Consider the following 111,942-nt stretch of genomic DNA (forward strand, 5'->3'; position numbering starts at 1 on the left):
AATCGTCGACGGCATGGAAACGGAGATCATCGACCCGCCGGCGGTCGCACGGCGGATTCTGTCGACGTATCCCGATCACTGCTCGGAACCGCTCGAGCGAGCGAATTTTACGGTCCTGCTACACGACGAACTGCCGCCGTACGGCGTGGGGCTCTTCGACGATCGAATCGCTGTCAGCTGTTACGATCGGGCCACCGGGTCGGTCCGGGTGTTGATCGACACCGATGTCTCGGCGGCCTGGGAGTGGGCCGAGTCGGTGTACGCGGCCTACCGGGACGACGCACGTCCGCTTGCGGAGGAATCACTCCTCGAGTAACGAACGCCGTCACGCCGCCAGTCGGTACCGTCGGCAGGAACGCTGCTACACCACTGATCGGTTCCGAATCGACCGAGGCAAGAGACGTCACACCGGACCCGATCCGCTACAGTCACCGACTGCACGTCCGGCAGCCGCTGCCCGCCGTGCAGCAGATGCCTATCTAACCCTCGTCGTCGTAGCCCGTTCCGGGAGAGTTACCATGGTATCAACGCAAACCCAACAGGAGATCGAACAGACGCTCGGACAGGTGCCGAGCTGGATGAATCAGCTCGCGGAGCCGGCGAGCGACCACAGCTGGGGGATCTTTCGGGACCTCACGCTCGGAGAGAGCGAACTGACCCCGCGGGAGAAGGCCCTCGTCGGCGTCGGCGTCGCGGCGTCGATCGGCTGTCCCTACTGCTCGCACTTCCACCGGGAGGAGGCTCGTCTCGCGGAGGTCTCGGACGACGAACTCGAGGAGACGGTCACCATCGCGGGGACGACCCGGTACTTCTCGACGGTGCTCCACGGCAACGAGATCGACCTCGACGACTTCGTCGACGAGACGGACGAGATCGTCGACTACCTCAAAGAACAGGAGGCCGCGGCCGCCGGTGCCGACGACTGATCCGGCAGGACAAGCGCCGCTTCCTCGCCGTCGCACACGGGCCGGTCCCGCATCCGCGTTCGTCCGACTCCCTCGCGAAGGGCATCCGTTTCGTTCAGTACTCGAGTTTGACGTTGCCCGTTTCGCCCCACGCCTCGCGTCTCCCGTCGCTAACTCCGTAGTCGATGCTGTAGGGCGTCCGTTCGTCCCAGCCCTCCCCGCTTAGGTGGGCCGCAACCTTCTCGGCCGCCGCGTCGTAGCGATCGCCCCGGTGGAAGTGTTCGGAGGTGAGATCGACAACGTCCAGATGGGCGTGGATCGCGGCTCGGTCCTCGTCGACCGCCCAGGCGTGAACGTGGTTCCACCCGTCACCCAGTCGAGGTCGCCGAGCGGAGATCCGGCGGGACGAGCGCCTCCTCGTCGGCGTCCCACGCGTTGGCCGTCGCGTCGGGGAAGACGCGAGTCCAGTCGAGGTTCGAGAGCCCCGAAAAGCCGTCTTCGATCGTGTCGATCGCGGACGCGTCGCCCGTCGCCCGCGCGTTGACGTTGATCGGCATCACGGGGTTCCACTCGCCGTCGGCGTCCGGCTTGTAGAGACAACGAGGGTAGTCGGCGTCGTCGTTTCGGTCGACGTCGACGACCGCGTCTTCGGGCCGCTCGCTCGCGCCGGCGACGGTCGCGCTCCCGCCGACCGCCAGTGCGCTGCCGAGGCTCGCAATAATTCGTCGTCTGGTCGGGTCACAAGCCACGCGCGATCACCCGCGACTCGAGTCGGCGGTATCGTCATCGCCTATCACGTCGCCGGCCATCGATCTCGAGGTCATGACCTCGGCTTGGTCGACACTCGGTACAAGGGTTCGGCCTAAGTGCTCGTGGTCGCCTCGCCGCCGCGAACTCGAAAAGCGTACGACCGCTTCAGGGACCGATCCCTTCCACCGGAACCTCCGTCTCGCAGTTCGGACAGGCCGCGTGCTCCTTGGACCCCGTATAGGTCCACGTCTTCCCGCACTCGTGGCAGTCCAGTTCGACCGAATCGGGGGTTCCCGTTCCCGTTTCCGTGCTCTCGGAATCGTGACGCGCGCTTCGAAACCGCGAGACGACGGTCTCGAGGTCGTCAAGTTCCTTCTCGGGAAGCGGGAGACCGCCCTCGCGGCCCTCGACGACGAGTCGGTATTCGGCGTCCGCGTCGTCGTCTCCCGCGACGACCGCGTACCGCCCCTCGCTCACGATCGGTTCTCGCTCGGCGTGTTCGTCGGCCATGCGAGAGAGTACCGTGCCGAGTCGGTTCGTTCTTGTGCCGGCAACGGCCTCGTGTCGACGACGGTCCCACGGGCGACTGGACATCCCCCTCAGCGACTGGACGGCCCGCAGGACTGTCGCGCCGTCCGAGACATGGCAATCCTTTTCCGCGGCGGTACAGAATCCCGGGGTATGTCCGAGGAAAACGAAGCCGACAACGGTAGCGACGACGGCGAGGAGAAGTCCTTCCGCGAGCGGGTCGAAGAGATTCGCGAAAAGCGCGCCGAAGAGGGCGAAGGCGAGGGCGAGCCGCCGGAGAGTCCGTTCGGCGGCGGTGGCGGCCCCGGCGGCCCCGGCGGCATGGGCGGCGGCGGCAACCCGTTCGCACAGATGATGGGCGGGATGATGGGTGGCGGTGGCGGCCCCGGCGGCATGGGTGGCGGACCGGGCGGCCCCGGCGGCCGCGGCGAAGAGGTCGGCAACGAGGAACTCGTCCAGGAAGTCCGACAACTGCGCGACGAGATGCGCGACCAGACGCGCGCGCTCAAGCGGATTGCCGACGCGCTCGAGGACAACTAACGCCCGCTACTCCTGCGGTCTTCGCTTCGACGGGTCGAGAGCCGCGGCGCTCGCCCTGTCAGCCACGACTCACCGATCGCTCACCGACGCGTAGGCCTCACGAAGCCGGTCGACCGACCGTTCGAGACCGATCGATTCCCGACGGTCGAGACACTGCAACGCGAGTTCGGATCGCTCGGCTAGGGCTCGCTCGAGCGCACGCCGAAAGCCCGTCAGGTCACCGGCCCGGTAGTGATAACCGGTCGCTCCGGCCGTGACCGTCTCGGCGAGCGCACCCGCGTCGACGGCGACGACCGGCGTGCCGCAGGCGATCGACTCGAGGGCGACGATCCCCTGCGTCTCGACGGGGCTAGGGAAAGCGAAGACGTCGAGCATCGAGTAGAACGCCGGCAGCTCGCCCCGATCGAGAAACCCGAGGAATCGGATGTCGAGGTCGAGGGCGTCGGCCCGCCGCTCGAGCGACGGGCGTACGGGACCGTCGCCAGCCAGTACGAGGATGGCGGACTCGAGCGGGGTGCCGGTGTGATCGACTGCCTTGGCGACGGCTTCGAGCAGATCCTCGAGCCGTTTCTCGTGGCCGTGTCGACCCGTGTAGCCGATCAGGGGTGGGCCTCGCTCGAGCCCGTGACGCTCGCGAAACGCGGACGCGTCGACCGGACGGAACCGCTCGAGGTCGACGCCCATCGGGACGACTCGAACGGGCGTCGAGATGCCGACCGACTCGCGGACGCGGCGACGGGTCGTCTCCGACGGCGCGAGAACGAGATCGGCGCGGTCGTAGAACCGACGTTCGTACGCGTTCGCGACGCGTCGTGCGAGTCGATCGACTCCCCGGAAGCGATCCAACGCCGGAAGGTAGCGCGCGTATTCGGCCGTCGGCGTGTGATAGGAGGCGACGAGCGCTAGGTCGGCGCGGCGCGCGAGTCGGCGGGCCGCGAGTCCGAGACCGAAGGGGGTGTGGGCGTGGACGACGTCCGCCCGCGAGAGGTCGCGGCCGTCGGGAACTCGGGGCGAGCCGAGCCGATAGCCGTCGTACCACGGAAACGGGAGGCTCCGGACGGCGTGTTCTCCCGCCCGAGAATCGTAGCCGGCCGCGTTCGGGAAAACGACGGCCATCCGACCGCCGCGCTCGAGCCATCGGTCGCGCCAGTTGCGGACGGTGTAGGTGACGCCGTTAATCGTCGGCAGATAGGTATCCGTGAAGACGGCGATCCGCGGGTACATTACGACTCGCGGTTGCGGAGGCCGCGAATCGAGGAAACACGCCCGTCGGTCCAGTTCGAAAGCGACCAGCGGCCGACGAGGACGTGAGCGAGTTCAACGCTGACGTACGCGAGTACGATTCCGGCGGCGACGTCGATCGCCCAGTGGATGCCGAGGTACATCGTCGAAATCGCGACCGAGACCCCGATAAGGGCCGCGACGACGTTCCACTTCGGATAGACGTCGCGCGTGCGATAGGCCAGGAAGGCGACGGTCGCCGCGAGCGAGGTGTGCAGCGAGGGAAAGACGTTGGTGTTCCGGTTGACCTGACGCGTGAGGTGCTGGTACTGCGGGTACGTATCGTACAGCAGGGCCTCGACGAGTTCGGGCATCAAATTACGCGGCCCGTAGGCGATAACGAGCACGTACAGTATCAGGCCGCAGACGTAGTTCAGCGTGTAGGCCGTCAGCAGTTCTCGCATCGGGCGGGTGTTCGAGAGCGCGAAGTAGGCGACGACGGGGAAGACCAGCAGGAAGACGTAGCCGTAGATGTACATAAAAGAGAAGTACGCCGTCAGCCACGGCGACGCCAGGGACTGGAGCCAGACGATGAACTGGCCCTCGATGTCGTAGATCGTCCACGTGAGGTTCCAGGCGGTCCCGAGCCTCACTTCGCCGATCCACGAGAGATCCGGCACGATCTGTCTGGCGATGCTGTTGAACAGCAAGACGACGGCGAGCAGGATCGTAATCGGCGCGGCCGCTCGGATCCGCGACCGCCACTCCGTTCGCGTCTCGCGGAGTCGGTAGCGGCCGACGAAGAGCCCGATCGAGACGACCACCATGAGCGTCACGACCACGGCTAACTGCACCAGCACCTGTGCCAACATCAGTGTCTCACCCGGAGGTTGCCGTCCGAATCGTACCGGAATCCGGCGTCTTCGAACGCCGCCTGAGTCGCCTCGACGTCGAGGTCGCCGTCCGAGCCGAGAAACGGCATCTCGGGGTCCTCGTCGTCCCACTCGAGCCCGTCTGGAACCCACTCCTCGGCGACGGGCGTCGCGATCGGACTCGCGTAGCCGTCGAACACCTCCTCGACCAGCCACGCCTTGTCGAGCAGTCGGGCGACGACCTGGCGGAATCGCGGGTTGCTAAAGGGCGCCTTGCGCGCGTTGAACCCGAGGTGGTAGAACGTCCACGACGGCGACTCGACGAGTTCGACGTCTTCGTTTACGTCGATATCTTCGATGACGTAGGTCTCGAGGGCCGAACTCGTGACGTCGGCGGCGTCGTCCTCGAGCAGTTGAATCGCCGACGTGCTCCGCGGATCGATCTGGACGCGGAGTTCGTCGACGGTCGGCTCGGGGCGGTCGACGCCCTCGCGCAGCGAGAAGTGGTCGTCGAAGCGCTCGAACGTAACGTGTTCCCGTTCGGAGCGAGCGGCGTACTGAAACGGACCGCTACCGATCGGCGGGAAATTGTTCGTGACCACGGCCTCGGTCGTCCCCTGTGCGACGCGAACGCCGCGGACGGACGCTTCCGTTGCACGGTCGCGCCAAACGTGCTCGGGGAGGATCGGCACCGTCAAGGCCCGTTCACCGACCGCCTGGCCCGCGCCGACCGCGAACTCGAGGGTAGACTCGTCGGTCGCCTCGACCGCGTCGATCGCTGCAACGCGCCCCCGAAACCGCGGCGAGGGCGCAGGTGTGCCTTCGTCTCCGAGCGCGGTGTCCGCGAGGAAGCGATAACTGAACGCGACGTCGCTCGCGGTGAGCGACTCGCCGTCGTGGAACGTACAGTCGGGGTGGATGTCGACGACGAGCGTCGACTCGTCGACCCACTCCCAGTCGTCGGCGAGCCACGGCTCGAGCGAGTGGGCGCCATCGGCGGTGACGGTCTCGGTCGCGAGCGAGTCGTACAGCAGGTCGGTGATCGTTCCCCGGTCGCGGTACTCGACGGTCAGCGGATTGAGATTCTGTGATGGGCGGGCGTCCATGTGGACGGCCCGAAACTGCTCGGCGCTTTCGTCCGTCAGCGGCTCGAGGCCGAGATACCCCCCTCGCGTCGCGAGGTGGCCGTCCGCCCAGCCCTCGAACCGGTCGGCTCGAACGAGTCGGTGCTCGGTCGGCGTACAGACGGGGACGAACGGCTGTTCGACGGCGAGCGCCTCAAGCATCGTCCCGACGGCGTCGCGGCGTTCATCGCCGTCGGCCTCTCGCTGCGCCTCGAGCAGGTCGTCGACTAGCAGGTTGGTAAAGCCGAAGGGGTTCTGCCAGCCGGATTCGTCGGCGTACAGCGAGTGTAGCGACTCGTAGAGAAAGTCCGGATCAATGCCGCCGGGATGCTGGCCGACGTAGACGTCGAAGTCGTGGTTAATCAGGATCGCTCGCAGAAACTCCTCGTTCGAGCGCATCTCGATGGCCGTATCGATGCCGGCGGTCTCGAGCACGGCGGCGATCTCTCGAGCCAGCCGGATGCTCTCCCGGTCGCCGTCGGCGGGAAGCGTCGTGATGGTCAGCGAGAGCCGTTCGATATCGTCTCGGTTGACGATACTACGGAGCCGGCTGAGACAGCCGCTCGTCGACATCGTGAGACCGGCCGCTCCGGCCAGCGCGGCACGACGGCTAATGGCTGGCGACCGACCGCCACGGCGGCTCTCGCTGTCGGTATCGAACGACGCAGCTCCACGCTCACTCATTCGGATCGTTTGTCACAGTTCGCCGGTGGCAGTATAACAGTATTGTGTTGGCGTGCGGCGAGACGCGCCGCGAGCGAGTCTGGAGCTAGTCCGAGTCGGACCCGTCGGCCCCGTCGGAGCCGGTCAGCCGACCGATCGATGCCGACAGCGACCACCGGCCGACGATGGTGTTCGAGAGCCAGACACACAGCACCGCGAGCGTGAGTCCGGCAACGACGTCGATCGCCCAGTGAATCCCGAGGTACATCGTCGAGATGATGACGCTGATCGCGAGCACGACAGCGACGGGGAACCACTTCAGGTACTCGTCGCGGGAGAAATACGCGAAGATGCCGACCGTGGCCGAAAGCGAGGTGTGCAGCGACGGGAAGACGTTGGTGTTCCGGTTGACCTCTTGGGTGAGATGCTCGTACTGGTAATTGTAGTCGTACAGAATCGTATCCAGTTCCCCGGCGTAGATGTTTCGGGGTCCGTAGGCGATGACCAGAAGATACAGCAGCAGTCCGAGCCCGTAGTTGAGCGTGTAGGCCGTCAGCAATCGCCGAAACATGCGGGTGTCCGATAGTAGGAAGTACGCCACAGCCGGGAAGATCAGCAGATAGGCGTAGCCGTAGACGTAGATCCACGAGAAGTACGTCGTCAACTCCGGAGTGGCGACCTCCTGAAAGATCAGGATGAACTCCCCTTCGATATCGCGGATCGTCGAGGTCATGTGAAAGCCGACGTTCGGCTCGCTTCGTCGCATTATCCGGTTGATAAGCAACGCGACTCCCAGGACGACGAGTACCGGTCCGGAGATCCGCAGGCGAGAGCGCCACTCAGACAGCGTGATTTCGAGACGTTCGCGGCCGATAAATAGCGCGATTGAAACCGGGAGCAATATTCCCAGCACGACTGCCAATCGCGTCAATACCTCAGTCAGCATTAGTTTATCTTAGTCGGTCCTCTTCTTCGTGGTACTGGTACCCGATTTCCTCGAATATATTCCGTGCCTCGTTAACGTTCGGTTCCCCGTCACTTCCGACGAACGTGGTCTCAGGATCCGGTAACTCGAGGTTCTCTTCCCAGTCACTGGATACGGGAACCGCAAGCGGCTCCGCGTGACTCTCGTAGAAGACTTCGTCGACGATCCATTCTTTGTCGATCAACTGCGCGACCGCGTTTCGGAACCGAGGGCTGCTACACGGTCGGGATCGCGTATTGAATCCAACGTGGTAGAACGTCCACGATTCGTCCTCGTGTCGTTCGATCTCCTCGTTGTCTTCGGGAAACTCACCGAGCGAGGAGGCTTCGAGTACCGACTCCGTGACGTCAGCGCCGCCGCTCGCGACGCGTTGGATAGAGGAGACGCTTCCGGTATCGACGGTAAAGCGAATCTCTTCGGCGGTCGGCTCGGGAAGGTCGACGTCCTCACGTAACGTGAAGTGGTCGTCGAACCGCTCGAGGGTCAGGTGATCCCCGTTGGATCGACTTTCGAACTGGTAGGGACCGCTGCCGACCGGATCGATCGAACTGCTGGTGACGATTCCCCACTTCCCTTGTGCCGGCGAGAAATCGGTGCGGTCGTTGACGCGGTCGTTGAGTTCCTCTTCCAACCAGATGTGTCTCGGCAGGATCGGCGCCGTCAGTGCTCGTTCGGCGACCTCTCTCCCGGCGTCGAAGGTGATTTGGAACTCATAGTCATCACCGTGGTCGGGATCTACTTCCATCACCGCGCTTGCGTGACCGCGATACCGCGGTGCCGGTGACGGGTTATCCGCGAGCGTGTACGACGTATCGTTGAGGAATTCGTACGTGAACTGGACATCCTCCGGGGTGACTCGCACCGGATCATCCGCTTCCTCATCGTTTCGAGGGTGGAACGTACAGTCCTCTCGAAGCCTGACGGTGAGCGTCGTTTGCTCGTCGTCTTCGTCGTCTTCGTCGACCACCCATTCGTCAGCGAGCCACGGTTCGACCGATCCATCGTCGACGGTGCCAAGCGAATCGTAGAGCAGATCGATGACCGTATTTCGTTCGCGGTTCGTCGCCGAGAGGGGATTGACGTTTCGAGACAGTCCTGCATCAGTGACGAGCGCTTCCAATCGGTCGGCGTCCCCGACCTGTTCGAGACCGAGAAACCCGTATCGAGTTCCGAGGTGGTTCTCTCCCCAGCCACTAAATCGATCGTCTCTGGCAACGCGATACTCGTTCGCACGGCAGATGGTTTCGAACGGCTTTTCCGAAACGAGTGCCTCGAAGAGCGCTTCGATCTTCTCTTCTCGATCGTCGCCGTCGGCGTGTCGCTGCTCCTCGAGGAGCGGATCGAAAAAGGTCGGGTTGTCGTACCCGAAGGGGTTCTGCCAGCCGGATTCGTCGGCGTACGTGGAGTGGAGGGCCTCGTACAGAAAGTCCGGATCGAAATCAGCCGGGTGGTTACCGACGTACAGATCGAAATCGTGATCGAGCAATACCATCTCGAGAAAGTCGGACTGCGACCGCATCTCGATACCTGCGTCGATGCCGATCGCTTGGAGGTTCGACTCGAGGTGGCGGGCGATTCGCATTGTCTCTCTGCTATAGTCATCGGGGACCGTGACAATGGAGAGCGAGAGCGGGTCATCTTCGTTATCGGTGACGACGCTGCGGACGCTGTCGATACAGCCGCTCAGCGAGAGCGACAGCCCCGCTGCACCTGCAGCGAGGACGGAGCGTCGATCGACGCCGTCGGCCGGATCAGTTGTATTACAATTCATTCAGTCTATTACACCCATTTGCTGTTGATATATAACAATATTGCGCACTACGATCGACTACGGGGGACCGTCAAAAACTTTTTCACTCGTCGTTCTTTTCGAGCGGATTCGCGCCACCTATGTTGTTTGGTGGCACATAACTCGACAATAGGTCGGAATCAATTTTTCGCCGACACGCTCGAGTGCGTGCCTGCGAGCGGTCCGCCGGGCGTTCGCTCCGAGACGGTCCCGGAGGTCGGAATCGGCGGCGAGTCGCTCGAGCGCCTCGCGAAACTCTCCCTCGGTCCGGCACTTGAGACAGTCGACCCCGTGAGTGTAGCACTCCTCGAAGACCGGCAGATCCCGGAGGACGACGGGTTTCCCACAGGCCATCGCTTCGAGGACGGCGATTCCCTGATTTTCGGCGTGGGTCGGAAAGCAAAAGATATCGCCGGCGCCGAACGCGCCGCGTTTGTCCTCGATCCAGCCGGTAAACATGACGTTTTCCGGCGGGTTACTCGTCCAGTACTCGACCGCTCGACTCGCCAGGAGCCCCTCGTCGTAGGGACCGAACCAGACGAACTCGTAGGGAGTCTGCCGTGCCAGTCGGCAGAACGTCGACAGCCCCTTTCGCTCGAAGACGTTGCCGAGCGCGAAGACGACCGGTCCCTCGAGATCGTAGCGCTCGCGGAAGGGAGCACGAAACCGCTCGTGGCCCGCCAGCGAGTCGCGATCGACCCCGTTCGTGATCGACTCGATCGGCGCGTCGATGCGGGCGGCCTCGAGATGGCGTTTCGTCTGCTCGCTCGGACACAGCACGAGGTCGGCCTGCGAGTAGAACCACCGCAGATAGCGACCGAGCGGCTTCGAGAGCGCGTTCGACGCGCGGAAGCTCTCCCGGAAATCCTCGCGAGTGACGTGTGCGTGAAGAATCAGCGGTCGGCCGGTTCGCGTCGCGTGTCTGGCGACCGCGAGCGATCCCGGACCGATGGCGTGGCAGTGGGCGACGTCGTAGTCGACGATTGGTGACTCCCCGCGACAGAGCAGCGACGCCGCCGACCGACGCGATCCGTCCCACGGATCGGTCACCAGTTCGATCGTCGGTCTCGAGTCGGATTCGAAACGCGAATCGCCATCCTCGCGGCCGCCGTCGGGTTCGGGACCCTGATCGTCCCTATTGAGGCCGCTGTCGGATTCGGCGTCGGACCCGCCGGTGACCCGCTCGAGGGCCGTTCGCTGCTGTTCGGCGGCCGTACTGATCCCGCTGCGCTCGAGTAGCGAGGCACACTCGAGGTAGTGCAACACGCGCAGGCTCACGGGTCGGTACATTCACGGAGCCGACGAAAACCCTCCCGATTTCGGCCGTGACGGTCCCTCGACGCTCGTCGGCGACACCGACGCGAGGTGAGCGCTCGGACCGAAGAGCACAACACCGATATGTGAACCGGAGAAAGACGGGGTATGGACATCGCCGCCGAACGGATCGAGCGCCTCCACGAGTTGGCTCGAGCGGCGGCGACGAATCGGAACGACGACCGGGCACGCTACTACGTCCGACTCGCCCGGCGCGTCGCCGAACGGAACCGGCTGACGCTCCCCCGGGAGTTTCGGCGGTTCACCTGCGATCGCTGCGACGCGTACCTGCGGCCGGGGGCGAACGCCCGCGTTCGACTGCAAAACGGCCACGTCGTGATCACCTGTGACTGTGGGGCCCACGCTCGCTATCCGTACGAGGAGTGAGTGCGGACGAGAGCCGTCGAACGTCCGGAGCGATTCCTGCTCGAACGGTCGAACTGCGGTCCGATCAACCGGGGGAACCGGGTCGATCGACCGACGGAGACGGACCAACCGACCGACGCGATCGGATTGTTACGCGTCTTAGCGACGGTTGTTCTATGACCGTGTGTACACGGAACGTCGACATTCCGATTCGAGAAGATTCAAACGGCTCGGTTCGTTAGGCTATTCCATGGATAAACAGACGCTCAAGCAGGAAGCGCACGATGTCGACGTCACCGTCTGGGTCGGCAAGAGCGGCCTCGAGTCGGTCGTCGACGAACTCGACGATCAGCTCTCGAACGAGAACTTAGTCAAAATCAAATTCCTCCGTGCGGCCCGTGCTGGCAGTTCGACCGAGGAGAAAGCAGCGGACCTCGCCGACCGCGTCAACGCCGAGCTGATCGACACGCGCGGGCACACGGCGGTGGTCCATCGATGAGTCGCGGTGTAGGAACGTTTCCCCTCCAGGCCGACGGGCTGGGACCGATCGGTAACCTCCTCGACGACGCGGGGCTCACCGCTGCACAGGCTGCGAGCGCGGAAGGATTCATTCGGTTCGTCCTCGCGCTCGTCGTGGTCTGGCTCGTCGGCCGCCTCGTCGTCATCCCCCTCGTTAAGCGCGCTTTCGACAGACGAGAGTTGGACAAACACGCCCAGAATCCGCTGTTGATGTTGACGAAGTTCGGAATCCTCTTTTTCGCTGTCGCGATCGCCTTCGGCTTCGCCAACTACGGCAACTTCCTCGTCTCCATGGCCGGGATCGCCGCGGCCGGCGCGCTCGCAATCGGGCTCGCGATGCAGAACGTCATCGCGAACTTCGTCGCCGGCGTGTTCATCTACACCGACAAACCGTTCCGCATCGGCGACTGGATCGAGTGGGACGACGGCACCTACTCGGGCACCGTCGAGGACATCAGCCTGCGCGTGACGCGGGTTCGAACGTTCGACAACGAACTGCTGACGGTTCCGAACTCCAACCTCACCGACAGCGTGCTCAAAAACCCCGTCGACAGCGGGAAGCTCCGCCTGAAGTTCGTCTTCGGTATCGGCTACGACGACGACATCGAAGAGGCGACCGAGATCATCGTCGACGAGGCCGAGCGCCACCCAGATATCATGAACGACCCCGCACCCTCCGTCCGGCTGACCGAACTCGGCGACTCCGACGTCGGCCTCCAGTCGCGATTCTGGATCGAAGACCCCTCGCGGGCCGACTTCGTCCGCACCCGCGGCGAGTACGTCACGGCCGTCAAGGAGCGCTTCGACGAGGAAGGGATCGACATCCCCTACCCCGTCCGCACGCTCGAGGGCGGACTCCAACTCGAGGACAGGCAGTACGTCGGACAGACGGCCGAGTGACGCGCCAATCGTTCCGAAGCGATCACCCGCGTTCGACTACCGCGATTCGATCGTGGCGTTTTCCGGCGGCTCGAACTCGAACGTCTCGTCGTCGAGTCCGTCGTTGAACGAAACCGTCTCGAACTCCTCGGTCATCTCGTACCGTTCGCCGCCGATCTCGAAGACCATCCGCTCTTTGACCGGGTAGTCGTACTCGTCGTCGATCCAGACCGTCTGCTCGACGACGTTGAGTTCGTCGGGGGCCTCGACCGTCTCGAGCGCGTAGACGTACTCGGTGCTTCCGATGAGGACCGAAATGCCGTCCACGACCGCCTCCTCGTTCAGATCGACGTCGAGGACGTGCGTCTCGCGGTCGGCGACCTCCTCGGTACCCAGATACTCGAGGTCGTACCACTCGAGTTGCATCTCGGCCATCTCGGCGCGATCAGATCGAACGGCCTCGCTCTCGAACGGTTCGTCGGCTTCGTGGTGTTGTGCCAGCGACGACTCGGGATAGTACCACCACGCTCCCGACGCGTTCGAAGCGAAGATGGCTCCGTCCTGATCGGGTTCCGTCGTCTCGAGGGTCTCCTCGTAGTAATCGACGTACGGTCGCTCGTGGACGCGAACGGTCTCCGAAATCGTCTCGTCGCCGCCGGTGATCTCGATCGTCATCTCGCCGGAGACGTCCTCGAGGTCGTCGCCATAGACGAACGTGCTCTCGAATAGCGTCTCCGGATCGGGATCGTCCGGTTCGACCCCGTCCGATTCGGGCCCGTCGCTCGCGGGCGGGGAGAACGCGACGCAGCCCCCGAGGAGAACGAGAATCACGAGCGCTCCGAGAATACCGACGAATCGTCGAGACGCCATAGAACGGGTAATAAGAGGGGATCGTCCTAAGCTTTTCTATCTCTCGGACGAACGAAAAGCGACCGCGCCGTCGAATCGAACCGGGCGGGTCGACCAGGGGTCGACGACGACCGCTCGAGTGCGTGTCGGGTCGTCGCGGCCAACGCGTCGTGTCGACGGGTAGAGTCGGCGAAAGCGGCTCCGAGCGAATACGACGCGCATCGCTGCCGCTATCGGAACGAAAATCGGAATGAAGTATGAGTGTGGAAGCCGCGGTTGCCCGGCGTTCCGGCCGGGGGAATCTCGGTTGCCTTCTCCACCCCGCGACCCGTCGAGCGACAGGTGTCCGGCGGTCCACTGCTCGCTTCCGCGCCTGATGGGCTGTCGCCGGCTAACCACGATGGGGCGTCCCTGCGGACGGCCACCGTAGACCGCTGTCCCCGACGGACGAGGCTTCTCTGTTGGCTCCCGAGGCCCCGGCCGGTCTGACCGGACGCCTGCGGTCTTTGGTCCCCGCTGATGACCATAGCGCGGGTAGTGAGCAGGGCCAAACTGCCCGACCTATCCATCCCCTCCTAAGCGGGTGGAACTTAAGGACCTTTCGCCTCCCGAATCGCGGGCGGGCGCGGTGGTGTGTCCGATACGGAGCCCGAACGGGACAGTCGGCCGCCAGAATCGCGGCGTCGGAACACCCAACGTGCTTTGGCAACGGTTGAAAGACGGTAGCGAACGAACAACTATCGTGATCCAACCCGACGTGTCGAACGGCTCACGTCCGCTGCACTCGAGCACTCATGAGTAGTAATTGTCCGGAGTCAGATACGACCGATACCGGGGTACCGCCGAACGAACACTGGTCGAGCGTGTCGAAACACGTCGCCAACAGCTACGTCGAGGCCAACAACGCCCTCCTCGCCGCGATGGGCTTTTCGCCGTCGTCCGACGGGCCTACCGGGACGCTCACCGCACGGCAGCAACCCGAGACGGTCGACGCCCCGGTCACCGAAGTCGCCTTCGGCGACGAGTCCTGGCTGATGGAGCGCTCCACTGACGAGTACGAGGACCTCGCGGTCGGCGACTACGTCCGCTTTACGAAAGCGATCGAGGAGATCGACGTCTCCGCGTTCGCACAGGTCTCTGGCGACACCAACCGACTCCACCTCGCGGAGTCGTTCGCCAAGGAGACCCAGTTCGGCGGCCGCATCGCCCACGGCACGCTCGTCGCCGGGACGATCAGCGCCGCGCTCGCCCGGTTCCCCGGCCTGACGATCTATCTCTCCCAGGACCTCGAGTTCCACGCGCCCGTCGAAATCGGCGAGACCGTCACCGCCGACTGCGAGATCGTCGAGGTGCTCGGCGACACCCGCTACCGACTCCACACGACGGTCGAGACCGCGGACGAGGAGACGGTGATCGACGGCGAGGCGATCGTCGTCATCCAGGAGTCGCCCGACTCGTGATCGGGAGTCGCCCGTCTCGACGCCGGTTTCTTCGCTTTTCCGTCGATTCGATAGCTGCGGGTCGGGACGCACCGTGTCGGTCGTTTCGTCGTTTTCGAAGCTGGTAGCGGTGAAAACGTCCGTTTCGCCCTCGTGTCGTCTTCGCACAGCCAAAATACCTTGGAGCAATGGTGATACCCCTCCGCGTCCTTTTCACACGTAATGAGTAGGTCAGAATCGGTGTCGCGGATCGTCGCCGTGTGTCGCTCCTGTGAGTCGGTGTTCGTCTCCGAGCAGAAGCCGGACGGGACGATCAGGCCCATCGGCGTCTCCCAGGAGTGTACCTGTGGCGACGGTGATTTCGAGCGGATCACGCCGTCGGGTGGCAGCGAGCCGACGAACGACGGTGGCCCGGCGGTGCCACGACCGTCGGACTGAGGTCTCGAGCGAGTATCGGACGGAGAACGGCGGGGCGCTACTCGCGGGCACCCGCGCGTTTTCGCGCGAGCGCTCCGCGTCGATTTCCGGCACCCGACTTCTTTTGGAACGAATCGGTCTGCATAGCGTATGCCCACACCGACGGAACGGGTCCGCCGAGCCGAGCGCTCGAGCATCCGCGTCATGTTCGATCTCGCGGAGCACCACGACGGCGACCTCGTCCGACTCGAGGTCGGCGAACCCGACTTCGACACGCCCGAACACGTTATCGACGCAGCTGCGCGCGCCGCTCGAGCGGGGGAGACACACTACACGTCGAACGCGGGACTGCCGGCGTGTCGGCGGGCGATCGGTGACATGCTCGCCCACGATCACGGCGTCGAGCACGATTCCGACGAGATCGTCGTCACGGTCGGCGGGATGGAGGCGCTGCATCTGGCGATCATGGCGACGGTCGGTCCCGGCGAGGAACTCCTCGCTCCCGGACCGACGTGGCCGAACTACGAGATTCAGGCGCACCTCGCGGACGGTTCGTTTCGCGAGGTCCCGATGCCAGCCGAGTCGGGGTTCGATCTCGAGGCCGACCGCGTCGTCGAGGCGATGAGCGACGACACCGCCGCGGTCGTGCTCACGACGCCCTCGAATCCGACCGGGCGCGTCTACGATCCGGTCGAGTGTCGAGCGGTCGTCGAAGCGGCCGCCGACCACGACGCCTACGTCATCGCCGACGAGGTGTACCTCGGGCTGACCTACGACGGCGAACCGGAGGGGATCGCGGCCCACACCGGCCACCCAGACCACGTTATCACCATCGGCTCCTGCTCGAAGACGTACGCGATGACCGGCTGGCGGCTCGGCTGGCTCGCGGCCGACGACCACGTCGTCGATCGCATAGTTACGGTCCGCGAGGCGACGACCGCCTGCCCCTCGAGCGTCTCCCAGCACGCCGCGATCGCGGCCCTCACGGGTCCACAGGAACCGTTTCGAGCGATGTACCGAGCGTTCCGGGAGCGGCGTGATCTGGTCGTCGACCGTATCGCCGGAATCGAGGGTGCCTCCTGCCCCCGGCCGGAGGGGGCGTTCTACGCGTTTCTCGACCCGGGTATCGACGACGACAGTCTCTCGATCGCGAAACACTTGCTCGAGGAACACGGCGTCGTGTTGGCTCCCGGGGACGGGTTCGGCGAGTCGGAGCCAGGGCGACTGCGGCTCTCGTTCGCGAACTCGACGGAGCGGTTGAACGAGGGGTTCGATCGACTCGAGGCCGGATTGGACGCGTACTGAGCTGCGGTCTGGGACAAACAGTCGCTAGCGGTCGGACACGGACGGCTCGGGGGATTGCCGCCGTCACCGAGACGGTGGGAGCAACCGTCTCCGAGGCGATGCGTCAACGGCGTGTTATCGTCGCCGGTCCGCGATGAACTCGAGGTTATTTCATTTCGGCGTGTACTGTAGCCGCTCCCTCGACCCAGATCGAACAACTGGGCCGTACGGGCGAAAGAGGCGCGGACGGCCGTTTCGCCGCCGGCTCGGGGAACGCCCCGTCGAACGACGAGTCAGCGCTCGAGGCGGAAACGTTCGCGTACTGTGACGGCTTCGATCGAACGCGGCTCCGCGTTCGCTGACTACCATCTCTGCGCCACGAGTTATGACAACGCCATCGACGGTCGAATGAAGGCGCGGATTACAAAGCGGGTCGCAGCCGTTCCCGACACCGAGACTGTCACCCCGATGAGCGACGAACTACGCGTGCCCCAACCGACCGACGAATCGATCCGCTCGATGCTGGTAACGCTCGAGCGAGACGCCGATCTCACCCTCTCGCCGATCGAACGGCTGTTTCTCGCGACCGACGGGACCGTCACCCACATGCTCGAGGCGCTGACGAGGGGCGACGTCTCGGTGACCATCCTCGACCGTTCGGTGGCCGACAGCCGGCTGTTTCGAACGGTCGCGCTCGTACCGGACACCGAACAGAACCCGTTAGTCTGGGCTCGGTCGACCATTCGGCTCTCATCGCTTGCAGACTCCGTCGCCGACGAACTCGTCGACGGCGAGATCGGTATCGGAGACGTGCTTCGCGAGGAATGTACGGAGACGAGACGCGAAATCGTCGAGATGAACGTCCACTCGGCCGCCAATCGCTTCCCGTCGTTCGTCGAAAGCGACGCGGTGTGTCTCCTCGAGCGGACGTATCAGATCTACACCGCGGACACTCGTATCATGACCATTACCGAGTACTTCCCGAAGGATCGACTCAGCACGTATCGAACGCAGTAGCCTGTGGCCACGAGTTGGTCGCCGGAACGGGAACCGGCGCGTCGATCGTTCAAAACCGATCCATAACAAAGCCCGGCTAGTCGTTATCCTCGATCGAGACTATGGTCGATATGTGGAACCCGTTACTCGAGAGAATGCCGCGCGACCGACTCGAGCGCCGGCAGATCCGGAAGTTCAGGGAGCAAGCCGTCTACGTCTACGAAAACGTTCCCGTGTTTCGGCGAAAGCTCGATCAAGCCGGCATCGTTCCCGAGGAGATCGGCTCGTTCGAGGATGTCCGAGCCGTCCCGACGACGACGAAAGACGAACTGCGGCGAGCGCAGGAGACAAGCGAGGACGGCTCGAAAGGGCCGTCAGGAGAGACAAAAGCGGTGACGGAGACGAAATCGACGCCGTACGGGGAGCTTCTCGCCGTGGAACCGGAGGCAGTCCGCGAATATCACCAGACCTCCGGGACCACCGGCACGCCGCTCCGACAGGCGGACTCGGGCCGGGACTGGGAGTGGTGGAGCGACTGCTGGGCGACGGTGCTCTGGTCGCAGGGGATTCGACCGGACGACCGCGTCTTCTTCCCGTTCTCCTACAACGTCTTCGTCGCGTTCTGGGCCGCCCACTACGCCTGCGAGCGGATCGGCGCCGAGGTGATTCCCGGCGGGAACCTCTCGTCCGTCGAACGCGTCGAACTGATCGACGACCTCGAGGCGACGGTCTTCATGACCACGCCGACGTACGCGCTTCGACTCGGCGAGGTCGCCGAGCAGGAGGGGATCGATCCCGCGGCGACCAGCATCGAACGGATCGTCTGTGCCGGCGAACCCGGCGCGAGCGTGCCGGGGACGAAAGCGAAACTCGAGGAACGCTGGGGAGCGACGGTCCACGACCACGCCGGCGCGACCGAAACCGGCGCGTGGGGGTACAGCTGCGAGGGCGACTCGCTCGGCCTCCACTTCAACGAGGCGCAGTTCCTGATCGAGGTGGTCGACGACGACGGCGTCCCGGTCGAACCGGGCGAGACGGGAACGCTCATCGTCACGCCGCTCGACCGGCACGCACAGCCCTATCTCCGGTTCGAACAGCGCGATCGAGTGCGACTGGAGGAGCCAAGCGCCTGCGACTGCGGCCGGACGTTTCGCCTCGCCGACGGCGGCGTTCTCGGCAGAGACGACGACTTCACGACGGTCAACGGCGTGTTACTCTCGCCGACGGCGGTCGAAGACGTCGTCCGCCAGCATGACGGCGTCGCCGACGAGTACAAGATCGTCATCGACCACCACGACGAGAAGGAATCGGACGTCGTCACCCTGATCACCGAGGCGAAAACGCAGGACGTAGAGACGACCAGAACAGAGCTTCGCCACCGGCTCAAACAGGCCTGCGGGCTCTCGTTTCGAATCACGCTGCGCGAAGGGGGCGTGCTCGAGCGACCCGAACTCAAAGCCGATCGCGTCGTCGATCGACGGGTGAACCATGTCTGAGAACGACGGTGGGCAGCATGACGGCGACTCGCTGCAGCGCCGATCGCAGACGGTCGGCGACCGAGCCAACCGCGGCGCCGGCCGCGGCGACGAACGACCGGCTGCGGACCTCGACGAACTCGCTGCGCTCGTCGACGACCTCGAGGAGGCGTCGACGGCCCTGATCGAACGCGGGCAGGAACACGACGTTCCGGCGATCGAGCACAACGCCCAGCGGATCCGCGACGTCGTCCGCGTTCTCGAGCAACACGTCCCCGAGCAGGGTGACGACGACTGAGACGGTTTGCTGTACCGATGTATTGGTGGGGCCGCAGGACGGATCGCGGTCCCGCCGGAAATGACGTACAGCGGACAGTACGAAGCGGGAAGGCACCGAGTGGCAACCGATCGGACGATCAGATTGTGTTCGAAACTGACCCGAAACTCGCTCAGCCCGTATCGTACTCGCTAAATGTCGTCTGCCAGACCTCGGGATCCGTCACTCGTTTTCCGTCGACTACCCAGCGGTCGCCGTCCGCTTCGTCGTCCGTCAGCGCGTAGACGCCGTGGATCGTCGGCGTCGAGACCAGCGAGAGCGGCACGGTCTGATCGCTTCGAAAGCCGTAGGCGGAGAGTATCGACTCCGAAATCACGCCGGACGGCGCGACCACGAGTGCCGCCTCCTCGTTCGCCTCGAGAATCGCCTCGAGAACGGAGACCAGGACGGCCGTTCGGGGTCGACTCGAGACGAGCGGCACGATATCGGTAAGGTGCGTGATAGTCGTCCCATCGTCGACTTTCGTTCCGGTGGTGATCGCGGCGACGGGCGAACCGTCGTAGCGCCCGACGTACGTCGTGTACTCCCAGTGGGGGTTGCCGAACCGCCACTCGTAGAACGTCTCGTCGCGGACGAGGTGGAGTTTGTCCGGAACGTCGTGCCGGTAGAGCGCTGCGAGTGTCTGACTTGGAATCGTCGCACTCCGGTCGACGTCGATCTTCGGGTGGTCGGCGACCGACGGACGCTGCCGGGATTTCGCCGCGAGATAGCCTCGAGAGAGCACTCGAGCGCCGCCTCGAGCCAGCGCGGAGAGCGGACCGACTGACTCGCCGTCGACCATCGCGTCGGGCTGTTGGACTCGGAAGTACGTCTCCTGGCGCTCGACGAGCTGCCAGCCGTACTTCTCGAACGTCGCTTTGCTCAACTGATTCGGGAAATCGAACACGATTTCGAACCCGTCGTCAGCGGCGAACCGATCGAGCCCGATCCTGAACAGTTCGGTGAACAGGCCTTCCCGGCGGTGTTCGGGTCGAACCGCGCCGTCACAGGACTGCACGGCGGGAATCTGACGCGAGCCGGTGTGTAACTCGAGGACCCAAAAGCCGACGGCGCCGACGAGTTCGCCGTCGAACTCGGCGACGTAAACCGGGATCTCCTCGGTGTACGGGTTGGTTTCGTACTTCCACGCGAACCAGTCACTGGAGAGCGTCGGATCCAGCACCTCCTGATACACTGCGAGCAGGTCGTCGCGATCTCCCTCGCGGTACTGCCGGATAGTGTATTCGCGGTCGCCGCTGGCGTACTGTCGCTCCAACGAATCCACCCGATCCCGTCCGTACATACCTTGTCCAACGACCGATCGGCCATAGTAATAGATCCGATATTCCGGTTACTGAGCGTGCTAGTATCGGTCTGTCAGCGGTATCGACGGGTTAGTGGTCGCTGCTGTGATAGCTATGCGCCCGATCGAGTGCGGCGGTCTCGAGGGCGCGTCGCTCGTGTAAGTACGGTCGTACTACCGCGCTCCCGAACCGCCGTGGGACTGGCCGGGATGCGCTCGAGTCGGGTTACCGTTCGATTGCTGTCCGATCAGTGTTGGTGCTCGATGAAGGCCATGTGAGCCTCGTTTCGTCTCGAAGCGGTACGTTCCGTTCTCTAGAAAAGTCTATCCGATCGTACTAGTTGGATACTGTATGCCCTATTTGGAAATACGGAAACAGGTCTTCGAGTTGCTCGATGCCGATCAGGGAGGACGGCCGGGTCAGGCGATAGACCTCTTCATTATGGCCCTCATTCTCCTGTCCGTCGTCACGATCATCTTGGAGACCGTCGACCCGATAGCACAGCAGTACGGCGACCTCTTTCAGTACTTCGAGGTCGTCTCCGTCGCGATCTTCACCCTCGAGTACTCGCTTCGGATCTGGTCGATAACGACTCACGAGGGGTACAGCGCCATCAACGGTCGATTGAAGTACGCGACGAATCCGTACATGATTATCGACCTGCTCGCCATCCTTCCGTTCTTTTTAGGCGGGATCGTGGATCTCAGATTCCTCCGCGTTATCCGTCTGTTCAGGGTCTTTCGGGTGTTCAAACTGGCGCGGTACTCGACGTCGATCCAGACGATGGGGCACGTCCTGAAAACGAAGAAGCCGGACCTGGTGATCAGCGTCGTCGTCACTGCTATCCTTCTCGTTCTGGCCTCGAGTAGCATTTACTACGTCGAGCATCAGGCACAACCCGAGGAGTTCAGCAGCATTCCCGCTGCCTTCTGGTGGGCCGTCGTTACGATGACGACGGTCGGGTACGGGGACGTAACACCCGTCACCCAAACCGGCCAACTACTCGGCGGCGTCGTCGCCTTCTTGGGTATCGGTCTCTTCGCCCTTCCCGCGTCGATTCTGGCGAGCGGGTTCATCGAGGAAGCCACCACCGACGAAGCGAACGGTGAAACGGTACAGTACGACGAGAACGATATCACTCACTACAACCACTGCCCGCACTGTGGAGACGAACTCCCCCACGAGCAAGGCATCGTGCCAGAGTCCAGAGGGAGCGAACACACGGGCGAGTCGGAACGAGCAACTCTCGGACGAGAGTAATTGCGAGTTGGTCGAGGACTCGAGAGCGACTCGGTAATCCATGCGCGACTACCGGATAGTTGCTGTTCCATGGACAAACGGATCGACGAAGCAGAGTTGTTGGAAACGAGGCCGTGAGTAGGCGCTACAGGATTATGAATCACGCCGAGACGGTCGCTCACGTCGTTCGCGCTGCGTCTCGTCTAGTTCAAATCCTTCGCGGTTCCATTGCTGACGCTCACGAAGTAGTTCGCGTCAGCAAGTGGGCGCTACAGGATTTGAACCCGTGGCAACTTGGTCCGAAGCCAAGCACTCTGTCCAGACTGAGCTAAGCGCCCTCACTTCAGCATTTTCCGGCGACCCCGTATAAGTCGCTCGGTTTGGAGGCATTTCGACAGCCACCACCACGCACACTACCGGAACTTCTCAGCCGGTGAAAACTGTCGCCCAGGGTCTTTGTCTTGCACCCGGAACACCTAGCTACTCATGACGGTGAACGAGGCCCCAGTTCCCGACGACGGCCGGTCCAGCGACGCACCGCTCGAGTTACTCACCGACGACGAGGACGTCTGGACCGCCGTCCCTGCCGATGCGACGGGCGACGATCGAGTCTGCAAGTGGCTCTCGATCGACGCCGATGCGCTCTGCGATCTCGAGGAGTGGCGGTGACCGCCGCACTCGAGTGGAACCGATCTCCGACAGTCCCCGATCACGCTGTTCGCTCCGGCGCGCGCTCGAATCGAGTTCGGACCGTACCGTTTAACCACCAGCGCTGAGCACTCCCGGCAATGACAGCGGGGGAGACGATCCGCGGGGCGCTCGAATTGACGCGGCCGGTGAACGTGATCGCGGCGAGCGTGTTGCCGTTCATCGGCGCGTTCGTCGCCGGTGGCGTCGCCGACAATCCGCTCGCGGTGGCGGCTGCGGTCGCTGCAACCGGATTGGCGGTCGGGGCCGGAAACGCGATCAACGACTACTTCGACCGGGAGATCGACCGGATCAACCAGCCTGACAGGGCGATTCCCCGTGGGGCGGTGAGTCCGCGGGGGGCGCTCGCGTTCAGTCTCGTCCTCTTTGCGGGTGCAGTTGCGCTCGCGCTCACGCTCCCGACGGCAGCGCTCGCCATCGCGGGGATCAACCTCGTCGCGCTGGTAGCCTACACCGAACTCTTCAAGGGACTGCCGGGGCTCGGCAACGCGCTGGTGGCCTATCTGGTCGGGAGCACGTTCCTCTTCGGTGCCGCGGCGGTCGGCGATATGGGACCGGCCGTGGTGCTGTTCGTCCTCGCGGCGATCGCGACGTTGACTCGAGAGATCGTCAAGGACGTCGAGGACATCGACGGCGATCGCGAGGAGGGGTTGAACACGCTCCCGATCGCGGTCGGCGAAACGCGCGCGCTGCAGATCGCCGCCGTCCTGATCGTCGTCGGCGTCGTCGCGAGTCCGATACCCTACCTACTGGACTACTTCGGCGTCGCCTACCTGCTCGTGGTGCTCCCGGCGGATGCGATCATGTGCTATGCGGCCTCCGAGAGTTTCGAGGATCCCACGGCCGGACAATCACATCTCAAATACGGAATGTTTCTCGCCGCGCTGGCGTTCGTCGTCGGCCGAGCAGCGGTGGCGGTGCCGGCCGGGGTCTGAACGCGACGGCGAGACGGATCAGCGATGAACTCGGACACAGCCAATATAAATTAGCATTGGTTGTGCTCCTACAATCAAAAGTAATATAAGCTGGATCACGCATTCTCATAGCAACGCCGGAGTAGTCAGCGGAGCCAGCAATGGACGTCACTACGGCTGATGGATGTGTGTATCTGGTATGTATGACCTCGCCGATGTCATTCCGGACGCCGAAATCGATCCGGGGACGAACCTGCTCGTCGCGGGCCCGCCACTGACGGGAAAGCGACAGATCGCGTTCGATATCCTCGCGAGCGGTGCCGATCGAGGCGACGGATCGATCGTCGTCACGACCAAGGATAGCGCCGACAAAGTGCTCGAGACGTTCACCGACTCTACCACCAGTACCGACGCCGACATCGGTGTCGTCGACTGCGTCACGAAACAGCGCGGGATCGGCACGGTCGACGACGACCCGCGGATCAAGTACGCGTCCTCGCCCGTCGATATGACCGGCATCGGGATCAAGCTCTCCGAGTTCCTCCAGGAGTTCTACGAGAACCGCGGACTGAGCGAGAACCGCGTATTGCTCCATTCGGTCTCGACGCTGCTTATGTACTCGAATCTCCAGACGGTGTTTCGCTTCCTCCACGTCTTCACCGGTCGCATCCAGAGCGCCGACGCCATGGGCGTCTACGTCATCGACTCGACGGCCCACGACGACCAGACGATGAACACGCTCAAACAGCTGTTCGACGCCGTCATCGAACTCGAGGAGCCCGCCGACGGCGAGGAGCCCGAGATCCGGACGGCCGGCCTCTCGACCTGAGACAGCCACACCGTCGCGCCGAGACGTCCGTCGCTTCTTCCGTGACCCCGAAACGTTTCACTCGCGAGTCCCTACGCTCGCGTATGCCCGTCGACGCCATCGACGACCTCGCGGCCGTGTTCGAGTACGAGACCATCGCCGTCGTCGGCTGCTCGAGTACGCCCGGAAAGGCGGCCCACGACGTCCCGAACTACCTGCGCGAGCAGGGCTACGACGTGATCCCGGTCAACCCCTTCGCGGACGAGATTTTCAGCCGATCGGCGTACGACTCGCTCGCAGACGTCGAGGAAACGGTCGACGTCGTCTGCATCTTCCGCCCGAGCGAGGAAGTGAGCGGGATCGTCGACGCGGCGCTCGAGCGCGACGACGTCGAGGTCGTCTGGACGCAGCAGGGAATCCGCGACGACGAGGCGGCGGGTCGCGTCGAAGACGACGGGCGGGTGGCCGTCCAGAGTCGGTGCATGATGGTCGAACATCGACGGCTCGCGGCGTAACCACCGTTACGTCGTAACGAGGTGTAACGGTGTACTCACGCCGTCGTCGCCGCACGTCGCTCGAGCGTCGCGAGCGCCTCCTCGAGCGAGGTGCTCATGACGCCGTCGGCGACCGTCCCGACGTGGGTGAGCGCGACGAGCACGTCCGCGAGCGGATCGGCCGGAAGATCTGCGACGACGTCGGCCAGCGTCTCGGGGTCGATGGCAGTCACGGTCTCGGAATCGGCGACTGCACCGAACGGGAGGTCGGCGACGACCCTCTCGGCGACACGGCGCCTCATCCGCTCGTCACCGGCCACCTGCGTGCGGATTTCGCGTTGTCGGGTCGGCGGCACGGACTGGGCAACCGGAATCGAGCACGCCGACTCGCAGTACCACGTCAGCGCGCGCTGCACCGCGTCGAGAATCGCCGCGTTCGGTCGATCCGTGGTTTCCCCGAGGTCGTGAACGCCGGTCTCGAGGGCGGCCCGTCGATCGTCGAACAGCGCCTCGAGCCGTCGGGGCGCGTCGGATGCGAGAAACGAGTCGGCGATCGCAGCCGGCGAGTCGCACGTCGAAAGATCGCCGTCGTAGAGCGCAGTTGGGACGCTCGCTACGCCGTTGGCCACGTCTTCCGGAAGGTCTTCGACATCGTCGACGACTGTGAGAACGAACATGGCGTCTCTGGTGACCGTTCGAAGTCGCTCGAGTTGGTTGTCCGAGTAGCTGTCGACCGCGCCGATCAGCGAGACGGCGAGGTCGGCCCAGACGGAACCGCGCTCGTCGACACGAGCGATGGCGTCCTCAAGCGTCGCCGTGGACGGCTCGAGCGTCTCCTCCCCGAGTTGCCCCCGGCCGATCTGTCGGACCGTCTCTAGGATGGGCGACAGATCGATCTCGTGGGGGAGCGAGTTTGCGGCCTCGAGAACGCTCGTAAACGCGAGATCGCCGAGCGTGACGTGCTCGTTCATCCGTTGCTTTCGGTTCCCCGTCCAATCGTCGGACTCGTCGATCGCGTCGTCGTGGAGGCTGCTCGTGACGAAGAGCGCGGTGGGGATCGAAGCCAGCGTCGCCGCGAGGTCGTCGTCGTCAGTCTCGAGGACGACGGCGGCGTACGTGAACGCGCCGAGGAGCCCGCCCTGGGCGGCGTACGCCTCGTACTTCGTCCGCACGGTGGGGGAGAGCGCCCGTTCGGCGGGGAGGGAGAAAAGCGGCTGGTTCATACGCCCACCTGTCAACAGTGCGTAATCAATGTACTGGTCACCGAGCCGGTGGTGTTCGGTACGAAAAAACGGACGGCCGACGGCCGACTCGAGTCAGTCCTCCCACTCCTCGAACGAGCGGTAGATCCCCTTCGAGAGGTAGCGCTCGCTCGAGTCCGGGAACACCGTCACGACCGTCTCGTGTGGCGCGTCGATCGCTCCCTCCGAAATGCCGCGGGCGACCCGTTTCGTCGCGACGCTGGCGGCCCCGGCGCTCGAGGCGACGAGGTGGCCCTCCTCGCGAGCCAGCCGTGTGAGTTCCTCGTGAGCCTCGCGGTCGGGGACGGCGTGGACGGCGTCGACGAGATCCGGTTCGAACAGTTCGTTGGTCTCGGTGTTGTGCGTGCCGATCCCCTCGGTCTTGTACTCGCCCTCCTCGCGCTCTTCGTCGAGTAACTCGCCGTACAGCGAGCCCTCGGGTTCGACGGCCGCGACGTAGGTGGTCGGGTCCTGCTCACGTGCGTACCGCGCGATGCCCATGAGCGTTCCCGCGGTGCCACAGCCGGCGACGACGGCGCCGACCTCGCCGGAGAGCGCCTCGTAGATCTCGGGCCCGGTCGTCGCGTAGTGGGCCTCGGTGTTGAGCGGGTTCGAGAACTGCTGGGGGACGACGGCGTCGTCGAGTTCGGCCGCCAGTTCGTGGGCGCGCTCGATTGCGCCGTCCATCCCCGCGTCTGTCGGCGTGTTGATAACCTCGGCGCCCAGCGCGGCCATCAACTGCTGTTTCTCCAGACTAAAGCGTTCGGGGACGACGAAGATCGCCTCGAGTCCCAGCTGTTTGGCGGCGATCGCGAGCCCGATCCCGGTGTTCCCCGCGGTCGGCTCGACGATCGTTCCGCCCTCGCTCACGTCGCCGCGCTCGAGCATCTCTCGGAGCATGTAGCGGCCGATACGATCTTTCACGCTCGCTCCGGGGTTGAACGACTCGAGTTTCGCGTAACACTGGACGTCCTCGGGACCGTCCTGAAGGGCGACGAGCGGCGTCCGACCGATCGTCTCGAGGACCGAGTCCACCGGCTGCTCGTGGGTCGTCATCGTGCTGGCAAAAGTTGCCCCTGCTGTTAGGTTTTACTCATCGAACGGAACGCGTGACTCGGTACCAAACGACTTACTCGGCGGTGGCGTCGGCCGCTTCGGCGTCGCTGGCGTCGTCGTCACCGCCGGCCCCAGCGTCGGCGTTTTCGTCGTCACCGTCGCCCGCGGCTTCGGCCTCGTCGATGGCCGCCTCGGCGAGGATCTGTTCGCCGTCGATCCCTTGCTCTTCGGCCAGCGCGAGCAACAGCGCGCGTTGTTCGGTTAGCTGGTGGTCGATGCTCTTGACCGTGTCGTGGGTGTCGTCGACCTCCTCCTCGAGGCTAATGATCCGCTGCTGGAGCTCCTGTACCTGTCTGTACATCGCTTCGGCGCGGTCCGACAGACTCTGAATCTTCTTTGCGGTGCTGCCAAGTCCCATGCTCGAACGATGTGTCGGGTAACTAATGGGCCTTTTCCTCCGTCGCTCACGTTCGCTGCCGGTTACGCCGCGCTGCCGGTCTCGAGGAACGCCTCGCTCGCGGTGTTGAACGCGTCGGGCCGATCCTGATTGACGAGGTGGCCCGACTCCGAAAGCTCCAGGCGCTCGCCGGTCGCGACCTCCGAGACGAGGTTCGCGCCCTGCCGTTTGACCAGCGGGGCCTCCTGTTCGCCGTGGACGACGAGCGTCGGCGTCTCGACGTGCGAGAGGTTCGCGGGCTCGTACCGATAGAGCGCGCCGAACACCTTCCGGAACTCGTTGCGTGAGATGTCGTCAACGGCCTCCATCGCCGCCTCCCGAACCTCGGGGTTCACCGACAGCCAGCGTTCGCCGGTCGTCGCCTGAATGGAGTACAGCATCGACCGGAACGTCGTCTGCGGGCCGGTCATCGACAGCGACGTCGACAGCGCCGGCAGCGGCGACATGAGGGGCTTCATCATCGGCGGCAGATCCATCGGCGGCATCGACCGCACCGCGCCGCCGAGGATCGCGCCCGCGGCGCGGTCGGGGTGGCGGTCCATGAACTCCTGGACGACCATCGATCCCAGCGAGAGGCCACAGAGGATTGGATCCTCGAGATCGAGTTCCGAGAGAAGGGCCTCGAGGTCGTCGGTGAAGAGTTCGATCGAGTAGCTGCTCGGCTCGGTCGCGCCCGTCTGCCCGTGGCCGCGAACGTCCATCGTGATCGCCTGATAGTCGTCCGCGAAACGGTCGACCTGCGGGTTCCAGGCCTGCCCGTTCATCCAGCCGCCGTGGATGAAGACCAGCGGCTGGCCGTCGCCGCGCGTTTCGTACCAGAGCGTGCCGTCCTCGAGAGCGAGTTCTGCCATTGACAGCTAGTCGGCCGCCGCACGTATAGGTCGCGGGGTTGCAGATAATGCGAATTGAGAACGGATATCTTTCAGACAAACGTGTCGGCGCCCTTTCGGATAATTTCAGAAGAAAGCGAGTCTGCTGCTATCGATGGCGGCTGTGATTTCCACGTCCTCCCCAGCCGATTCACTCGTTCATTCCATTCACTCGCTCATCCCTCGCGCAATTTTGAACGGCGTCTCGCTCGGCTCGTCGCTCGCTTTCGTTCGCCGCCGTTCAGCGCGCGCCACCGCACGTGGATCAGCCGGTCTGAAGCAACGCATAGGACTGAAGCGAGCGATACTCGAGGAACGTCGGTCCTACCGATCGGAGCCGACCCAGCGGTCCCAGACGCTTTCGAAGTCGGATTCGTCTTCGGTGAGTCGATCCCACTCGGCGAGGCCGCGCTCCTCGCGGGTGCCCGGGATCGTGTTGTCGAGAACGAGCGCTGCGAGTCCGCCGACGGCCATCCCGGTCGATCCGATAATAAAGACGGTGTCGACGACGGCCTCCGCGGCGGTCTCGAGCGGGGACGGATAGCCCGCGAGTGCGGCCTCGAGGCCGACCGCGTCGCGGAACGCGAGCGTCGATTCGAAGTTGCCCATGTAGGCCGGCATCGCTAACCCGATAAAGAGGGCGAAGCCGACGACGAAGAGGTTTCTCGAGGAGTCGAGATCGACGTGTTTGAGGTTCCCGATACCGACGGCGACGATCTGGGCGAACATGGCGATGAACAGCCCGCCGACGATGGGGTCCGGAATCGTCGCGATGAGTTGGCCGAAGTAGCCGATGAAGCCGAAGAACAGCATGACGACGGCGCCGATCTGGACGACGTAGCGGGAGGCGACGCCGGTGAGTCCGATCGCACCGATGTTCTCGGAGTAGGAGGTCGAGCCGCCGGTGCCCATCACGCCGGAGAAGACGTTCATCAGCCCCTCCATCCCGATTCCGTGATTGATGCGCTTCTCGCTGGGTGCCGCGGAACCGGTGAGGTTCGCGACGGCGTAGTAGTCGCCGATGCTCTCGACGATCGAAGCGAGCACGCCCGCGAACATGCCGATAATAAAGGCGGTCGTAAACTCCGGAATCCCCCACTGGAACGGGTAGATCGGCAGGATGAACGTCGTGTCGGTGACCTCAGCGAGCGGGACGTATCCGGGGTGTTCAGCCCCGAGTATGGCGTCGAACGAGAGCGGACCGAGCGCCCAGTCTCGAGAGAGCCCTGCAGCGAGGAACCAGGCGATACCGATCGCCAGAATCACCGGATACAGCCGGAACGCCTTGTGCTTGATATCGAGATACTGCGAGAACAGCAGGATCAGTCCGAGCGTCAACCCGAGCAGCAGCCAGCTCTGATCGGTCGTCGTGATCTGGGGTGCGTCGAACAGCGCCAGTCCGATCAGCGCGATCGTCGGCGCGATGACGACGGGCGAGAGGAACCGGCGGAGTTTGCCGACCAACCCAAAGTATCCCATCACGACCTGCACCGTTGCGGCGACGATGATCGCACCCTGTAGCTGCAGGAGGGCAGCCTGCCAGTCGTCCCCGGTTCCGGCGCCACCTGCGGTGACGACGGCGACGATGGCGAGCGCGGGTGCGAGCATCGAGAACGGCGCACCCTGGACGATCGGGTACCGGTTCCCGAACGTCGTCTGGGCCAGCGTCGCGATTCCCGAGACGACGAAGAAGGTGCCGACGAACTGTGCCGTCACGTCACCGGGCATCCCCATTGCCTCGGCCAAAATCAGCGGCACCGCGATGTTCGCCCCGACCATCGTCAGGTAGTGCTGGATCCCCAGCACCGCCGATTCGCCGACTGGCGGCCGGTCGTCGATGCCGTACTCGATATCGTCGCTGACGTCGCGATCGTCCGAATTACCGTCGGCGTCAGCGCTTCCGCCTGCTGATTCGTCCCCCGCGTCAGTCATGTCTCGTCGGATAACGATCGACCGAGGTCAAATGGATGTTGATCCGTCGGGCGCGACGCACCCGACAAGCGTCGGACCAGTTCGGGGTCGCTCAGCGAACGAATCTCCAGACGTGTCCACAGTCCTCGCACTCGAGGCGCTGCTCAACCCGACCGTCGAGGACCCGTCGCTCGAGTTCGGTTCCGGTGTCGGATAGACACAACGGACAGTCGTGTCGCTCGCTGCCGTTCACGAAACGGGATTGCCGGGCCGAGACCCTGTACAATTTGCCTACCTAGTTTGGGAGTCGTCCGCCGCGGCCCGATCGGCCGCAGCGCGAACCGTCTCAGCGGACAGCGACGAGAGGTCGACCAGTTCGCCGTCGGCTTCGGCTGCGACCAGTTTCGAGAGCCCAGCGCGGGAGTCGTCGCCAGCATCGACAACGATCACGGTCGCGTCGTCGGCCGCAAGTCCGCGGGCGGCTCGCCGGGTCGCTTCGGTCGGACTCCCGTCGGCCACGTTCGCCCGGCCGTCCGTCACGCAGACGACGACCGAGGCGTCCGTCTCCGCACGATCGAGCACCCGTCTCGAGGTCTCGAGCCCCGCCGGGAGCGGCGTTCGATCACCCGAGGGAAGCTCCTTCAGGTGCCGTGCGGCCAACGAGACGCTGTCGGTCGGGGGGAGCAACACGTCCGCATCGTCGCCCGCGAAGGCGACGAAGGCGACCCGATCGCGGTGTTCGTAGCTGTCCCGCAGGAGTTCGAGGACGACCCCCTTCGCGGTGCGCATCGCGGGTCGCATCGAGGCGCTGGCGTCGACGGCGAAGACGATCGTCACCGACGTCTCGCCCGCGCGGACCGACCGGCGGAGGTCCCGTTTTTCGAACTTCGAATCCCCTCGAGCGGCGGCGGATCGAACCGACGCCGCCGCGTCGATCGGCCCGTCTCCCGACGCGGGTTCCGTTCGAACGCGCGCGCCGCGGTTGTCGACGCTGGGGGTGGTGCTCGCTCGAGCGCCACCGTTCCCCGTTGCCTGTCGGCTCTCGACGTCGGACGAGTCGAGGTCGGGCGCCTGTGCCTCGCCGACGCTGGCAACCTCGCCGCGTTGCTGGCCGGGGACGAGCGGCTGGGCTTGGTCGTCCTCGTCGTCACCGTTCTCGCCCCGATCGTCGTCGGACCCGGATTCGCTCGAATCGTCGCGCTCGCTGTCTGCGTCGGAGTTGGCTCGGGTAGGTTCGGGATTTCCGCCCGACGGCCCGTCGCCGTCGTCGGGTCGGCGTTCGGGTCGGGAATCGTCAGTTTCCGAATCTTCCTCGTCGTTCGATCCGTCGGCCCCATCGTCACCGTCTCGGGATTCGGAATCGCGGTCGTCGTCACTCTGGTCGCCGCTGGATTCGTTTCCCGACTCACCGTCGTCTTCGTCTCCACCCTCGCTCCCGTTCTCGTCTGTTTCGATCTCCTCGTCATCCCCTCCATCACCGCTGTCGTCCGGCTGCTCCTCCTCGAATCGGTCCTCGAGTATATCCTCCAGATCCGGTTCGTCCTCGAACGGCGTGCTCCGGAGTCGATGGGGCAGGGCGTAGCGCGCGGCCTCGTGGACGTCCGACTCGATGACCGTCGTCCGGCCCTCGAGCGCCGCGATGGTCATCGCGGTCCGGGCCGTCGCCACGTCGCCGCGGTGGCCGTCGACGCCGGCATCGAGACAGAGGGTGGCGATCTCTTCTTTGAAATTGGCGGGGAGGGCGACGCTCGGGAGTCGGTCGCGGGCCGATACGAGGTCCTCCCGCAAGGCTGCCGTCTCGTCGGCGTGCTCGGCCCACGGATTCGAGTCGTCGGTTCCGTTTTCGGTGTCTGAGCCGTCGGACTCGAGCGCCCGATCGATGATTTCGACCCGATCGTCGATCTCGCGACAGCCCTCGACGGTGGCCTGGAGGGCGAACCGATCCCGCAACTGGGGCCGGAGGTCGCCCTCTTCGGGGTTCATCGTCCCGATCAGGGTGAACTCTGCGGGGTGTGAGATGCTGATCCCATCGCGCTCGACGGTGTTGACGCCGCTGGCAGCCGAGTCGAGAATAACGTCGACGAGGTGGTCGTCGAGCAGGTTGACCTCGTCGATGTAGAGAATGCCCCGGTGGGCGCGAGCGAGCAGCCCGGGATCGAAGTCGGCCGCGCCGGCGAGGGCGTCCTCGACCGAGAGGGTGCCGACGACGCGGTCTCGAGTCGCCCCCAGCGGCAGCGTCACGAGGGGAACTGCCCGAGTTTGGATCGGTAACTCCTCGCCGTCGCGGTCGCGCTCGCGGCAGTCGGCACACTGGAGACTCGAGTCGTCGGGCGAACAGCCGTACGGGCAGTCGGCAACGGCTCGCTGGTCGGGGAGGAGGTCCACGAGTCCTCGAACGGCGGTCGACTTCGCGGTCCCCTTCTCGCCGACGACTAGGGCGCCGTCGAGTCCGTCGTTAACCGCGACGGCACACAGTACGCGCTTCAACTCGTCCTGTCCGACGATCGCCGGAAAGGGGAGTGACGACAGCTTTTTGCCCCCAGCGTCTGCAACCATAGTTGAGCTAATACAACAGAGGTTTAAAAACACGATGACACGGATCGGGATCTACACCGCGACGGAGAACGAACTCGGCTCGATCGGCCAGGCCGCCGAGCGCCTCGAGGGGATCGAGCTGGTCGTTCGCTCGGAGAGCGACCTCGAGGACGAGGCCGACATCGAGGAGTTCGTCGAGGAATTGACCGACGCCGCCGCGGCCATCTTCTGGCTGCACGGCGCCGAAGACAGCATGCCGGGCTACGACTACGCGACGGGCGCCCTAGAGGAGGCGGGCATCCCGCTGATCGTCAAAGCGACCGGCGACGCCTTCGCGTTCGAGGATACGACGGTCTCGGAGGGCCATCGCGACCTCGTCTACGACTATTTGGAGAAAGGCGGCACGATCAACGTCGAGAACTGCTGTCGGTTCCTCGTCGCCGAGTACGAGGGCCGGGACGTCGAGCACGAAGAGCCGACGACACTGCCGACGGAAGGCGTCTACCATCCCGACTATCCCGGCGTCGAGTACGAGGAACTGCTCGAGACTCACGACCCCGAGAAGCCGACGGTCGCGGTCTGGTTCTACGAGTCCCACTGGACCCACGAAAATACGCGATACGTGGATGCACAGGTTCGCGCGCTCGAGGAGCAGGGCGCAAATGCACTCCCCATATTCTGCAACCCGGCGACGGACACTGACGAGCAGGAAGACGCCGAGTGGGTCACGGACAACTGGCTTCTGGACGGTGCAGGTCGACCCGTCGTGGACGCCGTCCTCTCCTCGTTCATGTTCTCCCTCTCCATGGACGAACGCGGCCGCAGCGCCAGCGACGAGGGCTCGAGCGCCGAGGACGTCTTCCTCGACCGACTCGGGGTGCCCGTCCTCCAGACGGTCACCACGATGCGTTCCCGGTCGCGCTACGAATCCAGCGACACGGGTGTGATGGGCTTCGAACTCGCGCTCTCCGTCGCCCTCCCCGAGTTCGACGGTAACGTCATCACCCATCCGATCTCGGGGAAAGAACGCACCGACGACGAGGCCGGCATCGGCAGCGCGCCGAAACACCACTACCCGATCGAGGATCGCGTCGGTCACGCGACACGGCTCGCGGTCAACTGGGCCGAACTTCGACACACGCCGAACGAGGAGAAGCGGGTCGCCGTCGTCCTGCACAATTACCCGCCGAGCGACGACGGGATCGGGACCGCGTTCGGGCTCGATTCGCCGAAGTCGACCGTGAATCTGCTCGAGGAACTCGAGACTCGAGGCTACGATTTAGGCGGAGAAATGCCCGACAGCGGGCAGTCCCTCGTCGAGAAACTCACGTCGCAACTCACGCTCGAGGATCGCTGGGTCGCCCCGGAGGACGTCCGCGACCTCTCGGTCGACGTCGTCGCCGCTGACACCTACGCCGACTGGTTCGCCGACGCCGACGAGCGGTTTCAGGAGAATATCGTCGATGAGTGGGGCGAGATACCGGACCGCCCGTTCGCGATTCCAGGCGTCGAGTTCGGCAACGTCCTCGTCACGGTCCAGCCCCCGCGCGGGTTCGGCATGGACCCCTCGAAGGTCTACCACGATTCGGACCTCCAGCCGCCACACGACTACTACGCGTTCTACGGCTGGCTGCGCAACACGTTCGAGGTCGACGGTGTCGTCCACCTCGGGACTCACGGGAGCCTCGAGTGGCTCCCCGGAAAAACGGTCGGGCTGAACGGCGAGAGCGCGCCCGATCAGCTGATCGACGACATTCCGAACGTCTATCCCTACATCGTCAACAATCCTGGCGAGGGGACCCAGGCGAAGCGTCGATCCTACGCCGCCATCGTCGATTACTTGACGCCCGTGATGCGGAACGCAGGCACGTACGACGAGTTGTCCGAACTCGAGGAACTCGCGAACCAGTACCGCGAGGCGGGGATGGAGGACGCCCGCGCGGACGATGGTCAGCACCTCGAGGACCTCATGCGCGAGAAAGTCGAGGAACTGGACCTCGCGGTCGAACTCGGAATTTCGGGAACCATCGACGAGAAAGCCGACGTTCGCGGCCCCGACGAAGCGGGCTCGACGCTCGCGGAAGGTGATGTCGAGGGTGCGGACCTCGCAATCGACGACCTCGTCGAACGCATCCACGAGTACCTCACGGACGTCAAAACCACTCAGATTCGGCTGGGACTGCACACCATGTCCGAGCCGCCGGCCGACGAGCGCCTCGTTGAGTACCTCGTGGCTCTGACGCGACTCGAGAACCCCGGCGCGCCGAGCCTGCGCGAGAGCGTGGCCGGCGCGCTCGGCGTGGACTACGAGAAAATGCTGAACGCGCCCGGCGAGTACGACGAGGATCTGGGGATGACCTACGCCGAGGCCGCCGACGTGGTCTACGAGACCAGCGTCGACCTGATCGAGACGCTCGCCGAACACGAGTTCGACGTGCCCGTATCGGAACTCGAGGGCGGCCCCGACGACGAGGTCAACATGAACCTGCTCGTCGTCGACCTCGAGACGATCGGCGACGGTCGCGCGAAGTCACGCGCTCACGACAACCTGCGGAAGGCCCTCGCCTATATCTGCGAGGAGGCCCAGCCCCGCGTGCAGGGAGCCGAAGACGAGATTCCGCGCACTGCGGATGCACTCTCGGGCGAGTACGTGCCTCCCGGCGGATCGGGCGCACCGACCCGCGGCGGCGTCGACCTGCTCCCGACCGCGCGGAACTTCTACACGCTCGACCCGCGCAAGGTGCCCGCGAAGGCTGCCTGGCAGGTCGGAAGCGAGGTCGCGGAGGGCGTACTCGAGCGCCACCACGCCGAACACGACGAGTACCCCGAGGAGATCGGCGTCGTCGCGTGGGGGACGCCGACCGTCCGAACACGAGGGGAAACCATCGCTCAGGTGCTCGCCATGATGGGGGTCGAACCGCAGTGGACCGACGCCGGCCGAATCGACGACGTCGAACCGATTCCGCTCGAGGACCTCGACCGCCCTCGAGTCGACGTGACCACCCGCGTCTCCGGGCTGTTTCGGGACGCGTTCCCCGCTGCAGCGGGGGTCATCCACGACGCCGTGGACGCCGTGGTCGACCTCGACGAGCCTCACGAGATGAACTACGTCAAAAAGCACGTCGAGGAAGAAGCCGAAGAGTTGCAAGAAAAAGAGGGCCTCGACGAATCCGACGCTCGCAAGGCCACACTGCACCGCGTCTTCACCACCAAACCCGGCGGCTACGGCGCCGGGACGAACAAAGCGGTGGATGAAGGGAACTGGGACGATCGCTCCGACCTCGCGAACGTCTACGTCCAGTGGGGCGGCTACGCGATGGGGTCGCGCGGACGAGTGTCCGACGCCCACGACGCGTTCGAACGCCGGCTTTCCAGTGTGGACGCCACCGTCAAGATCGAGGACACGATGGAACAGGACGAGTTCGACTCCTCGGACTGGTACGCCTTCCACGGTGGCTTCATCTCCGCCGTCAGCGAGATTTCGGGCGAAGAGCCGGCCTCCTACGTCGGCGATTCCTCCGACCCCGACAATGTCGACGTCTACACGAACGAGGAGAAGGTCCGCAAGGCCATGCGCGCCCGGGTGCTGAACCCCGACTGGCTCGAGTCCATGGAGGACCACGGCTACAAGGGCGCCGGCGACCTCTCGACGACGGTCGACGTGACCCTCGGCTGGGACGCGACGACGGGCGTCATCTCGGACACGCTGTGGGCCGACGTCGCAGAGAAATTCGCCTTCGACGAGGACCGACAGGTGTGGATGCGTGACGTGAATCCGTGGGCCCTCGAGTCCATCACGGATACGCTGCTCGAGGCCATCGAGCGCGACCTCTGGGACGCCGACGACGAAACGGTCGACCGGCTTCGGGATCTGAATCTCGAGGTCGAGGGTGATCTCGAGGCGCGGACGACCAACGAGGCCGTCGGCGCGGGGGTGACCAACGATGACTGAAGGAGAGCAACAGTTCGACGAGGAGTACGCCGATCTGGGCGCGACGACGCAGAACGCGATGGACATCGCGGAGACGAGCATGGACATCGTCAGGCAGTTCGTGCCGGACGAGACGCTAGCCGACCGAATTCGGCAGAAGTCGGTCCACTCGATGGGTGACATCGAGTTCCAGCACCTGATCGAATTTTCGGGGAGCAACGACCTCGGCGACGACGAGGATGCCCCAGTTCGAGCCGGTGCGCGGGCCGTCCTCGAGGAATCGACCATCGTCACCGACATCACGATGTCCAAGGCCGGCATCACCGGCCGCGGCCACAACTGCGAGAAGCGCAAGGCGATCGGCAACGGGGCGGAACTGGCGAAGAAGACCGGGATGACCCGAACCGCCGCCTCCGTCCTCGAACTCGACAAGCAGGGCGTCTACGACGACGCGATCGCGACGATCGGGAACGCCCCCACCGCCGCGTTCGCGCTGGCGGACTGCATCGAGAACGGCACCAGACCCGCGGTCATCGTCGCGACTCCCGTCGGCTTCGTCAAGGCCGAAGAGAGCCGCCAGCGGATCCGCGAGGTCAGCGAAGCGTACGACGTACCGGCCATCACGAACGTCGGCCGCCGGGGCGGCAGCGGACTCGCCGCCGCGTTGACGAACGAACTGATCCACGTCGCGAAGGATGTTCGAACGGACGGGCTCGAGTTGGACCTCACCGCAGACGAGCGGGCCGCACAGGCTGCCAGCGGTTCCGAGGAGGACGAATGAGCGGCGACTACGACCTCGACGCCGGGCCGGATCCTGCGACGTTCGCCGCGGCAGCGGCGGAGCCGGATGTCGACGAGCAAGCGGAGGATCCGGTCTACGCCGTCGGCGTCGGCCCGGGCAATCAGGCGTATCTCACGCCCCGCGGCCGGCGGGCGATCGAGGAAGCGGACGTCGTCGTCGGCTTTACGACCGTGGTCGAGTTCGTCGAGGATCTAACCGACGCCGACCTGCAGACCTGCGGCTACAAGGACGAAGCCGAGGCGCTCGAGGAATTCGGCGAACGCGTCGCAGCCGGCGAGTCAGGCACTGCCGTCGCGATGGGCGACCCGAACCACTCGGGCTACCAGTTCGTCGGGAAGGTACAGGATACGATTCAGCGACAGGATTCCGAGAGACCCGTTCGCGTCGTTCCCGGCATTTCCTCGCTCCAGATGGCTGCGAGCCGCGCCCGGACGCCGATGGAGGACACCGAGTTCGTCACGTTGCACAAGAGCGGCGACCTCGCGGCCGACATGGAGCGTCTCGCCGCTGCCGCGACGGTGGACGAACGACACCTGCTCGTGTTGCCGCGTCCGTACGATCGGATGCCCGGCGACCTCGCCCAGTTCCTGCTCGAGGAGGGAGCCGAGCCCGATCTCGAGGCGCTGGTGCTCGAGAAGTTAACCCACGATGATGAGCAGATCCACCGCTTCACGCTGTCCGAGTTGGCCGAACACGCCGGCGGAAGCGGGAAAGAGGACACGCCGTTCTCCGATCTGGTCGTGCTCGCGGTCAGACAGCCCGTGCTGTAGACCATTCGGATCGCGTTCGGACTGCCGTCTCACCGACCCATCTCCGACCAGGTCGGCCTCGTTTGAGTACAGTAAACGACACCGAGCGGTTCGTCCCGTGGCTGTTCGAGGACGCGTACCGTGGACGCTCGAGAAAATCGCGACGACACGGAGTAGAACGAACTACTCGGGCACGTCGCCGACCATGATGTACTTCTCGTAATTCGGCTCCTGTCCCCAGAGCGCAGACTCCACCAGGGGGTCGTACTCGACGTTCTCGAGCCCCTGCTCTCTGAGGAACGCCGCTAGCTCTTCGGGCGGCCGACCGTCGTACAGCGGCAGGTCGTCGTGGATCTCTTCGTACCCCTCGAACGTCTCGTCGAAGTCCCAGTGCCCCTCGATCAGGACGAGACGACCGCCGGGATGGACGACGCGCTGCCACTCGTCGATTGCGTTCTCCGGGCTCGGAAGCGTCCAGATGAGGTGGCGTGCCGTCACCAGGTCGTACGCGTCGTCGGACTGCGCCAGGTTCTCCGCGTCTCCGCGCTGGAACTCGGCGGATAGTACCGACTGCTCGACCTTCGCTCGCGCTTGCTCGAGCATTTCCGGGGCGAAGTCGACGCCCGTGACGTCGTGGCCGAGCTCCGCCAGCAGCAGCGAGATCACGCCGGTGCCACAGCCGACGTCGAGGATCTGCTGTGGTGGATCATCCGTCCACGGACGCAGCACCGACAGCCATGCCTCGCGTTGCTCCTCGCTGTGAATACCGTGTTGGCTGTCGTCGTCGAACGAATCGGCGCGGCCGTCCCAGTACTGCTGGACGGTCGCCTTGACCTCCTCGTCGGACTGGGTCGGCGGCGTCATCGGTCTCCCCCGTTACTGCGATCGCTGCGCTGTGCCGGCAGACGGTGCTCGCACGGGTCGTGCGGGACAGTTCGGACACGCGTCTCCGTTCCGGAGACGCGTCGCCTCGAGTCGTGTGTTGATTGCATAGGTGTAGTCGGCTGGTCGTTCCCGTTCGCGGTGAGGTGATACCCAGTCGCGAAGCGGTAATATATCCGGCTATGAGATTATTACAAATAAATCTACCTCTAGGTATCTATGCCAAGTGGGATCGGTAGGTGGTAAGAGCGGATGAACGCTGCGACGGAACGTCGGCCGAAATCCGTCACTCGTCCTGCTCGTGTTCCCGCAGCACCGACGACAGAGTGTTCGAAACCTGCTCGAGCGCGACGGCGTTCGTCTTACGGAGGTCACCCTGCTGTGCTTCGCCGAGGTGACGCAGGGCTTCCCGGAGGTGATGCTCGGTCTCGTGTTGGGTTTCGTCGGTCATGGGAGGGAGACGGTCGTAACCGACTCGAGGGCTTAAGTTCGTCGGCGGACCTCCTCTCATACGGATCGCTGTAAGTCATTTCGGTGCAACCGCAGGATCGTTGCAGTTGCACCGATAAATCGTTACAGCAGACCGTATCACTCGAGGGCGTCCCGAACCGCCGCCCGACGTTCGGCGAACGTCGGATCGTCGAGTACCGGCGTCGTCGACTCGAGGTCGACCGCGACGTCATCTGCGAGGTCGATCCACGCGCGACAGCCGCGGTAGCTCCCCCGCTCGTCGATGATTCGGGGCGAGTCGAGTTCGCTCACTCGAAGCAACAGCACGCGCAGGTCGCCGTCCGGACCGTACTTATCGCGCAGTCCGTCAGGGGTGTAGACGTAGTGTCGGGCGAGGGACGCGAGGTCGTCGCTCGAGACGGTGTACTCCCCGCGGACGGCAGCAACAGCACGGATCGACACTCCCTCTTCCGGCTTGGCACTGGCCCGATAGTAGTAGTCCTCGTACCGGGGTTGATAGCGATCCGGCTCCTGATGGGTGTACGCGGGATAGAGCACGAACGGGCCGTCGATCGTGCCCGGATCGAGCGTGGGGTGTCGAACGAGGACCGTCTGAGTGCCCTCAAGTACGGCGTTGACCACGCCGGCGCGCTCTTTCAGTGCGGGAATCGCCGCCGTCTTGGCTTCGCTCATTGGTCTCGCTCGATCGAACGGAGACGAGTCCCAATTCGGTTTCGGTTACTCGAGTGACCCACTTGCACCGACGGATTCAAGTTCAGTTGTGCGAACGCAACCACAATGATGAACGGATTCGTCCTCGGCGGCGTCAGTTCCGGCGTCGGGAAGACGGTCGCGACGCTGTCGATTATTCAGGCGCTCGAGGACGCAGGCCACGAGGTCCAGCCAGCCAAAGCGGGGCCGGACTTCATCGATCCGAGCCACCACGAGGCGATCGCGGGCCGTCCCTCCCGCACGCTGGATCTGTGGCTCTGCGGCGAGGACGGCCTCAAGCGGAACTATCAGCGCGGCGACGGGGACATCTGCGTCGTCGAGGGCGTCATGGGCCTCTACGACGGCGACGGCTCGAGCACCGCGATGGTCGCGGAAGCGCTCGACGTGCCCGTCGTCCTCGTCGTCGACGCGAAGGCGGGCATGGAGAGCGTTGCGGCGACCGCGCTCGGATTCCAGCAGTACGCGGAAACGATCGGCCGCGACGTCGAAGTCGCCGGCATCGTTGCCCAGCGCGCCCACGGCGGTCGCCACGAGCAGGGCATCCGTGACGCCCTGCCCGACGACCTCGAGTTCTTCGGTCGAATCCCGCCGAATCCCGACCTCGAGATTCCGGATCGGCACCTCGGCCTCAAGCTGGGCGCGGAGGCTGCACTGCCGAGGGAGGCGCTCCGGGAGGCTGCGGAATCGCTCGAGGCCGAACGGCTGGCGGAGGTGGCGAGCGAACCGCCCGCGCCCGACGGGTCGAGTTCGTCCGACGAACCCGCTCAGTCCGGCGATTCGATCGACGCCACCGTCGCCGTTGCCGACGACGCGGCATTCTGTTTTCGGTATCCTGCAACCATCGAACGGTTTCGCGAGCGGGCCGAACTGGTCACGTTCTCGCCCGTCGCGGGCGATCCCGTGCCCGACTGCGACGGGATCTACCTGCCCGGTGGCTACCCCGAACTCCACGCCGCGGAACTCGAGTCGTCGGGTACCCTTTCGGAACTCGGCGAGTTGGCCAGCGACGGACTGCCGGTCCTCGGCGAGTGTGGCGGCCTGATGGCGATGAGCCGGTCGCTGACGACAGCGGATGGCGACCGACACGAGATGGCCGGCATCCTGCCGGCGGACGTCACGATGCACGACCGCTACCAGGCACTGGATCACGTCGAACTCGAGGCGAGCGAGGGAACGCTGACTGCCGACGCCGGCGAGACGATTCGGGGTCACGAGTTCCACTACTCGAGCGCCGACGTCGACGGCGACGCCCGCTTTGCCTTCGAGACGGTTCGCGGGGACGGCATCGACGGCGACCACGACGGCCTGACGGAGTACGAGTCGCTGGGGACGTACGTCCACGTCCACGCCGAAAGCGGGGCGTTCGATCGGTTCCTCGAGACGATTGCTGCGAATCGCTGACCGGACGCGCGGTCAGGGCTGCCAAAATACAATTCGATTGCGATCCGTAGACGTACCGAACGGACCCCAACGGTACGTGATTTCGAGTTCGACGGCTCTAGCGTCCCGATATTCGTTCGCGTTCCGCTAACCGGACCGTTTATGATAGACGTTTTACAACAGCTACCCGTGACCACGCTCAGAAACGCCCTCCGGGTGACGGGGTCGACCGACCGGCTCTTCGTCACCGCAACTGTCGTCGTGTTGCTCGAGACGGTGGTGCGATTTTTCCTCGCAATAACGGTGTCTCCAATCGCTGGCGTGCTCTGGCCGCCGGTCGTCGCCGTCGTTGGTCTCGCCTCGGTCGGACCCACAGTCCGAGATCGGCTGGGCGACAGTGCCGACGAAGCGACGACTGCAGGTAGAATCGTCGACAGCCGACTCCCGTCGCTCGTCGTCGTCGCCTTCGGGGGCCACGCACTCGCAGTCGCGGGCGGCGTCGCCCTCTTTTTGCTGGTCGACACGCCCGTTCGGTACGGACTCTACTGGCTCGGTCGAGGCGACCTGATCGATCCGTGGGTAATCCAACTCACACCGCTCGTCGGCGTCACGGTCGGGACGCTCCTCGCGTGGATCGTTCCGGCGATTGCAGTCGTTCGGGTCGTCGACGGAGCCACTGGAATTGGCGGGCTTCGGGAGGCGCTCGTCGAAACGGTGACACACCCTCGAATAGTCGGTGGTCTCGTCGTCGTCCAACTCGTCCTCGTCGTCTCGCTCGATGTGGCCCTCGCCTTCACAAGCCTGACCGCTGCCGGACTCTATTCAGGGGCACAACAGGGGTTCCTCGCTCATCTGTTGGTGCCACTTGCCCCCGTTTTCGGTGGCAGCGTCCCACCCGTTTTGATCGCGCTCGGTGGACTGGTCTGGATTCTGGGGGGTGCGATCTGGCTCGCACTCATGTTCACGCTGATTGTCGGCCGGTTCGCTCGGCCGCATACTCGTTCCCACGACCGTAAGTCACAGGGAGTAAAGCGGTCAGCAACGCAATTAGCGATTCTCGTACTGCTACTCACGGCACTCGTTGCAACGGCCGGCGCCGTTCGAATGGGTGAGGTTCGCCCGATGGACACGTCCCCGGATCCGTTACCCGACGATCCCGACGAACTGTACGCGACGGCCTTCGAGAACACCGAACGATCGAGTCACGAGTACCGATACTACGTGGACGACGACGGAGATGGCGACCCTGACGAACTCCTGCAAACGGTCCGGATCGACAGGGAGGACCGCCAACACGTTTCCGTTTACGAGAGACGGCAAGTGTATCGATCGACTGCAACCATCGAGATGGAAGGAACGTCGGGCTACCCACACGCTGAAAAACGGGGCTATAAAGCAGGCGAGCCCGCCTCAGCGATCACGAGCTGGACGATACGCGAGGAGCGCGACGACGAAATCGTCCTCGAGCTCACCAACCCTGACGACGTCTTCCTCGCGTTGACGGGGAACGAGTTGACTGATCGATTCGATGATCCCGAGGTGATGGAGTCGCATGGAGAGGTAACGGTTGATACGGACAGAGAAACGATCTCCGACGGGGAGTTTCGACTCAACGTAACGGACGGAGCGCCAGACTCAGAGCAACGGTACGACCCTCACGTTGCGTTCGAGTACGACGTCGACATCGACGTGGAGCGACCAGCCGAACTCGGTTCGCCGACTGTCAGTGAACGGCTCTGGAAGCTGTTTGCGTACTGATTACCACCGGTCAGCCCGTCGTCCCGTCGCGACGAATCGTTTCGACGTCAGTGTCGAATCTGCAGTCGAAACGCGACGCTGGCGTGGTCGGTACCGAGTTCCCGGTTCCTGCCGTCGTCGTAAGTAAGTCGTTCGATCAGTTCTCCGTGGAATCACACCGTCGATGTGCTAACAGAGAGTCATTCAACGATGTTGATAGACGGTCAAATAGTTAACACCAATGCCGATGTAGGCCCACTCGTATGTCCGAATCAGTCCAGCGACTCGAGCCGCTAGACCAGCGCCCACTGGCTGACAGAACCTGCCTCGTCACGGGATCCTCGCGCGGTATCGGCCGCGATATCGCGTTCGAACTCGCCCGCTGTGGGGCCGACGTGGCGGTGAACTATCGATCGGCGGAAGAGAAGGCCCGCGAAGTCACGGAGACCATCGAGGCCAACGAAGAGACGGCCGTTCCCGTACAGGCGGATATCTCCGAGCCGGCGGAGGTCGAAGCGATGGCCGAGACGGTCCGCGACGAACTTGGCGGGATCGACGTGCTCGTCAACAACGCCGGGATCACCATCGACCGAAAGTTCGAAGATATGACTCACGAGGATTGGCAGACAGTCATCGACGTCAACCTGAACGGGACGTTCAACTGCACCAAGGCCTTCTTCGACGACATCAAGGCCTCCGACAACGGCCGACTCATCAACATCTCGAGCGTCGTCGGCCAGCAGGGCAACTACGGGCAGGCCAACTACGCGACGTCGAAGGGTGGATTGTTCGCGTTCACCCGAACGTTAGCGCTGGAACTCGCCGCCCACGACTCCACGGCGAACTGCGTCGCACCCGGCTTCACGCAGACGGACATGCTCGAGAAGGTTCCCGAGCGAGTGCAGGAGAAGATCAAGGAAGATATCCCGTTGAACCGGTTCGCCCAGACCGAGGATATCGTCGGCATGATCCGGTTTCTCACCAGCGACTACGCGGAATACATGACGGGGCAGGTGATCGGCATCAACGGCGGGATGGAGTGGTAGCGACGGTAGAGCGGCCCTGTGATGTATCTGATTCGCGGTGAACTCGTTCTCGGGCCGGTCTCCGTAACTGAAGGTCAGAGTAAACGACACTGAATCGTGAAGCTGTTTCTTCCACGAACATTCATTTCGGGGGACGTGATCTAGCGACCGTATGCCAATTGAGTACAGTAACCGTGAGAAGTCGTACCAGCTGTATCGAAAGGGGAAGCGGGAAGGGACGTGGGACCCGGACGACCACGACTTCGCGGCCGATAAGGCCGACTGGGAACAGTTCTCCGAGGCAGAGCAACAGCGCTTCCTCGCGTCGTGTGCGGCCTTTTACGACGGCGAGGAGGACGTGACGCGGACGCTCGCACCGTACATGATGGCCCTCGACGCGCTCGAGAACGACGAGATGCCGTTCGACACCGTCCAGGAGGAGATCTATCTGGCCCAGCAGGTCTACGAGGAAGCGAAACACACCGATCTCTTCAGTCGGTACTTCGAGGAGGTGTTTGAGACCCAGGACACCGAACCGCACCGCGTCGGCGGCTACCAGGAGCAGGGGTACAGCACGGACGATCTGTACGATACCGCGGACGAGCTCCTGGCAGCAGTCAATAGTGGAGACCAGCGAGAACTCGTCTACGCGCTGGGCGAGGCGTACCTGAACTATATGGGGATCGTCGAGGCCCAACTCGCCCGCGGCGGCTATCTGAGCTTCGACCAGATGATCGAACTGAAAGCCGAGGCGATGGGGCGAGAGATCGTCCTCGAGTCGTTCCAGACGGCCATTGGGAAGGTCCGACAGGACGAAACCCGCCACATCGAGAACGGCCGCTGGGTCATGCAGAAGCTGGCCGAAGCCGAACCCGACATTGTACAGGACGTCTACGAACCCCGGATCGAGGAGTACGTCGAGAACCGCCTTCTCGGTGCACCGCCGGAGGAAATGCCGTTCGAGGGCTACGATCAGGGGAAGATCGGCAAGCAGACGACCCAGTACCTGCAGGACACCGTCGATTACATCGGCGCCGATCGGTTCGAGGAGTACGGCGACGTTCGTCGAGTCGTACAGGCTCGGCGCGCCGCGGACTGAGTCCTTCGTTGCTCCGTCTCCCTTCCGCTGAGCACCCACGCTGGACGATAATTCGACAGTCACCGGCTCGTGAACAACTCGAATTGTTCTACTCCAACCCCACCTGGGCAATCGTAGTTTCTCTACTCCAAACAAAATTGTTTTAGGTGCGGACTCTGTTCCCACAGGGTGATGCCACCCATCGCGCTGCCACACGACGCGAAGGCCGGACCAACGAAGCCAGAGGTCCGCGCCGTCGTCGGCTCGAAGCTCGCACTCGAGGACGACGATCACTTCGCGGAGGTCGGCTCCTGTACGGGGGCCGTCACGATCGAAGCCGCACAGCGAGCCGGGCGGGTGACCGCTCTCGAGCGGAAACCGGAGCGACTCGAGACGACCGAGAAGAACCTCGCAGCCAACGAGGCGTCGGTACAGGCCGACGTCGAACTGCGCAACGAGGAAGCGCCCGAGGGACTGCCCGACGACGCCGACGCGCTCTTTCTGGGCGGGAGCCGAAACTTCGAGGCCGTCCTCGACCGCGCCGTCGCAACCGAAATCGACCGGATCGTGATGAACGTCTCGCGACTCGAGGTCGCCGGCAAGGCGACCGAAGCCTTCCGGGAGCGGGATATCCTCGAGGAGGTCGTCCAGTTCCAGGTAAGCCACGGCTACGAACTCGCCGGGGCGACGAGTTTCAACTCGGACAACCCGGTCTACATGCTGGTCGGAAGCGCGACGCCGGAGTCGGATGAAGACGACGGTGGGAAGAAGATTGCTGCGGATGGACGCGGAGGGTCTCGATGACGCTCTTCGGCGTCGGACTCGGCCCCGGCGAGGCCGATCTCGTGACCGTTCGCGGCAAGCAGGTGCTCGAGAACGCGGACGTGGTCTACTCGCCGGGCCGATTATCGCGATCGGTCGCCCTCGAACACGTCGACGAGTCGAAGATCGGGGACCTCGATTTCCCGATGACGAAAGACGAGGAGAAGCTTCGGTCGGCGTGGAAGGACGCCGCGGCGGAGATCGCGCCGAACGCACGCGACGGCGACGTCGCCTTCGTCACGCTGGGCGATCCGAACGTCTACTCGACCTTCGGCCACCTGCGCCGGACGATCGACGCCTTCCATTCGGACGTGGAACTCGAGATCGTCCCCGGCGTGAGCGCCGTGACCGCGTTCGCGACCGCGATGGGCGTCGAGATCGAAGCCGGCGCGGGCCTCTCGCTTCGCGAGGCCGCAAACGGCCACAGCCCGACCGGCCCGGATCGGATGATCCTGTTCAAGGTCACCGACGCGCCGGCGACCCACGAGGGGCTCCTCGAGGCGGGCTACGACGTGACCTACGGCCGCCGGCTGTTCATGGAACAGGGCGAGACGCTGGTGACGGACGACCCCGCGGAAATCGACGAGCGCGACTACTACACGCTGGCGTACGCCGTCAAGGAGGACCTCGAGGTCGAGCAGGCGACGGCGGCGTTCCAGCAGGAGGCCGACGGAACTGAGGATGCTTCGAGCGACGACGAGGCGACGTCGAGCGGCGAGCCGGTCGCAGATGGTGGGGAGCAAGTTACTGAAGAGATGGCGGAGGGCTGTGCACACGGCGACTGTGGAGGCCACTGAACATGACGGAGACAACTACGAACGACGATCCTGATGCAAGCGGCGGCGATCCCCAGGAAGCGATCGACGCCCAGGGGGCACTTCGCCGCGAGGAACTGGACGACCGAATTTTCGACCACAACGCCGGCGACGAACAAGAGGGGATCCCCTTCGTCGGCGCCGGCCCCGGCAACCCGCGACTGCTGACGGTGGCTGGGAAGGAACTGCTCGAGGAAGCCGACGTCGTCGTCCACGCCGGGTCGCTGGTCAACAGCGAACTGTTGGACGAGTACTGCGCCCACGCCGAGTTGGTCAATTCGGTGGGCAAGGACCTCGAGGAACTCATCCCCCTGATGCGGGACGCCTACGAGGACGGCGACAACGTGGTTCGGCTCCACAGCGGCGATCCCGCGATTTACGGGGCCGCACTCGAGCAGATGGACGCCCTCGAACACGAGGGCGTTCCGACCTACTTCGTGCCGGGCGTCACTTCCGCGTTCGCCGCGAGCGCGACGCTGCGGACCCAATTGACGTTAAACGAGGTCTCGAATCACGTCGCGTTCACTCGGCCGCAGGGGAAGACCCTGACCGAGGCGGAGGATCACATCTCCGAGTTCGTTGGCATGGGCGACGTGACGAGCTGTATCTACCTCGGGACCCACGCAGTTCGAGATACGATGGATCGGCTGCTCGAGGACGGCCACGACCCCGAGACGCCGGTCGGCGTGATCTACCACGCCTCCTGGCCGGACGAGGACGTCATCATCGGAACGGTCGGAACCATCGCGGACAAGGTTGAGGAGGCCGGCTATCGGGCCTCGGCGATGGTCGTTATCGGCGACGCCGTGACGGGGGCCGGTTACGAACGGTCGTTCCTCTACGGTGACTGGGCGAATCGGGGCTCTTCTGGAAGTTCGGGAGAGACGGAGGCGAGCGATGACTGACCTGCAATGTACTGACCGCGAACACAGTGAAAGCCCCTGCCTCGCTCGGCGGCTGCGACTCGCTGCGCTCCTCGCTCCCGTCGGTCGCTGCGGTGCTTTCGTCGTCTCGCTCGCCGAGCGAGGCAGCCCCTTTCAGTCCCACCCGCGCGGTGGTCTGGACGGGTCGATAGCGCGTGGAATGGACGAGTTTGCGACGGTGGAGGTTTCACAATGAGTTCAGGAACGGAGACTGACGACACGGACGACTCGAGTACCGACTCCGGCGGCCACTGTTCGACGGCGGATTCGGACGGCGAAGTCGCCGAAGAGATCGCGATCATCTCCTTCGGGCGGAAGATGGACACCGCCGAGGAGATTAAGGACGAAATCGGCGACCGGTACGAGACGATCGACATCATCGAGTATCACGGCGATGTCTTCGAGGAGCACTGGGGCGAGTACGACTGCTTCATCGGCCTGATGGCAAGCGGCATCGCGATGCGGAAGACGGCCCACCTGTTAGACGACAAGTGGGACGACCCCGCAATCTGTGTCGTCGACGAGGAACTGACGTGGGCCATCCCGATCACGGGCGGCCACCACGGCGCGAACCAGGTCGCACAGGACCTGGCAACGATGGGCGCGATTCCGGCGATGACCACCGCGAGCGAGGCCGCCGGCAAGCAAGGCGTCGAGTCCCGCGCGAAGGCGATGGACACCCACGTCGTCAACGGCGATTCGACGGTGAAGACGAACCTCGCGGTGCTGGACGACAACCTCGGTCCAGTGGAACGACTCGAGGGCCCCAAGGCCGTCCTCGTCGGCGACGACGTGACGGTCCTGAAGCGCAACAAACGAGACGGGATCGTCATCGGCACCGGCAGCGTCTCCGGCGCGAGCAAAGAATCGTTCATCGCCGCGTGGGAGGAAGCGCTCGAGCAGACGGACTACGACTTCGCGGACGTCGAATTCGTCGGGACTGCAACCCGGAAGGAGGAGGAGGAAGGCTTACTCGAGGCAGCCCAGGAACTCGACCTCGGCGTGGTCGCCTTCGGCAAGGAGACGCTGCTCGAGCACGAGGGGCCGACGCCATCCAAATCGAAGGAACTGATCGGCTGGCCCGGCGTCTCGGAGGCGAGTGCGATTGCAGGCGGTGCCGAGCAGGAACTGGTCCTCGAGAAAACCGGCTACGAGAACGAGGTTACGGTGGCGATCGGTCGATGAGCGTCGACGAAGCGGCGAGCGACACCGGAAACGGAACCCCCGACGACCACGGCACCCTCTACGTCGTCGGCATCGGGCCCGGCTTGCCGGACCACATGACCGCGAAGGCCAAACGAGTCATTGAGTCCTCGGAGGTCGTCATCGCCTCGAGTCTCTACCAGGAGTTCCTGCGCGATGACGGCACGCTGCTGCCCGAAGACGAAACGGACGAGGACGGCATCGCGGTCCGTGACGACGGCTTCGAGCAGGAAATCGTCCGCTCGACGATGGGCCGCCAGATCGAACTCGCCCGCGCGGCGTTCGATTACGTCCGCGAGGGGAAAGACGTCGCTCACGTCTCGGGTGGCGATCCCTCGGTCTACGGCAAATCCGACCTCATCTTCAAGATGGCCGAAGAGGAGGACGCGACGGACGTGCCGATCGAAATCGTTCCCGGGATCACGGCGGCGCTGGGCGGCTCCGCCAACGTCGGCGCGCCGCTGTGCAACGACTTCTGTACGATCTCGCTGTCGGACAAGTGGCGCGGCTGGGACGAGATCGAGGAGAAACTGCGCGCGGCGGCCATCTCGGGCTTCGTGATCGTCCTCTACAACTGCTGGCGCAACTACGAACAGGCCGTTGAGATCGTCCGCGAGGAGCGGACCGACGACGCCCTCGTGGCTATCGTCAACGACGCCGGCCGGGAAGACGCCGGCCGGAACGGCGAGAGTGAGTTCGTCACGACCCTCGGCGAGGCCGCCGATCACGACGATAAGGTCTCCGGGATGGGCACCTCGCTGATCATCGGCAACCACGAGACCGAGACCTGGCGCAACGACGATCGAACGTACCTTGTCACCCCACGCGGCGGGCGTGACGTCGACGACTTCTGACGAATACACACCACATCCTACACCCATGAGCACGAACACCAACGCAGATGCCGACGACGAATCGACATCGAAGTGCGGTGCCTCGAGCACCACCGAAACGGAGACTGAGCCCTCGAGTGGGTCGAAATGCGGCGCATCGAGCGACACGAGTGACAACTCGGATTCGAAGTGCGGAGCGTCGAGTTCCAGTTCCTCGTCTTCGTCCAGTTCGAGTTGCGGCGCCTCGAGTTCGGATGACAGTGGATCGAACGAGCAGGAGGTCGGCGCGAAAGTCGACGATTTCGACGCCGACCCGGGCCGGCTAACCGCCGTCGGCCTCGGCCCCGGTCACGCAGAGGGGATGACCGAGCGCGCGAAGAACGCGCTGCTGGATGCCGACCATATCGTCGGCTACACGACGTACATCGAACTCATTCCGGACGAGATCACCGAGCAGGCCGACGACATCTACGACACGCCCATGTGCGGCGAGGTCTCCCGAACCGAGGAGTCGATCGATCGCACGCTCGCGGGCAACGACGTCGCCATCGTCGGCAGCGGCGACCCGAACGTCTACGCGTTGGCGGGGCTAGCACTCGAGATACTCGAGTCCAAGGGGGCGACGGCGACGATGGTCGACTTCGACGTGATTCCGGGCGTTCCGGCGGCCCAGTCCTGTGCGGCCCGTCTCGGGGCGCCGCTGGTGAACGACACCGTCTCGGTCTCGCTGTCGGACCACCTCGTTCCGATGCCGGAGATCGAGTCCCGCCTGCACTCCGTCGCCAGCGAGAACTTCACGATCACGATCTACAACCCGTGGAGCCGCAAACGCCGGGAGAACTTCCAGAAGTGCTGTGAGATCCTCCTCACGCATCGGGACCCCGACACGCCGGTCGGCATCGTCCACGGTGCGGGCCGCGAGGACGAGCAGGTGATGATCACCGAACTCGCCGAACTCGAGGATCTCGGCGAGAGCGAGATCATCGACATGACGACGACCATCGTCGTCGGCACCGAGGACACCTACGTCTGGGACGACCGGATGGTCACGCCGCGTGGCTACGAGACGAAGTACGACTACTGAGCGAGCGACCCGACCAGCGACTCCACCACCACAATGCCACGATACGAAGTTACCATCGAGAAAGACGCCTGTGACGGCATCTTCGCCTGTCTGACCCGCGACCCCCGATTCGTTGAGGGCGAGGACGGCCTCGCGACGATCGATCCGAGCGCGGATCCCGTCTACGACTGCGAGGGCGAGGTCACCGACACCGACGAGCGCGTCGTCGCGACGTTCGACGACGACCGCATCGACGAAGCCAAACAGGCCGCCGCGGCCTGTCCGACCGACGCGATCATCGTCGAGGAGGTGGCCGAATGAGCGAAACCGAACAGCAGATCGAAGTCCCGGCCGACCCGCTCGCGGGTCACCCCGCGACGGCGTATCTCTGGGGGCACGTCGCCGGCAGCGGCGACGTTTCAAATGATTCCATCGAGGTCGTCACCAACGACGAGGCGTCCGCACAGGTACTAGCTGCGATTGCAGGCGGCAACGTGGAACACGACACGACCAGCCGCGACTACGCGCACGATACCTCGATCACGCGGACGGAAGACGAGTATACGCTGTCGATCGGCGGCGGCGAGAATGGGGACAACTCGGGCCTCTTGGGCCGCAGCGGCGCGCTCGGTCTCCCCGTCGACGGCCGCGGAAACTACCGCTTCGGAGCGTTTGCGAACCACGACCGCGAACTCCTTCGGGGCCTCCTCGAGGGCTGTGGCACCATCTGCTTCAAGTCCTCAAGTGGCACCGTGGGCATCTCCTTCGTCCACGACGATCGGGACCTTCTCGAACTCACGCGGGAGCTGATCGCCGACTGCCCGGTAGACGCGCCGATGGGCGACCTCGGCGAGACCTCCTCCGGCGGCTACTGGTTCGGCGTCGACGACGACGCCGCGCCCGCCTTCGGCACGTGGCTCTATGAGAACTGCGAGGAGACAGGGCTGTTCGCACCGAGTCGCCGCCGCAAACTCGAGCGGAGCCTCAAGCAGGCCGACGCCTACGACGAGTAACCGACCGAGAACCCACAGACAACAGCGATCGAACCGGACACGATCCGATACCCCACAATGAGTACACCCGACAACGCCGACGAGATCACGTCCGCTCGCGCCACGGCCTTCGACGACGAAGCCATCCTGCTGATCGGCCACGGCTCCCGCCGGGAGAAATCCAACGAACAGGTTCGCGAACTGGCTGCCGCCCTCGAGTCGCGACTCGGCATCCCGGCCGACGCCGCGTTCCTCGAACTCGCTGAGCCGGCGATCGACGAGGCCATCGCGGAACTCGCGGCCCTCACCTCGCAGGTGACGGTCGTCCACTGCTCGCTGTTCGCGGCGAGCCACGTCAAGAACGACGTGCCGCTGGCGATCGAACAGGCTCGCGCGACGCAGGAGATCGAGATCAACAACGGCGCGCATCTGGGGATTCACCCCGCACTCTTAGACCTGCTGGACGACCGGGCCGCCGCGGTCGAGGCGGAACTCGGCGTCGACCGCACCGAAGACGACGTCGCGGTCGTCCTCTGCGGCCGAGGCTCGAGCGATCCGGACGCCAACGGCGACGTGCATAAGCTGGCCCGACTGCTGTACGAGGGCCGGGCGTTCGACCGTGTCGAGGCGTCGTTTATCGGCGTCACGGAGCCGACGCTTGAGGAGAGCCTCCACGGGCTCTCGAAACACCGGCCCGACGCGGTCGTCGTCCTTCCGTACATGCTCGGCGACGGCGTCCTCACCCAGCGCGTTCGGGACTGGACGGCGGAGTTCGACGACGAGTATCCGTACGTCGACGCGCTGGCGGGCGATCCGCTCGGCACGGACTCGAGACTGCTCGACGTCTTCGCCGACCGCTGGCAGGAGGCTCGGTCGGGAAGCGTGGAGATGTCCTGTGACACCTGCAAGTACAAGGTCGATCTCGAGGGGTACGAGGAGGACGTCGGCGGCGCACGAGCGATGCTGCGAGCGCTCGCCCACCAGCAATCCCACGCGGACCGCGAGGACGTCGACGAGGAACCGCACACCCACGACGCACCGGAAAAGCACGTCGCGGTCTGTACCAACCAAACCTGTGCGAAGATGGGGTCGCCAGCGGTCCTCGAGCGGCTTCGACAGGAAGCCCGCGACTCCGAACACTGCGACGCCCGCATTACGCGGTCGTCCTGTCTCGGGCGTTGCGGCGACGGACCGATGGTCGCCGTCTACCCGGACGGAATCTGGTACGGCGACGTCGCGAGCGAGGACGCCGAGCGGATCGTCGGCGATCACCTGGATCGCGATCGGATCGTCAGCGATCTGGTCGATCAGACGCTCTGAGAGAGGAATCGCAGCGAACCAACCGATCACGAATACCACACTGAAAACAGACATGAGCTGTCACGAAATCGAAGCGCTACGACTCGGACTGATGAACGTCCTCGGCGTCGGGGACCAGAGCACCCGCGACCACGCGGAAAAGGAACTCGAGGGCCACCTCGAGGGCCCCATCGAGGCCCTCGTCGAGGCCGAGAGCCTCACGGCGATCGAACGCCACCTCGACGCCGCCCTCGTCGACTTAGAGGAGGAGGTCGCCGGAATGGATACCGACGATCCCGAGTACGACTACACGCGAGGCCGGTTGCTCGAGGTCCGCAACGCCGAACGAACGATTCAGCGACTGACCACGCAGGGCGAGAGCATCGTCGACGGACTCGGTGAGTCCCACGACATGCTTCACGAGACCTTCCCGGTGGAGGACTGACCATGGCCGAGACCGCGGATGCCGAACACGACGACGAACGGACACAGTCGCTCGAGTTCCAGTCGATCCCGCTCGGTGAAATCGAAACGGCCCGAAGTCGCCACATGTGGACTCGCTCTGCGGTTCACGTCGCTTCGGGTGACGATCTCGTCGTCACGGGCGAGTGGGACGGAACCGTGACCGCTCGCGAGATCGGATCTGACTCGGAGTCACCCGAGGTCCGCTGGACCGTCGATCATCCGGACCACGCTGTTGGGATCAAAACGCTCGGCGAGACGACCAACGGCGACGGAACCGTCGTCGTTGTCGGTCGCGGCGAAACCGGGACCATCGCGGCCTACGACGCCGCGACGGGCGAGCAACAGTGGCGCTACGACACGGTCGACGACCTCGGCGAGGCCGTCAAGGACACCGTCTTCTACCTCCCGTACGTCGTGGCCTGCGAGACTGCTGCCGCCGGCGAGACGCTCTACGCCGCCGCGCGACGCTACGAGCGCGACGGCGAGACTCGACAGTGGCACAGCACCGTCTACGCGTTCGAGCCCGACGGATCGGTCCGCTGGACCTACGAAACCGACGCTTCGCCGATCACGATCGAACTGGACGACGCGGGCGAGCGTCTCGCGGTCGGGTACAATCGCTGCATGGGCGACCACGACACCGGACTCGTCGTCCTCGAGGCCGAGACGGGCGACCTCGAGTGGACCTGGGACCCCGGCACCGAAGGGGATCGACGCGTCGGCGACGTCTCCTTCGGCGGCGACTCGGTCGCGGTCTCGAGTCACGGCGACAAGCGCGGCTACCTGCTCGGTCCCGGCGGGGCCGAGCGGTGGCGCGTCGACCTGGCGGTCGAGACCGATATCGGTGACGAGACGCTGTACGCGTATCCGAACCATGCTCACGCAAACGGCGGGAACGTGACGTTCGTGACCGGCAACACCTACGCCGTCGAGAGCCGCGAGACCGAGCGTCGCCATCCTAACGAACACCGAATCGCGACGTTCGACAGAGATGGCGAGTTACGCTGGGACGACGAGGTGTGCGGATTCGTTCACGGTCTAGACGATGACGGCGACACGGTCGTCGCGCCCTGCGCGCAGAATTTCCGCGTCCGCGACCCCGAGACGCACGCCGTGCGCTGGTTCGACTGCGAGTCTGGCCCGATCGGGGTCGAACGCCTCGAGGGAATTGCCACCGCTGCCGCCGCGGCCGACGGGACCCTCGCGGCGATCGAAGAACCGGTCGAATACCACGACGAAGGGCAGACGCGAGGCGAGTACGTCCTGCACGTCACCTCGCTCGAATAACACGACATTGGTGTCGGTTTATAGATTGATTCGAGCGGACCACATCTCGCTTCCGTAGCCTGTCTGACTCGTGAGCGTTCTGTACGACTAACAGTCGCACACGCAAGGCCAATTACCACAACGCCAACTCGCGTCTGTTTGCCCGTATAATGACAACGGGCCTAGAAGATGTTGGCTCCGAGGAGTGTTCCGATCCGAAGGAGGTCGGAGACTCCTCGAGCCACTGTCACGGCGGTGAGCAAGCGAAGCTGACGGATCGCAGAGTGATGACCGACGGCGGTCAGGCGGAGATGGCAGACGAAGGCGACGAAGACGAGGAGTCGGTAGCAGATAGTGACGAAGCGTCAGCAGACGATTCAGAAGAAGAAGCTGAAGCGGAGGAAGAGGAGGCCGAGGAAGAGGAAGCCGAGGAAGAGGAAGCCGAGGAAGAGGAAGCCGAGGAAGAGGAAGCCGAGGAAGAGGAAGCCGAGGAAGAGGAGGCCGAGGAAGAGGAAGCCGAGGAAGAGGAGGCCGAGGAGGAAGAAGCTGAAGACGAGGAAGAAGCTGAAGACGAGGACGCACTGGACGATACCGGCGACCTCGTCGAAGACGACCGCGAGGAGGGGCACGCCGACGACGCCGAAGTGGTGTACGAAGGCGACGACGCGTCCGGCGTCTTGCACCTCGACCTCGACGGACTGTTTCTCGATCTGCTCGGTCTCGAGGTGAACCTGAACCCGGTTACGCTCGATATCTCGGCTCGTCCGGGTGAGAACAACCTGCTCGGGAACCTCCTCTCTGCGGTGACGGGTCTGCTGGACGGACCCGGTGCGATGCTGGACAAGGCGAAGTCACTGCTGAAAAAGCCGCTAGAGCTGCTCAAGAAGGTTCCCGGGAAGGCAAAGGAGGTACTCAGCGGACTGCTCGAAAAGCCAAAGGAGATGCTCAGCGGGCTGCTGGAGAAACCGAAGGCGTTCCTCAGCGGATTGCTGAGCAAACCAAAGGAACTGCTGAGCAAACTCCTCGGCATTGGTGGCGACGAGGAAGCAGACGAGGAAGCTGAGGCGGACGAAGAAGGCGAGGAGGAGGCCGAATCCGGCGGCCGGCTCTCCTCGCTCGCGAGTTGGCTGAAGGGAATCGTCAGCAAGCCCCTCGAGTGGCTCCGCGGGCTCTTCGGCGGTGCAGATGAGGAGCCGGCGGGCGAGGATGACGCGGAAGAAGCGGCCGACGAGGGCGAAGAAAGCGACGCCGAGCCGGCAGACGAGGAAGACGAAGCCGAGGAGGAGTCCCCCGGACGGATCTCCGCGGCGACGAGTTGGCTGAAGGAGAAGCTACTCGGACTCATCCCCGGGTTCCCGATCGAAGACCTCGTGGCGGCGGTCGTGAGCCAGGTAATCGAACAGGTGATCGAGCAGTTGGAACCGGACGACCAACAGGACGAATCGGGTGACCAGCCCGAGGCAGCATCACAGGAGACAGCCTAATCATGAGCGAAGAATCCGAATCATCATCGATAGCGCAGCGCATCGATTTCGAGAAAGTCACCGAGAACGTCGACGTCGACGAACTGATCGAGGGAACCCAGTGGGAAGACGAAATTGACGAGGACCAGCCGCTGGGGGAGGCCCTCGGCGGGCTGATCGGTGCACTCATCGGTCGGAAGGTCGGCGAATCCATCGGGCGGACGATCGGCGATATGGTCGTCGACGAACTCCTCAGCCCCGACGAAGAGCCCGAGGTGGAGGCCGACGAAGACGAAGAGGCAGACGAGGAAGAAGCGGAAGACGAGGACGAAGACGCCGAAGAGGACGGCGACGAGGAAGCGGAGTCCGACGACGAAACTGAAGACGAAGAAGAGGAGGAAACCGACGAGACCGAAGCCGAAGAGACGGACGAGTCCGCGGACGATGAAGCCGAGGGGGATGACGAAGCGTCGGCAGACGAGGGCGAAGCGGAAGGGTCCGACGAGGAAGACTCGAGCGGCGAGACAGAGGCCGGAGACGACTCCGGCGAAGAGGACGAGGAGGAGTAACCATGGTATCGAATCACCTCCCCATTACCGGACCGAGAATCCACTCTCGAGGTGTCTCCCATGAGTGACGGCGGCCTCAAGGAGATGGTCGCCCAGGAGGTAAGCGACCAGATCGACGTTGCCGATCTGCTCGGCGACGGAGCCCTCGAGGACAACATCGACGGCGGCGACATCGGCGCCGCGGTGGGCCGCGAGTTCGGCGAGCGCGTCGGTCGCGAACTCGGTGCCTCGATCGGGCGCGGCATCCACGAATCGATCGCCGCGGGGATCGACGAGGAGAAGGACCGCAAGGAGGTGCAGTCGGACCTCAAGTCGGCGATTCGCGACGGCATCACGGAAACGGTCGAACAGAACGAGGCCAAGGAGTCGGTCAAGTCGTTAGCCCAGAGCGCAACCGAGGGAAGCGATTTCGAGGGACTCCTCGAGAGCGATTCCGAAGCGGAATCCGAGTCCGACAGCGACGACGAATCGGAGGAGTCGGAATCCGAGTCCACAGATTCGATCGAGTCGGTCGTCGAGGAAGTCAGCGAGAGCAGCGGCCTCGACGAGTTCCTCGAGGCCGACGAGGAGTCCGAAACGGAATCAGAAGCCGAGGACGAGGAGACCGAAGCCGACGAGATGGACGACGAAGCAGAGGAGGAAGCCGACGCTGAAGACGAAGAGTCGGATGAAGCGGAAGAAGCAGATGCCGAAGACGAAGCAGCGGAGTCCAAAAGCGATGACGACGGCGCGGAAGAGTCCGAATCGACGGACGAGTCCGAGGCCGACGATGCCGACGAGGGGAGCGCCGGTGAGGACTCCGATGCCTCCGTCGAGGACATCGAGGATCTCCGACGGGACACCCTTGAGGACTTCCTCGGCGTCATGTCCTACGAGGATCTGCAGTCGGTGGCCAAAGACGTCGATGTGAAAGCGAACCTCAGCCGCGCGGAGATGACCGACGAAATCATCGCGGCGGTGACGGACGAGGACGACGAGTCGAACGACGAGAACTCGGAAGCGGAAGCCGAAGCCGAGTAACCGACCGTCGTCCCTCGAGCGTTCACCGTCCGAGATCACCGCTACTGCGAACCGACGGCCGAACGCCGACCGACAGCGACAGAGAGACACTATGAGCCAGGACCTCCACGAACGGGTGAGCGAGATACTGCACGACGCCGAGACAGCGAGCGGTTCGATGATCACCGACGACGAGTCGGACGGTCCCGACTTGCTCGAGACCGCCGAGCGGGCGAGCGACCTCCTCGAGTCGTCCGACCCGGACGACCTCCTCGAGGCGGTCGGACTGGACGAACTGCCGGACGGCAGCGAACCCGACTCGCTTCCGGCGGCCATTGCACAGGGCGACCCCGAACAGGTCGAAGAACTGCAGCGGCTGCTCCACCTCGGGAATCTCGCCGACGGCGACGATGGTGGTGCGCTCGAGGGGGCGGTTGGAGCGATACAGCAGTCGATCGGCGGCGACGAGGACGAGACGGCAGACGAGTCCGAGACGGCGGACGACGATGGCGGCGACTCCGACGATGCGTCGGAGGCTGACGAAGACGCCGCCGCCGACGACGCGGACGAGTCCGAGAGCGAAGGTGGGGTCGTCCAGAAGGCGGTCGAGTCGGTCACCGGCGACGATGACAGCGACGAGTCGGCCGACGGCGAAGTGGACGAAAGCGAATCAGGCGGGGACGGGATCGTCCAAGAGGCGGTCGAGTCGGTTACCGGCGACGACGGAGACGAGTCGAAAAGCGAGGGTGGCGGGGCTCGAGAGGCCGTCGAATCGGTCGCTGAAGGTGCCAGCGAAGCTCTCGGGAGCGACGATGCGAGCGAACCCGAGTCCGGCAGCGAAGACGACGAGTCCGATGAGGAGACGGGCGACAGCATCGGCGACCAGCTCAGATCGACGATGGAGTCGACGTTCTCGGATGTCGGCGACGACCTCGAGGGGCTGCAGGACCGACTCCAGGAACGGTCTGCCAGCTCCGTTGGCGGCGAGACCGACGACGAAGACGGTGCAGAAGTCGACGAGGAAGACGAGGAGGACGGGCTACTCGGCTCCGGACTCGGCTCGGATCAGGACCGTGGGACGTCGTCCGGCGGGGCGACGCGCTACTCTACGATGGCGCCGCCGCCCTCGGAGCGCGCCGACATGAAGGGGACCGCCCGCCACTCGACGATGCCCGACAAACACTGATCGTCGCGTCGATCAACACCGCACACCGCGTCTGGCCGGCACAGGACCGCTGAACCCTTAACCGCCGTCGCGACGTTCGGAACGTACATGAGACACGTTAGTGAGACGCAGGTCCGCGAGTGGCTGGACGAGACGGCGATTCGCGACGTGACCGCCCACACCGACGAGGAGACGGCGTTCAACCTGCAGGTCGAACTCTCACAGCTGCCGGTTCACGTCATCAAGGAAGACGAGTGGGGTCCAGTCAGGATCGTCGGTCGGAGCGGCTTCGACACCGAACGGACGAAAGAGCTCCTCCGGGACGACCAGCGACGAAGCGAACTCCTCGAGTACGTCGGACCGATGCTGGCGGCGACGCCCGGGTTCTACACGTTTCTCGACTCGGCGGGGGAGTCCTGCCAGCTTCGACGCGCCGAGACCGTCCAAGTCGAGTACCGGCTCTACCCCGACGGGGCCAGCCAGCAGGCCCTGATGGACGCCGTGATAGCGATCGCGACGAGCATGCGCTACGTCAGAAACGTCGTCGCGGTGGTCGGCGCTCGAGCGCCGGCCGACGACGAGTGAGAGGGCGACGTGACTCTCGGCTCAGCGGGTCGGATTACTCGTCTCGCTTCCAGTCGTCGACGAAGAGTCGGACTCCCATGACGGGAATGAATAGGAAGAACGCGAGCATTACCGCGCCGACGAACACGGCGTTAACGAACCGTGGAGTGAGTTCGAGCGAGACTGTCCCCCACGCGATGAGAAATCCGCCAGCCAGCGAAACGGCCACGAGGACGAGCAGGTCCGTCCGAGTTACCGGGACTTCCTCGGTCATACCTGCACCTACGTCCCGCGACATATAGTGCTACGAGGTTTCGTTCGAACCCGCGCGGTCACGCTGGTCAGCCCGCATCGGGCGTAGGGTTTTGGTTCAGCGGGGCAAACGAGCAGGCATGTACGACGCGATCCTCGTCGCGACGGACGGGAGCGAGACGGCGGCCGAGGCCGCCGAACACGCGATCGAACTCGCCCGACGGGTCGACGCCACGCTGGACGTGATCGCCGTCCTCGAGAGCCGAACCGAGTACGACAACGCCATCGTCGATCCGGCCGAGGTCGATCGACGACGCCGGGAGCGGGCCGGGGAGACGCTCGAGGCGATCGCGGAGTCGGCTGCCGATGCCGACGTCCCGATCGAGACGGAAATCCGAACCGGCGTCCCGTCCGAGGAGATCGTCGCGTACGCCGATGAACGGGACGTTGACGCGATCGTTATCGGGGCGCGCGGCCGCTCGTCGCTCCGGGGCGCGCTCCTCGGAAGCACCGTCGACCGCGTCGTCAGAACCGCGGCGCGGCCGGTCCTGGTCGTCGGCGAAGCCGACCGCGGCCGGTAGCGCTCCCGACTCGTTGTCGGAGGCCGAACATTTACCTCGAGTGTCGTCCCAGATACTGGTATGACGTTACTCGTCCCGTTCGATGCATCGCCGCTCGCGAGTAAAGCGCTCGAGAAAGCCTCGACGTTCGGCGACCTCCTCGACGAGGAACTCGTCGTGCTGACGGTGATCCCCGACGACGCCGAGTACGCGAGAGATCGAGGGTGGATTACGGAGGGAGAGCCGTTCAACCCCGACGCTATCGAAACGGGCATTCAGAAGCGAGCGAGCGAGATTGCACCGGAAGCGACCTACCGGACGGAGCGCGTCAGCTCCGACGAACCCACGGCAACGTCGACGACGAACGTCGTCCGAGAGATCCGCCGTATCGCCGCCGAAATCGGTGCCTCGGTGGTGTTCATCGGCTCGGAAAACGCCGGTTCGGTGATCGCCCCGCAGTCGAGCGTCGGCAACCCCGTCGCCAGCGACCACCGGTACGACGTGTACGTCGTCCGCGAACCCGGCGAGGAGATCGATCCCGCGGAGCTGGCCGACATCGACTCGACGATCGAGTGAGCGACAAGACGACCCGCGCAGCCACCGAGAACCGTCTTCGGTCGAGGAAAAATGGCGGTCGGCAACCGGGCGCTGGCAGCCGAGACCCACGGACGGGAGGAACGTTTATTCCGCTGACTGTCCTCGGTTCGAACGTACTATGGTCGATCGGAACGGGTGGGGAGGCGACCGTCCCGTCCTCACCGGGTCCCGCCGCAGCCCGCCACCGTCGTTCGTCGAGCAGGCGAACGTTACGGATTCGGGTATCTACGACGAGTTCGACGCCAACTGGCCAAACTGCTGGGAACGTGCAGCCGACTTGCTCTCCTGGAACCGGCCGTACGAAACCGTCCTCGAGGAGGAGGACGCCCCCTTCTATCGGTGGTTCACCGGCGGGCGACTGAACGCGGCCGAGAACTGCGTCGACCGCCACCTCGAGGCGGGCCGCAAGACCCACACGGCGATCCGCTGGGAGGGCAAACACGGCGACCGGAAGACGTACACCTACCGGGATCTGTACGTCGCGATCAACGAGTTCGCCGCAGCGCTCCGGGAGTTAGGCGTCGAGGAGGACGACGTGGTAACGATCTACCTCCCGATGATTCCGGAGCTGCCGATCGCGATGCTCGCGTGCGCCCGAATCGGCGCGCCACACAGCGTCGTCTTTGCCGGGCTGTCGGCGGATGCGCTCGCGACCCGGATGGATGCCGCCGACAGCGAGTTTCTCGTCACCTGCGACGGCTACTACCGGCGCGGCGACGCCTTCAACCAGAAGAGCAAGGCCGACAACGCCCAACTCAAACTCCCACAGGACGTCCGAACGGTCGTCGTCGACCGGCTCGGTGAGGACCTCCCGCACGTTCTCGGAGACGACGAGTTCGACTATCACGATCTCCGCGAGGAGTTCGCGGGGGAGACCGTCGAACCCGTCCCGAGAGACGCCGAAGATATGCTGTTCTTGATGTACACGTCGGGAACGACGGGCGAGCCGAAAGGCGTCGTCCACACGACGGGCGGCTACCTCTCCCACGTCGCGTGGACGAGCCACGCGGTCCTGGACGTCAAGCCCGAGGACACCTACTGGTGTGCGGCCGACATCGGCTGGATCACCGGCCACTCCTACATCGTCTACGGTCCGCTCGCGCTCGGAACCACGACGGTGATGTACGAGGGGACCCCGGACTACCCCGACCGGGATCGGCTCTGGGAGATCGTCGACCGGAACGCCGTCGACATCTTCTACACCGCGCCGACGGCGATCAGGGCGTTCATGAAGTGGGGCGAAAACTACCCCGACCGCCACGACCTCTCCTCGTTGCGGCTGCTCGGCTCCGTCGGGGAACCGATCAGCCCCCGCCCGTGGAACTGGTACTACGAACACGTCGGCAACGGCGAGTGTCCGGTCGTCGACACCTGGTGGCAGACCGAGACGGGGGCGGTGACGATCTCGACGCTGCCCGGCGTCGACGAGATGAAACCGGGGGCCGCCGGGCCGGGGCTTCCCGGAATCGACGTTCGCGTCGTCGACGAATCGGGCGAGATGGTCGAGCCCGGGGAATCCGGCTACCTCACCATCGCTCGCCCGTGGCCGGGGATGGTCCGAACGCTGTACGACGGCGACGACCGGTTCCGCGCGGAGTACTGGGACCAGTTTTCGGATCCCGATCGCGGGGAGTGGTGGTACGGCAGCGGCGACGCCGCTCGAATCGACGAGGACGGCTACATCACCGTCCTCGGCCGAGTCGACGACGTGATCAACGTCTCCGGCCGGCGGCTGAGCACGATGGAGATCGAGAGCGCGATTACCGGCGTCGAGGGCGTCGCCGAAGCCGCCGTCGTCGGCCGCTCGAGCGGAACGAACGGAACCGACGTCCAGGCCTACGTCAGCACCGAAAGCGGCTACGACGACCAGAGCGCGGTCTGCGAGGCAATCGTCGACAACATCGAGGCCGCGATCGGGCCGATCGCTCGCCCGACGGACGTCCTCTTTACGCCGGAACTTCCCAAGACGCGCTCGGGGAAGATCATGCGTCGGCTACTCGAGGACGTCGCAAACGGCGAAGAACTCGGCGATACCAGCGCGCTCCGGAATCCGGAGATCGTCGGCGAAATTCAGGCCGAAATTCGCGAGGAGTGAGCCAGCGGGAATCGGTTTCGTCGTTTCAAATGTGGCGAAATGAAATAGCAAGTTGGTACCGCCGGACGAATCCCGTTCCGAGTTGTAACCGGCGGAACCGTCGATACAATTATGTTCGTGCCACTTGAACGGGCGAACAATGAGTCTCGAGGAGCCGGACTCGGCGGAACTCTCCCGAAGCCAGTACGAGTCGCTCCTCGACGCCGCCGAAACCTACCGCGAGGCGCTCGTAGTCCGCCTCTGTGGCGATGTCGGGCTGCGACCGACCGAGCTCACCGAACTCACCGTCGACGACGTCGAACAGGTCCGCATCGATCCGCCGCGGTACCTGATTCGGGTGCCGGCCGTCGACGATGGCTCCGGGCGGACCGCCTATCTGCCGACCCACGTCGAGCGAGAACTGCGCCGGTACGCCCGGAGCAACGGGCTGACGACCGACGACCGGATCTTTTCCGTCACGGCCCGTCGACTCCAGATGCTGGTGTCGGAGGTCGCCGATCGGGCCGCCGAGTTCCTCGACCAGCCGACGCTCGCCGACGTCTCGACGAGCGACCTCCGGCAGTTCTTCGCCCGAACCGCGCTCGTCGACCACGCGGTCAACCCCCGTGTCGTCAAAACTGTCGGCGGCTGGCGGAGTTTCGAGGCCCTCGAGCCCTACCTCCCCGAGCCGACGGACGCGGAGATCGTCGACGCCTTCGACGCCGCGGAACGACCGTCGGGTCCCGGTCGCGACGGGTCGAGAGGGGGAGCCGGGCCGATGGTGAGCGACGACAGCGTCATCCGCTTGCTGCTCGCCGCGAGCGACCGGTACGCCCTGTTGCGACTCGACGCAGACGGCTACGTCGAACGCTGGAACCGGAGTGCGGCCGCCATGTTCGGCTACCGGGCCGGCGAGATCGTCGGCACGCACGTTTCGACGTTTTACACCGACGAAGCCGTCGACGACGGCGTTCCCGAGCGAACGCTCACCGCGGCGCTCGAGGACTCCGGCACCGAGACCGACGGGTGGCGTATTCACGAGGACGGCACGCGATTCCGGGCAACCGAAGTCGTCTCGCCGCTGCGGGACGAACAGGGCCGCCACCGCGGATTCGCCGTCTTCATCCGCGATGCCTCGGCCGTCCACGAGGAGGTCGAATCGGTCCGATCGCACCGGGACGAACTCGAGGACCGCTACGCGGTCGCGACGGCCCACCGTGCAGTCACTCGATCGCTGTTCGAGTCGACCGACCACGAGGAGATCGAGACGGAGACCTGCGCCGCGCTGACGGACGGACGGGCCTACGAGTGCGCCTGGATCGACCGGGCGACGCACTCGAACCGGCGCCGGGAGTGGCGGGTCTCGAGCGGGATCGATCCCGACGCCATCGACCAGCTGCTCCCGGAGCGGTGGCTCGAGGGATCGACGACGGACGACCTGGCCGACGACGAGCGGACAGGGGGCGAACGCGGAACGGCGAACGAGGAGCGCGAACCGGACGACGAACGCGAGACGGCGGTTTCGATCGCAACGGACGTCCCGATCACGACGGACCGGGGCGACGACGGCGAGTCGAGCGACGGGACGGGAGCCGTCGCACGCGTTCCGCTGACCTACGGCGACACGGTGTACGGAACCCTTTCCGTCGCGACCGGGCGCGCGGGGGCGTTCAACGCCGACGAACGCCAGTGGCTCGAGACCATCGGCCGGCAGGTCGGCTACGCGATCGCCGCGATCCGGCGTCGGAACCTCCTGCTCTCCGACAACGTCGTCGAACTCGAGTTCGACTGTCGCGACGCCGACTCCGTCTTCGTCGACGCCTCACGGCGGTTCGGCTGTCGGTTCGAACTCGACTCGCTCGTCCCGATCTCGGAGTCGACGCAGCTGTACTACCTGCGTCTCGAGGGCGCGTCGCCGGCCGACGTCTTCGAACTCGCCGCGGACGATCCCGGCGTCGCCGACTGCCGGCTGGTCGAAACCGACGAGGACGGCTGGCGCGTCGAGTTCGTCGTCCGCGGCTCGTCCCCGGCGCTGACGCTCACCGAGTACGGCGTCACCGTTCTCGAGGCCGTCACCGAAGGCGGCGTGACGACGCTGACTGCCGAGTGCGCGGCCGACGCGGACGTCCGGACGATCGTCACCGGGCTTCGGGCCGCGTTTCCCGACTCCGAACTGGTCGGCAAACGCGAGGTCGAACGGACGGTCCAGACCGCCCGCGAGTTCCGCGAGGGGCTCGAAGACCGACTGACCGATCGGCAGGCGGCGTCGCTTCGGGCGGCGTACTCCGGCGGCTACTACGACTGGCCGCGGGAGAGCACGGCCGAGGAGATCGCCGACGCGATGGGGATCTCCTCGCCGACGCTCCACAACCACCTTCGGAAGGGGCAACACGAACTCCTGCGGACGTTCTTCGACGACCCGACCGAAGACGACGGGGCGGGAGAGACCACGTAACGGTCCGGCGCCGACCGCCGCCGAGTCGACACTAAACCTCTAGAGCGGTGCCCTTGCGCCTGCGCGGTCACACGCATCGTCGGCCCGACCGGCTCGCGGGCGGTCCGCGCCGCCGCGTCGCGCGACCGTTCGACGGGGGAACCCTCCCCGATATAACCGACTATAGTATCCTAATACAGTCAATATACCCTAGTTGTTCGGCCCGATTTTGCACAACTAGATGGCGGCTTTACTATACCCGTTGTGTATTGAGTTGGTGTATCATGTCACAGGAGGATGCCAACCTCGAGGCCCGTCTCGAGGAGCAAGAGACGTTCGATCCCCCCGAGTCGTTCGTCGAACAGGCGAACGTCACGGACCCGGGGATCTACGAGGAGTTCGAGGAAAACTGGCCCGACTGCTGGGAGCGGGCCGCCGATCTGTTGTCGTGGGAGGAAGAGTACGACACCGTCCTCGACGACGACGACGCACCGTTCTACGAGTGGTTCACGAACGGGACGCTGAACGCCTCGTACAACTGCATCGACCGCCACGTCGAGGGCGACCGCGCCGACGAGGTCGCGATCGAGTGGGAGGGCGAACTCGGCGAGACGCGCAGCTACACCTACAGCGAACTCCTCGACGAGGTCGAGGAGTTCGCCGCGACGCTCCGCGACCTCGGCGTCGAGGAGGACGACGTCGTCACTCTCTATCTGCCGATGATTCCGGAGCTGCCGATCGCGATGCTCGCGTGTGCCCGGATCGGTGCCCCACACGCCGTCGTCTTCGCGGGTTTCTCCGCGGACGCGCTCGCGACGCGGATGAACGCCGGCGAGAGCGAGTATCTCGTCACCTGCGACGGCTACTACCGCCGCGGTGACGCGCTCGATCACATCTCGAAGGCCAACGAGGGCCTCGAGGCGGTCGATCACGAGGTCTCCGACGTCGTGGTCGTCGACCGACTGGGCGACGATCTGGAACACGATCTCGCGGACAACCAGCACGACTACGACGATCTCGTCGCCGAACAGGAAGGGGCGAGCGTGGACCCGGTTTCGAGGGACGCCGAGGACATGCTGTTCCTGATGTACACCTCGGGGACGACCGGCAAGCCGAAGGGCGTCAAACACACCACGGGCGGCTATCTGGCCTACAGTGCGTGGACGAGCCACGCCGTCCTCGACGTCAAACCCGAGGACACCTACTGGTGTGCGGCCGACATCGGCTGGATCACCGGTCACTCTTACATCGTCTACGGTCCCCTCGCGCTCGGAACCACGACGATGATGTACGAGGGGACGCCGGACTATCCCGAGAAGGACCGGATGTGGGAACTCGTCGAAAAGAACGAGGTCGACATCTTCTACACCGCGCCGACGGCGATTCGGGCGTTTATGAAGTGGGGCGAGCAGTACCCCGCCGAACACGACCTGTCGTCGCTGCGGTTGCTCGGCACCGTCGGCGAGCCGATCAATCCGCGGGCGTGGAAGTGGTACTACAAGCACATCGGCGGCGAGAACTGCCCCATCGTCGACACCTGGTGGCAGACCGAAACCGGCGGCATGATGATCACGACGTTGCCGGGGATCAGCAAGATGAAACCCGGCTCCGCCGGGCCGCCGCTGCCGGGAATCGACGCCCGCATCGTCGACGCGGAAGGGAACGAGATCTCGGCCGGCGAAGCCGGCTACGTCACGATCAACAACCCGTGGCCCGGGATGCTCCGGACGCTGTACAACAACGACGAGCGGTTCATCAGCGAGTACTGGGCCGAGTACTCCGACGAAGACAACGACGAGTGGGTCTACTTCCCCGAGGACGGGGCGAAGATCGACGAAGACGGCTTCATCACGGTCCTCGGCCGGGTCGACGACGTGATCAACGTCTCCGGACACCGGCTCGGGACGATGGAGATCGAATCCGCCGTCGTCGGCGTCGAAGGGATCGCCGAAGCCGCCGTCGTCGGCGGCGACCACGAGGTCAAAGGCGAGGCGGTCTACGTCTACGCGATTCCAGAGGACGGCTACGAGACCGGCGACGAACTCGAGGAACGCGTCGTCCAGGGCGTCCTCGATTCGATCGGCCCGATCGCGAAACCGGAGGAGGTCATCTTCACGCCGGAACTACCGAAAACGCGCTCGGGCAAAATCATGCGACGGCTACTCGAGAACATCGCGAGCGGCGACGAGTTGGGTAACACCTCCACGTTGCGGAATCCGGAGGTCGTCGACGAGATCGCCGAACAGGTCGACCTCGACTGAGTCGACCGCCTTCTTTCACACGAAATCACAGACAGCCGCGAACACGGACAACAACACATGGCAGACAATACCACTCAAGATTCGGATCGAACCGTCCGAACGAACGACAGCGAGAGTACCGGAACGAACCGGAAGAACGGGGGCGATCAACATGCCAGATGAAAACGAACACGATTCGACGAGCAGTTCACACAAAGTGGCGACCGACGGCGGGGTAAGCGACGTGGAGCGGGAGAAAGAAATCGACTACCTCGACGTCGAGATCAACCTGCTAAAGCCGGCGACCCCGTTCATGCGGGACCACTTGCGCGTCATCTGGCTCGGCTTTGCAATCTGGGCGGTGACGACGTTCGGACCGATTACGGCGACGCGTCTCGCGCCCGACGTGATGACGAGTCAGATACCGGTAATCGGCTTCCCGCTTCACTACTTCTTGATCGCGATCGTCGGTCCGTCGGCAGCACTGATTCTCTCGGTGTGGTACGCACGCAGGCGCGACCAGATCGACGAGAAATACGGGATCGAACAGCCGACGGCCGCGACGGAGACGACCGATACGGTGTCGGACGATGCGGCGGCAACTGACGGGGGTGTCGACGAATGACCGACTTCTTACTGCCCCTGCAGGCGAGCGAGGAGTTGCTCCCGGAAGGACTCGACATCTCGTTCAAACTGATTCCGGCGATCATCGTCGTCGGCATGATGCTGACGTTCCTCGCGGCCGGATTCCTGTACAAAGTCGCCGACACGGACGACATGTGGGTCGCCGGTCGGTCGATCGGGAACCTCGAGAACGGGATGGCGATCGGTGCCAACTGGATGTCGGCCGCATCCTACCTCGGGATGGCAGCCCTGATCGCGCTTTCGGGCGTCTACGGACTGGCGTTCGTCGTCGGCTGGACGACGGGCTACTTCGTCCTGCTGATCTTCATGGCCGCGCAGATGCGCCGGTTCGGTAAGTACACCGCGCCGGACTTCGTCGGCGATCGCTTCAACTCCGACGCCGCCCGCGCCATCGCGGCGATCACGACGTTCCTCATCGGGTTCGTCTACGCGCTCGGGCAGGCCCGCGGGATGGGGTTGGTCGGCATGTACGTCCTCGGCGACTGGTCGGCGGCGACCGGTGGCGCGCTGAGCGCCTACCAGGTGATGATGGTCGTCTTCATGGTCATCACCATCGCCTACCTGACACTTTCGGGGATGCTCGGCGCGACCAAGAACATGGTCCTGCAGTACGTGATTCTCATCGGCGCGTTCCTGCTGGGACTGCTCGCCACCGGCTGGGCGGGCGGCTACTCGACGATCCTTCCGCAACTCGAGTACGGACAGCTGATAACCCAACTCGACGCGGAGTTCTCCGACCCGTTCGCGGGCGGGAGCTACTACCTGTGGATCGCGACGTGTTTCAGCCTGGTCTTCGGGACGTGTGGACTCCCACACGTGCTGGTCAGGTTCTACACGGTCCAGAACGAACGGGTGGCCCGCTGGTCGTGCACCTGGGGGCTGTTCTTCATCGCACTGCTCTACCTGAGCGCCCCCGCGTTCGCCGCGTTCGGGACGGCGCTGTACGGTGAAGAGATCGGGGCCGTCTACGGCGAGAACGGGATGACCGGTGCGGCCGGTGACGTCATCGTCGTGTTGGCATCGCAACTCGCGGGATTACCGACGTGGTTCGTGGGTCTCGTCGCGGCGGGCGGTATCGCCGCTGCGGTCGCGACCACGGCCGGTCTGTTCATCGCCGCGTCGTCGGCGATCTCCCACGACATCTACGCGAACATCATCAACGAGGACGCGACGCAGCGCCAGCAGGTGCTCGTCGGTCGGCTGAGCATCATCGCGATCGGCGTGCTCACGATCATCTTCGCGCTCAACCCGTCGGCGCCGGTCGCCGCGCTGGTCTCGTTTGCGTTCTCGCTGGCCGCGATCGTGCTGTTCCCGATGTTCTTCCTCGGACTTTGGTGGGAGAACACCAATCGTCCGGGTGCGCTCGCCGGCATGACGAGCGGGCTGATCATCTGGCTCATTCCGATGTTCAACGAGGGTCACTTCGGCCCCGGCTTCGGCGTCGAGTGGCTCGCAACCTGGATGCCGGCCATCGGATCGGGACTCATCGGCGTTCCGGTCGTCTTCGGGATCACAATCGTCGTCTCGCTGCTCACTGACGAACCGCCGCTGGAGACGAAACAGATGGTTCGACAGTGTCACAGCCCCGAACCGATGCCGAGGGACAAGACCGCGGCGGACGTCGTCGCCGAACGAAACGGAAACGCACCTGCAGACGACTAACCATGTACGAACGCATACTCGTTCCGACGGACGGTAGCAAAGTTGCACAGTTCGCGGTCGACTCCGCGATAGACCTCGCCGAGAAGTACGGCGCCGAAGTTCACGCGCTGTACGTCGCCGACACCGAAGCGGTCGCCTACGGGCTGGGGACCGAACAGGTCGACCGCATCCAACGGGGCGACTTCGCCGGGATGACGGAACTGCGCGAGGACGCCGAAGCGGCGACGGGATACGTCCTGGAGCAAGCGGAGGCACACGGGCTATCCGCGGTCGAACGCCACGCCGGTGGACAGCCCCACCGGATGATCGCCGACTACGCCGAGGACAACGATATCGACCTCGTCGTAATGGGGAGCCACGGACGCTCGGGCGTCCGGCGGGCGCTGCTCGGTAGCGTCACCGAGCGCGTACTGCGTTCGACGCGCGTTCCCGTGTTGGTCGTCGATTACGAAGGAAGCCACGACTGACCCGCCGCCGCGCAAGACTGACGTATTACCGATTTGTTTTCGTACTATGAAACGACCATCGCCGACACGTTCACGAGGAAGGACACGATGAGCCTCGCCGACCGCTTTCGCGAGCACGTCACGGAACACAGGAACGGAATGATACACGACCTGATGTTCGCCGTCGCCTGGGTAGGGTTGGTGAGTATCCTCTTCGATTTCGTCTTCACCGAGGCACCCACGTGGGTGTTCTACATGTTCCTGCTCGCCGGAATTCCCGCGTACTTCGGCTTTTTCTTCTCGCTGGAACTGGCCAAACAGGAGTGACTCCCCGGGTTCGATACGTTCAGCCGAATCGAGTTCCCGATCGATTATCGATCCGCTCTCGCGGCGAGCGCTCGCTGTCTCAGACGGAAACAGAGGAGACTGGCGGCGCCGAAGATAAGCGGGAGCGCGACGTCACCCGGCGATCCGGACAGCGCTGGGAAGACGGTCATTCCGGCCATTACCGCGAAGAGGAGCGCCAGGAGCCCGGTGATCGGAACGGCGAACCCGTCCGAAAACACCGACGCCTCGTCGTTCGACTCGTTGCTCATACCGCCCTTTCGAACCACGGTACCTAATATTCACGCCCCGCCGAGTTCGAGATGACGCGGAACGGCGGGGCTCGCCGACGACGGATCGCTGAGTCGCGAACGCGGACCCGCCGTCACCGACGCTTGCGCCGACTGTCTGGAAGCGATCCGCGCTCTCCCGGGTGATCGCGGACGAGGTCGTCACGCGAGTCAGGCGTCGTCCCAGTAATCCACGTCGTCTTCGATTCGATAGTAGCCCTCGAGCGTTCGTTCGTCGCGGCCGCCCGGCGGCGAGCCGACGAAAACCCCGAACTTCTCCATCTCGGGGTAGACCGTGATATCCGGCTCGTTCATCGTCGAGACCATCAGGTATCGGAGCGGCGCTTCGCCATCGTTGACGATCCGATGGCCGCCGCTCTCGTTCGCCGGCAGGGTGACGAAGTCCCCTGCCGTCAGCGGTTCCGAACCGTTCTCACCCCGGACGAACCCGTCGCCCGACAGCACGTACAGCGCCTCCTCGTTCGCCGTGTGGTAGTGGTAGGGCCACGACCGCATCCCCGGCGGCAGTTCGTAGAGGCTACAGCCGAGGTCGTCGGCGTCGACAGCGCTCGAGAGCTCTTTGCGCCGGAACGCGGTCTCCTCGCGGTCGTACGTCTTCCAGTCGACGTTGGATTCGTTTACCTTCTCCATACGACCGGAGAGAACACGTCAGCGAAAGAAGGTTCGGGAGGAAGGCGTCGCGTGCTCGGACGAGTCGCCGAGTCGGGATCGGCGGCTACTCGGCAGCGAGGTGCGTGATCCGACGCCGATACGAGACGTCCATCCAACGCCGATACGAAACGACACCGCAGGCGAACCCGCGTCGACACCAAAACGAAACCCCCTAACCTCGCCCGGGAGTTCACTCGAGCATGCACGACGACAGCGAGGTCGCCGTCCTCCGACTCGGCCACCGACCCGGCCGGGACGAGCGGATGACGACCCACGTCGGCCTGACCGCGCGGGCGCTGGGCGCCGACCGCGTCTGGGTGCCCGACAACGCGGGCCAGTCCAGAGACACCGTCGCGGACATCACCGACCGCTTCGGCGGTCCGTTCGAAGTCGACCTCACGGACTCGCCGCAGGGAATCATCCGCAACTGGGAGGGACGGGTCGTCCACCTCACGATGTACGGCGAACGGGTCCAGGACGTCGAGGGCGACATTCGAGCGGCCCACCGGGAGGATGACGAACCGATCCTGATCGTCGTCGGCGCCGAGAAGGTTCCGTTCGACGTCTACGAAGAAGCCGACTGGAACGTCGGCGTGACGAATCAGCCCCACTCCGAAGTCGCCGGCCTGGCCGTCTTTCTCGACCGGTTGTTCGAGGGTCGCGAACTCGAGCGCGAGTGGGCGGACGCCGACCGCACGGTCGTCCCGATGGAGACCGGCAAACGGGTCGAGGAAGTCGACGAAGAGTAACCCGAACGATCAACCGGACGGCCGAAACAGTCGAAGCGGGCGGAGCAGTCGCCCGCCGACACTCCGGACGACGTGTCGAGCCATCGCGACGGCACCCATCTCGTTTTCGTCGATCACGTAGCCGTTGCCGACCCGTTCGATCGGCCCCGACTCGCCGTGGGTCTCGAGCAGTCGCTCGAAGTCGGATTCGGCGAGGCCCGTCCGCGACTGGATCTCGTCGGCGGTGAGCGGTCGGTCGGCCTCGCGGAGCACCTCGATCAGCCAGCGGTTGTGCTCCCCGAGCAGGAACAGTTCGTCGTTCGACATGTCTTCCTCATCCTCATTCCGCTCGTCGGAAGGGGCGCCGTTTCGCCACGCGTCGATCCCGTCGAGCACGATCCAGGCGCCGACGATAGCGAGTGCCGGACCGAGCCACGAGTCGTCGGTCAGGACGCCGTAGCCGCCGGCGGCGAGGACGATCGAGCCGAGGAGGACCGTCGCGAGTGCGGGTCCGATGTCGAGTTCCGCTGCATCGACGACCGCGCGAACGAGCGGTGCGACGACGACGATTCCGAGGACGACCGCGACCGCGGACGACTCGAGACCGAGCGCGTAGAGCGCGCCGAGGAGGACGACCGCGCCGACGAGATCCGGCGCATCGATCCCGTCGCGAAACCGGGCTACGAACTGTCGGACCATATATAGTGTCGTAGATACTTACCGCTCTTAACGGTATCGAGGATTCGCGACTGCACTCGCAGGTCGTCATATGAGTTCGTCTCGAGTCGTCGAGCGGTGATCGAAGTCGAATTGTCAGCACGCGCTACGGGGAACACGCGGCGAGCGGACGGGGGACGTCGAACCGCAGCGGACAACAGATGACGAACTGCTGCGGACGACGGGTGACGAGTACCGTCGCACGACTCGAGGTACGAGACGGGTTCGACCCGACCGACGAAGGGCTAGTTTTTCAGCGCCTGCGAACGCACCACGCGTATGGACTCTGACTCGCCGCTGCCCCGGACCCCGATCGAGTGGTTCATGCTCGCCCCGGCGCTGGCCGTTCTCAACGGAATCGTCTTGCTCGCGACCGGCCACACGCTCTTCGAGGCGATCGCGATGGGCGTCTTCTACGGGTTCGTGATGGCGCTCGTCGTCCTGCTCGTCGCCGTCACTTGGAACGTGCTCCGGAGTAGAAACGACGCGTCGGATCCGGATTCGGCGGAGTAACGGTCCAGTCGTCCGGATTCGGGGTAGCGAGGAACCCGCTCACCGCGTTCGATAGTATCGAACGCCGTCCTCGAGGTCGTACGTCACCGCTCCCCGATTCTCGAGCGCGCCGAGCGCCCCCATCGTGTCCAACACGGGTGCCATATAGCGAACGCTGCCGGCCCGCTCCTCGGCGACCGACAGCGGAGTCGCGGGTTCGATCGCGGCGAGCGCTCGCTCGGTCTCCGCGACCAGGGTATCGAGTCGCTCTCGCGTGAGGCCGACGACCCGGTGAGGATCTTCGAACGTCGGCCCGTGGCCGGGGAAGGCGTGGGTCGCCGTCGTCTCCAACAGGCGATCCATCGCGTCGTAGTAGCGATCGACGCCGTCGTAGGTCTCCCAGTCGATACCGGCGTGGAACGTCCCGGCGCGGAAGCTCTCGATCAGCGCGTCGCCGGAGAAGAGGACGGTCGCTCCCTCGAGCGCCGTCTCGAAACTCAGGTGGTTCAGTTCGTGGCCCGGCGTCGCCAGCGAGCGGAACTCGCGGTCGCCGACCGAAAACGCGGCGTTCGGGTCGATCGGCTCGGTGTTCGCCGGATCGAGCAGTTCGACGTCGCGGCGCAGCGACTCGAGTTCCTCGTCGACGATCTCCGCGCCCTGTTCGTCGGCGTACCCCACCGACCGCGCGGTTTCGCGAACGGTCTCGCGGACCGTCTCGGGATCCCGCTCGAGTCGCTCGAGGGCCGCCCGGGGCGCGTGAATCGTCGCGCCGGCGTCCCGTAGCGTGCCGGCCTGTCCGAGGTGGTCGCTGTGGGCGTGGGTGACGAGCACGTGCTCGATGTCGTCGATCGTATAGTCGAACTGCTCGAGGCCGGCCGCGAGTTCCGCCTCGCCCGCGTCGGTGGGCGTTCCCGCGTCGACCAGGATCGGTTCGGGTCCGTCGATCACGTACGCGGCGACGTGTTTCGGGGGCCAGGGCACGTCGAACTCGAGGCGATGGATCGTCGAGAAGAGACGATCGCCTCGGCAGGCGCCTTCGGCGTCGGTATCCATTGACTCGAAGACGGCGGTCCGGAAAGGTGAATGTTACTCTCTATCGCAAGAGGGCACGCCGGATCGACCCTCCCGCTGTACGCGGAGCAGTTGACAAGCTTTAATGGCTCCATGCCGTTACACGTAGGTAATGGCTTTTGAGGACCTGCTCGAGGATCCAGTCATCCAGAAGTACTTGCACGAGCTGGTCGGTCCCAAGGGGATGCCCGTCGCGGCCGCGCCGCCTGACGGGGAAGTGACCGACGAGGAGCTCGCGGAGGATCTGGATCTCGAGTTGAACGACGTGCGGCGGGCGCTGTTTATCCTGTACGAGAACGATCTGGCCACCTATCGGCGGCTGCGCGACGAGGATTCGGGGTGGCTCACCTACCTCTGGACGTTCGAGTACGGCAACATCCCGGAGAATCTCGAGGAGGAGATGTATCGGCTCCACGACGCCTTAGAAGACCGCCGGGAGTACGAGCGAAACCACGAGTTCTACCTCTGTGAGATCTGTTCCATCCGCTTCGAGTTCGGCGAGGCGATGGACTTCGGCTTCGAGTGCCCCGAGTGTGGCTCGCCGCTGGAATCGATGGACAACGACCGCCTCGTCAATTCGATGGACGACCGCCTCGACGCGCTCGAGGACGAACTCAACATCGACGCGGACGCCTAATGGTCGTTCTCGCAACCAAACTCTATATCGAAGGCGACGCTCGCGACCGCGCGCTGGACTCGCTGCGATCGCTCGTGAACAACGAAATCGGCGATCTCGACGTCGAGTTCGAGATCGGTATCCGCCACGACGACTTCCCGAGCGTAACGATCGAAGGGGAGGACGCCACCGTCGCGCGCAACGTCCTCCGCGAGGAGTTCGGCGAGATCGTCCCCGACCTCGAGGTCGGCGAGACCTACGTCGGCACGCTCGAGTCGTGGGATGAGGACGGTTTCGTGCTCGACGCCGGACAGGGCGAGGGCGTTCGGATTCCGGCCGAGGAACTCGGCCTCGGGCCTGGCTCGCCGATCCAGATCCGCGAACGGTACGGCCTGGTCCAGCATCTGCCCCTGACGTTCGTCTACGGAACCGGAAACGGTGACGACGGTGGCGACCCGCCGCGACTCGCCGAGGAAGAACAGGACCGCCTCTACGAGTGGACTCGCGGGAACGGCCGACTCAACGTCAACAGCGCGACCCGCGCGGAGGTTCGGGCGACGCTCAACCGCGCGGGCCACGCCCAGGACTACGTCACGGTCGAGCGACTCGGACTCCTCGAACAGAGTGTCATCTGCCCCGAGGACACCGACCCGCCCGGCCTGCTGGCGAGCGTCGGCGAGTACCTCCCGGCGGAGCTCCGCTGTGTCGTTCCATAACATGAATCGACGGCTCGTTTTCGCGGTGCTCGCGGTCGGCTTGCTCGTCGGTCTAGCCGGCTGTTCGATGTTCTTCGGCGGCATCTCCGACGAGGACCTCGACCGAGAGCAAGAGTACGACGATCTCCGGGATAGCGACGCCGACGTCGCCATCGACCTCGAGAGCGGGAGCCTGATCAGCAGCGGCGAGTTCCGCGCGGTCTACAATCTGGAGGATAGAGAGGAACTCTCGCTGTACCGTTCGAACATCTACAGCGATCGGGCGCTCGACATCCACAGCGTCCGCTACTGGTATCCAAACGGGACGGAGGTGACGGGCTCGGAATTGGACGTCGACCAGAGCCAGACGAGCACCGACGTGCGCGTCCCCGACGGCAACGGAACGCTCGCGTTCTCGGGCGACGCCGAACGCAAGTCGTTCACGCTGCCGGCCTACGTCGAAGGCTCGTACGAGGTGACGATTCCCGAAGGGCACCGGACCACCGCCTTCCTGTTCGGCGACGTCAACCCCAGCGGCTACGAACGGGAGGTCGTCGACGACCGGGAACGACTCACCTGGAAAGAAGTGGACAGCACGCTCAACTTGCAGTACTACCTCACCCGCGACATCCCGCTGTTTATCGGTCTGGTGGCGATCGTCACCACCGTCGGCGGCATCGGGATCGCGTACTACTACCGGAAGGTCAAGCGACTCCGGGAACAGCGCGAGGAACTGGGGTTAGACGTCGACATCGACGACGATTCTAACGACGGGCCGCCGCCGGGTATGAAGTGAGGTCGGCGACTCGCTCGTTAGTTCGTTCGATACCGACGGAGAACGGCTCGAGGAGAAGCGTTAGCCGTGAATCGCCTGCTCGTCGAGCCAGATAACGTCCTCGCCGCCGATCTCGAGTCGGCCCTTGACGTGGGGCATGTGCCGGCCCATCCGCGTCGGCTCGAGATCGCTCGACTGGATCGTCCGCGTGACGTCGACGTCGTCGACGAGCCAGCCGTAGTAGGCGTCGTCGACGTCGGTAACGCGGAAGACGAGCAGTTTCGGCTCCTCGACGCGAGCCGTCGTTCGAACCGACGACGTAAACGCCCGCGGGAGGTCGACGACCCGCACTCGCTCGCCGCCGACCGAGACCGAGCCGGCGTTCCACGGATCGTCCGCCGTCGCGATCGACTCGTCGGCCGTCACGCCGAAGACGGAGGCGACCGCGTCGGCTCTGACGCAGTATCGGTCGGCCTCGAGATCGAAGGTAAGAACGGTAACGCGGTCGTCGGAATCGTCGGGCGCTGTCGCCGATGCCATGCTGCTACGAAATTTAGTAGCGGGAAGATAAACAGTTCGGGTTCGGCGGTCCGGACCGATCAGTCGTGTGACGTTGCAGCCAGCGCAGTGTGCCGCGCCGTGGGAGTCAACGTTTTAGTGTTGGAATGTGATGGTCGACCAAGAACATGGTACCGGATCTCTCCGAAAAACTCCTCGGAATCGATATCGACGATGTCGACGACCCCGATCGTCGGAACGCAGACGGCCCGGACGAGGAGCGAGAGGAACTCGAGCAGTTCGTCTACTTCGGGCTGGGCGACCACCGATTCGCGCTGCCGGTTGACGCGATTCGAACGCTCGCCGACGTCTCCGAACAGGTAACGCGAGTCCCGCGAGCGCCCGACGCGATCGAGGGCATGATCGACCTTCGGGGAGAGATCACCGCCGTGATCGATCCGCACGTTCACTTTCCGGGTCTCGCCACCGACGAACAGGTCGGACGGGAACGGCTGTTGGTGTTCGATCGGCCGGCCGATCAACAGTCGGTAGCGATTCGGGTCGACGACGTCATGGGCGTCGAAACGGTTCCCGTAAGCGACGTCCACGACGAAACGTCGCTCGAGGAATCTCCGCTTTCGGGCGATGCACTCGACCACCCGCTCGTGGTAGCCCTCATCGAACAGGAACGCGAGGCGAACCCCGACGTCGACCAGCTCGTCTCCGCAGGTCAGCCGGAGACAACCATCGCGTCCGAAACCGGCGTCGAGACCGCTTCTGGCAGTGCCACCGCACTGTCGCCACCGGCAGGAGAGTCACCGGAGAGTTCCAGATCCGTCGTCGGGGAGACCTTCGAACTCGAGACCGACGAGCCGGCGGATCCGGAGCCCGCCGAAGTCGACGACGACCAAACTCGAGAGGTCGTCGTCGACGGCACGCCACTGATCGACGTCGAGAAGCTGCTGTTGGCGTCCGGACAGCGACCGTAGGCAACTGAGACCGAAATCTCGTTTTCTCGAGGTCGTCGTTTGAACGGGGTCTTTGCCCCGTATTCGACGCTTATCACGACTGATAATCGAGAGACAGCATTTATGGTAGTTGTATTTCTATCAGCGTTTGGTGTACTACTGAATGTCGACAGGGGTGCTCATCGTGGACGATTCTCATTTTATGCGGAATCTACTGCGCCAAATTTTGGAACAGGATTACCGCATTCTCGGAGAAGCGTCCAACGGCGCCGAAGCAGTCAAACTGTACAAAGAACACGAACCCGATATCGTGATGATGGACATCGTGATGCCCAAATGCAACGGCATCAAGGCGACCGCGGCGATCAAGAAGATCGATCCGGACGCCCGAGTCATCATGTGTACGAGCGTCGGGCAGCGTGAGAAAATGAAACTTGCCGTGAAAGCTGGTGCGGACGGCTACGTGACGAAACCGTTCGAAGAACCCAGCGTCAGAAAGGCTCTCACAGACGTCGCGACTGCATGACGCGAGTACTCGTTGTCGACGACTCTCAGTTCATGCGGACAGTCGTCGACAACGCACTCACGGAGGCTGGCTACGATGTCGAGACCGCGACGGACGGGTCGGAAGCGATCGAAACGGCCGCCGCGTACGATCCGGATATCGTCACGATGGACGTCGAAATGCCCGAACTAGGCGGTATCGCCGCCGTCGAGCGAATTATGGCGACGAACCCGACGCTGATTCTCATGCTGAGCGTTCACACTGAGCAGGGAACGGAGACGACGCTCGACGCCCTCGAGCGCGGCGCGATCGATTTCCTCCACAAACCCGACGGCTCGGACGGGCGAACGCTGGCCGACCTCAGTAGCGAGGTCGTCGCGAAAGTCGACGAACTCGCGAACGCGAACGTCTCCTCGATCGCACTCGCTCGTGCTTCCGCGTCCGCGTACGCGACGCGGTCGAACCGAGTGAACCGCGACGTGGCCACGGGACGGGCAGTCGCCGGGGCCGGAGCCGACCCGCGAGGCGGACTCGAGGTCAGTGGCGGATCGACGACGAATCGACCGACCGGCCCCGACGCCCAACGGGCGTTCAGCCCGGACTCCGGAGCCGGCAGCAAGAGCGAACTCGACGACGATCCGGGACCAGTTGAACTCGAGGGCGATCACGTGGACGATCCGACCGTCGTCATCGGGGCTTCGACCGGTGGCCCGAAGATCGTCGAGGGCCTGTTCGAACGGCTTCCGGCCGATCTCGGCGCGAAAGTGCTGGTCGTCCAGCACATGCCCGAGGGCTTTACCGAACGGTTCGCCGAGCGGCTCGATCGGCTCAGCGAGTACGACGTTCGCGAAGCGAGTGACGGCGAACTGGTTCGCGCCGGCGAAGCGGCGGTCGCTCCCGGCGACGCCCACCTCGAGGTTGCGAACAACGTCGGCGGCCGCCTTCGCGTTCGACTCGACGAGGGCGAGCGGATCCACGGCGTGCGGCCGGCAATCGACGTGACGATGCAGTCGACGGCCGTTTCGGCCGTCGACCCGCTCTGTGGCGTCGTGCTGACCGGGATGGGCCGTGACGGAGCTGCGGGAATCGAGGCGATCAAGACCGCTGGCGGGCACACCATCGCACAGGACGAAGCGACGAGTCCGGTCTTTGGCATCCCCTGTCAGGCGATTCAGACGGGCTGTGTCGACGATATTACGCCCGCAACCGAACTCGTCGAGACGATCGTCGACGCGTTCGACACGGACGGTGAGACCGATGAGTGACTATCTAACCGACTTCGTTCAGGAGAGCGAAGAACGAATTACGGAACTGAACAACGCGTTGCTCACGCTCGAGCGTGATCCGACCGACGACGACGCGATGGAGAACATCTTCCGGGTCGCACACACGCTCAAGGGCAACTGTGGCGCGATGGGACTCGAGTCAGCGAGCGATCTCGCACACGCGATCGAGGACCTCCTCGACGCCGTCCGCCAGGACGAACTCGAGGTGACGCCCGAACTGATGGACGTCATCTTCGACGGCGTCGACGAACTCGAGACGATGATCGACGAGGTGTCGGTCGACGGCGAGATCGGTACCGACCCGACGGCGACGATCGAGGCGCTCCGCGAGCACCTCGACGACGATGCCGACGCGGCCGGCATCGACGTTCCGACCGCCAGCGAAATCGAATCCGTCCTCGAACGGTTCGAGCCGCCGGCGGACGACGAACACAACGCGTACCTGGTCCGACTCGATATCGCGGACCGCGAGGGCGTCAACAACGGCGAACTCGTCGTCGACGCGCTGATCGACGCGTTCGATCTCATCGGCACCGAGCCACCGCGAGCGGAGATCGAAGCCGACGCGTACGGCGGACAGTTCGATGCCGTCTTCGGCAGCGCCGTCGGCGAGACCGCGATTACGTCGGGTCTCGAGCCGGTCGAAGAGGTCGCCGATTTCGAACTCGTCAACGTGACCGAGCAGTTCGAACGCGTCGCCGCCGCGGCGAGCGAGGGCGACGCGGAGTCCGGCGGCGACGCACCGGCGGCCCAGCCGGGTGACGCGATCTCCTCGGAGGAGGCTCAGGATCTCGAGGTCGACGAACTCCTCGACGAGTTCGACGAGTTCGACGACTTAGACGAGATGGTCGAGGACGTCGGCGACGACGAACTCGACGCGTTCGACGAAATGGGCGACGCCGGAACGTTCGACGACCTCCTCAAGGAGGACGACATGGCCCTCGACGACGAGCCAGCCGCCGAGTCGGCCGTCGATGCCGACGCAGAGGCGGATGCAGGCTCCGAAGTCGAGGAGTCGGCCACACCCACGGACGACGAGGAGGACGTCGACGACGCAAACGCCGTCTTCAACGAACTCAAAAACGAGGTCGAGATGGTCGGCTTCGACGAACTGCAGGACGAACTCGACGAACTCGAGTTCGACGAGTTCGACGACGACGACGAGGTCGGGATGGACGAACTCATCGGCGACGAGGTCGACATCGACGACACCTCGTTCCTCGACGACGAGGAGCCGACCGAGGCGGCCATCGACGACATGCTGGTCGAGTCGGGTGACGAGGCCGATTCGTCGCCAACAGACGAGGCGACGGAAACCGACCTCGAGAGCGAAACGGGTCTCGGTTCCGACGACGGCGATATCGCGGTCGACGACGGGTCGACACCGGATTCAGAGCCCGCGGATTCGGAGCCAACAGCTTCGGAACCACCAGTCGAAGCCGAACCGGCAGCCGGTCTCGAGGCGGATGCCGCCGCCGAACCCCTCGATCCTGACTCTACGGACGACGAACCCGAGGGGGACACCGAACTCGAGCCGGATACCGACGCTGAATCGGAGATCGAAGTCGAATCCGACATCGGTGCGGACTCCGAGCCGGATATTGAAGCCGATCCGGACGCTGAATCCACAGACGAGAGACTCGAGGCGGATGCTGAATCCGAACCGGAAATCGGATCCGAGACCGCTGTCGGCTCCGAATCGGACGCCGCGTTTGACGAGGGGGACGAGAGCGAATCCGACGTGACTACCGAAACCGACTCACCGCTGTCGGAGTCGGAAGCAACCGACGCAGTCGATGCAACTGACGCAGCCGACGCAACTGACGCAGCCGACGACGATGGTTCCGTATCGGCGGCCGCCGCTGACGGCGTCTCCGAGTCGGTCGAGGCGGGCGATGAAGAACCGATCGGTACAGCGGACGACGGCGAGGCAATCGCCGCCGACGCTGCGGACGGACTCGACGACGCGGACGCAACAGCCGAACCGGACGACGAGACCGAGTTCGGGACCGCTCTCGAGGACGAGTTCGACTCGACGATGTCGTTCGACAACGGCTCCGACGCGGATCCGTTCGCCGACGACGATGACTCGGACGTAGACGACGAAGATCCGTTCGCCGACGACGCCTTCGGCGACGAGTTGGACGGCGATCTGTTCGCCGACGATTCGTTCGCCGACGACGCCTTCGGGGACGACACCGCCTTCGCCGATGCGGACGACGGTGACGCGTTCGGTGACGTCTCGGCGACATCGGACGACGACACGTTCGGCAGCGACGACGAATTCGATCCGACAGCCTCGAGTTCGTCGGAGAGCGAGACGACGGACGCCTCGTTCGACGACGCTGCTGCCGAGACTGGCGGCGACGCGGACGAGGACGTCGTCCGTCGGGTCGACGAACCGACGCTCGAGGTGCCGGACATCTCGATTCCGGAGACGGACGAGCGACCCGACGCCGACGAGCAGACCGACGAAATTCAGTCCGTCCGCGTCGACGTCGAACAGATCGACTCGCTGCTCACGCTCGTCGAAGGGCTGGTCACGAGTCGGGTTCGGCTCCGGCACGCGGTAACCGAAAGCGAGGACACCGGGGCACTCGAGACGGAACTCGACGACTTAGAGGATCTGACGACGGAACTGCAAGAGACCGTGATGGACGTCCGACTCGTCCCGTTACAGACGGTGACGAACCGCTTGCCGCGGGTCGTCCGCGACATCGCACGCGATCAGGACAAGGCGGTCGAATTCGACATCTCCGGCGAGGACGTCGAACTCGACCGAAGTATTCTCGATCGAATCGGCGATCCACTGATCCACCTGGTTCGCAACGCCGTCGATCACGGTATCGAACCGCCCGAAGAGCGCGAGGCCGCGGACAAGCCCCATGACGGGGGCGTCGAGGTCCGCGCCAATCGCTCGCGCGACCGCGTGACGATCACCGTCGAAGACGACGGCAGCGGGCTCGATCCCGACCGCCTCCGCTCGGAGGCCGTCGAGGCCGAGATCCTCACCGAGGACGAAGCCGCCGAACTGCCGGATCAAGAGGTCTACGAACTCATCTTCCATCCCGGGCTCTCCACGGCCGACGAGGTGACGGACGTCAGCGGCCGCGGCGTCGGGATGGACGTCGTCAAACGAACGATCGAAGACCTCGACGGAACCGTCACAATCGACAGCGTGGCCGGCGAGGGGACGACCGTCACGATGACGCTTCCCGTGTCGGTCGCGATCGACGACATCCTGTTCGTCGAGTGCGGCGGCGAAGAGTTCGGCGTCCCGACGAAAACCGTCCTGGACATCGAACCCGCAGACCGACTGAAGACGGTCGATGGCGAGCCCGTCCTGGCTGACGGTACCGACGAGTATCCCGTCGTTCGTCTCGACGAGACCCTCGAGACGCCTCGAGCCGGTGCGAACGGGGACGGCATGCTCGTCCGCATTCGCAACGACGTTCGGCCGGTCGCGCTCCACTGCGATCACGTCCACGGCCAACAGGAGGTCGTCGTCAAACCCTTCGAAGGGTTCATGAGCGATATTCCGGGGCTCAGCGGAGCGACGGTACGGGGACGGGGGGAAGTAGTCAATATCCTTGACGTGACGACACTATGATAATGAACGAATACCCACACTCACGGAGGAACCAATGACGCTAATGGTTGACATTCGAAAGCTAAGTTTCATTAACGAAATGGCAAAGGTCGGGACGAACGGCGTCGCCGACAACATGAGTAAACTGACCGGTGAGAACGCCCAGATGGAGGTCACGAAGACGAACTTCGTCGACGTCGACGACATCGAGTCACAGCTCGATGCCGGCAAGCGCGTCGGCGTTCGCGTTCGACTGCTCGACCCACCGCACGGGCACATCCTCATCCTCTTCCCCGAGGCGAGCGCGAAGAAGATCACGGCGATCATGCTGCGCGACGTCGTCGACGATATGGGCGACGTTTCGGGCAAGATGGCCCGCAGCGCCGTCGAGGAGATGGGGAACATGATGGCGAGTGGCTTCATCGACGGCTGGGCGGACGTTCTCGGGCGCGCGATCGATATTGCGGCCCCACAGCTCGTCTACGCACCCACGGGAGATATCGTCACCCGGACGGCCGGGCTCGGCGGTGACGATCTCGCACTGTTCTTCGACTCGGATCTGACCGTTCCGAGCTACCAGATCGAGGCCGAAATCTACGCGTTCCCCGACCTCGAGGAGTTCGTCGAAATGGTCAACGGCATCGAAGTCCAACCCGCATGAAACTCGACGTCAACGCACTTGGAACGTTCTATCGAATGGCCCGGGAAGGTGCCGGGTTAGCCGCGGGTCGACTGACCCACATGACGGAGGTCGAGACGCAGGTCGGCGTCACGAAACTCAACTTCATGCGCGGGCGCGAGATTCGCCGCGATTTCGAGGACGCAAGCGAGAAAGTCGCCGTCCGCGTCAAACTCACCGGCGCCATCGAGGGCTACTCGATGGTTGTCTTCGAGCGCGAGAACGCGCTTCGGATCGTCGAAACGCTGCTCGCGGAGTCCGACTCGGAGACCGATATCGACGTCGACGCTGGCGAGTTCGACGAGATGACACAGAGCGCTGTAACCGAAGTCGGTCACATCATGAACAGCGGGTTCATCGACGGCTGGGCCGACGTCTTAGAGACCGTCATCGACGTCTCGACGCCCGAGTTCGTCGAGGGCGTCACGGCCGAGCCCTTCTTCGGCGACGTCGACGAGACGCCCGACGAGGACGATCTTGCCTTGCTCTTCCAGAGCAGCATCGAGACCGTTGGCACCGAAGTCGGCTTCAGCCACTACCTCTTCCCGAAGCGAGAGTCCATGGCTGCGCTCCTCGATCGCCTGCGGACCAGCGGCGGCATCGAGTACGACAAACTCGACGGCTTCGACCGGATGGCCGAACGCGGCGCCGAAGAGGTCGCCAAGACGGCCACGACGCTGACGGGCATCGACACCAGCGTCGAGATTCGTCGGCTGAACTTCGTCTCGCTCGAGGCGATCCCCGAGCAGGTGGCCGACGAAACGCTCGTCGGCGTCGCCTTCGAGTTCGACGGGATGCCGAGCGGCTATCTGCTCTTCCTGTTCGACGAGGAGTCGGCCCACGAGATCGTCGACGCGATGGTTCCCATGGAGGTCGACGAAGACGGCTTCGGCGAGATGGGGACGAGCGCGATCAAGGAACTGGGCAACATCATGGCGAGTGGCTTCTTGGACGGCTGGGCGAACGTTCTCGATACGACGATCGACCACTCGACGCCGGAATTCATTCACGACATGGGTGCCGCAGCGGTCGACCCCGTGATCATCCAGCTCGGCGAGAATCAGGAGTTCGCGTTCGTTTTCGACACGGTCGTGATGGCCGACGGTCGAGAGTTCGACTGTGAGGTGTACGCGATTCCCGACGAAAACGACCTCGAACGCGCGCTGAACAACCTCGACGTCGATCGGATCGAAGAGACGCCGACGACGGCGGAATTCCAGGAACTCGAGAACTCATGAAGACGTACGGATCCGAACCGGGCGCGCCAACGCCGGTCCAGGTCGGCATCTCCGAACTGGTCGTCAGCGAGGGCGACGATACACTGAAATCCTACGGGCTGGGCTCGTGTCTTGCGATCGCGCTGTACGATCCGGAGAGCGACATCGGCGGGCTGGCCCACGTTATGCTGCCGGACGGCGACGCCGCCGACAACAGCGACCGAAAACCCGGCAAGTACGCCGATACGGCGATCCGTGCGCTGTTGCGGCGGATGGTCGAGCAGGGTGCCAGCTACACCACCGTCGAATCGAAGATCGCCGGTGGCAGCGATATGTTCGAGTTCGAGAGCTTCGGCGACGGCGTCGGGCAGCGAAACATCGTCGCCGCGAAAGCAGAACTCGAGAAACTCGGCGTTCCCCTGGTCGCCGAAGACGTCGGTGGCGAGTACGGTCGAACCGTCGAGTTCACCCCCGGTACGGGCTCCCTCGTCGTCAAGACGGCCGACGAACGCGCCGAGAACGGAGTGACGGAACTGTGACCGACGACGCGTTCGACGCCCTCCTCACGTTCGTCGAGGACGAACTGGCGTTCGCGACGAGCCACTACAACGACAGCTACCTCGACCGGCGCGTCTCCTCGCGCATGCGTCGGACTCGAAGCGACACCTACGCCGACTACCTCGAATTGCTGCGAGCCGATGCCGACGAACAGCAGGCCCTGCTCGAGGCGATGAGCATCAACGTCACCGGTTTCTTCCGAAACCCGGACGTCTGGGCCGGGATCCGCGAGGTTCTCCGGTCGCTTACCGCATCCAACGAGACGGTCCGCGTCTGGAGTGCGGCCTGTGCCGACGGTCGCGAACCCTACTCCGTCTCGATGCTCGCACACGACGACCCCGACATCGACGAATCATCCCTCCGGGTCCTCGGCACCGACATCAGCGAACCCGCACTCGAGACGGCGCGAAAGGGGGTCTACGAGGAGTCCCGAACCGTCGATTTCGACGATCAACTCTCGTTTCTCGACGACTACACCGACTACGTCGAGCGAGACGACCGCACCTATCGGATCGCAGACGACGTCCAACGGACCGTCACCTTCGAGCGTCACGATTTGATCAACGACGATCCGAAGACGGGGTTCGATCTCGTCATCTGTCGGAACCTGTTCATCTACATCGACAACGAGTACAAAGAGCCGATGCTCCGAACGATCGCCAGATCGCTTCGTGAGGACGGCTACCTCGTCATCGGCAAGGCGGAGACGATCCCGCCGACGCTGAAATCCGCCTTTTCGGTCCGCGACGCCCGACTTCGAATCTACCACCGAGAGCCCCTGGAGACGAACCGGCTCTCGGGGGAGCAATCGCAGTCTAATACGTGACTGTCGACACCAGCACCGACCGACTCGACCGCGTTTCGACCGCTCCTGTTGGGTGGCGTTCCGGCCGCTGAAAGACACACGGATGCTTACATACCGGTACGCCGAATACCTCCGTAGATGAGTGTACTCGATCTCGACGCGTACGTCACCCGCTCCCGGGCGCTCGTCGACGCCACCCCGCCGTCGACGCGCCGGGACACGCGTACCTGGCTCGTCGACCCCCTCCTCGAGACGCTGGGCTGGGACGTCCACGCCGACGACTGTCTGACCGATACGGTCGTCGATGGGACCCGTCTCGAGTACGTCTGTTCGGTCGACGGCGTGCCCGCGCTGCTCGTCGCCGTCGACCCCTTTGGCGACTCGCTCGAGAAGTCTCGCGCCGTCGCCTTGCTCGAGACGATGGCGTGGACGGGGATCGACCGCGCGATCTACACCGACGGCCGCGACTACCTCCTGCTCGCGGGGACGACCGACGTGGAGCGACTGGCCTGTCGGCGCTCTGCTCTCCCCGATCACGAATCGGCCGTCGCCCACTACACGCGCGATGCCGCGGGCCGGTCGCTCGAACGGCACTCGCGCGAGTTCGTCGCTCGCCAACTCGCCATCGAACGACCGGAGCTTGTCGACGCGATCGTCGACGAGTTGACCGACGCTACCGAACAGGGCGACGCCTACGCGAGCGAGTTCGAATCCGCGGCCGATCGCTTTCTCGAGCGACTCGTCGCCTCGTTCGCCGACGATACAGCCGGTGGTACCGTCGCGGAACTCGAGTCCGCCGGTAGCGACGACGTTTCAGTCGAGTTCTCCGATCCATCGGCTTCTGACACCAAGAGGGACGGGGCGAGCAGCGAACGCTCACCGTCGCTGGGTGAGGGCTACATACAGCGTGAACGGACCGACGAGTCGACGTCATCTGGGAAAGCCGACAAGGCACGGACCGACGGGACGGACTCGAGTGCAGCAGATGCGACCGAGTCCGACTCCGTAGCCGACGCCGGAGCCAGCGCGGGGTCGGACGCCGTCGACTCGGATGCGGCGAACCCGTCCGATGAGACGGACAACGGAGCCGAGCCCGAAGGGGAGGGCGAGTACGTCGTTCGGTTCTTCAACGACCGCGGCTCGGTCGGCGCGATCGGTCACTCGAGTGCAGACCAAGCGCTCGTCGCCACCGCGGAGTACCTCTTCGAGCGCGGACTCTCGGGTGTCACCGTTCCCTGGCATCCCGACGACGATGAGGACGAGCGCGCCGTCCTGCACGAGTCGGCGACTCATCCCGACGGAACGCCCATGTCCGAGCCACAGCAGTTGTCGAACGGGCTCTACCTCGAGACCGCCGGCGACACGGATGAGCGCGCCGCGCGCGTCGACGGGCTGGTTGCTCGAGCCGGGTTGCGGGCGATGTTGACCGGGGACTGGGAGGAGTGAGAGTTGCTCGAGAAGCGTCGGAACGACGACGCCGAGATCAGAACGCAATTTCGGCTTCAACGATCGTCACGACGAGTCGATCGATATCATCGCACGTCCCCTCATCAGCACCGTCGTCCCAGTCCCAGCCGTTACTACCGAGTGCCGAGTCCCACGCGGTGTCGTACGTCGAATCGTGAGTGATTGTAACCTCGCCGGGATCCGAAACGATCGTGGAGTTTCGATCCTGAACGCTCATCGTGACGCCGAGTCCCCCACTGCTCTGTATCGAGTGGTCTCCACCGGTGATACTAACCAGTGAGATGATCGCCGTCTCCTCCCTGCAAGTAATTCGTGGCTGCTTGAGAACGACACTCCCGGTGTCGTCTGCACGGACGAGTCCACCACCTTCGTAGGCGACTGAGTCGCCTCCGTCGTGGTACCTGAACTCACCCAGTACGACCTCGTCGTACTCCTCACCAAGCACGTCGTTCTCGGTTCCAATAGTAATTTCCGTCCCGTCACCGTTCGTCGTTACCGTTCCCTCGCGCATCGAAATCTCGCCGTAGCGCTGATCGACGCCGCTGTAGCGCAACACGTCGTTGAAGTTGTCCGAGAGGGCATCCATCGCTCGCTCGGCATTTGTGAGCTGTTCGTTCTCCTGATAGTCGGTCATCGCCTGAAAGCCGACGGTGTACAACAGCCCGACCGAGACGAGGATCATACCGAAGACGAGCACGAACGCGACCACTTCGGAGACCGCACGGTCGTCGAACCGCGTGTTCGGACTCGAGTCGCCTTGACGATCCATCACCGGTCACCACCCGCGAGCGTGATTCCGTCGTCAGTATCGTACGTGATCTCGATCGATCCACCGGTCACCGAACTTTCGCTCTCAATTCTGTCGTCATCGATTGCAACCGGAACGTGCACCGTGACGTCGACACCGTGTGAGGTCAATTTCACGCACGGGTTCGAGTCGTCGAGCAGTGGGGCCTCTACCTCACAAGTCGTGCCCTCGAGTAACTCGACGGTGTATTGGGAGTTCGAAATCGTTCGCGGGTGATCGGCGACAAGGGTCGCATCGTCATCCTCGACTGTCGCAATCCGATCGACGTTGGCGATTTCGCCAGCGAGCCGTTCACCGACGGTCTCGAGCGAGGTTTCGGTCGACCGCTCCGTTTGCGAATCAAGCATCGCGTTACCGGCCATCAACAGCATCGCGATGAGGATCGTCGTGATCGCAATGGTTAGGACGTGCGTGAGTGCGACCGACATTCCGCGGTCGGTTTCGTGGTAGGTTCCGATCATGATTCAGCCGGACAGTCGCTGGCGCGGATCGTCCGCTCCTGTTCATAGCTGATATCGTTGGAGTCGTATGTTATCATTACAGTCACTGTTTCCAGTATGTCAGTAATGGGACTGATTTCTGTTTCCGCTAAACTAATGTTTACTACGGTTGGACTCGATTCTGCGGCCGCGTTCTGATACATCTCATTGAACTCTTGTAATTCATCTTCCAGTGTGGAGTTCAGGGCATCTGGATCTCCGGGACCAACCTCGTCGTTGGTTTCGACGATTAAACAGCTGACCCCCTGCGTAATCTCGAGTTCAGTTTTCTCTGCCGTACTCGCACTCTGACCCGTATCGGCCGACGAGAGCGTCTCGGTGTAGAGAACGCCGTTGAAGACGACAACGACGCCGAGAATGATGAACGCGAGCGTGATGGCACCGACGAGGATTACCTGACCGCGGTCCGGCGTGTCGTCTGGCTGCTGATCATTAGTGGGTCGCTGTGTAAACGAATTGTCATTCACCATATATACATTCGAACCTCCACGACGTTGTAGACTTTAGAATCGCCTTCGTTGTCGTGTGCTGGCGGGATCGGATAGTTTTCGTCTTCATAGGCGTCTCGAAGTTCGTCGTCTTCACCAGGTGCAGTCAGGGTATCGCTTTCGTACAACGTGACGGTATAACTTGCCGTCACAGCCTCCGATTCACCCTGATAGACGAGATACGTGCTGTTTTCGTCGTCGAATTCGCCGCTTTCGTTCTGGGCGACGAGTTCGATGTTGTAACTCATGCCACTGCTCGTAAACCGATCGAACATGATGGTACCAAGTACGAACTCGTCGTAGAACGCTGAGTCATTGGACGGTTGATAATATCCTTGACCGCTGTCATTCGCATCCTGAAACTCACCGTTATCGATATCCCAGTAGCGAACCATCCTCGACAGGTTGTTCTCCTCCTCGTCTGCCGTCGCGGCGATCAGCAACGCATCCTGGGTCTCCTGTTGCATCTGCGCTTCGACCGTCCGATCCGCCAGCCCGCCGGTCGTTGGCGTGATAACGACCGACTGCAGCGCGAACAGGACTGCCATCAGGACGATCATCGCGCTGACGAACCCCTCGAGAGTGTAGGCCTGTCCACGATCGGTTGTAGTGTTGTCTCGCATGATATCACCAGATCCGCACGATGAGTCGACACGCTGGATCACATTCGTCAGATCGGTTCTCGACCGTTACGATCCGAGCTGAACTGGCCGCCGACTGGTTGTCGTACACAGGCCCGAATCCCTCGACCGTCGTGCTTTCGTTGAGTGGTTGAAGGCTCGCGTTCACTCGTTCAATCGGGTCCTCGTCCGCGTTCGTTCGGAGACCGAGCTCGTCGACCATCTCGTCGTCAGTCATTTCGTCCCAGCTAATGTTGTTCGGCGTATCGGATACCGAAAGATTGTAGACGAGCCGATCCGCAATCCGATCGGCCTGTGCCGTCTCCCCGCCGCTGGTCGACGAGTCGAACGGCGTCAGCATCGTCGGGAGAAACGAGAAGACGAACGCGACGGCGAGAATAAAGACGCCGATCCCGACGATGAAATCCTGCGTGGTCTGGCCGCGGTCACACAGTGATATCGACACCGTCCGCGGGCGGCGGTCTCGTCCGTTTCGAGGTTGATCTCGAGTCATCTTATGCCACCAGTGTCCAGCCGACCAGGGCGATCGTCGCCAGTCCCACAGAGTATTTTAACCCGCTCAGGATGTCGGCGTCCCGGATGTAGCCGCAGATGAATCCGGAGATGATCGCCTGCATCGTGACGGCGTGGAAGAACAACACCGCCAGCATATCGACCTGAATGTTCTCGCTCAGGTCGGCATCCGCGAGTTCACCACCACCGCCAGCATCTGCGGCGTCGGCATCCCCGCTACCGGCCTCCAGCCCCGCCATCGTATCGATGAACTGCGTTTTGAGGATTGCGATCACCGCGAGGACGGTCAGGAACGTCATGATGATGATCACGACCTGCATTCGGGTGCGGGACTTGCGTTCACGTTCGATATCGTCGTGATTCTCGCTGGCGCGTGCGGCCGTCCGGAGCACGTCCGAGATCTGGTTCGACGCTTCCTGCGCTTCGGTGATCAGGCGCGTCGTCCGGGCGAGGCGGGGAATGTGGTACTTGTTGTTGAACTCCAGAAGTGCGTCTTTCAGGCTCGTCCCGTAGTTGACCTTCGTGTGCATCATCTCGAACTCGCGGGCCAGTTTGCCGCTCGTCGTGTCGGAGACGGCCTTGAGCGACTCGAGCAGCGTCAGCCCGGTATCGTTCGAACTCGAGAGTTTGCGCAGGTCCTCGGAAAGCTGACTGACGACGGCGTTTCGGTGGCGAACGTTCCACTCGCGGAAGACCGCAAGCGGGATCGCGATGATGTACAGCGGGACGTAGATGTAGAGGAACGTCCCCCAGATGGGGTTGTCGAGGAGTTGCTCCCACGAGAGCGGTGCCGAGCCGTTCATCATGGCGGTCGCGATGATCACGAGCGACGCCGGCAGCGTCAACGCGAGCGTAAACAGCGGATTGTCCCGGAAGAAGATGTGTGGCTTCTGCAGGACCTCCATCGTCTCGTACGTTCCCTCGCGGTTCTTGATGCGGTCGAAAACGCTGTGTTCGCCCGTGAACTGCTCGACGAGACCGAGGTTGAGCAGCCCCTGATCGCGCGAGGTCTCGATACGTCGATCGTTACCGCCCATCGAGAGGTAGCCGTCACCCGGTTCGTCGTGTTTGACCGTCGAAACCAGCACCAGAAACCCGATCCCGGTCAGCGGAATCAGGCCGTAAACGGTCATATACAGCATCTGGTTCGAGACCTCCGCGTCCGGGATCATCTGCATGACGACCATGATGATGATCAAAAGCAGCGGGAACAGCGACAGCGTCATGTACATTTCGCCGAACAGTTCGAGGGTCTCGAGCGTGAGCTCCTGTTCCTGTTTGGCGGTTCGCATGTGCTTTTCCTTTTTGTCCTCGAGGAAGCTCTCCATGTCACCGCCGCTGTTGACGATCGAGAGCATGTCGGTCAGAAACTGCGACAGTTCGTCGCTCGGCGTCTCGAGCGCTTGGGTTCGAATCGCGGTTCGATAGTCGACGTCGAAGTACTCGGTCTCCTTGACGATGCTCTGGAACTCCTTTGCGACTTCGCCGTAGGTGTCGTCGGCCTCCGCCATCGCCTCGATGATCTCGAGTTGGTTGAGTCCGCCGACCGACAGCGCGTACATGAACGAGACCGAATCGGTCATCAGCATGTTGATCTCGCGCTTGCGTGCGGATGCGCGGGAGTACGGAATCGCGACTAGCGAGCCAAAGCCGAGAGCGAAGCCGATCGAGCCGAAGACGAGTCCGGTGACGAAGACGAGCGCCGGCACCCGAAGCAGTTCGATAATCTCGAGGACCAGTTCACTGCTGACCGGGAACCCGAGGATGGTGTCGACCTGGATGAGGCCGGTGGCAAAGAGGGTGTATCCGAGGAGGAGTCCGAGCAGCCACAGTGCCAGCCCGCTGATGAAGCCGATCCCGAGCGCTCGAGAGAGGTACAGTTCGACCGTATCGGTCATCCGGGCCTGTGCGAGTTTCGTCTCGACGTCGGTGACGAACTCGCTGTCCTCGCTGAACAGCCAGTCGTACAGGGGATAAAACGTATCGCCCAGGGCATCGGAGCTACCCGACACGCCGCCGGAGCCCCCGCCGCCGGTTTGCAAGCTCATGAGTCCGTCTCCTCGCTATCGTCGAACAGCGATCCGTCGTCGCCGTCGTCCTCGTTCTCGTCCCCGTCGGTGTCGTCGGGGCCATTGAAGATCGAATCGTCCGTCTCGGTCTGCCCGGTGTCGTCGAACAGCGATCCGTCGTCGTCGCCCGGTACGTCGTCATCGTCAGCAAAGATCGGATCGGCGTCGTTTCCGAAGATCGAGTCCGATTGGTCGGCGTCTCCGTCGTCCGGTTCGCCGGAGGAGTTTGCCGCTGGTTCGTCGGATGCATCGCGAGATTCATCACGGGTTCCAGTATCGGCCGTGTCGGATTCGTTCTCCGCCGTCTCGTCCGCCGACGGCACGTCCAGTTCGATCGTCGGTGCCTCGACGCTCTCGCCGTCTTTCGGTACCGGCCCCGAGTCGTCGGTCATCTCCGGCGTCGAGTCATCGTCCGGTTCCGCCGCTGTGGCGTCGTCACCGGTCTCGATCTGGTCGGTGAAGTCGCCTGCCGCTTCCTCGGATGCGTCGGGATCGAAAATCGACTCGAGATCGCCCTCGGGGAACATCGAGTCGAAATCCGAGGTATCGGGAGTCGCCTTCGAGACGGATCCGTCCGAGGAGGACGATGTCTCACCGGCGTCGAGCCGATCGATCGTCTCATCCATATCGTCGAACAATCCGCCCATATCACCGTCTTCGGGGTCGTCGGTGGGGAGGACTGTCGTGTCGTCGTCTGACTGTGGGGCGGCCGACGCTGATTCGGTCCCCGTACTGGTCGTCGCAGTGGGTGGCGATTCGGTCTCGGTCGGCGCTTGGCTAGCCGTCCCGAGCCCACCCGTGTCCGTACTCCGGTCGCCGGTACTCGCGGACGAACTCACGTCGGAACCAGCGGCCGTCGCTTCGGCGGCCGTCCCGCCGGTGGCATTCGCGCTTCCGTCGTCCGATCCGATATCGAAGCCGGTGTCGTCGCTGAGCCACGCCGGTTCGGTGTCTCCCTCGTCCGATCCGGTACCGAAACCGGTCGAACCATCCCCGAGTTCCCACTCGTCGTCCTCGATGGTCTCGTCGACCTCGCCTGCGAACTCGAACTCGTCGGCATCCGCACGGTCGACCTCGATCGGGTCAGCCTCCTCGACCTCGCCGAGCGAACTCGCGAGTCCGCTCGGCACCTTGCCGCGGTACTCCTCGAACAGCGACTCCTCGGCGCGCTCTAAGATGTCCATCGAGAGGTTGTACGTCTCGTCGCTCGCGTCCGGGCGAGGAACGAGCTCTTCCTTTTCGGGATCGACGTCGATCAGGACGCTCTCCATCTCCCGGAGGTCCTCGAGGCTGTCCTCGAGTTGGCCGTTTGCGATGAGCGTCAGGATCGTGTCCGGGTCGTTGATGAACGCCTGGGCGGTCGCCGCGACCTCCGCGTACGTGTTCAGCCCGTTTTTGATGAGGTAGGCGAGGATAACCTCGCGTTTGAACAGTTCCTCCTCGAGTTTCTCGTTGCTCCAGCCGCGGTCGAACTGGATCTCCTCTAAGGTGTTCGAGTCCCCCATCTTGAGGTACTCGTCGGTCTCGGCCTGCCACTGGTAGACGTCCTGGACGTTGATCTCGTCGTGTTCGGCCTCGTAGTGGTTGATCTCCGTGAGGGATTTGTTTCGCCGAACCTTCCGGCCCTGGACCCGAGTCTGGGTCTGGATCGACACCAGATCCAGCGCGGTGAACATCGTCTTCGAGACGTTGATCGGGTCCGTCGTGAATCGCTTGAGGACCTCGTCGACGGAGTCCGCGTGGAAGGTGGTGTAGGTGGTGTGACCGGTCGACATGACCTGGAAGAGGGTTCGACCCTCCTCACCACGGATCTCTCCCATCACGATGTAGTCGGGCCGCTGACGCAGCGCGGCTTCCAGCAGGTCGAACTCGTCGACGTCACCCTGCTCGTCGTCGGCGAACGATGGCCGAGTGACGCTCGCGATCCAGTTTCGCTGCGGCAGTTCGACCTCGCGGGTGTCCTCGATGGAGACGATTTTCGCGCTGCTCGGGATGAACAGCGAGACCGCGTTCAGCGAGGTAGTCTTCCCGGACGCGGTACCGCCGGCAAAGATCAGGCTCTTGTGGTTCTCGATGCAGAGCCAGAGGAACGCCATCTCGTCCAGACTGAACGTGTTCCAGTTGATGAGGTCGATCGGCGTGAACGGAACGTCCTTGAACTGACGGATGGTGTAGTTGGTCCCGTGGTCGGAGACCTCCTTCCCCAGCGTCAACTGCGCACGCGAGCCGTCGGGCAGCGTCGCGTCGACTTGCGGCAGCCGTTTGCTGATCCCTTTCCCCGACCGTTGGGCGAGTTTGACGACGAAGTCGTCGAGTTCGTCCTCGCCGTGGTAGATATTCGAGATGATCTGCTCGTACTCGGAGTGGTAGACGAAGACCGGCGAGTTGTAGCCGTCGACGGAGATGTCCTCCACGTTGATGTCGTGTTTGATTCCGTCGATGCGCTCGTAGCCGATGAAGTTCCGCTTGAGCTGGTAGAGCAGCTTCTCGACTTGGTACTCGTTTAACGTGTCCGGATCGTCCGCGAGAATGGCCGGCTCGGGGCGAACCTCGATCCCCTCGAGTCGTGCCGGCCCCGACTCCGTCTCGTCGGCCTCCCCCTCACCGTTGTCGAGCAAGTTCTGAAGCGTCTCGAGGATGCCCTCCTGTGTACTCCCGGAGGTCTTCTCGAAGAGGTCGTACCGTTTCAGCAGGCGACGCGTCTCGTCTTCGATGACGACCCGTCGGCCGTCTTCGGTCGCTTTCTCCTTGATCCCATCGTCGGAGTACTTGATCGCCGTCCTGAGTTTACCCGAGAGGAACTCCTGGAGTTCGATCTCGATCTCGTTCAGGTACGGCTCGATCATGTAGTACTTCTTCTCGTTTTCCTTCTCCGAATGGAAGATGACCACGTACGCGTAGGGTTTGTTCACCCAGTAGCGCTCGACCTCACGGAAGTGAGTCTTCTTGTCCATCGGAACCGCCTTCTCGAGGTCGTAGCGGTTCGAGACGGTGGTGTTGCCGTCGGCCGTCGAGAAGAACTCGTCTTCCTCGATATCGTCCTGAATGTTGACGGTCCGCTCCTCGACGAGTTCGTCCAGTTCCATCGCGACTTCGTCACCGGCGAAGAGTCGCTGCTCGAGGGTATCGGGATCGAATCCGAGATCGTCTTCTTTGTCGTGGCGAACGATTTCGCCGTCACTGTCCCGCGGCCGGGTGCCGTCGTCTTCGTAGTAGTACTCCCACTTGTAGTGCTCCCACGTCCAGACGTCTTTGGTGACTGGCGTCGTCTCCGGATCGACGTAGTCGAGAAACGTCTCCTGAAGTGTGTCAGCGTTGTCGCCGGCGACTGGCAGCAGAGTCGATCGGAGATCGTCCGGGTGAAAGCCGAGATAGGTCGCGGGATCGAACTCGACCCGATCCCAGTCGTCCCCGGTTGGGACCGAGTGCCGGGCCGATTCGTCGGTGTCGAGTCCCAGTTGGTCGTCGCCCGTCGGTTCGTCTGGATACAGCGCCGAAATCTCGTCGCCGTACCCGTACTCGTTCATGAACGCTTCCCACGTGTACTCGCCGACGCGAGCGCCGGGACTCGAGTCAGAGCCCGCACCCGACGCGTGAGACCGGTTGTCCGCCGACCCAGGGTCGGATGCCCCCTCGTCAGAAAAGTCCCCGGCATCCGACTGGTCGGCCTCGTCAATAGCCATTGTCGTCACCCAAACGCTTACCCTTCAAAAAATTCATCCACACATTACCACTTCTGATAACTCCGCGCACAGGGTTTCGTTCCCGTCGTATTGCCACGTGTTTGCGTATTGCCATTAATGCGGTCACAGTACGATCACTCCGGTTGATTACCCCTACTTCTCTGACGATACTATTTATAATATTGGACGAAATTATCAATCGGGTCGACTCGAGTGTGCGCTTGCTCCAGAACCGACCGGCGAAACGAAGCGGCCGAGGAGAACACATATGCGGTCGGCACCAGTATCGATCGACCGATGAACACCACGCAGCAACCGGCTCGAACGACCGGGAATCACCGTCGAAGCGAGTCCACCCAACGGGACCGAACGGATCCGTCGCCGGGGTGGGTGACCTCGCAATGACCGAACAGTTCAGCCTCGACGAGCAGGTCGCGATCGTTACCGGCGGTGGACGCGGTATCGGCCGGGCTATCGCACTCGGCCTCGCAGATGCCGGTGCCACGGTGGTCCCGTCGGCGCGCTCAACCGACGAAATCGAGCGCGTCGCCGACGAAATCGAGGCCGGTAGCGGCGATGCGCTGGCCGTTCCCGCAGACGTAACCGACCCGGGCGCGGTTACCGACGTGATCGAACGGGCCGACGACGCGTTTGGCAGAATCGACGTCGTCGTCAATAACGCCGGATTCAACCCCGACGATGCGCTCGGCCGACCCGAGGACGTCACCACCGGGAGCTTCGACCGCGTGCTCGACGTCAATCTTAACGGCGCTTATGAGGTGACCGCCGCGGCGGCCGACCACCTCCACGAGAGCGACGGCGGTTCGGTGATCAACGTCGCGAGCGTCGGCGGTCTCGTCGGTCTCCCCCGACAACATCCCTACGTCGCGTCGAAACACGGCCTCGTCGGCCTCACGAAGAGCCTCTCTCTCGACTGGGCACCTGAAGTCCGGGTCAACGCCGTCGCGCCGGGCTACGTCTCGACGGAGCTAACCGAGGACCTCGAGGAGAACGATCGACTCCGACAGTCGATCATCGACCGAACGCCACTGGATCGGTTCGCCGAGCCCGACGAGATCGCCGGTCCGGTCGTCTTCCTCGCCAGCGACGCGGCGAGCTACGTGACTGGTTCGTGTCTCGCGGTCGACGGCGGCTGGACGTCGCGGTAGTCTGCGAACCAACCCGTATACTGCCACCCCTTCCATCAGTAGACTTCACAGCAGTATTTGCAACCAATGTGGTCTTTCACGCGGTGTCGAGGAATTGTTGTAAATACCTTTGGGGATCTTCCACACGCCCTGGAAGTCTCTCCCGCGCCTATCGTACGGCCGTGCGAAGGACCCGTATGCAGTACTCCGACTCGAAGCCGGCACAGGAACTCGCCGACCGCGCCCACGAACTGATGGAGGAGGTCGTGCTCCCGCTCGAGCGAACGCGCCCCGGCGGGATGGCCGTCTCGAGCGGCACCGTCGCGGACCTCCGCGAATCGGCTCGCGAGTACGGCGTCTACGCACCCCAGATCCCCGAGGAATACGGCGGAATGGGGATGAGCTTTCGCGACGCGTTGCCCGTCTTCGAGGAGGCCGGCCGCAGCCTGCTCGGCGCCGCCGCGATGCGCGTCGACGCCCCGGACGAGGGCAACATGCACCTGTTAGAACTGGCGGGCGACGACCTCCAGAAGGAGACCTACCTCGAGCCGCTCGTGCAGGGAGAGATCGCGTCCGGCTTCTCGATGACCGAACCGCTCCAGGGGGCCGGTTCGGATCCGAAGATGATCCGGACCACTGCAACCAAGAACTCCGCCGAAGAAACCTCGGCTGATCCTCGAGAAGCCGAAGCTTCTCGAGACGGCGACGAGTGGGTCATCGACGGCCACAAGTGGTGGACGTCCAACGGCGTCGAGGCCGATATCCTCATCGTCCTCGCACGAACCGATCCGGACGCCCATCCCTACGAGGGCTGTTCGCTGTTTCTCGTCCCGGCCGATGCCGACGGCGTCGATGTCGTTCGTGACATCCCCCACATGGGTGGCGGAACCCGCAATTCCTCCCACGCCGAAATCGTCTACGAAAACGTCCGCGTGCCCGAGGAACACCTGCTCGGCGAGTTGAATCGGGGCTTTGCCCACGCTCAGGAACGACTCGGCCCCGCTCGTCTCACCCACTGCATGCGCTTTTCGGGCATGGCCCAGCGCTCCCTCGAGATTGCGAAAGCCTACATCAGCGAGCGCGAGGGCTTCGGCTCGACGCTCTCGGACAAGCAGTCGCTACGCCACCGGATCGCTGACGCCGAAACCCGGCTGCACGTGGCTCGGACCGCGATCCGCGACGCGGCCGACCGGATCGACGCGGGCGAGGAAGCGCGCGTCCCCGTCTCAATGTGCAAGGTCTTCACCGCGAACGTCACGCAGGAAGCGATCGATCTCGCCGTGCAGTGCTGTGGCGCCAACGGCATCGGAAAAGACCTCCCGCTGGCTGACTTCTACGAAGCCGTCCGCAAGTTCCGGATCGTCGACGGTGCCGACGAAGTCCACCGGCGCGTCATCGCGCGCGACGCGTTCGAAGACACGCGCGACGAAGAGCTCGAGCCCCTGACCCGCTTCGGCGAGCCGCACGCGCGGAGCGCCGGCGGCCACTGACTCGCGGCTCACGATCGACCGACTGGCCGTTCGTTCCGCGTCGATACTGTTTCGCGACGCATCGCTCGAGACGAGCGATGGGCTGTCGACTCGAGCATCTATTTGACGGTCAGCCTCGAGGGTGGGGGCCTCGAGCGGGCGCAGGAAAACAGGCGCGGCGGGATTCGAACCACGGTCGTTCCGCTTCGCTTCACTCCCTGATTCGAATCCCGTCGTCCCGGTTCGCTCGACGACTCGTTTCACTCGTCGTCTCGCTGCACGGGCGTGACGGGATTCGAACCCGCGATCAGAAGGTTAGGAACCTCCTGCCCTCTCCGCTAGGCCACACGCCCCGTCAGAAAAGCGTTAGTTCGATTCCGTTTCGGTCTCTTCCTCGGTGACCGGTTCCGTGTCGACAAAGTCGTCGTCGGAGTCGGAGTCGGAGTCAATGTCGAGTTCGCCTTCGGCCTTGGCGGCAGCGAACTCCTCTTCCTCACCCTCCTCGAAGCCTGCTTCGCGCATCTCCTCGAGTTCTGTTTCAACCTTTTCACGACCCTTCTGGAACTCGCCCATGGCCTCACCGGTCGACCGGGCCAGCTTCGGGATCTTGTTCGCCCCGAAGAGCAGAATGGCGATGAAAAGGATGATCAGTAGTTCCGGACCCCCTGGAATAGGGGCAAACAGCGGTGCGATTTCGACTACCATCTCTATGCGTGGCTAGTCCGCTGGCAATTATAACCTTTTTGGACCACTTAGAAAAACAAGTATCGGCGAAAGTCCGTTTGAGAGCGGTTTTCGAGATAATTGTACGGGATCGGACGTGTAATATAGTTCCGGTTTTCGAACTGACCCAACACGTCGGCCAGCCGCCGAACGGAGCGACACACCGCAACATCGACTGTGAAACGACACATTCGGTCGGCTCGAGGGCGAACGATTGGGGCCGGGGTCGCGCCCGCGCCCACCAGTGATCCGTTCCGCGAACGAAACTGTCTTTCCAAGCTATCATCAATCAATAGATGATGCCAGAAACCGGAGACGCCGCACCCGACTTCACTGCACCGCTCGCGAACGGCGACGTCGACTCGTTCACCCTCTCAGATCGCCTCGAGAGTGAGGCTCCGATCGTTCTTGCCTTCTTCCCCGGCGCGTTCACCAGCGTCTGTACGACCGAGATGTGTGCGTTCCAGGACCGTCTCGCGAACTTCAACGACCTCGACGCCAACGTTTACGGCGTCAGTCGCGACTCGCCGTTCACGCTCAACGAGTTCCGCGAGCAGAATGACCTCGAGTTCGGGCTCATCAGCGACTACAACAAGGAGATCATCGACGACTACGACGTTGCGATGGACTTCGCCGACCTCGGCGTCTACGGCGTCGCCAAGCGCTCGGTGTTCGTCGTCGACGCCGACGGCGAGATCAGCTACGCGTGGGTCAGCGACGACCCCGGCGTCGAACCCGACTACGACGAGGTCGAGGCCGCCGTCGAAGACGCGGCCTAAGCGGGTCGGTCGATTCAACCCGACGGTTCCCTATCGATCGTCGAACACCCTCGTCGCAGGGCTTTTTTAGTCGGCAGCCGACGTTCGCGTATGAGCGATTCTGCAGGCGACGACATCGCGCGTCGCGTCTACCGTCCTGACGCCGAGCACCACTTCCCCGATGCGAAACTGAATCAGGTCCTCGAATTCGTGCTCGAGGACGAGGAGATTCAGACCTATCTCGAGGCCCAGAACGTCAACGCGGTCGACCGGATGCAGTACAACGATCACGGCGCGAAACACATCGAGATCGTCCGCAACCGCGCGCTGTGCCTCTACGACCTGCTCAAAGCCGGCAACGTCGACTTCAACGGCGCGCGCCAGCAGGGCCTCGAAGAGGAAGACGAGTCGGTGATCATCGCGCTCGCGGCGACGCTCCACGACATCGGCCACGTTGTTCACCGCGACGACCACGCCTACTACTCGATCCCCCTCGCAGCGGACGTCCTCGACCGCATTCTCCCCGAGTTCTACGGCGTAGCCGAATCCGTCCGGATGAAAGGCGAAGTCCTCCACGCGATCCTCTGTCACCACCGAACCGAGACACCGCTGACGACGGAGGCCGGCGTCATCCGCGTCGCCGACGCCCTGGACATGGAACGCGGCCGCTCGCGGATTCCCTACGAACACGGCGGCCGCGGGATCAACACGCTCTCGAGTCAAGCCATCAGTCACGTTTCCCTACAGGAAGGCGACAGCAGCCCCGTCATGGTCGAAATCGCCATGACCAACGCCGCCGGCGTCTACCAGGTCGACAACCTTCTCAAGGCGAAACTTCAGGGCTCCGGCCTCGAGAATCAGATCCGAATCGTCGCGGTCAACACGAACGAGAACCGCGAGCAGTTGGTGGAGCGGATCGAACTCTAGAGAACCAAACTTTTGCTCTGCGTGCGGTCGCAAAGCGACCACACTCGGCAAAACTTTGATGAAAAGCACTCCTCCTTCTGTTCACTCGTTCGTTCACATCAGTCGTCGGCCCGCTCGCTCGGCCTGCCTCACGGCCTTCGGCCGTTCAGTTTCTCGCGGCGCTACGCGCCGCGCACGGCCTCACTCGCGGAGACCGTCGTCAAATCGCCTGCCCTCCCCCGGATCGCGAAAGCGCCGCAGATCGCGGCGCTTCCGCTCTCGGCCGTCGAAATCGACTCCAATCAGAAACCATCGTTCGTGGCTCGAGTCAAGCGAGTTCGAACCCGGAATCCGTCCGCTCGAGGTACCCTCGCTCCCGAAGCGTGCCGGTGATCGAGAGCACGGTGCCCTTCTTAACGTCGAGATCGTCACAGAGGCGCTCGATCGACGCGCCGTCGGTCGTCGCGACGTACAGATAGACCAGTTTCGCCCGTGGTGACTCGAGGTCGTTTGGGACCGGTTCCGTCGACTGAAGTCGTCCGTCTGAGTGCATACGCCAGCGTCTATTTTCGACGATATTAAAACTGAGTGTCGTCATTTGTCGAATTCCAAGGCGATTGGAAACGCCAACTCGGAAGCGAAGTAGCGGAAGCGAGTCAGAGCGCTTTTTGGTATCGACCGTCTCCTCAACGCTCATGAATCTCCAACTCGTCCTCTTGGGACTGCTGACCGGCCTGCTCACCGGTGCGTTTTTCGCCGTTTTCGACGTCCCGATCCCGGCACCGCCGGAACTTCCGGGGCTCATGGGTATCGTCGGTATCTATCTCGGCTACAAACTCGTCCAGCACCTGGGCGTCAGCGTCGACGTCCTCGAGTCGGTTAGCTTCTGACGAAAAGCGTCACGTCGGTTGTCGAACAGGTTGTGGCGTGTGGTATCAAGGCGCAGCGTCGAGGTCCGCAGCGAACTCGCGAGCCCGCGCTCGAATCGCTGCGGCGTCCGCGACGAGCACGTCGCCATTTTGCATCAGGACGTCGCCGTCGACCATCGTAAACTGCACGTCGTCGCCGTGAGCGGCGAACACCAGGTGGGAAAGCACGTCGTGCAGCGGGGTCGCACGGGTGATGTCGGTCTCGAGGCCGACGACATCCGCTTTCCACCCCTCGCGAAGCGCCCCGACTCGGTCGAATCCCGCCGCGCATGCCCCGTTGATCGTTGCCATCTCGAACACCGTCTGCGCGGGGAGGGCCTGTGGCTCGAGTCGATCCACCTTCTGGAGCAGACTGGCCTGGCGCATCTCCGTAAACGGATCGAGCGTGTTGTTACACGGCGGGCCGTCGTTGCCCAGTCCGACGTTGATTCCTCGATCCAGGTACTCGAGCACCGGCGCCACGCCGCTCGCGAGTTTCATGTTCGAGGACGGGCAGTAGGTGACGTGCGTTCCCGTCTCCGCGAGCAGTTCGCGCTCCGAGTCGTCCGTCCAGACGCAGTGGGCGAGCACAACGTCCTCGCCGGTCAGCCCGACTTCGTGGAGCCAGTGGATGTTCCGCCGGCCGGTCTCGTCCTCGACCGTCTGAATCTCGCCACGGTTCTCGCTCGCGTGCGTGTGAATTCGTACGCCATCGTAGGCGTCCGCGAGCTCCCGACTGCCCCGCAGACACGCCTCCGTACAGCTCACGGCGAACCGCGGCGTCACGGCGTACTGAATGCGGCCGTCCTCGATTCCGTGGTACTCCCGAATCAGCCGTTCGCTCTCCGCGAGGGCCTCGTCGGTGTCCTCTAACAGCCCCGGCGGCGCCTCCTTGTCCATCATCACCTTCCCGAGTCGGCCGCGAATTCCCATCTCGCGGGCCGCCTCGAACGCCTCCTCAGCGTGGGCCACCGAGAGGTGATCGACACAACCCGTCGTCCCGCTCTCGATCATCTCGAGGTAGCCGAGTTCGGCCGCGGTGCGCATCGCCTCGGGCGAGAGCGAGGCCTCCATCGGCAACACGTACTCGAAGAGCCAATCGAGGAGTTCCGTATCATCGGCGATACCCCGGCCGAGACTCTGGACCGAGTGGACGTGGGCGCCGACGCTCCCCGGCGCGAGGAGGTCGTAGGCGTCGCGTTCGTGGTCCGGATACCGCTCGAGACAGGTCGACCGGTCGCCGACGGCGACGATGCGGTCGTCCTCGACGACGACCGCTCCGTCGTGAATCACGGTTTCAGCGTCGACGACGACGGTTCCCGACAACAACATATCGAGCCTCGATAGCCGGCGGTGGCCCTTATCTCTGTGGATCTCAGGACGAACGGCGTGACAGCGAGAGCCGCGAGAGCCCCCACGCGAGCGAGATGAGGACGGCGAACGTGAGGTAGCCGACGCCGAGCGGCAGGAGTATCAACGGCAGGCGGTCGGCGAACAGGTAGAACGCGATCGCGAGCGCCGGAACGAGAACGAGATTCACTCGGACGAATCGCTCGATACCCATTACGTGAGGGAACCTGGACTGGATATTTATCCCTGCTGGTGTCGGTCGAGAACGCGATCGGTAGTAGCTGCCCGTAAAAAAGCCTGTACTGAGCCGTCAGTAGCTGCGGTCTTTCGGCTCGTAGGTCTTGTCCTCGCCCTCGAGGATGACCGGGCGGTAGAAGATCTTCGGCTCGCCCTCCTCCCAGGAGATGAGCGTGTGTTTGAGCCAGTTCTCGTCGTCGCGGATCTGGTTCTCCTGGCGCCAGTGGGCGCCGCGGAACTCGTTGCGCACGAGCGCGCCGAGCGCGATGGTCTCGGCGACGTCGATCAGGTTGCGCGTCTCGATGGTCTGCTGGAGGTCGGTGTTGAACGTGCGCGAGGGGTCGTCGACGTAGACGTCCTGGTACTCCTCGCGGCACTCGCGGATGAGTCGCAGGGCCTTCTTGACGCCCTCCTCGGTCCGGAAGACGTTCACGTAGTCCGTCATCGCGTTCTGGAGCTTCTGGCGGATCTCGGCGTGCTGGACGCCGGTATCCTTCTCCATCAGGTAGTCGACGTGCTCGCGAGCGCTTTCGACCTGGCGCTCGAGAACGCCGTCGACGTCCGCTGTGACTCCCCCGTCAGCGGCAACGCCGCCGCTGCTATCGAGACCGGCGCTACCGGGCTGGACGGGGAGTTCAGTCTCGGTCTCGTCCTCGACGTCGTCGCCGTAGCCGGTTCGAATCTCGGGCTCGCCGAGGTCGTCGCCGGCGGCGTGGCGTCCGGCGCGCTTGCCGAAGACGATCAGTTCCGGCAGGGCGTTGCCGCCGAGCCGATTACCGCCGTGGACGGAGACGCAGGCGCACTCGCCGGCCGCGTAGAGACCGTTGATGCAAGTCTGTCCGTTCTCGTCGACTTCGATGCCGCCCATCGCGTAGTGCTGGCCGGGTTTGACGGGCATCGGCTCGATGAGGCCGTCGACACCCTCGAAGTCCTCCGCCAGGTGCAGAATGTTCTCGAGGCGGTCCAGAATGCGCTCCTCGCCGAGGTGGCGCATGTCGAGGTGGACGTACTCGTCGTTGACGCCGCGGCCCTCCTGGACTTCGGTCAGTTCAGCGCGCGCGACGACGTCGCGGGAGGCGAGTTCGCCGTCGTTGTTCGCGTAGCCGTGCTCGAACATGAACCGCTCGCCCTCGCTGTTGTAGAGGATTCCGCCTTCGCCGCGAACACCCTCCGAAATGAGGACGCCCGTCGACGGCAGCGAGGTCGGGTGGAACTGGATGAACTCCATGTCCTCGAGCGGCGCGCCCGCGCGGTAGGCCATCGCGTGGCCGTCGCCGGTACAGGAGACGGCGTTCGTGGTGTGGTCGAAGGCCTGGCCGGGACCGCCGGTCGCGAGGATGACGCCGTCGTTCGCCTTGAACCCCTCGACCTTGCCGGACTGGACGTCGTAGGCGACGACGCCGTGGCACTCGCGCTCGTTGGGGTCGTCCTCGTCGGACGTCGCCAGATCCATGACGTACCACTCGTCGTAGACCTGAATGCCGCGTTTGACGACCTGCTCGTACATCACGTGCAGCAGGTGGTGGCCCGTCTCCGCGCCCGCGTAGGTGGTCCGCGGGAACGAGAGCCCGCCGAACGGGCGCTGGGAGACGCGACCATCCTCCTCGCGGGAAAAGGGCATTCCCCAGTGTTCTAAGGTGATGGTGTCTTCGGGGGAGTCCTGCGTGAGGGTCTCGACGGCCGGCGCGTCGGCCAGGTAGTCCGACCCCTTCATCGTGTCGTAGGCGTGGAGTTCCCAGTCGTCGCCCTCGCGGAGCGCGGCGTTGATTCCACCCTCCGCTGCACCCGTGTGACTGCGAACCGGGTGGAGTTTCGAGACCAGTGCGACATCCGCACCCGCCTCGTCCGCTGCGACCGCAGCACGGAGACCGGCGCCGCCGGCGCCAACCACGATAACGTCGTGTTCGTACATCTTACCAGAATTTCAGGTTTTTCTTGACCGCTTCCCGCTTGAGCTCCTGAATGTGCTCGGTGAGCGGAATGTCTTTCGGACACACCTCGGTACAGGAGAACTGGGTTTGGCAGCGCCAAACGCCGTGTTCCTGTTCGATGATGCGGAGTCGGTGCTCTTTGACCTCCTCGTCCTCGCGGTCGTCCATCGCGAAGCGGTAGGCCTTGTTGATCGCGGCCGGGCCGAGATACTCGTTGTCGCCCGCGGCGATGTTACACGAGGACATACACGCGCCACACCAGATACAGCGCGTCGACATCTTGATCTTCTCGCGGTTCTCCCGGGACTGGCGCTGTTCCTCTAACTCGCCCGTCGGGAGGTCGTCCTGCTGGAGGTACGGCTCGACGGTGTGCATCTGGTCATAGAAGTGGTCCATGTCGACGACCAGGTCCTTGACGACCTCCTGGTGTGGGAGCGGCTCGATTCGAACCGGGTGCTCGAGGTCGGCCATCTGCGTCTTACACCCGAGTCGCTGCTTGCCGTTGACGAAGAAGGCGTCGGAGCCACAGACGGCCTGCCGACAGGAGTGACGGAACGTCAGCGAGGAGTCGTAGTGATCCCGCGCGTACATCACGGCGTCGAGGACGGTCATCCCCTTCTCGAAGGGAACGTGGAACTCGTCGAATCGGGGTTCCTGCTTGTCCGCGACCTCGGGGTCGTAGCGGAAGACCTTGATGAGGACCGTCTCCCCCTCGAACTCGGATCGATCGGCCGTCGTCTGATCGACCTCGCCGCTTTCTTTCTCCTTCTCGTCGACGGGCGACTCGGCCCCCTGCATTTCGGGGTCTTGCGGTGCCTCTTGGCTCTCGGGTTGCTTCGGTTCTTGTTGTTGAGTGCTCATACGATTTCCACCCCGGCCATCGCCATTGCAACGTAGATTCCCTGCACGATGAGTGCCACGCTCGCGATAACAAGCACCGCGAGCACGACCTTCTTCTGCGTTCCCTTCAGGCCCTGGTTGACCAGCGCGTTGTAGACGCCGTTGACGCCGTGGAACGTCCCGGCGATCAGGAACAGGACCATCGTCAGGAAGTAGCCGACGTTCTCCATGCGGGCCTGCGTGCCCGCGAACGTGACGTCGGCCGCGTGATTCACGAAGTGTAGCTGGAAGAAGTGGAAGGCGAGAACGACGACCAGAAATGCCGCCGTGATCCGCTGGAGCAGCCATCCGGTGCCGCCGGGCGTGAACGAGGAGTATCGTTCCGCCATTAGAGGGCCACCCCGTCCATGAAGGTTGGGACGCTCGCGACGGTGATGATCGCCGTCAGCACCAGCGAGGCGTAGAAACTCTTGTCCTGTGCGTCCAGCCCGACGCCGAGGTCGACCATCAGTAGTCGAAGCCCGTTCAGGATGTGGAACACGGCTACGGCGAGGAGGCCGACCTCGAGTACGCGGACGATGAACAGCGACTCGAGTCCCTGAATCGTCGTCGTGTAGATGTCATCGCCCGATGCAACCAGCGAGGCGTCGCCGCTCGCTGCGCCGACGGCTGTACTCAGCACGGCGATGTGGGTGAATAGATAGCCGATTAGCATCCACCCGGTGAACTTGTGGAAGATCCACGCCCACATGCCGGCCGAGAACTCCTTCCATCGGCCGAAGTCCTCGATGAGACCGCGATTGTAAGACTGACTCATACGCTCATGTGCACCGTTAGACCGCGGGGGTATAGAAGTTACTTTTATCGCTCCTGTCTTGTCTTCCGCGCGAACACGAGTGGGCAGAAACAAACCAGGTTCGGCGACCGATCCCGAACGGGTTCGCAACTCGAGCACCGAATTATCAGAAAGTTGTCGTTACTATCGCCGAATGCCCCATCAGTTGTCGCGAGCGCCACCGAATAGAACACCAGTGTCCTGGGCGTCAGTTATCGCAAGCGTCATTGAACGGAGCGCCGGTCGATCTCCGACGGACTACTCGATCTGGCCGGGTGACCGGAGATCCGACTGCGAACTCTCCGTCGTTCGCTCGCGCTCTAAGGCCGTTCGGGTGTCCGCCGAGAGCCCGACGAGATGGCACAGCGGGTTCCCCGGGTAGACCACCGGGTTCTCGAGGACGCCGACGATGAGGCCGGTGAAGGGGGCTTCGACGGTGACGATGTCGTCTTCCTCCTTGAACGGGTTCGTGATCGCACAGATCACCTCGCCCTCGCGGACGAACTCCCCGCGACCGCGTTTCATATCGACGATTCCGCCGGCGTCGGCGCGAATCCAGGTCTTCTCGTTGTCGTCGTCGATGACGGTCCGCCACCCGGGCCAGTGGACGGACGAGTCCGGGTGAAGTCCGAACTCGGCGAGGACGCTCGCCACGCCGGTCAGCGCGCGATCGATCAGGCGGCGCTGGAACCGGTGGGCTTCGCCCATCTCCACGGTGATCGTCGGGACGTCGGCCTTTGTGGCCTCCCGCCGAAGCGTTCCGGCGGGACCCTCGCCGGCGATGATGACGTTCGAACTGAACGACTTCGCGAGGCGCTCGACGCTCGGCTTCTCGATGTTAGCTCGCACGTGCAGCATGTTGGTTCGCCCGCGGGTGGACGTATGAAAGTCGATCCCGAGATCGCAGGGCTCGATGAAGTTCGTGAAAATGCGGTAGGCCATCCGCCGGGCGCTGGTCGACCCCTCGCGGCCGGGGAACGATCGATTCAGGTCCCGGTCGTAGATCGGCAGGTAGCGTTCCTGGGCGAGAAAGCCCGGCACGTTCATCACCGGGAGACAGACCAGCGTGCCGTGGAGCATCGAGTGGTCCCAGTCGTGGGCCACCTCCCGGACGACCTCGATCCCGTTGAGTTCGTCCCCGTGGGCCGCCGCCGAGAGACAGACCGTCGGGCCGGGGTATTTGCCGTTGATAACCGTTACGGGGATCCGTACCGGGTCTCCAAGGTACGTTTCGCTGATGCCGTACCGGATGTTGGCCGACTCGCCGGGATCGACCCGGCCGCCGTTGTACGTAAACGCCTCGGCTGGGTCGGACGAACCGCCGTCGGGCGGTTCGTCTCTCTCGTCGCTCATAGTAGTGTCTCCGCGGGAAGCAATGTGAATGTTCTCTTGTGGCCCCGAGCGCTCCGTCGGATACCGGCTGGTCCCCGCCGACCGGGGCCTGCCTCCGGTATCGATCCTACCGAAACTGCCTGCCCGGCCGTAGGGTCGGGCAGAGATAACTGATTCTGTGGGCATACGTTTTGTACGAGGGCATGGTACTGTCGGCTATGGAGATTCGTGAAGCGACCGACGACGACATCGACGCCATCCGATCGATCGCCCACCGCTCGCTCGAGTCGACCTACACCGATTTCCTCGACGAGGAAACCGTCGACGACGCTATCGAACAGTGGTACGGGGAGTCGTTCGCCGACGAACTCGCGGACGACCACTCGCTCGTCCTCGTGATCGAACGCGACGATGAGGTCGTCGGCTTCTCTCAAAACGACCTGATCGGCCAGCGCTACGATACCGGGCGGATCCTGTGGCTCCACATCGACCCCGACGCCCGCGGCGGCGGAACGGGCGTCCGCCTGCTCGTTCGGACCCGCGAGAAACTACTGGAGAAGGGTGCCGACCACGTCCAGGCGCTCGTCCTCGAGGACAACGAGGGCGGTAACGAGTTCTACCAGGACCACGGCTTCGAACGGGCCGGCCAACGCGACGTCGAGATCGGCGACGAGACGTTCACGGAGAACGTCTACGCCGAAGGCAAGATCGGCGATGAGGGCTGGGGAGCCGTCGACGAACTCGAGGTCGACGGCGAAACCGTCTACGTGAGCTACGGCGAAGCCGCTCGCGGCGAGAAGTCGCCGTTCTACGGCGCCTACGAGACCGAAGAGCAAGAGGAGCTGTACGCCTGGTTCTGCGGGAACTGCGATTCGCTGGACAACACGATGGATACGATGGGACGAATCGAGTGTAACGTCTGTGGCAACCGACGGAAAGCGACGCGCTGGGACGCGTCGTACCTCTAACCCGACGACGGCGGGACGATTCGGTCGAAAGCCGTCGCCGGACGTCGACCGCGTCGACTCGGAGCGCGAGACGCGTTCGAAGTACGTGCGGCTTACCGTTTCGGCGCTCCTCCTCGAGCGGGAAACCGGTCCGGACGGCGGATCGTCGTCATGTCAGGATTTTGTCACTGTAGCTGAACGTTTCACGACCGGTATCGCGACCATACGCCGTTTGTCTCCGCATTACAATTGCGGGATCAGTCCACCGAACAACTACGTCGGTCCGCTCCGGTCGATCGGTCGCCGAAGCCACCACGTCGTCCAACGGAGTTCGAATGAGTAGACAGGAGCACATCGTCCACGGGTTCAAGGCAACGCTCGTCGCTCGAGCAGTCTACATGCTCTCGAGCGCGCTGTTGATGTTCGTACTGGCGCGGTATCTCCTCGATACCGACGGCTACGGCACGCTGTACTGGGTGATCGGCATTCTGGCGATGGTGCAGTTAGTCGCGGATCTCGGGATCGGAAAATCCGCCGCCCGGTACATCTCGGAGTACAGCGAGCGGGATCCGGGGCAGATTCCCTATCTGATCGCGTCGACGATCACGATCAAAATCATCGCGATCACGTTCGTCGTCTACCTCCTCTTGCTGTTTCACGAGCAGCTCGCGACCGCGCTGGGCAACCCGGAAGCCGCGCCGTTTCTCGCGGCCGGCGTGATCTACGTCGCCGTCTTCTCCTTTAGCGGCTTCGCTCAGATCGCCTTCCAGGGGTTCAACAATCTCACCTACAGCGCCGGCGTACAGGCGCTCAGCGGGTTCGCACGGCTCGTCTTCGCCGTCGGATTCGCCCTGCTGGGACTGGGTGCGCTCGGCGCCTTCTTCGGCTACATCGTCGGCTACGCGATCTCGGCGGCCGTCGGGTTAGCGCTGCTTTACTACACCTACTACGCGCCGTACGACTCCGCGGAGTCGTACGAGGACGGGCTGTCGCGACGGCTCCTCGAGTACAGCGTGCCGC

The 111,942-nt window shown here is 63.9% G+C and carries 111 protein-coding genes, 2 tRNA genes and 1 other RNA gene (2 of these 114 cut by a window edge); 70 read left to right on the top strand and 44 right to left on the bottom strand.

Annotated elements, in window-relative coordinates:
* Together ACSFC5_RS13795 and ACSFC5_RS13800 are read left to right on the top strand one after the other, a co-directional pair.
* Positions 1 to 316, top strand: partial view of a helix-turn-helix transcriptional regulator gene (locus ACSFC5_RS13795; RefSeq protein WP_440765825.1) — the final stretch only. 509 nt of this gene lie to the left of the window's left edge; the window shows 316 of its 825 coding nt (coding positions 510-825); its start codon lies beyond the left edge, outside the window; it ends in the stop codon at positions 314 to 316.
* A 202-nt stretch (positions 317 to 518) separates the two neighbouring features.
* On the top strand, positions 519 to 926 hold the full coding sequence (locus ACSFC5_RS13800; RefSeq protein WP_440765826.1) for a carboxymuconolactone decarboxylase family protein: 408 nt from the start codon (positions 519 to 521) through the stop codon (positions 924 to 926).
* A 347-nt stretch (positions 927 to 1,273) separates the two neighbouring features.
* Here ACSFC5_RS13800 and ACSFC5_RS13805 read toward each other — a convergent pair whose 3' ends face one another.
* Complete coding sequence (locus ACSFC5_RS13805; protein WP_440765827.1) at positions 1,274 to 1,654, bottom strand: hypothetical protein; 381 nt, start codon at positions 1,652 to 1,654, stop codon at positions 1,274 to 1,276.
* A 166-nt stretch (positions 1,655 to 1,820) separates the two neighbouring features.
* Positions 1,821 to 2,165 carry a hypothetical protein gene (locus ACSFC5_RS13810; protein WP_440765828.1) on the bottom strand — a complete coding sequence of 115 codons (345 nt, stop codon included), beginning with the start codon at positions 2,163 to 2,165 and terminating at the stop codon, positions 1,821 to 1,823.
* A 132-nt stretch (positions 2,166 to 2,297) separates the two neighbouring features.
* Between ACSFC5_RS13810 and ACSFC5_RS13815 the strand changes: the two genes are divergently transcribed.
* The gene (locus ACSFC5_RS13815; protein ID WP_440765829.1) at positions 2,298 to 2,723 is read left to right on the top strand and encodes a hypothetical protein; all 426 of its coding nucleotides are present in this window, start codon (positions 2,298 to 2,300) and stop codon (positions 2,721 to 2,723) included.
* Between the two features lie 69 nt (positions 2,724 to 2,792).
* Here the strand turns inward: ACSFC5_RS13815 and ACSFC5_RS13820 are convergent, their stop codons facing one another.
* From ACSFC5_RS13820 to ACSFC5_RS13845, 6 genes are all read right to left on the bottom strand, one after another.
* Entirely contained in the window at positions 2,793 to 3,947 is a 1,155-nt protein-coding gene (locus ACSFC5_RS13820) for a glycosyltransferase (RefSeq protein ID WP_440765830.1), read from the bottom strand.
* Positions 3,947 to 4,816, bottom strand: a complete 870-nt coding sequence (locus ACSFC5_RS13825) for a phosphatase PAP2 family protein (protein WP_440765831.1) — start codon at positions 4,814 to 4,816, stop codon at positions 3,947 to 3,949. Before ACSFC5_RS13825 ends, ACSFC5_RS13820 begins: the two co-directional genes overlap by 1 nt.
* Positions 4,816 to 6,624 (bottom strand): ABC transporter substrate-binding protein, encoded by a 1,809-nt coding sequence (locus tag ACSFC5_RS13830; RefSeq protein ID WP_440765832.1) that lies wholly within the window; start codon positions 6,622 to 6,624, stop codon positions 4,816 to 4,818. The genes ACSFC5_RS13825 and ACSFC5_RS13830 overlap by 1 nt, the downstream gene beginning before the upstream one ends.
* A gap of 85 nt (positions 6,625 to 6,709) precedes the next feature.
* Positions 6,710 to 7,549: a phosphatase PAP2 family protein gene (locus tag ACSFC5_RS13835; RefSeq protein WP_440765833.1), complete on the bottom strand. Its 840-nt coding sequence runs from the start codon at positions 7,547 to 7,549 to the stop codon at positions 6,710 to 6,712.
* A gap of 4 nt (positions 7,550 to 7,553) precedes the next feature.
* Positions 7,554 to 9,359: an ABC transporter substrate-binding protein gene (locus tag ACSFC5_RS13840; RefSeq protein ID WP_440765834.1), complete on the bottom strand. Its 1,806-nt coding sequence runs from the start codon at positions 9,357 to 9,359 to the stop codon at positions 7,554 to 7,556.
* Between the two features lie 117 nt (positions 9,360 to 9,476).
* Positions 9,477 to 10,649, bottom strand: a complete 1,173-nt coding sequence (locus ACSFC5_RS13845; protein WP_440766307.1) for a glycosyltransferase family 4 protein — start codon at positions 10,647 to 10,649, stop codon at positions 9,477 to 9,479.
* Between the two features lie 150 nt (positions 10,650 to 10,799).
* Here ACSFC5_RS13845 and ACSFC5_RS13850 point away from each other — a divergent pair, with 150 nt between their 5' ends.
* The 3 genes from ACSFC5_RS13850 (at position 10,800) to ACSFC5_RS13860 (ending at position 12,476) form a co-directional block, all read left to right on the top strand.
* Positions 10,800 to 11,078, top strand: coding sequence for a ribonuclease P protein component 4 (locus tag ACSFC5_RS13850; RefSeq protein ID WP_440765835.1), 279 nt, complete (start codon positions 10,800 to 10,802; stop codon positions 11,076 to 11,078).
* A 229-nt stretch (positions 11,079 to 11,307) separates the two neighbouring features.
* On the top strand, positions 11,308 to 11,556 hold the full coding sequence (locus tag ACSFC5_RS13855; RefSeq protein WP_440765836.1) for a YhbY family RNA-binding protein: 249 nt from the start codon (positions 11,308 to 11,310) through the stop codon (positions 11,554 to 11,556).
* Complete coding sequence (locus tag ACSFC5_RS13860; protein WP_440765837.1) at positions 11,553 to 12,476, top strand: mechanosensitive ion channel family protein; 924 nt, start codon at positions 11,553 to 11,555, stop codon at positions 12,474 to 12,476. The genes ACSFC5_RS13855 and ACSFC5_RS13860 overlap by 4 nt, the downstream gene beginning before the upstream one ends.
* A 36-nt stretch (positions 12,477 to 12,512) precedes the next feature.
* Here ACSFC5_RS13860 and ACSFC5_RS13865 read toward each other — a convergent pair whose 3' ends face one another.
* Together ACSFC5_RS13865 and ffs are read right to left on the bottom strand one after the other, a co-directional pair.
* Complete coding sequence (locus ACSFC5_RS13865) at positions 12,513 to 13,325, bottom strand: LolA family protein (protein ID WP_440765838.1); 813 nt, start codon at positions 13,323 to 13,325, stop codon at positions 12,513 to 12,515.
* Positions 13,326 to 13,564: 239 nt separating this feature from the next.
* Positions 13,565 to 13,876, bottom strand: an RNA gene (gene ffs / locus ACSFC5_RS13870) — signal recognition particle sRNA.
* Positions 13,877 to 14,098: 222 nt separating this feature from the next.
* Here ffs and ACSFC5_RS13875 point away from each other — a divergent pair.
* The 6 genes from ACSFC5_RS13875 (at position 14,099) to ACSFC5_RS13900 (ending at position 19,213) form a co-directional block, all read left to right on the top strand.
* The gene (locus ACSFC5_RS13875) at positions 14,099 to 14,764 is read left to right on the top strand and encodes a MaoC family dehydratase (RefSeq protein ID WP_440765839.1); all 666 of its coding nucleotides are present in this window, start codon (positions 14,099 to 14,101) and stop codon (positions 14,762 to 14,764) included.
* Positions 14,765 to 14,965: 201 nt separating this feature from the next.
* Positions 14,966 to 15,181: a hypothetical protein gene (locus ACSFC5_RS13880; protein ID WP_090304712.1), complete on the top strand. Its 216-nt coding sequence runs from the start codon at positions 14,966 to 14,968 to the stop codon at positions 15,179 to 15,181.
* A gap of 129 nt (positions 15,182 to 15,310) precedes the next feature.
* On the top strand, positions 15,311 to 16,465 hold the full coding sequence (locus ACSFC5_RS13885; RefSeq protein WP_440765840.1) for a pyridoxal phosphate-dependent aminotransferase: 1,155 nt from the start codon (positions 15,311 to 15,313) through the stop codon (positions 16,463 to 16,465).
* Positions 16,466 to 16,768: 303 nt separating this feature from the next.
* On the top strand, positions 16,769 to 17,461 hold the full coding sequence (locus ACSFC5_RS13890; RefSeq protein WP_440765841.1) for a chorismate--pyruvate lyase family protein: 693 nt from the start codon (positions 16,769 to 16,771) through the stop codon (positions 17,459 to 17,461).
* A 134-nt stretch (positions 17,462 to 17,595) separates the two neighbouring features.
* The gene (locus ACSFC5_RS13895; protein WP_440765842.1) at positions 17,596 to 18,936 is read left to right on the top strand and encodes a phenylacetate--CoA ligase family protein; all 1,341 of its coding nucleotides are present in this window, start codon (positions 17,596 to 17,598) and stop codon (positions 18,934 to 18,936) included.
* A complete protein-coding gene (locus ACSFC5_RS13900; protein ID WP_440765843.1) occupies positions 18,929 to 19,213 on the top strand; it encodes a hypothetical protein in 285 nt (94 codons plus the stop codon). The genes ACSFC5_RS13895 and ACSFC5_RS13900 overlap by 8 nt, the downstream gene beginning before the upstream one ends.
* A 151-nt stretch (positions 19,214 to 19,364) precedes the next feature.
* Here the strand turns inward: ACSFC5_RS13900 and ACSFC5_RS13905 are convergent, their stop codons facing one another.
* Positions 19,365 to 20,534, bottom strand: coding sequence for a GNAT family N-acetyltransferase (locus ACSFC5_RS13905; protein ID WP_440765844.1), 1,170 nt, complete (start codon positions 20,532 to 20,534; stop codon positions 19,365 to 19,367).
* Positions 20,535 to 20,886: 352 nt separating this feature from the next.
* Between ACSFC5_RS13905 and ACSFC5_RS13910 the strand changes: the two genes are divergently transcribed.
* A complete protein-coding gene (locus ACSFC5_RS13910) occupies positions 20,887 to 21,795 on the top strand; it encodes an ion transporter (RefSeq protein WP_440765845.1) in 909 nt (302 codons plus the stop codon).
* 242 nt (positions 21,796 to 22,037) lie between these two features.
* Here ACSFC5_RS13910 and ACSFC5_RS13915 read toward each other — a convergent pair.
* A tRNA-Arg gene (locus ACSFC5_RS13915) sits at positions 22,038 to 22,112 on the bottom strand.
* A 148-nt stretch (positions 22,113 to 22,260) separates the two neighbouring features.
* On the opposite strand from ACSFC5_RS13915, the gene ACSFC5_RS13920 reads away from it, so the two are divergent.
* The 4 genes from ACSFC5_RS13920 (at position 22,261) to ACSFC5_RS13935 (ending at position 24,719) form a co-directional block, all read left to right on the top strand.
* A complete protein-coding gene (locus ACSFC5_RS13920) occupies positions 22,261 to 22,443 on the top strand; it encodes a DUF7511 domain-containing protein (protein ID WP_090304723.1) in 183 nt (60 codons plus the stop codon).
* 119 nt (positions 22,444 to 22,562) lie between these two features.
* Positions 22,563 to 23,417, top strand: a complete 855-nt coding sequence (locus ACSFC5_RS13925) for a geranylgeranylglycerol-phosphate geranylgeranyltransferase (protein ID WP_440765846.1) — start codon at positions 22,563 to 22,565, stop codon at positions 23,415 to 23,417.
* Positions 23,418 to 23,595: 178 nt separating this feature from the next.
* The gene (locus tag ACSFC5_RS13930; RefSeq protein ID WP_440765847.1) at positions 23,596 to 24,225 is read left to right on the top strand and encodes an RAD55 family ATPase; all 630 of its coding nucleotides are present in this window, start codon (positions 23,596 to 23,598) and stop codon (positions 24,223 to 24,225) included.
* An 83-nt stretch (positions 24,226 to 24,308) separates the two neighbouring features.
* Positions 24,309 to 24,719, top strand: a complete 411-nt coding sequence (locus tag ACSFC5_RS13935) for a CoA-binding protein (protein ID WP_440765848.1) — start codon at positions 24,309 to 24,311, stop codon at positions 24,717 to 24,719.
* 35 nt (positions 24,720 to 24,754) lie between these two features.
* On the opposite strand, the gene ACSFC5_RS13940 is transcribed toward ACSFC5_RS13935, so the two are convergent.
* From ACSFC5_RS13940 to ACSFC5_RS13965, 6 genes are all read right to left on the bottom strand, one after another.
* Positions 24,755 to 25,921 carry a hypothetical protein gene (locus ACSFC5_RS13940; RefSeq protein WP_440765849.1) on the bottom strand — a complete coding sequence of 389 codons (1,167 nt, stop codon included), beginning with the start codon at positions 25,919 to 25,921 and terminating at the stop codon, positions 24,755 to 24,757.
* Between the two features lie 93 nt (positions 25,922 to 26,014).
* Positions 26,015 to 26,995 (bottom strand): PLP-dependent cysteine synthase family protein, encoded by a 981-nt coding sequence (locus ACSFC5_RS13945; RefSeq protein ID WP_440765850.1) that lies wholly within the window; start codon positions 26,993 to 26,995, stop codon positions 26,015 to 26,017.
* A 73-nt stretch (positions 26,996 to 27,068) separates the two neighbouring features.
* Positions 27,069 to 27,413, bottom strand: a complete 345-nt coding sequence (locus tag ACSFC5_RS13950) for a DUF5798 family protein (RefSeq protein WP_440765851.1) — start codon at positions 27,411 to 27,413, stop codon at positions 27,069 to 27,071.
* A 62-nt stretch (positions 27,414 to 27,475) separates the two neighbouring features.
* Positions 27,476 to 28,303 carry an alpha/beta fold hydrolase gene (locus tag ACSFC5_RS13955; RefSeq protein ID WP_440765852.1) on the bottom strand — a complete coding sequence of 276 codons (828 nt, stop codon included), beginning with the start codon at positions 28,301 to 28,303 and terminating at the stop codon, positions 27,476 to 27,478.
* A gap of 342 nt (positions 28,304 to 28,645) precedes the next feature.
* Positions 28,646 to 30,253, bottom strand: coding sequence for a uracil-xanthine permease family protein (locus tag ACSFC5_RS13960; RefSeq protein WP_440765853.1), 1,608 nt, complete (start codon positions 30,251 to 30,253; stop codon positions 28,646 to 28,648).
* Between the two features lie 270 nt (positions 30,254 to 30,523).
* Positions 30,524 to 32,788, bottom strand: coding sequence for a VWA domain-containing protein (locus tag ACSFC5_RS13965; protein WP_440765854.1), 2,265 nt, complete (start codon positions 32,786 to 32,788; stop codon positions 30,524 to 30,526).
* Positions 32,789 to 32,822: 34 nt separating this feature from the next.
* Between ACSFC5_RS13965 and cobN the strand changes: the two genes are divergently transcribed.
* From cobN to ACSFC5_RS13980, 3 genes are read left to right on the top strand one after another with little or no spacing between them, the layout of a single operon-like run.
* Positions 32,823 to 36,719, top strand: a complete 3,897-nt coding sequence (gene cobN / locus ACSFC5_RS13970; RefSeq protein ID WP_440765855.1) for a cobaltochelatase subunit CobN — start codon at positions 32,823 to 32,825, stop codon at positions 36,717 to 36,719.
* On the top strand, positions 36,712 to 37,479 hold the full coding sequence (locus ACSFC5_RS13975) for a precorrin-8X methylmutase (RefSeq protein ID WP_440765856.1): 768 nt from the start codon (positions 36,712 to 36,714) through the stop codon (positions 37,477 to 37,479). The genes cobN and ACSFC5_RS13975 overlap by 8 nt, the downstream gene beginning before the upstream one ends.
* Positions 37,476 to 38,270 (top strand): cobalt-precorrin-7 (C(5))-methyltransferase, encoded by a 795-nt coding sequence (locus ACSFC5_RS13980; protein ID WP_440765857.1) that lies wholly within the window; start codon positions 37,476 to 37,478, stop codon positions 38,268 to 38,270. The genes ACSFC5_RS13975 and ACSFC5_RS13980 overlap by 4 nt, the downstream gene beginning before the upstream one ends.
* Positions 38,271 to 38,432: 162 nt before the next feature.
* Here the strand turns inward: ACSFC5_RS13980 and ACSFC5_RS13985 are convergent, their stop codons facing one another.
* The 3 genes from ACSFC5_RS13985 to ACSFC5_RS13995 form a co-directional block, all read right to left on the bottom strand.
* Positions 38,433 to 39,113, bottom strand: coding sequence for a class I SAM-dependent methyltransferase (locus ACSFC5_RS13985; RefSeq protein WP_440765858.1), 681 nt, complete (start codon positions 39,111 to 39,113; stop codon positions 38,433 to 38,435).
* 304 nt (positions 39,114 to 39,417) lie between these two features.
* Positions 39,418 to 39,582 carry a hypothetical protein gene (locus ACSFC5_RS13990; protein ID WP_440765859.1) on the bottom strand — a complete coding sequence of 55 codons (165 nt, stop codon included), beginning with the start codon at positions 39,580 to 39,582 and terminating at the stop codon, positions 39,418 to 39,420.
* Positions 39,583 to 39,719: 137 nt separating this feature from the next.
* Complete coding sequence (locus ACSFC5_RS13995) at positions 39,720 to 40,274, bottom strand: DUF1802 family protein (protein WP_440765860.1); 555 nt, start codon at positions 40,272 to 40,274, stop codon at positions 39,720 to 39,722.
* A gap of 108 nt (positions 40,275 to 40,382) precedes the next feature.
* On the opposite strand from ACSFC5_RS13995, the gene ACSFC5_RS14000 reads away from it, so the two are divergent.
* From ACSFC5_RS14000 to ACSFC5_RS14095, 20 genes are all read left to right on the top strand, one after another.
* Positions 40,383 to 41,714 carry a cobyrinic acid a,c-diamide synthase gene (locus tag ACSFC5_RS14000; protein WP_440766308.1) on the top strand — a complete coding sequence of 444 codons (1,332 nt, stop codon included), beginning with the start codon at positions 40,383 to 40,385 and terminating at the stop codon, positions 41,712 to 41,714.
* Positions 41,715 to 41,882: 168 nt separating this feature from the next.
* Positions 41,883 to 43,451 (top strand): hypothetical protein, encoded by a 1,569-nt coding sequence (locus tag ACSFC5_RS14005; protein ID WP_440765861.1) that lies wholly within the window; start codon positions 41,883 to 41,885, stop codon positions 43,449 to 43,451.
* A 242-nt stretch (positions 43,452 to 43,693) separates the two neighbouring features.
* Positions 43,694 to 44,476, top strand: coding sequence for a 3-oxoacyl-ACP reductase family protein (locus ACSFC5_RS14010; RefSeq protein ID WP_440765862.1), 783 nt, complete (start codon positions 43,694 to 43,696; stop codon positions 44,474 to 44,476).
* Positions 44,477 to 44,627: 151 nt separating this feature from the next.
* A complete protein-coding gene (locus ACSFC5_RS14015; protein WP_440765863.1) occupies positions 44,628 to 45,554 on the top strand; it encodes a ferritin family protein in 927 nt (308 codons plus the stop codon).
* A gap of 171 nt (positions 45,555 to 45,725) precedes the next feature.
* Positions 45,726 to 46,337, top strand: coding sequence for a precorrin-6Y C5,15-methyltransferase (decarboxylating) subunit CbiT (gene cbiT / locus ACSFC5_RS14020; RefSeq protein ID WP_440765864.1), 612 nt, complete (start codon positions 45,726 to 45,728; stop codon positions 46,335 to 46,337).
* Positions 46,334 to 47,152, top strand: coding sequence for a cobalt-factor II C(20)-methyltransferase (locus tag ACSFC5_RS14025; protein ID WP_440765865.1), 819 nt, complete (start codon positions 46,334 to 46,336; stop codon positions 47,150 to 47,152). The genes cbiT and ACSFC5_RS14025 overlap by 4 nt, the downstream gene beginning before the upstream one ends.
* A gap of 2 nt (positions 47,153 to 47,154) precedes the next feature.
* Positions 47,155 to 48,075 (top strand): cobalt-precorrin-4/precorrin-4 C(11)-methyltransferase, encoded by a 921-nt coding sequence (locus ACSFC5_RS14030; RefSeq protein ID WP_440765866.1) that lies wholly within the window; start codon positions 47,155 to 47,157, stop codon positions 48,073 to 48,075.
* A gap of 210 nt (positions 48,076 to 48,285) precedes the next feature.
* Positions 48,286 to 49,278: a cobalt-precorrin 5A hydrolase gene (gene cbiG, locus ACSFC5_RS14035; RefSeq protein WP_440765867.1), complete on the top strand. Its 993-nt coding sequence runs from the start codon at positions 48,286 to 48,288 to the stop codon at positions 49,276 to 49,278.
* Positions 49,275 to 50,150 carry a precorrin-3B C(17)-methyltransferase gene (locus tag ACSFC5_RS14040; RefSeq protein ID WP_440765868.1) on the top strand — a complete coding sequence of 292 codons (876 nt, stop codon included), beginning with the start codon at positions 49,275 to 49,277 and terminating at the stop codon, positions 50,148 to 50,150. The genes cbiG and ACSFC5_RS14040 overlap by 4 nt, the downstream gene beginning before the upstream one ends.
* A 25-nt stretch (positions 50,151 to 50,175) precedes the next feature.
* Positions 50,176 to 51,213: a precorrin-3B C(17)-methyltransferase gene (cobJ, locus tag ACSFC5_RS14045; RefSeq protein WP_440765869.1), complete on the top strand. Its 1,038-nt coding sequence runs from the start codon at positions 50,176 to 50,178 to the stop codon at positions 51,211 to 51,213.
* Positions 51,214 to 51,246: 33 nt separating this feature from the next.
* Positions 51,247 to 51,513, top strand: a complete 267-nt coding sequence (locus ACSFC5_RS14050) for a ferredoxin (protein ID WP_440765870.1) — start codon at positions 51,247 to 51,249, stop codon at positions 51,511 to 51,513.
* Positions 51,510 to 52,205 carry a cobalamin biosynthesis protein gene (locus tag ACSFC5_RS14055; RefSeq protein WP_440765871.1) on the top strand — a complete coding sequence of 232 codons (696 nt, stop codon included), beginning with the start codon at positions 51,510 to 51,512 and terminating at the stop codon, positions 52,203 to 52,205. Before ACSFC5_RS14050 ends, ACSFC5_RS14055 begins: the two co-directional genes overlap by 4 nt.
* 57 nt (positions 52,206 to 52,262) lie before the next feature.
* Positions 52,263 to 53,504, top strand: coding sequence for a CbiX/SirB N-terminal domain-containing protein (locus ACSFC5_RS14060; protein ID WP_440765872.1), 1,242 nt, complete (start codon positions 52,263 to 52,265; stop codon positions 53,502 to 53,504).
* 52 nt (positions 53,505 to 53,556) lie between these two features.
* Positions 53,557 to 53,928 carry a DUF3209 family protein gene (locus tag ACSFC5_RS14065; RefSeq protein ID WP_440765873.1) on the top strand — a complete coding sequence of 124 codons (372 nt, stop codon included), beginning with the start codon at positions 53,557 to 53,559 and terminating at the stop codon, positions 53,926 to 53,928.
* Between the two features lie 2 nt (positions 53,929 to 53,930).
* Positions 53,931 to 55,235 (top strand): outer membrane protein assembly factor BamB family protein, encoded by a 1,305-nt coding sequence (locus ACSFC5_RS14070; RefSeq protein WP_440765874.1) that lies wholly within the window; start codon positions 53,931 to 53,933, stop codon positions 55,233 to 55,235.
* Positions 55,236 to 55,384: 149 nt separating this feature from the next.
* On the top strand, positions 55,385 to 56,698 hold the full coding sequence (locus ACSFC5_RS14075; RefSeq protein ID WP_440765875.1) for a DNA primase: 1,314 nt from the start codon (positions 55,385 to 55,387) through the stop codon (positions 56,696 to 56,698).
* A gap of 2 nt (positions 56,699 to 56,700) precedes the next feature.
* On the top strand, positions 56,701 to 57,246 hold the full coding sequence (locus ACSFC5_RS14080) for a hypothetical protein (protein WP_440765876.1): 546 nt from the start codon (positions 56,701 to 56,703) through the stop codon (positions 57,244 to 57,246).
* A 60-nt stretch (positions 57,247 to 57,306) separates the two neighbouring features.
* On the top strand, positions 57,307 to 58,266 hold the full coding sequence (locus ACSFC5_RS14085) for a hypothetical protein (protein ID WP_440765877.1): 960 nt from the start codon (positions 57,307 to 57,309) through the stop codon (positions 58,264 to 58,266).
* 91 nt (positions 58,267 to 58,357) lie between these two features.
* Positions 58,358 to 59,431, top strand: coding sequence for a hypothetical protein (locus ACSFC5_RS14090; protein WP_440765878.1), 1,074 nt, complete (start codon positions 58,358 to 58,360; stop codon positions 59,429 to 59,431).
* Between the two features lie 87 nt (positions 59,432 to 59,518).
* Complete coding sequence (locus ACSFC5_RS14095; protein WP_440765879.1) at positions 59,519 to 59,995, top strand: DUF2299 family protein; 477 nt, start codon at positions 59,519 to 59,521, stop codon at positions 59,993 to 59,995.
* A gap of 34 nt (positions 59,996 to 60,029) precedes the next feature.
* Here the strand turns inward: ACSFC5_RS14095 and ACSFC5_RS14100 are convergent, their stop codons facing one another.
* Positions 60,030 to 60,248, bottom strand: coding sequence for a hypothetical protein (locus tag ACSFC5_RS14100; protein ID WP_440765880.1), 219 nt, complete (start codon positions 60,246 to 60,248; stop codon positions 60,030 to 60,032).
* A gap of 118 nt (positions 60,249 to 60,366) precedes the next feature.
* Between ACSFC5_RS14100 and ACSFC5_RS14105 the strand changes: the two genes are divergently transcribed.
* The 9 genes from ACSFC5_RS14105 (at position 60,367) to ACSFC5_RS14145 (ending at position 71,211) form a co-directional block, all read left to right on the top strand.
* Positions 60,367 to 60,807: a universal stress protein gene (locus tag ACSFC5_RS14105; RefSeq protein ID WP_440765881.1), complete on the top strand. Its 441-nt coding sequence runs from the start codon at positions 60,367 to 60,369 to the stop codon at positions 60,805 to 60,807.
* A gap of 60 nt (positions 60,808 to 60,867) precedes the next feature.
* Entirely contained in the window at positions 60,868 to 61,362 is a 495-nt protein-coding gene (locus ACSFC5_RS14110; RefSeq protein WP_440765882.1) for a universal stress protein, read from the top strand.
* A 139-nt stretch (positions 61,363 to 61,501) separates the two neighbouring features.
* Positions 61,502 to 63,478: an acetate--CoA ligase gene (acs, locus tag ACSFC5_RS14115; RefSeq protein ID WP_440765883.1), complete on the top strand. Its 1,977-nt coding sequence runs from the start codon at positions 61,502 to 61,504 to the stop codon at positions 63,476 to 63,478.
* Positions 63,479 to 63,617: 139 nt separating this feature from the next.
* The gene (locus ACSFC5_RS14120; protein WP_440765884.1) at positions 63,618 to 65,912 is read left to right on the top strand and encodes a bacterio-opsin activator domain-containing protein; all 2,295 of its coding nucleotides are present in this window, start codon (positions 63,618 to 63,620) and stop codon (positions 65,910 to 65,912) included.
* A gap of 263 nt (positions 65,913 to 66,175) precedes the next feature.
* Complete coding sequence (gene acs, locus ACSFC5_RS14125; protein WP_440765885.1) at positions 66,176 to 68,152, top strand: acetate--CoA ligase; 1,977 nt, start codon at positions 66,176 to 66,178, stop codon at positions 68,150 to 68,152.
* Between the two features lie 151 nt (positions 68,153 to 68,303).
* Positions 68,304 to 68,756, top strand: a complete 453-nt coding sequence (locus ACSFC5_RS14130; protein WP_440765886.1) for a DUF4212 domain-containing protein — start codon at positions 68,304 to 68,306, stop codon at positions 68,754 to 68,756.
* A complete protein-coding gene (locus ACSFC5_RS14135; protein WP_440765887.1) occupies positions 68,753 to 70,438 on the top strand; it encodes a sodium:solute symporter family transporter in 1,686 nt (561 codons plus the stop codon). Before ACSFC5_RS14130 ends, ACSFC5_RS14135 begins: the two co-directional genes overlap by 4 nt.
* A gap of 2 nt (positions 70,439 to 70,440) precedes the next feature.
* Entirely contained in the window at positions 70,441 to 70,905 is a 465-nt protein-coding gene (locus ACSFC5_RS14140; protein WP_440765888.1) for a universal stress protein, read from the top strand.
* Positions 70,906 to 70,992: 87 nt separating this feature from the next.
* Positions 70,993 to 71,211: a DUF8119 family protein gene (locus tag ACSFC5_RS14145; protein WP_440765889.1), complete on the top strand. Its 219-nt coding sequence runs from the start codon at positions 70,993 to 70,995 to the stop codon at positions 71,209 to 71,211.
* A 44-nt stretch (positions 71,212 to 71,255) separates the two neighbouring features.
* Here ACSFC5_RS14145 and ACSFC5_RS14150 read toward each other — a convergent pair whose 3' ends face one another.
* Complete coding sequence (locus tag ACSFC5_RS14150) at positions 71,256 to 71,480, bottom strand: hypothetical protein (RefSeq protein ID WP_440765890.1); 225 nt, start codon at positions 71,478 to 71,480, stop codon at positions 71,256 to 71,258.
* 189 nt (positions 71,481 to 71,669) lie between these two features.
* Positions 71,670 to 72,149, bottom strand: a complete 480-nt coding sequence (locus tag ACSFC5_RS14155) for a cupin domain-containing protein (protein ID WP_440765891.1) — start codon at positions 72,147 to 72,149, stop codon at positions 71,670 to 71,672.
* 221 nt (positions 72,150 to 72,370) lie between these two features.
* On the opposite strand from ACSFC5_RS14155, the gene ACSFC5_RS14160 reads away from it, so the two are divergent.
* Positions 72,371 to 72,919 carry a tRNA (cytidine(56)-2'-O)-methyltransferase gene (locus ACSFC5_RS14160; RefSeq protein WP_440765892.1) on the top strand — a complete coding sequence of 183 codons (549 nt, stop codon included), beginning with the start codon at positions 72,371 to 72,373 and terminating at the stop codon, positions 72,917 to 72,919.
* Between the two features lie 9 nt (positions 72,920 to 72,928).
* Here ACSFC5_RS14160 and ACSFC5_RS14165 read toward each other — a convergent pair whose 3' ends face one another.
* Complete coding sequence (locus tag ACSFC5_RS14165; RefSeq protein WP_440765893.1) at positions 72,929 to 73,597, bottom strand: hypothetical protein; 669 nt, start codon at positions 73,595 to 73,597, stop codon at positions 72,929 to 72,931.
* Between the two features lie 297 nt (positions 73,598 to 73,894).
* Between ACSFC5_RS14165 and ACSFC5_RS14170 the strand changes: the two genes are divergently transcribed.
* Complete coding sequence (locus ACSFC5_RS14170) at positions 73,895 to 74,128, top strand: hypothetical protein (protein WP_440765894.1); 234 nt, start codon at positions 73,895 to 73,897, stop codon at positions 74,126 to 74,128.
* Positions 74,129 to 74,167: 39 nt separating this feature from the next.
* Here ACSFC5_RS14170 and ACSFC5_RS14175 read toward each other — a convergent pair whose 3' ends face one another.
* On the bottom strand, positions 74,168 to 75,160 hold the full coding sequence (locus ACSFC5_RS14175; protein WP_440765895.1) for an MBL fold metallo-hydrolase: 993 nt from the start codon (positions 75,158 to 75,160) through the stop codon (positions 74,168 to 74,170).
* Positions 75,161 to 75,290: 130 nt separating this feature from the next.
* Here ACSFC5_RS14175 and ACSFC5_RS14180 point away from each other — a divergent pair, with 130 nt between their 5' ends.
* The 3 genes from ACSFC5_RS14180 to ACSFC5_RS14190 are packed head-to-tail and all read left to right on the top strand — an operon-like array spanning position 75,291 to position 77,285.
* On the top strand, positions 75,291 to 75,815 hold the full coding sequence (locus ACSFC5_RS14180) for a transcription factor (protein ID WP_440765896.1): 525 nt from the start codon (positions 75,291 to 75,293) through the stop codon (positions 75,813 to 75,815).
* Positions 75,815 to 76,510: a DUF2110 family protein gene (locus tag ACSFC5_RS14185; RefSeq protein ID WP_440765897.1), complete on the top strand. Its 696-nt coding sequence runs from the start codon at positions 75,815 to 75,817 to the stop codon at positions 76,508 to 76,510. The genes ACSFC5_RS14180 and ACSFC5_RS14185 overlap by 1 nt, the downstream gene beginning before the upstream one ends.
* A 1-nt stretch (position 76,511) precedes the next feature.
* Complete coding sequence (locus tag ACSFC5_RS14190) at positions 76,512 to 77,285, top strand: DUF5803 family protein (protein ID WP_440765898.1); 774 nt, start codon at positions 76,512 to 76,514, stop codon at positions 77,283 to 77,285.
* Positions 77,286 to 77,345: 60 nt separating this feature from the next.
* Here ACSFC5_RS14190 and ACSFC5_RS14195 read toward each other — a convergent pair whose 3' ends face one another.
* Complete coding sequence (locus ACSFC5_RS14195; protein ID WP_440765899.1) at positions 77,346 to 77,804, bottom strand: chemotaxis protein CheW; 459 nt, start codon at positions 77,802 to 77,804, stop codon at positions 77,346 to 77,348.
* A 146-nt stretch (positions 77,805 to 77,950) separates the two neighbouring features.
* Here ACSFC5_RS14195 and ACSFC5_RS14200 point away from each other — a divergent pair, with 146 nt between their 5' ends.
* The 9 genes from ACSFC5_RS14200 to ACSFC5_RS14240 all read left to right on the top strand — a co-directional run bounded on the left by ACSFC5_RS14200 (position 77,951) and on the right by ACSFC5_RS14240 (position 88,815).
* The gene (locus ACSFC5_RS14200) at positions 77,951 to 78,751 is read left to right on the top strand and encodes a chemotaxis protein CheW (RefSeq protein ID WP_440765900.1); all 801 of its coding nucleotides are present in this window, start codon (positions 77,951 to 77,953) and stop codon (positions 78,749 to 78,751) included.
* Positions 78,752 to 78,893: 142 nt separating this feature from the next.
* Positions 78,894 to 79,256, top strand: a complete 363-nt coding sequence (cheY, locus tag ACSFC5_RS14205; RefSeq protein WP_440765901.1) for a chemotaxis protein CheY — start codon at positions 78,894 to 78,896, stop codon at positions 79,254 to 79,256.
* Positions 79,253 to 80,500 (top strand): chemotaxis-specific protein-glutamate methyltransferase CheB, encoded by a 1,248-nt coding sequence (gene cheB, locus ACSFC5_RS14210; protein WP_440765902.1) that lies wholly within the window; start codon positions 79,253 to 79,255, stop codon positions 80,498 to 80,500. The genes cheY and cheB overlap by 4 nt, the downstream gene beginning before the upstream one ends.
* Positions 80,493 to 84,131, top strand: coding sequence for a chemotaxis protein CheA (locus ACSFC5_RS14215; RefSeq protein ID WP_440765903.1), 3,639 nt, complete (start codon positions 80,493 to 80,495; stop codon positions 84,129 to 84,131). The genes cheB and ACSFC5_RS14215 overlap by 8 nt, the downstream gene beginning before the upstream one ends.
* 34 nt (positions 84,132 to 84,165) lie before the next feature.
* The gene (locus tag ACSFC5_RS14220) at positions 84,166 to 84,771 is read left to right on the top strand and encodes a chemotaxis protein CheC (RefSeq protein ID WP_090304844.1); all 606 of its coding nucleotides are present in this window, start codon (positions 84,166 to 84,168) and stop codon (positions 84,769 to 84,771) included.
* Positions 84,768 to 86,027, top strand: coding sequence for a chemotaxis protein CheC (locus ACSFC5_RS14225; protein ID WP_440765904.1), 1,260 nt, complete (start codon positions 84,768 to 84,770; stop codon positions 86,025 to 86,027). The genes ACSFC5_RS14220 and ACSFC5_RS14225 overlap by 4 nt, the downstream gene beginning before the upstream one ends.
* Positions 86,024 to 86,545 carry a chemotaxis protein CheD gene (locus ACSFC5_RS14230; RefSeq protein ID WP_090304848.1) on the top strand — a complete coding sequence of 174 codons (522 nt, stop codon included), beginning with the start codon at positions 86,024 to 86,026 and terminating at the stop codon, positions 86,543 to 86,545. The genes ACSFC5_RS14225 and ACSFC5_RS14230 overlap by 4 nt, the downstream gene beginning before the upstream one ends.
* The gene (locus tag ACSFC5_RS14235; protein ID WP_440765905.1) at positions 86,542 to 87,390 is read left to right on the top strand and encodes a CheR family methyltransferase; all 849 of its coding nucleotides are present in this window, start codon (positions 86,542 to 86,544) and stop codon (positions 87,388 to 87,390) included. The genes ACSFC5_RS14230 and ACSFC5_RS14235 overlap by 4 nt, the downstream gene beginning before the upstream one ends.
* A gap of 117 nt (positions 87,391 to 87,507) precedes the next feature.
* A complete protein-coding gene (locus ACSFC5_RS14240) occupies positions 87,508 to 88,815 on the top strand; it encodes a hypothetical protein (protein ID WP_440765906.1) in 1,308 nt (435 codons plus the stop codon).
* Between the two features lie 37 nt (positions 88,816 to 88,852).
* Here the strand turns inward: ACSFC5_RS14240 and ACSFC5_RS14245 are convergent, their stop codons facing one another.
* From ACSFC5_RS14245 to ACSFC5_RS14275, 7 genes are read right to left on the bottom strand one after another with little or no spacing between them, the layout of a single operon-like run.
* Positions 88,853 to 89,608 (bottom strand): DUF7289 family protein, encoded by a 756-nt coding sequence (locus ACSFC5_RS14245; RefSeq protein ID WP_440765907.1) that lies wholly within the window; start codon positions 89,606 to 89,608, stop codon positions 88,853 to 88,855.
* Positions 89,605 to 90,105, bottom strand: a complete 501-nt coding sequence (locus tag ACSFC5_RS14250; RefSeq protein WP_440765908.1) for a DUF7266 family protein — start codon at positions 90,103 to 90,105, stop codon at positions 89,605 to 89,607. Before ACSFC5_RS14250 ends, ACSFC5_RS14245 begins: the two co-directional genes overlap by 4 nt.
* Complete coding sequence (locus ACSFC5_RS14255) at positions 90,102 to 90,614, bottom strand: DUF7261 family protein (RefSeq protein WP_440765909.1); 513 nt, start codon at positions 90,612 to 90,614, stop codon at positions 90,102 to 90,104. The genes ACSFC5_RS14250 and ACSFC5_RS14255 overlap by 4 nt, the downstream gene beginning before the upstream one ends.
* Complete coding sequence (locus ACSFC5_RS14260) at positions 90,608 to 91,255, bottom strand: DUF7288 family protein (protein WP_440765910.1); 648 nt, start codon at positions 91,253 to 91,255, stop codon at positions 90,608 to 90,610. Before ACSFC5_RS14260 ends, ACSFC5_RS14255 begins: the two co-directional genes overlap by 7 nt.
* A 4-nt stretch (positions 91,256 to 91,259) precedes the next feature.
* Complete coding sequence (locus ACSFC5_RS14265; RefSeq protein WP_440765911.1) at positions 91,260 to 91,766, bottom strand: DUF7287 family protein; 507 nt, start codon at positions 91,764 to 91,766, stop codon at positions 91,260 to 91,262.
* A 1-nt stretch (position 91,767) separates the two neighbouring features.
* On the bottom strand, positions 91,768 to 93,834 hold the full coding sequence (locus ACSFC5_RS14270) for a type II secretion system F family protein (protein WP_440765912.1): 2,067 nt from the start codon (positions 93,832 to 93,834) through the stop codon (positions 91,768 to 91,770).
* A complete protein-coding gene (locus ACSFC5_RS14275; RefSeq protein WP_440765913.1) occupies positions 93,831 to 97,538 on the bottom strand; it encodes a type II/IV secretion system ATPase subunit in 3,708 nt (1,235 codons plus the stop codon). The genes ACSFC5_RS14270 and ACSFC5_RS14275 overlap by 4 nt, the downstream gene beginning before the upstream one ends.
* A gap of 401 nt (positions 97,539 to 97,939) precedes the next feature.
* Between ACSFC5_RS14275 and ACSFC5_RS14280 the strand changes: the two genes are divergently transcribed.
* On the top strand, positions 97,940 to 98,707 hold the full coding sequence (locus ACSFC5_RS14280) for an SDR family NAD(P)-dependent oxidoreductase (RefSeq protein WP_440765914.1): 768 nt from the start codon (positions 97,940 to 97,942) through the stop codon (positions 98,705 to 98,707).
* 176 nt (positions 98,708 to 98,883) lie between these two features.
* Positions 98,884 to 100,176 (top strand): acyl-CoA dehydrogenase family protein, encoded by a 1,293-nt coding sequence (locus ACSFC5_RS14285; protein ID WP_440765915.1) that lies wholly within the window; start codon positions 98,884 to 98,886, stop codon positions 100,174 to 100,176.
* Between the two features lie 259 nt (positions 100,177 to 100,435).
* Here ACSFC5_RS14285 and ACSFC5_RS14290 read toward each other — a convergent pair.
* Both ACSFC5_RS14290 and tatA read right to left on the bottom strand, forming a co-directional pair.
* A tRNA-Arg gene (locus ACSFC5_RS14290) sits at positions 100,436 to 100,508 on the bottom strand.
* A gap of 13 nt (positions 100,509 to 100,521) precedes the next feature.
* A complete protein-coding gene (gene tatA, locus ACSFC5_RS14295) occupies positions 100,522 to 100,860 on the bottom strand; it encodes a twin-arginine translocase TatA/TatE family subunit (protein ID WP_440765916.1) in 339 nt (112 codons plus the stop codon).
* A gap of 317 nt (positions 100,861 to 101,177) precedes the next feature.
* Here tatA and ACSFC5_RS14300 point away from each other — a divergent pair, with 317 nt between their 5' ends.
* Entirely contained in the window at positions 101,178 to 101,657 is a 480-nt protein-coding gene (locus ACSFC5_RS14300; RefSeq protein WP_440765917.1) for a redoxin domain-containing protein, read from the top strand.
* A 90-nt stretch (positions 101,658 to 101,747) separates the two neighbouring features.
* Positions 101,748 to 102,563 carry an HD domain-containing protein gene (locus ACSFC5_RS14305; protein WP_440765918.1) on the top strand — a complete coding sequence of 272 codons (816 nt, stop codon included), beginning with the start codon at positions 101,748 to 101,750 and terminating at the stop codon, positions 102,561 to 102,563.
* 307 nt (positions 102,564 to 102,870) lie between these two features.
* On the opposite strand, the gene ACSFC5_RS14310 is transcribed toward ACSFC5_RS14305, so the two are convergent.
* Positions 102,871 to 103,095 (bottom strand): helix-turn-helix domain-containing protein, encoded by a 225-nt coding sequence (locus ACSFC5_RS14310; RefSeq protein WP_440765919.1) that lies wholly within the window; start codon positions 103,093 to 103,095, stop codon positions 102,871 to 102,873.
* 142 nt (positions 103,096 to 103,237) lie between these two features.
* On the opposite strand from ACSFC5_RS14310, the gene ACSFC5_RS14315 reads away from it, so the two are divergent.
* Positions 103,238 to 103,432, top strand: coding sequence for a XapX domain-containing protein (locus tag ACSFC5_RS14315; protein ID WP_440765920.1), 195 nt, complete (start codon positions 103,238 to 103,240; stop codon positions 103,430 to 103,432).
* A 45-nt stretch (positions 103,433 to 103,477) separates the two neighbouring features.
* On the opposite strand, the gene ACSFC5_RS14320 is transcribed toward ACSFC5_RS14315, so the two are convergent.
* The 7 genes from ACSFC5_RS14320 to ACSFC5_RS14350 form a co-directional block, all read right to left on the bottom strand.
* A complete protein-coding gene (locus ACSFC5_RS14320) occupies positions 103,478 to 104,782 on the bottom strand; it encodes a 5'-deoxyadenosine deaminase (RefSeq protein ID WP_440765921.1) in 1,305 nt (434 codons plus the stop codon).
* 43 nt (positions 104,783 to 104,825) lie between these two features.
* Positions 104,826 to 105,014 (bottom strand): hypothetical protein, encoded by a 189-nt coding sequence (locus ACSFC5_RS14325; protein ID WP_440765922.1) that lies wholly within the window; start codon positions 105,012 to 105,014, stop codon positions 104,826 to 104,828.
* A gap of 96 nt (positions 105,015 to 105,110) precedes the next feature.
* A complete protein-coding gene (locus tag ACSFC5_RS14330; protein WP_440765923.1) occupies positions 105,111 to 106,949 on the bottom strand; it encodes an FAD-binding protein in 1,839 nt (612 codons plus the stop codon).
* Between the two features lies 1 nt (position 106,950).
* Positions 106,951 to 107,829, bottom strand: a complete 879-nt coding sequence (locus ACSFC5_RS14335; protein WP_440765924.1) for a succinate dehydrogenase/fumarate reductase iron-sulfur subunit — start codon at positions 107,827 to 107,829, stop codon at positions 106,951 to 106,953.
* A complete protein-coding gene (locus ACSFC5_RS14340; RefSeq protein WP_090304888.1) occupies positions 107,826 to 108,197 on the bottom strand; it encodes a succinate dehydrogenase hydrophobic membrane anchor subunit in 372 nt (123 codons plus the stop codon). The genes ACSFC5_RS14335 and ACSFC5_RS14340 overlap by 4 nt, the downstream gene beginning before the upstream one ends.
* Positions 108,197 to 108,625: a succinate dehydrogenase, cytochrome b556 subunit gene (gene sdhC, locus ACSFC5_RS14345; RefSeq protein WP_006089231.1), complete on the bottom strand. Its 429-nt coding sequence runs from the start codon at positions 108,623 to 108,625 to the stop codon at positions 108,197 to 108,199. The genes ACSFC5_RS14340 and sdhC overlap by 1 nt, the downstream gene beginning before the upstream one ends.
* Before the next feature lie 276 nt (positions 108,626 to 108,901).
* Positions 108,902 to 109,996, bottom strand: a complete 1,095-nt coding sequence (locus ACSFC5_RS14350; RefSeq protein WP_440765925.1) for a succinylglutamate desuccinylase/aspartoacylase family protein — start codon at positions 109,994 to 109,996, stop codon at positions 108,902 to 108,904.
* A 197-nt stretch (positions 109,997 to 110,193) separates the two neighbouring features.
* On the opposite strand from ACSFC5_RS14350, the gene ACSFC5_RS14355 reads away from it, so the two are divergent.
* Positions 110,194 to 110,943 carry a GNAT family N-acetyltransferase gene (locus tag ACSFC5_RS14355; RefSeq protein WP_440765926.1) on the top strand — a complete coding sequence of 250 codons (750 nt, stop codon included), beginning with the start codon at positions 110,194 to 110,196 and terminating at the stop codon, positions 110,941 to 110,943.
* A gap of 314 nt (positions 110,944 to 111,257) precedes the next feature.
* Positions 111,258 to 111,942, top strand: partial view of an oligosaccharide flippase family protein gene (locus ACSFC5_RS14360; RefSeq protein ID WP_440765927.1) — the 5' portion only. It continues 785 nt past the right edge of the window; only the first 685 of its 1,470 coding nucleotides appear in the window; the start codon lies at positions 111,258 to 111,260; its stop codon lies beyond the right edge, outside the window.

It is taken from the genome of Natronorubrum marinum (assembly GCF_052040125.1).
Lineage (GTDB): Archaea > Halobacteriota > Halobacteria > Halobacteriales > Natrialbaceae > Natronorubrum.

Bases quoted from the DNA above. Each gene is read 5' to 3' on its own strand.
- ACSFC5_RS13800 (WP_440765826.1), top strand. From the start codon at position 519: ATGGTATCAACGCAAACCCAACAGGAGATCGAACAGACGCTCGGACAG.
- ACSFC5_RS13810 (WP_440765828.1), bottom strand. From the start codon at position 2,165: ATGGCCGACGAACACGCCGAGCGAGAACCGATCGTGAGCGAGGGGCGG.
- ACSFC5_RS13815 (WP_440765829.1), top strand. From the start codon at position 2,298: ATGGCAATCCTTTTCCGCGGCGGTACAGAATCCCGGGGTATGTCCGAG.
- ACSFC5_RS13820 (WP_440765830.1), bottom strand. From the start codon at position 3,947: ATGTACCCGCGGATCGCCGTCTTCACGGATACCTATCTGCCGACGATT.
- ACSFC5_RS13825 (WP_440765831.1), bottom strand. From the start codon at position 4,816: ATGTTGGCACAGGTGCTGGTGCAGTTAGCCGTGGTCGTGACGCTCATG.
- ACSFC5_RS13830 (WP_440765832.1), bottom strand. From the start codon at position 6,624: ATGAGTGAGCGTGGAGCTGCGTCGTTCGATACCGACAGCGAGAGCCGC.
- ACSFC5_RS13835 (WP_440765833.1), bottom strand. From the start codon at position 7,549: ATGCTGACTGAGGTATTGACGCGATTGGCAGTCGTGCTGGGAATATTG.
- ACSFC5_RS13840 (WP_440765834.1), bottom strand. From the start codon at position 9,359: ATGAATTGTAATACAACTGATCCGGCCGACGGCGTCGATCGACGCTCC.
- ACSFC5_RS13850 (WP_440765835.1), top strand. From the start codon at position 10,800: ATGGACATCGCCGCCGAACGGATCGAGCGCCTCCACGAGTTGGCTCGA.
- ACSFC5_RS13855 (WP_440765836.1), top strand. From the start codon at position 11,308: ATGGATAAACAGACGCTCAAGCAGGAAGCGCACGATGTCGACGTCACC.
- ACSFC5_RS13860 (WP_440765837.1), top strand. From the start codon at position 11,553: ATGAGTCGCGGTGTAGGAACGTTTCCCCTCCAGGCCGACGGGCTGGGA.
- ACSFC5_RS13865 (WP_440765838.1), bottom strand. From the start codon at position 13,325: ATGGCGTCTCGACGATTCGTCGGTATTCTCGGAGCGCTCGTGATTCTC.
- ACSFC5_RS13875 (WP_440765839.1), top strand. From the start codon at position 14,099: ATGAGTAGTAATTGTCCGGAGTCAGATACGACCGATACCGGGGTACCG.
- ACSFC5_RS13880 (WP_090304712.1), top strand. From the start codon at position 14,966: ATGAGTAGGTCAGAATCGGTGTCGCGGATCGTCGCCGTGTGTCGCTCC.
- ACSFC5_RS13885 (WP_440765840.1), top strand. From the start codon at position 15,311: ATGCCCACACCGACGGAACGGGTCCGCCGAGCCGAGCGCTCGAGCATC.
- ACSFC5_RS13895 (WP_440765842.1), top strand. From the start codon at position 17,596: ATGCCGCGCGACCGACTCGAGCGCCGGCAGATCCGGAAGTTCAGGGAG.
- ACSFC5_RS13900 (WP_440765843.1), top strand. From the start codon at position 18,929: ATGTCTGAGAACGACGGTGGGCAGCATGACGGCGACTCGCTGCAGCGC.
- ACSFC5_RS13905 (WP_440765844.1), bottom strand. From the start codon at position 20,534: ATGTACGGACGGGATCGGGTGGATTCGTTGGAGCGACAGTACGCCAGC.
- ACSFC5_RS13910 (WP_440765845.1), top strand. From the start codon at position 20,887: ATGCCCTATTTGGAAATACGGAAACAGGTCTTCGAGTTGCTCGATGCC.
- ACSFC5_RS13920 (WP_090304723.1), top strand. From the start codon at position 22,261: ATGACGGTGAACGAGGCCCCAGTTCCCGACGACGGCCGGTCCAGCGAC.
- ACSFC5_RS13925 (WP_440765846.1), top strand. From the start codon at position 22,563: ATGACAGCGGGGGAGACGATCCGCGGGGCGCTCGAATTGACGCGGCCG.
- ACSFC5_RS13930 (WP_440765847.1), top strand. From the start codon at position 23,596: ATGTATGACCTCGCCGATGTCATTCCGGACGCCGAAATCGATCCGGGG.
- ACSFC5_RS13935 (WP_440765848.1), top strand. From the start codon at position 24,309: ATGCCCGTCGACGCCATCGACGACCTCGCGGCCGTGTTCGAGTACGAG.
- ACSFC5_RS13940 (WP_440765849.1), bottom strand. From the start codon at position 25,921: ATGAACCAGCCGCTTTTCTCCCTCCCCGCCGAACGGGCGCTCTCCCCC.
- ACSFC5_RS13945 (WP_440765850.1), bottom strand. From the start codon at position 26,995: ATGACGACCCACGAGCAGCCGGTGGACTCGGTCCTCGAGACGATCGGT.
- ACSFC5_RS13950 (WP_440765851.1), bottom strand. From the start codon at position 27,413: ATGGGACTTGGCAGCACCGCAAAGAAGATTCAGAGTCTGTCGGACCGC.
- ACSFC5_RS13955 (WP_440765852.1), bottom strand. From the start codon at position 28,303: ATGGCAGAACTCGCTCTCGAGGACGGCACGCTCTGGTACGAAACGCGC.
- ACSFC5_RS13960 (WP_440765853.1), bottom strand. From the start codon at position 30,253: ATGACTGACGCGGGGGACGAATCAGCAGGCGGAAGCGCTGACGCCGAC.
- ACSFC5_RS13965 (WP_440765854.1), bottom strand. From the start codon at position 32,788: ATGGTTGCAGACGCTGGGGGCAAAAAGCTGTCGTCACTCCCCTTTCCG.
- cobN (WP_440765855.1), top strand. From the start codon at position 32,823: ATGACACGGATCGGGATCTACACCGCGACGGAGAACGAACTCGGCTCG.
- ACSFC5_RS13975 (WP_440765856.1), top strand. From the start codon at position 36,712: ATGACTGAAGGAGAGCAACAGTTCGACGAGGAGTACGCCGATCTGGGC.
- ACSFC5_RS13980 (WP_440765857.1), top strand. From the start codon at position 37,476: ATGAGCGGCGACTACGACCTCGACGCCGGGCCGGATCCTGCGACGTTC.
- ACSFC5_RS13985 (WP_440765858.1), bottom strand. From the start codon at position 39,113: ATGACGCCGCCGACCCAGTCCGACGAGGAGGTCAAGGCGACCGTCCAG.
- ACSFC5_RS13990 (WP_440765859.1), bottom strand. From the start codon at position 39,582: ATGACCGACGAAACCCAACACGAGACCGAGCATCACCTCCGGGAAGCC.
- ACSFC5_RS13995 (WP_440765860.1), bottom strand. From the start codon at position 40,274: ATGAGCGAAGCCAAGACGGCGGCGATTCCCGCACTGAAAGAGCGCGCC.
- ACSFC5_RS14000 (WP_440766308.1), top strand. From the start codon at position 40,383: ATGAACGGATTCGTCCTCGGCGGCGTCAGTTCCGGCGTCGGGAAGACG.
- ACSFC5_RS14010 (WP_440765862.1), top strand. From the start codon at position 43,694: ATGTCCGAATCAGTCCAGCGACTCGAGCCGCTAGACCAGCGCCCACTG.
- ACSFC5_RS14015 (WP_440765863.1), top strand. From the start codon at position 44,628: ATGCCAATTGAGTACAGTAACCGTGAGAAGTCGTACCAGCTGTATCGA.
- cbiT (WP_440765864.1), top strand. From the start codon at position 45,726: ATGCCACCCATCGCGCTGCCACACGACGCGAAGGCCGGACCAACGAAG.
- ACSFC5_RS14025 (WP_440765865.1), top strand. From the start codon at position 46,334: ATGACGCTCTTCGGCGTCGGACTCGGCCCCGGCGAGGCCGATCTCGTG.
- ACSFC5_RS14030 (WP_440765866.1), top strand. From the start codon at position 47,155: ATGACGGAGACAACTACGAACGACGATCCTGATGCAAGCGGCGGCGAT.
- cbiG (WP_440765867.1), top strand. From the start codon at position 48,286: ATGAGTTCAGGAACGGAGACTGACGACACGGACGACTCGAGTACCGAC.
- ACSFC5_RS14040 (WP_440765868.1), top strand. From the start codon at position 49,275: ATGAGCGTCGACGAAGCGGCGAGCGACACCGGAAACGGAACCCCCGAC.
- cobJ (WP_440765869.1), top strand. From the start codon at position 50,176: ATGAGCACGAACACCAACGCAGATGCCGACGACGAATCGACATCGAAG.
- ACSFC5_RS14050 (WP_440765870.1), top strand. From the start codon at position 51,247: ATGCCACGATACGAAGTTACCATCGAGAAAGACGCCTGTGACGGCATC.
- ACSFC5_RS14055 (WP_440765871.1), top strand. From the start codon at position 51,510: ATGAGCGAAACCGAACAGCAGATCGAAGTCCCGGCCGACCCGCTCGCG.
- ACSFC5_RS14060 (WP_440765872.1), top strand. From the start codon at position 52,263: ATGAGTACACCCGACAACGCCGACGAGATCACGTCCGCTCGCGCCACG.
- ACSFC5_RS14065 (WP_440765873.1), top strand. From the start codon at position 53,557: ATGAGCTGTCACGAAATCGAAGCGCTACGACTCGGACTGATGAACGTC.
- ACSFC5_RS14070 (WP_440765874.1), top strand. From the start codon at position 53,931: ATGGCCGAGACCGCGGATGCCGAACACGACGACGAACGGACACAGTCG.
- ACSFC5_RS14075 (WP_440765875.1), top strand. From the start codon at position 55,385: ATGACAACGGGCCTAGAAGATGTTGGCTCCGAGGAGTGTTCCGATCCG.
- ACSFC5_RS14080 (WP_440765876.1), top strand. From the start codon at position 56,701: ATGAGCGAAGAATCCGAATCATCATCGATAGCGCAGCGCATCGATTTC.
- ACSFC5_RS14085 (WP_440765877.1), top strand. From the start codon at position 57,307: ATGAGTGACGGCGGCCTCAAGGAGATGGTCGCCCAGGAGGTAAGCGAC.
- ACSFC5_RS14090 (WP_440765878.1), top strand. From the start codon at position 58,358: ATGAGCCAGGACCTCCACGAACGGGTGAGCGAGATACTGCACGACGCC.
- ACSFC5_RS14095 (WP_440765879.1), top strand. From the start codon at position 59,519: ATGAGACACGTTAGTGAGACGCAGGTCCGCGAGTGGCTGGACGAGACG.
- ACSFC5_RS14100 (WP_440765880.1), bottom strand. From the start codon at position 60,248: ATGACCGAGGAAGTCCCGGTAACTCGGACGGACCTGCTCGTCCTCGTG.
- ACSFC5_RS14105 (WP_440765881.1), top strand. From the start codon at position 60,367: ATGTACGACGCGATCCTCGTCGCGACGGACGGGAGCGAGACGGCGGCC.
- ACSFC5_RS14110 (WP_440765882.1), top strand. From the start codon at position 60,868: ATGACGTTACTCGTCCCGTTCGATGCATCGCCGCTCGCGAGTAAAGCG.
- acs (WP_440765883.1), top strand. From the start codon at position 61,502: ATGGTCGATCGGAACGGGTGGGGAGGCGACCGTCCCGTCCTCACCGGG.
- ACSFC5_RS14120 (WP_440765884.1), top strand. From the start codon at position 63,618: ATGAGTCTCGAGGAGCCGGACTCGGCGGAACTCTCCCGAAGCCAGTAC.
- acs (WP_440765885.1), top strand. From the start codon at position 66,176: ATGTCACAGGAGGATGCCAACCTCGAGGCCCGTCTCGAGGAGCAAGAG.
- ACSFC5_RS14130 (WP_440765886.1), top strand. From the start codon at position 68,304: ATGCCAGATGAAAACGAACACGATTCGACGAGCAGTTCACACAAAGTG.
- ACSFC5_RS14135 (WP_440765887.1), top strand. From the start codon at position 68,753: ATGACCGACTTCTTACTGCCCCTGCAGGCGAGCGAGGAGTTGCTCCCG.
- ACSFC5_RS14140 (WP_440765888.1), top strand. From the start codon at position 70,441: ATGTACGAACGCATACTCGTTCCGACGGACGGTAGCAAAGTTGCACAG.
- ACSFC5_RS14145 (WP_440765889.1), top strand. From the start codon at position 70,993: ATGAGCCTCGCCGACCGCTTTCGCGAGCACGTCACGGAACACAGGAAC.
- ACSFC5_RS14150 (WP_440765890.1), bottom strand. From the start codon at position 71,480: ATGAGCAACGAGTCGAACGACGAGGCGTCGGTGTTTTCGGACGGGTTC.
- ACSFC5_RS14155 (WP_440765891.1), bottom strand. From the start codon at position 72,149: ATGGAGAAGGTAAACGAATCCAACGTCGACTGGAAGACGTACGACCGC.
- ACSFC5_RS14160 (WP_440765892.1), top strand. From the start codon at position 72,371: ATGCACGACGACAGCGAGGTCGCCGTCCTCCGACTCGGCCACCGACCC.
- ACSFC5_RS14165 (WP_440765893.1), bottom strand. From the start codon at position 73,597: ATGGTCCGACAGTTCGTAGCCCGGTTTCGCGACGGGATCGATGCGCCG.
- ACSFC5_RS14170 (WP_440765894.1), top strand. From the start codon at position 73,895: ATGGACTCTGACTCGCCGCTGCCCCGGACCCCGATCGAGTGGTTCATG.
- ACSFC5_RS14175 (WP_440765895.1), bottom strand. From the start codon at position 75,160: ATGGATACCGACGCCGAAGGCGCCTGCCGAGGCGATCGTCTCTTCTCG.
- ACSFC5_RS14180 (WP_440765896.1), top strand. From the start codon at position 75,291: ATGGCTTTTGAGGACCTGCTCGAGGATCCAGTCATCCAGAAGTACTTG.
- ACSFC5_RS14185 (WP_440765897.1), top strand. From the start codon at position 75,815: ATGGTCGTTCTCGCAACCAAACTCTATATCGAAGGCGACGCTCGCGAC.
- ACSFC5_RS14190 (WP_440765898.1), top strand. From the start codon at position 76,512: ATGAATCGACGGCTCGTTTTCGCGGTGCTCGCGGTCGGCTTGCTCGTC.
- ACSFC5_RS14195 (WP_440765899.1), bottom strand. From the start codon at position 77,804: ATGGCATCGGCGACAGCGCCCGACGATTCCGACGACCGCGTTACCGTT.
- ACSFC5_RS14200 (WP_440765900.1), top strand. From the start codon at position 77,951: ATGGTACCGGATCTCTCCGAAAAACTCCTCGGAATCGATATCGACGAT.
- cheY (WP_440765901.1), top strand. From the start codon at position 78,894: ATGTCGACAGGGGTGCTCATCGTGGACGATTCTCATTTTATGCGGAAT.
- cheB (WP_440765902.1), top strand. From the start codon at position 79,253: ATGACGCGAGTACTCGTTGTCGACGACTCTCAGTTCATGCGGACAGTC.
- ACSFC5_RS14215 (WP_440765903.1), top strand. From the start codon at position 80,493: ATGAGTGACTATCTAACCGACTTCGTTCAGGAGAGCGAAGAACGAATT.
- ACSFC5_RS14220 (WP_090304844.1), top strand. From the start codon at position 84,166: ATGACGCTAATGGTTGACATTCGAAAGCTAAGTTTCATTAACGAAATG.
- ACSFC5_RS14225 (WP_440765904.1), top strand. From the start codon at position 84,768: ATGAAACTCGACGTCAACGCACTTGGAACGTTCTATCGAATGGCCCGG.
- ACSFC5_RS14230 (WP_090304848.1), top strand. From the start codon at position 86,024: ATGAAGACGTACGGATCCGAACCGGGCGCGCCAACGCCGGTCCAGGTC.
- ACSFC5_RS14240 (WP_440765906.1), top strand. From the start codon at position 87,508: ATGAGTGTACTCGATCTCGACGCGTACGTCACCCGCTCCCGGGCGCTC.
- ACSFC5_RS14250 (WP_440765908.1), bottom strand. From the start codon at position 90,105: ATGATCGGAACCTACCACGAAACCGACCGCGGAATGTCGGTCGCACTC.
- ACSFC5_RS14255 (WP_440765909.1), bottom strand. From the start codon at position 90,614: ATGGTGAATGACAATTCGTTTACACAGCGACCCACTAATGATCAGCAG.
- ACSFC5_RS14260 (WP_440765910.1), bottom strand. From the start codon at position 91,255: ATGCGAGACAACACTACAACCGATCGTGGACAGGCCTACACTCTCGAG.
- ACSFC5_RS14265 (WP_440765911.1), bottom strand. From the start codon at position 91,766: ATGACTCGAGATCAACCTCGAAACGGACGAGACCGCCGCCCGCGGACG.
- ACSFC5_RS14270 (WP_440765912.1), bottom strand. From the start codon at position 93,834: ATGAGCTTGCAAACCGGCGGCGGGGGCTCCGGCGGCGTGTCGGGTAGC.
- ACSFC5_RS14275 (WP_440765913.1), bottom strand. From the start codon at position 97,538: ATGGCTATTGACGAGGCCGACCAGTCGGATGCCGGGGACTTTTCTGAC.
- ACSFC5_RS14280 (WP_440765914.1), top strand. From the start codon at position 97,940: ATGACCGAACAGTTCAGCCTCGACGAGCAGGTCGCGATCGTTACCGGC.
- ACSFC5_RS14285 (WP_440765915.1), top strand. From the start codon at position 98,884: ATGCAGTACTCCGACTCGAAGCCGGCACAGGAACTCGCCGACCGCGCC.
- tatA (WP_440765916.1), bottom strand. From the start codon at position 100,860: ATGGTAGTCGAAATCGCACCGCTGTTTGCCCCTATTCCAGGGGGTCCG.
- ACSFC5_RS14300 (WP_440765917.1), top strand. From the start codon at position 101,178: ATGCCAGAAACCGGAGACGCCGCACCCGACTTCACTGCACCGCTCGCG.
- ACSFC5_RS14305 (WP_440765918.1), top strand. From the start codon at position 101,748: ATGAGCGATTCTGCAGGCGACGACATCGCGCGTCGCGTCTACCGTCCT.
- ACSFC5_RS14310 (WP_440765919.1), bottom strand. From the start codon at position 103,095: ATGCACTCAGACGGACGACTTCAGTCGACGGAACCGGTCCCAAACGAC.
- ACSFC5_RS14315 (WP_440765920.1), top strand. From the start codon at position 103,238: ATGAATCTCCAACTCGTCCTCTTGGGACTGCTGACCGGCCTGCTCACC.
- ACSFC5_RS14320 (WP_440765921.1), bottom strand. From the start codon at position 104,782: ATGTTGTTGTCGGGAACCGTCGTCGTCGACGCTGAAACCGTGATTCAC.
- ACSFC5_RS14325 (WP_440765922.1), bottom strand. From the start codon at position 105,014: ATGGGTATCGAGCGATTCGTCCGAGTGAATCTCGTTCTCGTTCCGGCG.
- ACSFC5_RS14330 (WP_440765923.1), bottom strand. From the start codon at position 106,949: ATGTACGAACACGACGTTATCGTGGTTGGCGCCGGCGGCGCCGGTCTC.
- ACSFC5_RS14335 (WP_440765924.1), bottom strand. From the start codon at position 107,829: ATGAGCACTCAACAACAAGAACCGAAGCAACCCGAGAGCCAAGAGGCA.
- ACSFC5_RS14340 (WP_090304888.1), bottom strand. From the start codon at position 108,197: ATGGCGGAACGATACTCCTCGTTCACGCCCGGCGGCACCGGATGGCTG.
- sdhC (WP_006089231.1), bottom strand. From the start codon at position 108,625: ATGAGTCAGTCTTACAATCGCGGTCTCATCGAGGACTTCGGCCGATGG.
- ACSFC5_RS14350 (WP_440765925.1), bottom strand. From the start codon at position 109,996: ATGAGCGACGAGAGAGACGAACCGCCCGACGGCGGTTCGTCCGACCCA.
- ACSFC5_RS14355 (WP_440765926.1), top strand. From the start codon at position 110,194: ATGGAGATTCGTGAAGCGACCGACGACGACATCGACGCCATCCGATCG.